Source organism: Micromonospora sp. C81 (assembly GCF_018070425.1).
In the GTDB taxonomy this organism is placed as follows: domain Bacteria; phylum Actinomycetota; class Actinomycetes; order Mycobacteriales; family Micromonosporaceae; genus Micromonospora; species Micromonospora zamorensis.
In genome coordinates, this window is sequence record NZ_JAGPXS010000008.1 from 1 (window position 1) to 114,816 (window position 114,816).

Genomic DNA, 114,816 nt, shown 5'->3' on the forward strand with positions numbered 1-114,816 from the left:
TCCGGGGTATAAATCATAATTGGCACTGGCTTTACAAGCACCCTGTTGAGTTCTCAAAGAACAACCACACACCGACCAGAAGCCCCACCTCAGTGGAACCCCAACCGGGGCTTTTCGTTCGTGTCCCTTAGCGCTTTCCAGCGCCAGGCACTTTTACTACGTTACCCGCTGGTTTCCGCCGTGTCAAACCGGTGTTTCGCGGTTCGTCGTGCTTCACCCGGTAATGCGGGCACCATGTCTCGACCGGCTTGCGCCGCTCTCGTCACGGATTTGGCAGGCCGGCCGCTGCGGTTTCCCGCAAGCTTGCCCGGTGCCCTGCCGGTTCGTAACCATACCCGGTCGGTTTCGCCGCACCAAATCCGCCTCGCGGCGTTTCTGGCGGCACCTCCCGGTCCAGGATCCGGTGGGCATGCCCGCCCGACCCCGAGGCCGTTGGCCTGCGCTCCGGCCGTCTCAGGCTTTCGCCTGTTTCGTCCGTTCCGCGCTGGCAGAGAGAAAGTTACGCGTCCGGCGGGATGATCGTCAAATCCGCCGGACGCGTCCCCCGTCACATCGTCGACAGTCGACTATTCTCCCAGCTCAACGCCCGCGAACGAGCGCTTTCCACGGCGCAGCACCAGGTATCGCCCGTGCAGCAGGTCTGTCGCCGACACCCCGGCGTCCACCTCGGTCACCCGGTTGTTGTTGACGTAGGCGCCGCCCTCGGCGATCACCCGACGGGCCTCCTTGAGGCCACTGACGAGCCCGGAGTCCCGCAACAACCCCGCCACATCCGGCAGTTCGCCGGAGAGACGCACCAGGCCGGCCTCGGTCAACGCCGCGCGCAGCGTCTCCGGGGCCAGGTCGTCCAGCGACCCGCGGCCGAAGAGGGCCTGACTGGCGGCGATCGCCTGTCGGGTCTCGTCGGCGCCGTGCACCAGGGTGGTCAGCTCCTCGGCGAGCGCTCGCTGTGCCAGCCGGGCCGCCGGCCGCTCGGCCGTCGCCTTCGCCAGCTCCTCCAGCTCCTCGCGCGTCCGGAAGCTGAAGTAGCGCAGGTAGCGGTCGACCTCGCGGTCGTCGACGTTGAGCCAGAACTGGTAGAACGCGTACGGGCTGGTCAACGTCGGGTCGAGCCAGACGGCGCCGCCCTCGGTCTTGCCGAACTTCGTGCCGTCGGCCTTGGTGACCAGCGGTGTGGTGAACGCCTGCACCGGCCCCGCGCCACGTCGACGGACGTAGTCGACGCCGGCGGTGATGTTGCCCCACTGGTCGGACCCGCCGAACTGAAGCTGGCAGCCGTGCCGCCGGTGCAGCTCGTAGAAGTCGTTGGCCTGCAGCAGCTGGTAGCTGAACTCGGTGAAGCTGATGCCGGTCTCCAGCCGCGCCCGCACCACCTCCCGGGCGAGCATCTTGTTGACCGGGAAGTGCTTGCCCACGTCGCGCAGGAACTCGACCACCGACATCTCGCCGGTCCAGTCCAGGTTGTTGACCAGTTGCGCGGCGTTGTCCCCCGTGTACGACACGAATGGCGCGAGCTGCTCACGGATCCTCTCGACCCAGCCGGCGATCACCTCGGGCGGGTTGAGCGTCCGTTCGGCGCTCTCCTTGGGGTCACCGATCTGCCCGGTCGCCCCGCCCACCAGCAGCAACGGGCGGTGCCCCGCGAGTTGCAGCCTGCGGGCCGTGGTGACCTGCATGAGCGAGCCGACGTGCAGGCTCTGCGCGGTGGGGTCGAAACCCACGTAATAGGTGGTGGCCGTCCCACCGTCGAGCAGCTCTCGCAGCTCGTCGAGGCCGGTCGAGTCCTGGATGAGGCCACGCCAGAGCAGGTCGTCGGTCAGGGAGTCCCGCCCGGACGGCGGGGGGCTGCTGTCGGTCACGGTCACCGATTCTCCCCCATCGCCGGCACCGACCCGTACCGGGTTTCCCGTAACCCGCCCCGGTTAGGCTTGCGCCCCGTTGATCGAGGAGGGGTTCTGCCGTGGAGATGCCGGATCTGACGGGTGGTTTTGTCGCCCTGCTCGGCCTGAAGTTCGAAGAGGCGTCCGCCGACCGGGTGGTCATCAGCTGGCAGGTCCGACCGGAGCTGCACCAGCCGTTCGGCATTCAGCACGGTGGGGTGTACTGCTCGGTCGTGGAGACCGCGGCCAGCGTGGGTGGTTCCCTCTGGCTGGGCGACCGGGGCACTGTGGTCGGCGTGTCGAACCAGACCGACTTCCTGCGGGCCGTTCGGGACGGGGAGCTGACCGCGGTCGGCACGCCGGTGCACCGGGGCCGCAGCCAGCAGCTGTGGCAGGTGGAGATCACCGATGCCGACGAGAGGCTGGTCGCCCGCGGTCAGGTCCGCCTCCAGAACCTCTCGCGCGACTGAGCGGCGGCACCCGGACGGTTCAGCTGCGGGCCTCGTCCAGCACCGGCTCCGAGGTCAGGTCGGCGTCGGAGTCGGTGTCGTCGGGCACCCGGCTGATCCGTACCTCGGTGATCGCCCGGTGGTCGATGCCGGCCACCATCAGCACCCAGCCGTCCAGGGTGACGTCCTCGCCGGCGACGGTGGGGATGTGCCCGAGTCGGGCCAGCACCAGCCCGGCGACGGTGGTGTAGTCGCCTTCCGGGCGCGACGGCAGCTCGACGCCGATGTCCGGCAGGTCGTGCACCGGGAAGGTGCCGGGCAGCAGGAGCGCGCCGTCGGGGTCGCGGCGGACCGAGCGCACATCCCGGTCGGTCTCGTCGTAGATCTCACCGACGATCTCCTCCAGGATGTCCTCCAGCGTGACGATGCCGTCGACCGCGCCGCGCTCGTCCACGACGAGTGCGATGTGCTGGCGCTCGGCCTTGAACTGGCGCAGCGCCTCCACGACGGGCAACGAGTCGGGCAGCAGCATCGGAGGGCGGGCGATCTCGTCGACCGGGCGGTCGTCGGGCACCCCCACCAGGTCGCGCAGGTGGATCACGCCGGCCGTGTCGTCCAGGCCGCCGTGTCGCACGACCGGCGCGCGGGAGTGCCCGGTGGCGGCCAGCACGAGCCGCGCGGCCTCCGCGGTGGTCCCGCTGTCGAGCGTGAAGACCTGCAACCGGGGTACGAGGACAGCCCGCAACCGTCGGTCGGCGATCTCCACCGCGCCGGCGATGATGGTGCGTTGTTCCTTGGTGAAGCCGTGGTTGCCGGCGACGATGTCCCGCAGCTCGTCCGGGCCGATCTCCTCCGGCTGGTGCTTGGGGTTGAGCCCGACCAGGCGGACCACCACGTCGCTGGTGGCGCCGAGCGCCCAGACGGCCGGGCGGGTGAACGTGGCGAGCAGGTCGAGTGGGCGGGCCACCAGCAGCGCCCACCGCTCGGCGGCCTGCATGGCGATCCGTTTGGGTGCCAGCTCGCCGAAGACCAGGGTGACGAACGTCAGCGCGAGGGTGACCACCACGATCGCCATCGTCTCGGCGGCGCCGCCGAACATTCCGAGCAGCGGCACGAGAGGCTTGGCCAGCGAGACCGCCGCGGCGGCGGAGGCGAGGAAGCCGGCGAGGGTGATGCCGATCTGGATGGTGGCCAGGAAGCGGTTCGGGTCCTTGGCGAGGCGGGCCAGCACCCGGCCCCCGCGACTGGTCCGTTCCAACCGCTGGATCTGGCTGTCCCGCAGTGACACCAACGCCATCTCGCTGCCGGCGAAGAGCGCGTTGATCACGACCAGGATTCCGACCAGGGCCAGTTGGCTCCCGTAGCTCTGCACGCCCGGTTCGCTCCCTCGTGGTGGTGGCACCGGCCTGTACGCGCGGCGCCCGCCGGTCGGCGAGCCCGCCCGGCGTAGGCGTGTGATTGCCCCGTCCGGTGCCCGCTGAATCCTGCGCCGGCGAGGCTACGCCGATCGGTCGCCGGTGACGCTACGCGGGATCGGCCGCCGGGGTGGTCGGCAGATCGAGGACGTACGAGTCGCCCTCCGGGCGGAAGCCGAGCCGGTGGTAGTACGGCGCGACCATCCGGGGCGGGCTGACCACCTGGCGGAAGCCTCGTTCGGTGAACAGGTGGCTGCGCCGGTAGACGAACTCGCCCGGGGTGAAGTCGCGGAACTTGGGGGTCACGTAGTCCAGGTCGATCTGGGCGACACCGCGGGCCTCGGCGTGGGACAGCACGACGCCGACCACCTCGTCGGCGGTGACCACCAGGAAGGCGGATCGTCCCGAGGTGTCCGGGTCCCACCGGAAGTCGGGGTTGAAGCGGGCGATGTCGGCGGCGTGCACCCGCAGCGTGTGGGCGAGGAACTGGTCGCCGACGCCGACCTCGACCACCTGGTAGGTCTTCTCGTCGTGCCGGGTGGCGAGCATTCCCCGCAGGTACCAGAGGTTGATCACCGTAAGCACGATGTTGAGGCCGACCATGGGCCAGACCTCGATCGCGGCGTTGTAGCCGATCAGCACGAGGCAGCCGACGAGGTTGAGCGCGCGCAGCCGCAGGATGCGCGACTGCAGCAGCGACCAGACCAGCACCGCGGAGCCGGCCCAGCCGACGAGATCCAACCAGTTCACGCCGCGAGACTAGTGCCCGCCCAGGTCAGAAGCGTCAGCGGGCAGCTCCAGCAGCCACTCCTCGACGTCTTCGCCGCGGCCGTTGGCGTACCCCGAGTCCTCGCCGACCACCACGAACCCGCACTTGCGCAGCACCGCGAGGGACGCGGCGTTGTCCTTGGCGGCGCGGGCGTGCACCGGTCGGGGCAGCTCGCGCAGCAGGGCGGCCAGGGCCGCCGTGGCGTGGCCCCGGCCCCAGCGTTCCCTGTCGATCCAGTAGCTGACCTCGGTCTGGTCGTCGACCGGGAAGGCGCTCACGTAGCCGACCACCTCGCCGTCGACCTCGACGGTCCGGACCCGGTTCGCCGGGTTGGTGAGCACCCGCGCCCAGTGCCGGGCGAACTCCCGACGGTCGGACGGGTCCTTGGCGACGAAGGCGGCCATCCGGTTGGCCTCCGGGTCCTGCTGGAACAGGAAGAACTCGACGAGGTCGTCCTCCAGGACCGGGCGCAGCCGCAGATCAGAAGTCATCGGCCGAGGGTACGCAACGGCGGGCCCGCGCGGCTCGCTCAGTCGCTCACGGCGGCGACCGCCAGCACGGCGGCGAGCAGGGAGCTGGCCACCGACAGCAGGCGACGCCACGGCACCCGCGCGTCGACCACGGGCAGGGCGGACCACCGGGTCACGGCCAGTGTCGCTCCCGCCGCGGACAGACCGGCCCCGAGAGGCCAGAGCCAGACCGGCACCACCGACCAGTCGCCCATCCGGTGCGCCAACCCGAGATAGGCGAACGCCCACACCACCGCGGCCACCACTGTCACCCGGTCCAGTTCGCGGCGGCGGGCGGTGCCGAGCAGGGACAGGCCGCCGAGGAAGGTGAACGCCACAGCGAGACCGGCGCCGATCCAGACGGGAGCCACCGGTGCCGCCTCCCCCGCCTCCTTCTCCGGTACGCCGAGCAGTCGCAGCCCGATCGGCTCGACGGCCTTGTCGGTGTTGCCGAGCACCACCACCGCCCTGCCGGTGGCCCGTTCGAGGCCGATGTAGGACCGGAACCCGCCGGTCGCGCCGTTGTGCCAGACCACCTCGTGGTCGCCGTGCCGGGTGGTGAACCAGCCGTACCCGATGCGGGTGTTCTCGTCTTCGCGGAAGCGGGCGGTGGTGGCGTCGGCGCCGGGTGCGGTGCCGGCGAGGGTCGCGGCGGCCAGCCGGCCCAGGTCCTCGGCGGTGGACCAGGGGCCGACGCCGGCCGGGGCGTACCCCACTCCCGACCAGGTGTCGAGGGGCCGGCCGGAGGCCCGGCCGCCGTGGGCGCGACCGGCCGGCAGGTCGTCGGCGTGGGTGGCGATCACTGTGGCGTGCATGCCGAGCGGTTGGAGCAGCCGCGCCCGCAGCAGATCGGCGTACGCGACGCCGGCCTTCGCGGCGAGCGCGTGACCGAGCACGGACGGCCCGAGGTTGGAGTAGTGGACCTCCCCGCGATCGTCGTCGTCGGGGGTGACCCGGTCGGCGGCGCTGCGGACGGCGTCGGTGTCCTGCCCGGCGTACGGGTTGCCGCCGGACACGTTGGACCAGAGGATGCGTGCCCAGCCCAGGATGCCGTCGGGGGCGAGCCGGGGCAGACCGGCGCGGTGGCTGGCCAACTCGGCGAGCGTCACGTCGCGGGCGGGGCCGGTGACCGTGGGCCAGGTGGCGCCGAGAGGGTCGTCGGGGCGGACGACCCCGGCGGCGGCCTGGTCGGCGAGGAGCATGCCGGTGAGCGCCTTGGTGACCGAGCCGATCTCGAACGAGGTGCCGGGCTCGACGGGCTGGCCGGTCCGGTCCCGGTCACCCAGGCCGGCGGTGCGGATCCGGCCGTTCTCGACCAGTGCGACGGCGAGCCCGCGGTGTCCCGACGGGTCGCGTACGGCCGCGCGTGCGGCGCCGGCCAGGTCGGCGTCGCCGGTGGTCTGCGCGCCGAGGCGGGCCACCCGGGGCATGAGCGCGATTCCGGCGAGGCCGGCGATCAGCGCGACGACGATGGTGATCACTGTCGTCCGGCGCATGGTGCTTCTCCCTGCTGCTCGTCGTGCGGGCGGTCGGTGCTGCGGGCGTGGGTCATCGGCCGGCGGCGGTGAGGATGGTCAGCAGCGGCACCACGCGTTCGGCGGGGACGGCCCACCGACCCCGGCCGGTGCTGCTCAGCCAGCCGGCGGCGGTGATCTGGCGCAGGTGGTGGTGGAGTTGGCCGGTGGTGCCCAGTTCCTCGATCTCGGCGAGCTCGCTGGTGCTCTGCCGGCCGTCGAGGATCTCGCGCAGCAGCCGCAGCCGCACCGGGTGGGCCAACGCGGAGAGCGTGCTGGCCAGCTCCGTCCAGTCGGCTGCGAGCACGTCGTCGACGGTGCGGCCGTACTGCCAGTCGTAGTGCTGCCCGGCCACGCGGACGGTGCCGGTGTAGAGGACGGCGCCGGTGCCCTCGGGCGGCAGGCGCTGCTTGAGGCCGTCGAGTGCCCAGAAGGTGCCCTCGGATGCGGGCGGCGCTGGTGGCGCCGCCGCCAGGCGCTCGTTCAACGCGGCGACCTGGGTCTCCAGCGCGGCGAGCCGCGACTCCATGGTGGTCATGGGTTGATAGTACGTACAAACGTATTCCCGTACAAGCCGGGGGCCGGGAGGGCCGGCGCGGGTCTTTGGTCCCGAGCCCCTCGGGCGCAAGGCCTCTGCCCTGGGTGATCAGTCAGCGGGATGGTGAGACGGACGGCGTGCGGATGTCGCGCCGCGCGGGACGGGGAGGTCACTGGTGGCGAATACGGGCGGTCCGGGCCGGACGCTGGAGGGCACGATCGATGTGCCCGTCGCGGTCGGGCTCGACGCGGCAGAGGCCGCCGCCCGATTGCGGGTGAACGGACCCAACGCGGTGGCGCCACCGCCGCGCCGGCACGCGGCCGTACGGGTGCTGCACCAGCTCACCGACCCACTGGTCGCCCTGCTGCTCGCCGCCGCGGTGGTGACCACGGTGCTCGGCGACTACCCGGACACCGCGGTGATCGTCCTGGTCGTGCTGGTGAACACGATCATCGGGGTGGTGCAGGAGATCCGCGCGGACCGCGCCATCGCGGCGCTGGGCCAGCTCGCCGCACCCACCGCCCGGGTGGTCCGTGACGGCCGGGACCTGGCCGTCCCCGCCGCCGACCTGGTCCACGGCGACCTCGTCCGGGTCGAGGCCGGCGACATCGTGCCGGCAGACCTGCTGCTGGTCGAGGCGAACCGGCTGCAACTGGATGAATCCGCGTTGAGTGGTGAGTCGGTACCGGTGGGGCGGACCGTCGGTCAGGAGGCGCTGGCCGGGACGGTGGTCACCACCGGACGCGCGGACGGCACCGTGCTCCGGACGGGGCCTGCGAGCGCATTGGGCCGGATCAGCGCCCTGGTGGCGGGCACTCGGCCTGGCGCCACTCCCCTGCAGCGCCGCCTCTCCGCCCTGGGCCGCACGCTCGGGTTGGTCGCGGTCGTGCTGTCGGGGCTGGTATTCGCGATCGGGGTGATCAGCGGTCGGCCGCTGGTCGACATGGCCATCACGGCGGTGAGCCTGGTCGTCGCGGCGGTACCCGAGTCGCTGCCGGCGGTGGTGACCCTGGCGCTGGCGCTGGGCGCGCGCCGGATGGCCGCCGCGCACGCCATTCCGCGTCGGCTGCACGCGGTGGAGACACTCGGCTCGGTGACCGTGATCGCCTCCGACAAGACGGGCACCCTCACGGAGGGGCGCATGGCGGTGCAGCAGGTCGCCACCACCGACGGGGAGCGGTACGAGGTCACCGGCAGCGGGTACGCCCCGCACGGCGCCGTGCACCAGGATGGCGCGCCGGTGGCCGTACCTGAGGAACTCCGCCGGCTGGCGCGGGCCGGGCTGCTCTGCAACGACGCCGCCCTGTCACCCCCGGACGACGAACGACGCGACTGGGGCGCCGTGGGCGATCCTCTCGAAGCGGCGCTCGTGGCCTTCGCGGCCCGGTGCGGCCTCGACCCGCAGGACACCCGCGCGGCCTGGCCACGGGTCGCCGAGCACCCGTTCGACCAGGCCCAACGGCGGATGGTCACGGTGCACCGCTCCTGCGACCAGCGCTATCTCGTGGTCTGCAAGGGCGCCCCGGAGAGCGTCCTCACCGCGTCCCTGCTCGACGCCACCGACGACGAGATCGCCGCGCTGACCCGCACCGCCCACCGGCTCGCCGGGGAGGGCCTGCGGGTGCTCGCCGTCGCCGCCGCCCTGGCGGACACGTCGCCGGACCCCGCCGCGCCGACCGGCCTGCGCCCGCTCGGGCTGGTCGCCGTCGGTGACCCGCTGCGCGCCGGCGCGCCCGAGATCGCCGAGAGCCTCGACGCCGCCGGGGTACGGCTGCTGCTGATCACCGGCGATCACCCGGCCACCGCCGCCGCGATCGGCTCCCAGCTCGGCCTGTGGCACGACGGTGACCCTCTCGCCCGCGGCGACGACGACTCGACGGCGCACCCGGACACCCGGGTCTTCGCCCGGACCCAGCCGGAACAGAAGCTCGACATCATCGCGGACCTGCAGGCCCGCGGTCACGTGGTCGCGATGACCGGCGACGGAGTCAACGACGCGCCGGCGCTGCGCCGCGCCGACATCGGGGTGGCGATGGGTGGCGGCACCGAGGTCGCCCGGCAGGCCGCCGACCTGGTCCTCGTCGACGACGACCTGTCCACAGTGGCGGCCGCCATCGGTGAGGGCCGCCGCATCTACGACAACATTCGCCGGTTCCTGCGCTACGCCCTCTCCGGTGGCGTGGCGGAGATCATGGTGATGCTCATCGGCCCGCTGTTCGGATTGGCCGTACCGCTGTTGCCCGCCCAGATCCTCTGGATCAACCTGCTGACCCACGGAGTGCCCGGGGTGGCGCTCGGCGCCGAGCCGGCCGAACCCGGCACCCTGCGGCGCGCGCCGCGCTCGCCACAGGAGTCGGTGCTCGGCGCCGGGCTCGGCCGGGACGTCCTGATCACCGGCGCGCTGATCGCCGCCGTGGTGCTCGGTGCCGGTGTGGTCGCCGCCGACCGGGACCTGCCCTGGCAGTCGGTGGTCTTCGTGGTGCTCGGGCTGGCCCAGCTCGGCGTGGCACTGGCCGTCCGGGCACCCCGGCCAGCGGGCGCGCGGCGCGGCAACCCCGGCCTCCTCGTCGCGGTCGCGGTGTCGGCACTGTTGCAGGTCGGCGGGGTGCTGTTCGCCCCGCTGCGGGACCTGCTCGGCACCGACCCCCTGGCACCGACCGTGCTGCTGGCCTGCGCGGTGGTCAGCGCCCTGCCCGGGTTGGTGCTGCGGCTGACCCGTCGCCGTCCGACACCACCGAGCGACCGGGTCGACGGGACCAATGGCCCCCGGTCCCTTACCTTCCGCCCCTGACCGTCCGGCCCGCACCGCAGGAGGATGAAGACGGAACTAAGGAGGACGTGATGACCAACAGATCCGGTGCCCCCGTGGTGGTGGCTGTGGACGGCTCGACATCGGCGCTGGAGGCGGTGCGTGTCGCCGCCCGGGAGGCCGCGACGCGGGGCCGCCCGCTGCGGGTGGTGCACGCGTTCATCTGGTCGCTCTACGGCGTGTCGTTGGAGCCGGCGCCGGGCGCTCCCGTCAACGCCGGGTTCCGGCACCAGGCGGAGCAGTTGGTCGCCGAGGCGGTGACCGAGGCCAGCAAGGTCGCACCGGAGCTCGCCGTCACCGGCGCGATCGTCGAGGGCGCGCCCACGCCGATGCTGCTGGTCGAGGCCCGGGACGCGGCGCTGCTGGTGCTCGGCAGCCGGGGCCTGGGCGGCTTCGGCGGGCTGCTGGTCGGCTCGGTGGCGGTGCAGGTCTCCGCCCGCGCCGACTGCCCGGTGCTGGTCGTCAAGGGTGAGGCCCGCGCCGACGGGCCGGTCCTGGTCGGGGTCGACGGCTCGGACCTCTCCGCCCAGGCGTTGGGGTTCGCCTTCGAGGAAGCCTCGTTGCGCGGCACCGATCTGGTGGCGGTGCACGCCTGGATCATCCCGGCGGCGCCGAGCGACCTCCTGCCGATAGCGAACGACGTGGAAGCGCTCATCGCCGAGGAGGAGCGGGTGCTCGCCGAGGCGATCGCCGGTTGGTCCGAGCGCTACCCCGACGTGCCGGTGCGGCGCCGAGTGGCGTACGGCGCACCGGCGCGGATGCTGGTGGAGGAGTCGGCCACGGCGCAGCTCACCGTGGTCGGTGCACGCGGCCGTGGCGCGCTGGCCGGCATGCTGCTCGGCTCGGTGAGCCACACGGTGCTGCACCACTCGCACAGCCCGGTGGTCGTCGTTCGGCACCGCCGCGAGGATCGCAAGGACTGACCCCTCGTACCGTCCGCGCCGGCCACTCCCCCTCGGCCGGCGCGGACCCACGTCCGGTGTCACGTCACCCGGCCGGCCGGCGCGTTCGGTCGGCCGGTGCCGGCGCGTTCGGCGCCGTGACGGCTGCGCACCGCCGACAATGGGCTGACCGACCCAGGGAGTGCCGATGAACCGACCTGTCGTGGTGGGCGTGGACGGATCGCCGTCCAGCCTCGTCGCCGCGGAGCACGCCGCCCGCGCCGCCCTGCTCCGGTCCCGGACGCTGCGCCTGGTGCACGGCTACCTGCATCCGTTCGGCTACGGCGTGCCGCTCAACCCGTACGAACTCGGGGTGCCGGTGCCCTCCGAGGAGGCGCAGAAGATGTTGGAGCGCACGGCGGCCGAGCTGACCGACCGGTGGCCCGGCCTGGTCGTCGAGGTGCGCCAGGTCGCCGGTGGACCCGGCATCACCCTGATCGAGGAGTCCCGCCAGGCCGAGTTGGTAGTGGTGGGCAGCCGAGGGCTGGGCGGGTTCGCCGGGCTGCTGCTCGGCTCGGTCGGCACGCAGGTGGCCGCGCACGCGCACTGCCCGGTGCTGGTGGTCCGCCCGGACGAACAGCCGATCCCGGTGGACGCTCCGGTGCTCGTCGGCGTCGACGGGTCGGAGTCGTCCCGGCTCGCCGCGGGCTACGCCGCCGACGAGGCCGCCCTGCGGGACGTGCCGCTGGTGCTGGTACACGTCGGCCCGGCGGACGAGGAGCGGACGGTGCCGGAGGAGGTCGAGGAGTCGCAGGCCGCGCACCAGGCCGACACGGTACGGCTGCTCGCCGACGCCTCCGCCGCCGTTCGCGCCGAGCATCCCGACCTGGTGGTGCGGGAGCATCCGGTCCGCGCGGCCGGCGCGGCCCAGGGGCTCGTCGAGGCCAGCGGCACGGCGTCGCTGCTGGTCGTGGGCACCCGGGGCCGGGCCGGATTCGCCGGGCTGCTGCTCGGCTCGGTCAGTCAGGCGGCGATCCAGCACGCGCACTGCCCGGTGCTGGTCGCCCACCCCTACCCGGTCAGCTGACCGGTGTGTCGTCGGATCGACCGAGCATCTGTAGAAAGTCGGTGGTGAGGGCGAACGGGTCGGCGGGGCCGCTGGCCGGCGGTCGACGCTCGATCTGGTCGGCCAACTCGCCGGCGGCACGCCGGATCCGGCCGCGCAACGCGCCGTCGGCGGTGCCGTCGGACCAGTCCTCCGGTGCGGCGAAGACGGCGGTCGGGACCACCACCGAACGGAGGTAGGCGAACATCGGGCGGACGGCGTGTTCCAGTGCCAGCGAGTGCCGGGCGGTGCCGCCGGTCGCCCCGATCAGCACCGGCCGGTCGACCAGCGAACCCGAATCCAACACGTCGAAGAAGGACTTGAACAGCCCGTTGTAGGAGGCGCTGAAGATCGGGGTGACGGCGATGAGCCCGTCGGCCCCGGTGACCGCGTCGATGACCTCACGCAGCGCCGCCGGCGGGAACCCGGTGAGCATGTTGTTCACCACGTCGTGGGCGTACTCCCGCAGGTCGACGACGTGCAGCTCCACCTCGGAGCCGCGCCGGACCAACTCGTCGCGGGTGGCCGCGGCGAGTTGGTCGGCGAGCAGCCGGGTCGACGAGGGCTGACTCAGCCCCGCCGAGACGACGGCCAGGGTGCGGCGGGTCATCGGGTCGCCCCCTCCGGCGCCTTGCCCGTCACGTCGTCGACGGCGTGCACGGTGCTGTCCTTGGCGCCACCGGCGGCGGCGACCATCGCGGCGTGGGTGGGAGCCTCCGGCACGTGCGCCGGACGCAGCGCCGCGAACTCCTTACGCAGCACCGGCACCACCTCCTCGCCGAGCAGGTCGAGCTGCTCCAGCACGGTCTTCAGGGGCAGCCCGGCGTGGTCCATCAGGAAGAGCTGCCGCTGGTAGTCGCCGACGTACTCCCGGAAGCCGAGCGTGCGGTCGATGACCTGCTGCGGGCTGCCCACGGTCAGCGGGGTCTCCCGGGTGAACTCCTCCAGCGACGGCCCGTGCCCGTAGACCGGGGCGTTGTCGAAGTACGGACGGAACTCCCGGACCGCGTCCTGCGAGTTGCGCCGCATGAACACCTGCCCACCGAGACCGACGATCGCCTGGTCGGCGGAGCCGTGGCCGTAGTGCGCGTACCGCTGGCGGTAGAGCGCGATCATCCGCTGGGTGTGCTCCTTGGGCCAGAAGATGTGGTTGGCGAAGAAACCGTCGCCGTAGTACGCGGCCTGCTCGGCGATCTCCGGGCTGCGGATCGAGCCGTGCCAGACGAACGGGGGCACGCCGTCGAGCGGGCGCGGCGTCGAGGTGAACGACTGCAGGGGGGTGCGGTACTTGCCCTTCCAGTCGACCACGTCCTCGCGCCACAGCCGGTGCAGCAGGTCGTAGTTCTCGATCGCGAGCGGGATGCCGGCGCGGATGTCCTTGCCGAACCACGGGTAGACCGGGCCGGTGTTGCCGCGGCCCATCATCAGGTCCACCCGGCCGCCGGAGAGGTGCTGGAGCATCGCGTAGTCCTCGGCGATCTTCACCGGGTCGTTGGTGGTGATCAGCGTGGTCGCGGTGGACAGCAGCAGCCGCTCGGTGCGCGCCGCGATGTAGCCGAGCATGGTGGTCGGCGAGGAGGGCACGAACGGCGGGTTGTGGTGCTCGCCCGTGGCGAAGACGTCCAGGCCGACCTCTTCGGCCTTGAGCGCGATGGCGACCATCGCCTTGATCCGCTCATGCTCGGTCGGCTCCCGACCGGTGGTCGGGTCGACCGTGACGTCACCGACGGTGAAGACTCCGAACTGCATGACCAGCTCCCTGCGTGTAGAACCGGGTCATTCGTGGTGCCCGGACGCAGCTCTCAACTTATTTGACGACGCAACTATTCCGAAGGCGGCACGTCTCGGGGTGGCGCGGGTCACCTCCAACAGCGGACAGACGGGACCGAACTGGGCTTCGCCGCCGGGCTCAAGGCAGCCGTGACGTCGCTGGCGGCGGCCTGCTGGGTGGTCAGGTCTCGCGGGCGTCGAGCGGCCGCGACCTCAGCCGCCCGTGACCTCAGCCGCCCGCCACCGACGGCAACACCTGCACCTCGGCCTCGTCGCCGACCGGGGTGGCCAGACCGCCGGAGTGCCGGCAATCCTCGCCGTCGACGAAGACGTTGACGTAACGGCGCAGCTCGCCGCGCTCGTCACGGATGCGCCGGGACAGCCGCGGATGATGGGCGGCCACCTCGTCGAGGACCGCCCGTAGCGTCCCGGCGGCGGTGACGCTCAGCCGACTGGCACCACCGGCCTCGCCGCGCAGCGGGCCGGGCAGCAGCACGGTGACCATCTCAGACCGCCGCGGCGCGAACGCAGAGCACGTCGGGCAGGTGCGCGGCCACCATGGACCAGGAGTCACCCTCGTCGCGGCTGGCGTAGACCTCGCCGGAGCGGGTGCCGAAGTAGACCCCACCCGGGGTGGCCTCGTCGGCGCACATCGCGTCGCGCAGCACCGCCGGATAGAACGGCCCCTCGGGCAGCCCCACCGACAGCGGCTCCCACTTGCCGCCCGCGTCTGCGGAACGGAACACCCGGCAGCGGTGGTCGGTGGGGAACCGCTCGCTGTCGGCCACCAACGGGAAGGTCCACACCATGCCGCCCCGCCCCGGGTGGGCCACCATCGGGAAGCCGAAGTCGCTGGGCAGCCCGTCGGCGATCGAGGACCAGGTGCGGCCGTCGTCGTCGGAGCGGTAGACACCGTGGTGGTTCTGCGCGTAGAGCCGCTCGGGGTTGCCGGCGTCCCGGGCGACCTTGTGCACGCACTGGCCGAACTCCGGCCACTCGTCGGGCATGAAGTAGGCACGGATGCCGGTGTTGCCCGGGGCCCAGCTCGCCCCGGCGTCCTCCGAGCGGTAGACCCCGCCGGTGGACATCGCGACCAGCAGCCGGGCCGGGTCACGCGGATGGGGCAGCACGGTGTGCACGGCCTGGCCACCGAAGCCGGCCTCCCACTGGGGGCGGTGCGGGTGGTCCCAGAGGGAGCGGACCAGCTCGAAGCTGCGGCCACCATCGGTGGACCGGAACAGCGCGGACGGCTCGGTGCCGGCCCAGACCACGTCCGGCTGGTCGGAACCGGCCGGCATCAGCTGCCAGACCCGCCCGAGGGAGACGCCGGTGTCGGCCGGGAACGCGACCGGCGCCTCGTCGGGCTCGTCCCAGGAGGCGCCGAGGTCGTCGCTGGTGGCGACGCTGGGCCCGAAGTGCGAGCTGGTCACCCCGGCGAGCAGGCGCGGGGTGGAGCGACGGGTGTCGACCGCGACCGAATAGACACCGGTCATCGGGAAGTGTGGGCCGGTGATCTCCCAACTGCGCCGGTCGTCGGTGCTGGTGGCGAGAAACAGTCCCTTGGCCGTGCCGATCGCGAGCAGTGTTGCCATGACGTCCTCCGAACCGTCGGTGAGCAGGTGCGGTGATTATGGCCACACCCCCCGACACGTTCGTGGGACACACGCCCGGGGATCAGCGCCGGCTGCGGGGCACGTGTCGCCGGTACGCGCTGACCGTCGGGTCGCCGTCGAGCCAGAACCGCCACGGCAGGTCGTGCGCGCCGGTCACGCCGACCCGCGGACCGGCGACCACCGTCTCCGGCGGCACCGGCCGCGTCGGCGGGCGCAACCGGACCGGTCCATCGCCCAGCAGATACCCGCCGTACGCGGAGCGGTCGATGCCGAGCGTGGCGCAGAGCCGGGCCGGCCCACGGGCGAGGTCCACGTCCCGGCGTACGGCCGGCCGGCGCTCGCGAGCCGTGGCCAGGCCGTCGACCACCTCCCCGGCGCGCAGCAGCACGGCGGAAGCCTCCCCCTCGACACCGGTCACCACGTTCATGCACCAGTGCATCCCGTAGGTGAAGTAGACGTACGCGTGCCCGGCCGGGCCGAACATCACCGCGTTGCGTGGGGTGCGCCCCCGGTGGGCGTGCGAGGCCTGGTCCCCGGCCATGCCCGCGTACGCCTCGACCTCGGTGATCCGGACGGTGACGCCTCCCGCGTGCAGCTCGCAGCCCAACAGCCCGCGGGCGGCCGGCAGCAGCGGGCCGGCGAGCAGGTCGGCCAGTGCCGCCAGGTCGGCGTCGGTGGCGTGGTCACCGGGCATGTCGGTGGCGTGGTCACCGGGCAACAGGTCCATGGCTCGACGGTACCCAGCCGGGCGGCGATCGCCATGCACAACCGCTCACGGTTTCAACGTTCTGTTGACAATGTTGTGTTGAGGGTGTGTGCTCGGGACATGACGACGAACGACCCGTTCACCGCGCCGCACCCGGCCCACGCCCGCGCCCATCGCACCCACGAGGCACTCCAGCGGATCAGCGACCGGCACGCCGGCACCGACGCACAGCGGTCGCGCTGGGCACACCCGTACGTGCTGGACCCGTGGGAGGCGGTCGCCCTGGTCACCGCGCTGGCCGCCGGCGGGGCCGAGCGGGAGCCGACGGAGGAGCCGGTCGACGCCGCCGACCTGACCGCCGCGCTGACCCTGCTGCCGCACGTCCGCGCCGAGCTGGACGCGCTGGAGGCCGGGCTGATGACGCTGGCCCGCGACCGGGGGCTGACCTGGCAGGCCATCGCGTACGGGCTGGGGCTGGGCAGCGCACAGGCGGCCCGGCAGCGCTACGAGCGGGTCGCCGCCCGCTCAGCCGAGCAGACCCGCTGACCGCGCACCCCGCGACCGCGCCCCGCACAAGCAGCCCGCGACCCGGCGCGCACCGCAGCCGCGACCAGACGCGCAAACCGGCACGCCGCGTGCCTGCGGGCGGCGGGACGGGCAGACTGTGCGCACGACGAGGAGGCACCCATGGAGCGCGCGGACATGCTGGCGTACTGCCTGGCCAAGCCGGGGGCGTGGCTGGACCAGCCGTGGGAGGGCGACGAGGTGGTGAAGGTGGGCGGCCGGATCTTCGCGTTCCTCGGCAACGGTGGCGGCGAGCCGACGGTCGGCATCAAGTGCGGGCCGACCCGGGAGGTCGCCGACGAGTGGCTGCACCGGCACCCCGACGACGCGCGGGTGATGGCCTACATCGGTCGGTCCGGGTGGAACACGCTGCGGCTCAACGGCGGGATCGACGCCGACGAGCTGACCGAGGCGGTCGACGCGTCGTACGACATGGTGGTTGCCAAGCTCCCCAAGCGGGAGCGCCCGACGGCCTGAACCGGCCGCGGCGCCGGCGGAACCCGCCGACGCCGCGACGAGGTCAGCGCGGAACGACCCGTTCGGTGGCCCACTCCCGCCAGCCGGCCAGCCGGTCGGCCGCGTCGGCGAGCTGGTCGGCGACCGGGCCGGGACCGGTGGAACCGGGGGTGGTGCGGGCCGCGAGGGCCGAACGGACCGAGAGCACGTCGCGCACCGACGGGTCGAGGTGCTCGCTGATCGCGGCCAGGTCCTCGTCCGAGACGTCGTTCAGCTCGCACTCGCGGGCCGCGCAGAGCGCCACCAGCCGGCCGGTGATCTCGTGCGCGTCCCGGAACGGCACGTTGCGCCGGACCAGCCAGTCGGCGACCTCGGTCGCGAGGGAGAAGCCGACCGGGGCGGCGGCGACGAGGCGGTCCACCCGGACCGTCATCGTGGAGATCATTCCCGCCAGGGCCGGCAGCAGCAGCTCCAGGGTGTCGACGGCGTCGAAGGCCGGCTCCTTGTCCTCCTGCATGTCCCGGTCGTAGGTCATCGGCAGGCCCTTGAGCATGGTGAGCACTGTCACCAGGCCACCGACGAGGCGCCCGGACTTGCCGCGCGCCAGCTCCGCGATGTCCGCGTTCTTCTTCTGCGGCATGATCGACGAGCCGGTGGCGAACGAGTCGTCCAGCTCCACCCAACCGAACTCGTGCGACGTCCAGAGCACCACCTCCTCGCCGAGCCGGGACAGGTGCACCCCGATCATGGCTGTGGTGAAGAGAAACTCGGCGACGAAGTCCCGGTCGGCGACCGCGTCCATCGAGTTGGCGAACGACGTGCGGAAGCCCAGCTCCTTGGCCACGGCGACCGGGTCCAGCGGCAGGCCGGAGCCGGCCAGCGCGCCCGCGCCGAGCGGGCTGACCGCCGCCCGGTGGTCCCAGTCACGCAGACGCTCCAGGTCACGCAGCAGCGGCTGCACGTGGGCGAGCAACCAGTGCCCGAACGTGACCGGCTGGGCGTGCTGGAGGTGGGTCATGCCGGGCGCGGCGGTGTCGATGTGCCGCTCGGCCTGCTCGACCAGCGCCTCGGCCAGCTCGACGAGGCGGCTGGCCACACCCCGGGCGTGGTCCCGCAGGTAGAGCCGCAGGTCCGTGGCGACCTGGTCGTTGCGGGACCGGCCGGCGCGCAGCTTGCCGCCGAGGCTGCCGAGGCGCTCCAGCAGGCCGCGCTCCAGCGCGGTGTGCACGTCCTCGTCCTCGATGGTGGGGCGGAACGCCCCGGAGGCGCAGGCGGCCTCCAGGTCGTCCAACGCGGCCAGCATGCGGCCCAGCTCCTCCGGGTCGAGCAGGCCGGCGCCGGCCAGGACCCGGGCGTGCGCCCGGGAACCAGCGATGTCGTACGGGGCCAGGCGCCAGTCGAACTGCACGCTCACCGACAGTCGGGCGAGCGCCTCGGCGGGGCCGCCAGCGAACCGGCCACCCCACAGGCTCGTCCGGTTGGTGGCGGCACTGTTCTCGGTCAGGCTCTTGTCGTCCACGTCGCCCATCATTGCTCTGCCTGCCTTTCGCTCGCGACTGCGGGGCTCACTCGCCGCGCTCTCTCACTCCGCGCGCTCGCACGTGTCACTGTCCGCCACCGCCCAGCCGGGCGTCCCGAGCGGCGGCCATCCGACTCGGCAGGCCCCACAACTGCACGAAGCCCTTGGCCAGGGACTGGTCGAAGGTGTCGCCGGTGTCGTAGGTGGCCATCCCGAAGTCGTAGAGGCTCGCCTCGGAGCGCCGACCCGTCACGGTGGCCCGGCCGCCGTGCAGGGTCATCCGCACCTCACCGCTCACGTGCCGCTGTGCGTCGTCGATGAACGCGTCCAGCGAGTCCTTCAGCGGCGAGAACCACAGGCCGTCGTAGACCAGCTCGCCCCAGCGCTGGTCGACGCTCCGCTTGAAACGGGCCAGGTCGCGTTCCACGGTCACCGCCTCCAGCTCCTGGTGGGCGGTGATCAGCGCGATCGCGCCGGGTGCCTCGTACACCTCGCGGCTCTTGATTCCGACCAGGCGGTCCTCGACCATGTCGAGCCGGCCGACGCCCTGGGCGCCGGCACGCCGGTTCAGCTCCAGGATCGCCTGGTACGGGGTGACCGTCTCACCGTCGATCGCCACCGGCACCCCGCCGTCGAAGGTGATCACGACCTCGTCGGCGTCGCGGTCCGACGCCGGGTCGGCAGTGTACGAGTAGAGGTCCTCGACGGGGGCGTTCCAGATGTCCTCCAGGAACCCGGTCTCCACCGCCCGACCCCACAGGTTCTGGTCGATGGAGTAGGGGGACTTGGCCGACACGTCGATCGGCAGCCCCTTCTCCTCGGCGAAGGCGATCGCCTTGTCCCGGGTCCAGGCGAAGTCCCGGGCCGGCGCGATGATCTTCAGGTCGGGGGCGAGCGCGTTCAGGCCCACCTCGAACCGGACCTGGTCGTTGCCCTTGCCGGTGCAGCCGTGCGACACGATCGTGCCGCCGTGCTTGCGCGCCGCCGCCACCAGGTGCTTCACGATCAGCGGCCGGGACAGCGCCGACACCAGCGGGTAGCGGTCCATGTAGAGGGCGTTGGCCCGGATGGCCGGCAGGCAGTAGTCGGCGGCGAACTCGTCGCGCGCGTCGACCACCTCCGACTCGGCGGCGCCGCAGTCCAGGGCACGCTGTCGGATCGCGTCGAGGTCCTCGCCGCCCTGACCGACGTCGACCGCGACCGCGATCACCTCGGCACCGGTCTGCTCGGCCAGGTACGGAATGGCGACGGAGGTGTCCAACCCTCCGGAGTACGCGAGCACGACCCGCTCGGTCATGATGCGGTGTTCCCTTCGGCGTTGTCTTCCCGTCGGGCCCAGCCGGCGAGCTTCTCGCCGAGCGCGGCCCCACCGACGGCCTCGCGGGCCACGACGAGGATGGTGTCGTCGCCGGCGATGGTGCCGACGATCTCGGGCAGGCCCGCTCGGTCCAACGCGCTGGCCAGGTACTGGGCTGCGCCCGGCGGGGTACGCAGCACGGCGATGTTGCCGCTGGAGTCGACGCCGTTGAGCAGCTCGTGCAGCAGCCGCATCAGCCGGGCCGGCGCGGCCTCGGCGTCGCGCAACGGCCGTTTGCCGTCCTCGGGGATCAGGTAGACGGCCGGGCCGTCGCCGCCGCGCACCTTGACCGCGCCCAGCTCCTCCAGGTCGCGCGAGAGGGTGGCCTGGGTGACGCCGACGCCGTCGGAGGCGAGCAGGTCGGCCAGCTCGGTCTGCGACCGGATCGCCTTGTCGCGGATCAGCTCCACGATCCGGGCGTGCCGGGCCGCGCGGGTCAACGGTGCGGTCATCGGGACTCCCCCGTCGCGGTGTCCAGCAGGAAGGTGAGCAGCGCCTTCTGCACGTGCAGGCGGTTCTCCGCCTGGTCGAAGACCGCGCTCTGCGGGCCGTCGAGCACCTCGTCGGTGATCTCCTCACCGCGGTGCGCCGGCAGGCAGTGCAGCACGATCGCGTCCGGTGCGGCCTGGCCGAGCAGCTCCTTGTTGACCTGGTACGGCAGGAACGGCGTGATCCGGTCCAGCCCGTCGGACTCCTGCCCCATCGAGGTCCAGGTGTCGGTGGCGAGCACGTCGGCGTCGCGTACCGCCTGGGCCGGGTCGGTCAGCACCCGCACCGACCCGCCGGTCTCGGCGGCGATCCGGGCCGCCGCGTCCACCACGCCCGGGTCGGGCGCGAACCCGGCCGGCCCGGCGACCCGGACGTGCATGCCGGCCATCGCCCCGGCCAGCAGGTACGACTGCGCCATGTTGTTCGCGCTGTCCCCCACGTAGGTCAGGGTGCGGCCGGCCGTGCCGCCACACCGCTCCCGGATGGTGAGCAGGTCGGCCAGCAGTTGGCACGGGTGGAAGCCGTCGGTGAGCGCGTTGACAACCGGCACGCTGGCGCCCGCCGCGACCTCGGCGATCCGGTCGTCGCCGTGGGTGCGCAGCACGATCGCCGCGACGTAGCGGGACAGCACCCGCCCCGCGTCGGCGAGGGCCTCGCCCCGGCCGAAGTGGGTGACCTGCGTGTCCACGACCAGCGGGTGCCCACCCAGTTCGGCGATGCCGGCGTCGAACGAGATCCTGGTCCGCAGGCTCTGCTTGTCGAAGAGCACCGCCACCGAGCGGGGGCCGACCAGCGGTCGGTGGCCGAACCGGTCCGCCTTCATCCGCGCCGCCAGGTCGAGGACCGTGGACTGCTCGGCGGGCGAGAGGTCGTCGTCGCGCAGGAAGTGCCGGGTCATCGAGTCGTCCCCGTCGTGGTGGTCAGCGTGGAGGGTTCGCCCGCCGTGCCGGCGGCCGCCGGGGTCGTCGCGTCCAGTGCGGCGGGCAGCGCGGCGAGGAAGGTGTCCACCTGCGCGGCGGTGAGGATCAGTGGCGGGGCCAACCGGAGCACTGTCGGCTGCACCGGGTTGACCAGGAAGCCGGCCTCCCGCAGGGCCTCGGCCAGCACCGCCGCCACCGGCGCGGTGAGCGCCACACCGAGCAGCAGCCCCTCGCCGCGTACGCCGGCGATAAGCGGGTGGCCCAGCGACTCGATGCCGCGGCGCAGCCGCTCGCCGACCCGCTTGACGTTGTCGAGCAGGCCCTCGTTGGCGATGGTCGCCACCACGGCGAGCGCCGCCGCGCAGCTGACCGGGTTGCCGCCGAAGGTGGTGCCGTGCGAGCCGGGGGTGAGCAGGTCGGCGGCCGGGCCGAAGGCCAGCGTGGCACCGATGGGCAGACCGCCACCCAGACCCTTGGCCAGGGTGACCACGTCCGGCTCCACGCCCTCGGCCTGATGCCTGAACCAGTGCCCGGTGCGGCCCATGCCGGTCTGCACCTCGTCGAGGACCAGCAACGCGCCGTGCCGCGCGGTGATCCGCCGGGCCGCGGCCAGGTAACCGGCCGGCGGGACGACCACACCGTTCTCACCCTGGATCGGCTCCAGGATCAGCATCGCGGTGGCGTCGGAGACGGCCGCCTCCAGGGCGGCGACGTCGCCGTAGTCGACGTGGGTCACCTCGCCGGGCAGCGGCCGGAACGGATCGGCCTTGGCCGGCTGACCGGTCAGCGCGAGCGCGCCCATGGTGCGGCCGTGGAAGCCGCCCCCGGTGGCCACCACGTGCGTGCGGCCGGTACGCCGGGAGAGCTTGAACGCCGCCTCGTTGGCCTCCGCGCCCGAGTTGGAGAAGAAGACCCGACCGGGCCGGCCGGCGAGCGCCAACAGCAGCTCGGCCAGGGCCACCGGCGGCTCCGCGACGAAGAGGTTGGAAACGTGCCCGAGGGTCGCGACCTGCTTCGACACCGCCGCCACCACGGCCGGGTGGGCGTGACCGAGGGCGTTCACCGCGATGCCACCGACCAGGTCCAGGTATTCGCGGCCGGCGTCGTCGACCACCACGGCACCGGCACCGGAGACCAGCGCCAGCGGCGGCGTGCCGTAGTTGTCCATCATGGACTGCTTCCAGCGCTGCGCCAACGTGCTCACGACGCGACCATCCCGTCTCCCGGCACCACCATCGTTCCGAACCCTTCCGAGGTGAAAACCTCAAGCAACGTCGAGTGCGCCACCCGACCGTCGACGACGTGCGCGGCCGGCACTCCCCCACGCACCGCGCGCAGGCAGGCCTCCATCTTCGGCACCATCCCCGACTCCAGACTGGGCAGCAGCTTCGCCAGGTCGTCCGCGGCGATCTCGGAGACCAGGCTGGTCGTGTCCGGCCAGTCCGCGTACAGGCCGGCCACGTCGGTGAGCACGACCAGCTTGCGGGCCCGCAACGCGATCGCGAGCGCGGCGGCGGCGGTGTCCGCGTTGAGGTTGTGCAGCACCCCGTCCACGTCCGGCGCCACAGTGGAGATCACCGGGATCCGACCGGCCTCGATCAGATCGGTCACCGCGGACACGTCGACCGACTCGACGTCACCGACCTGGCCGACGTCGACCGGCAACCCGTCCACGTACGCCGGGCGGCGCACCGCGGTGAACAACCGGGCGTCCTCGCCGGACAGGCCCACGGCGTACGGGCCGTGCGAGTTGATCAGCCCGACCAGTTCGCGGCCGACCTGCCCGACCAGCACCATCCGGACGACGTCCATCGCCTCGGCCGTGGTCACCCGCAGGCCACCCCGAAACTCGCTGGCGATGCCGAGCCGGCCCAGCATGGCGGAGATCTGCGGACCGCCGCCGTGCACCACCACTGGCTTCAGGCCCGCGTAGCGCAGAAAGACCATGTCGGCCGCGAACGCCCGCTGCAACTCGGGATCGGTCATCGCGTTGCCGCCGTACTTGACCACGACCGTGGAGCCGGAGAAGCGTGCCAACCAGGGCAGCGCCTCGATCAGCGTCTCCGCCTTGACCTGGGCGCGAGTCAGGTCGCTGCTGAGACTCATGTCGAGTAGGCCGAGTTCTCGTGCACGTACGCGTGGGAGAGGTCGTTGGTCCAGATCGTCGCGGCCGACGTGCCGGCGTGCAGGTCGATCCGGATCGTCACGTCCCGCCCGGTGAGGTCGACCTTCGAGCGGTCCTCGGCGGCGGCGCCGCCCCGGCACACCCACACGCCGTTGACCGCCACGTCCACCTCGTCCGGCTCGAACGCGGCGGCGGTGGTGCCGACGGCGGCGAGGATCCGACCCCAGTTGGGGTCGTTGCCGAACAGCGCGGTCTTGACCAGGTTGTTGCGGGCCACCGAACGGCCCACCTCGACCGCGTCGTCCTCGTCGGCGGCGCCCACCACGTCGATGGCGATCTGCTTGGTCGCCCCCTCGGCGTCGGCTACCAACTGCTGGGCCAGGTCGTGACAGGCCGCGGTGACGGCGGCGGCCAGCTCGGCCGGAGTCGGCTCGATGCCGCTCGCACCGCTGGCCAGCAGCAACACGGTGTCGTTGGTGGACATGCAGCCGTCGGAGTCGACCCGGTCGAAGGTGACCCGGGTCGCCGCGCGCAGCGCGTCGTCCAGCGCCGCCGGCCCGGCCACCGCGTCAGTGGTCAGCACGCAGAGCATGGTGGCCATTCCCGGCGCGAGCATTCCGGCGCCCTTGGCCATGCCGCCGACCGTCCACCCGCTGCCCCGGGCCACTGTGGTCTTCGACCGGGTGTCCGTGGTCATGATCGCCTCGGCGGCGGCCACGCCGCCGTCGCGGGACAACCGCCGGATCGCCGAGCGGACACCGGGCAGCAGTTTCGGCATCGGCAGCCGCTCACCGATCAACCCGGTGGAGCAGACCGCCACCTCACCGGCGCCGAGGATCAATCGTGGGCTGACCGAGGTCAGCGCGGCGGCGGTGTGCTCGGCCGTGGCGTGGGTGTCCTGGAAGCCAGCCGGGCCGGTGCAGGCGTTGGCGCCACCGGAGTTGAGCACCACCGCGCGGACCACACCGCCCTGCACGACCTGCTGGCTCCAGAGCACCGGCGCGGCCTTGACCCGGTTGGTGGTGAAGACACCGGCGACACCGGCGTCCGGGCCGTCGTTGACCACGAGCGCGACGTCCGCACCACCACTGGTCTTGAGGCCCGCGGCCACTCCGGCCGCGCGGAACCCCCGAGGGGTGGTGACACTCATGGGCTGACTCCCCAGATCGACAGGCCCGTCGTCTCCGGCAGGCCAAGCATGAGGTTGGCGTTCTGCACTGCCTGACCGGCCGCGCCCTTGCCCAGGTTGTCCAGCGCGCTGAGCACGATCAAGCGGCCCGAGTCGACGTCGACGGTGGCCTGCAGGTGACACGAGTTGGAGCCCAGCGTGGCAGCCGTGTGCGGCCAGCGGCCCTCCGGCAGCACGTGCACGAACGGCGCGTCGGCGTACGCCTGCGCCAGCACCTGCTGCGGGTCGACACCGCGCGCCGGCACCGCGGTGACCGTGGCCAGGATGCCGCGCGGCATCGGCGCCAGGACGGGCGTGAACGACAGGCCGGTCGCGCCTGATGCCTGCTTGATCTCCGGCACGTGCTGGTGGGTGCCCACCCGATACGGCGACAGGTCGCCCAGCACCTCGCTGGCCAGCAGATGCGGCTTCGCCGCCCGACCCGCGCCGGAGGTGCCGGAGGCGGCCACGACCACCACGTCGGCGGGGCTGGCCGCACCATCGGCGATCAGCGGCGCGAGCGCCAGGGTGATCGCCGCGGCGTAGCAGCCGGTGTTCGCCACCCGGGTGGAGCCGGCGATCAGCTCCCGCTGACCGGGCAGCTCGGGCAGGCCATAGGTCCACTGCCCGGCGTGCGTGCCGCCGTAGTACTGCGCCCAGGCGTACGGGTCGGCGAGCCGGTGGTCCGCGCCCAGGTCGACGATGCGCACCTCGGTCGGCAACTGGGACGCGAGGGCCGCCGACTCGCCGTGCGGCAGGGCCAGGAAGACCAGGTCCGCGTCGGCGAGCGTCGCCGGGTCGGTCTGACCGAGCACCAGGTCGAGCCCGGTGAGCTGCGGGTGCACCACGTCGAGGCGGTGACCGGCCTGGCTGTGCGCGGTGGCGGCGACCAGGTCGAACTCCGGGTGCCCGGCGACCAGGCGCAGCAACTCACCCCCGGCGTAGCCGCTCGCACCGGCGACCGCGACTCGGATCCCCATACTCACCTCCGCATGACTATGCAGGAAAGATTAACAAGGACGACTCACGACTGCAAGTTCATGCAGCCCTCTGCATGGCAATGTACCGGCGCCGCTGCCGGGGAAACACCTGAGTCAACGTTCAGCTAAATCGTCTGAGGCGGCATTCAATCGACTAGCATAACTTTCTGACGGTGGTGGGCCGGCCTGCCCGGTCCGCGTGGGGGCACCTGACGGAGGACGCGGTGGGGCTGTCATTCGAGATCCTCGGTCCGGTCCGGGTGCGTCGCGACGGGCAGACCCTGCGGGTGCCGGCCGGCCGGCCCACAGCCTTTCTGGTCACCCTCCTGCTCCAGGCCGGCCTGGCGGTCCCGGTCGACCGGCTGCGCGAGGAGCTGTGGGGCAGACGACCCCCGGCCTCGGCCGTGGCCAACCTGCGCAGCCACGCCAGCCAGCTACGCCACCTGCTCGACTCCCCCGACGAACTGCCCCGACTGCCCGCCGAGCACGGTGGGTACCTGCTCCGCGTCGAACCGGGTGAACTGGACGCCACCGAGTTCGAACGACTCGCCACCGACGGCCACGCTGCCCGCATCAGCGGCGAACACGAACTGGCCACCACCCTGCTGAGCCGCGCGCTCGCGCTCTGGTCACCGACCGAACCACCCCCGGCGTACGGGCCGGCGACCGCGGCCGCCTTCGACCGGCTGCGGGAGCGGCGCGCCGGCGCCCGGGAGACGTACGCGGCCTGCCGCCTCGACCTGGGCGACCGGGGCACACCGGAGCTGCTGACCCTGCTGCGCCAGCACCTCGCGGAGCACCCGCTGCGCGAACCGGCGTGGGCGCTGCTGATGACCGCGCTGCATCGCGCCGGCGACCATGCCGGCGTGGTGCAGACCTACCAGGCGGCCTGCCGGGCACTCGACGGCGAACTGGGCGTGGCTCCCGGGCCCGAGCTGACCGAGCTGTACCGCTCGGTGCGCCGCCAGGAGCGCCGGACGGCGGTCCCGACCCGGCGGCCAGGCGGCACACCGCCCCGGCATCGCGCCGTCGCGTCGCGGGTGCCGCACGAGCTGCCCTGCCCCGCCGCGTCGTTCGTCGGCCGCCGGGCAGAGCTGGCCCGGCTGTGCCAGGCGCTGGCCGACGCCCGGCGGCAACCGGTCACCGTGGCCGTCTACGGCATGGCGGGCACCGGCAAGTCGGCACTGGCGCTGCGTGCCGCAGCGGCGGCGCTGGACGCCTTCCCGGACGGCCAGCTCCACCTCGATCTCGGCGGGTCGGTCGCGGACGCCCCACCCCTGCCGTTGCAGGTCGCCACCCGGGTGCTCCGGGCCCTGTACCCGGGCGCCGACGAACCTGAGCCGACCAGCGTCGCCGAGGCGCGCGCCCGGGTCCGGTCCCTGCTGTTCGACCGACGGGTGCTGCTGGTGCTCGACAACGCCGCCGACGCCGCCCAGGTCGACGGCCTGCTGCCGGTCCGCGGCGGGTGCGCGCTGCTGGTCACCAGCCGCAACCCGGTCACCACCGGCGACGCCCCCGGCCTGCGGCTCGACCCGCTTCCCGCCGCCGACGCGCTGGCGATGCTGCGGGCCACCGCCGGAGATCGGACGGTGGACGCGGAGCCGGAGGCGGCCTCGGCGGTGGTCAACCTCTGCGAGCGGCTGCCGCTCGCATTGCGCACCGCGGCCGGCCGGCTGACCGAGGGACCGCACTGGTCGCTGACGCGGTTGGCGCTGTTGCTGCGCGACGAGCGGTACCGGCTCGCCGAGACCGGTCTCGGGCCCCGGCTCAGCGCCAGCTACCACCGGCTCGGGTCGGCCGCGCCGGTCTTCCTCCGGCTCGGCCGAGCCCACCCCGGGCCGGTCACCGCCGAACTGGCCGCCATGCTGAGCGGGGCTCCGCCCGAGGACGCGGCGCGGGCACTGGACCGGCTGGTCGCCGCGCAGCTCGCCGAGCCGGCCGGACCGGGCCGGTTCCACATCGGCGAACTCGTCCGGCTCTACGCCGCCGAACTCGCCGCCACCGAGGCGAGCGGTGACCTGGCCGGTCAGACGGGTGCCGGGGCGTCCTCCCGGTAACCGCGGGCCTGCAGGCCGAACAACCGGGCGTACCGGCCTGCGGCGGCGAGCAGCTCCCGGTGGTCACCCCGCTCGACGACCCGACCGTCGGCGAGCACCACGATCGTGTCCGCGTCGCGCACCGCGTTGAGCCGGTGCGAGATGAGCAGACTGGTCCGACCCCGGCGCAGCTCACCCAACCGGCGGTGCAGGTCGTGCTCGGCCTCGGCGTCCAGGCCGGAGCTGGGCTCGTCCAGAATCAGCAGGTCCCGCTCGGCCCGCAGGAACCCCCGGGCAAGCGCCACCCGTTGCCACTGACCGCCGGAGAGCACCACCCCGGCCTGCGGGTCGTCCCGGTCCGGGCCGTCGAAGAAGATCCGGGTCAGCAGGGTGTCGTAGCCGCGGGGCAGCGCGGTCAACGTGTCGTCGATGCCCGCATGCCGGGCGGCGGTTCGCAGCCGCTCCGGGTCCTCGCGCGCGCCCAGGTCACCCAACGCGATGTTCTCCGCCGCGCTGAGGTCGTACGGCATGAAGTCCTGGAACACCGCCCCCAGCCGCTCGCGCAGCTCCGCCGGATCGAACTCGCGCAGGTCGACCCCGTCCCACCGGATGCTGCCGCGCTCGGGGTCGTAGAAGCGGCAGAGGAGCTTGACCAGGGTGCTCTTGCCGGCGCCGTTCAGCCCCACCAGAGCGGTCGTGGCCCCGGCGCGCAGGTTCAGGTCCACACCCCGCAGCACCCACGGATGCTGCGGCGAGTAGCGGAACCACACATCGCGCAGCTCGATGCCCTCGGTCAGCGGTGGCACCGGCCGGGGGGTGGCCGGCACCGGCAGGTCCGTCTCGACGTGCGCCACCTGGTCGTAGTGCTCGAAGAGCAGCAGCGCCTGGTGGATCGCGCCGAGCTGGACGACCAGGCTGCCCAGCGCGCCCTGCACCCCCGGGATCGCGGCCAGGAAGATCACCACATCGCCGGGGCTGAGCCCGCCCGCGCGGGCGATCGAGACGGTGTAGACCACCCCGATGCCCGCCACCGTCGCGCCGAGCAGGCCGAGCACCGCCTGGGCGCGCACCTCCCGGCGGTCCAGTTTCTGCTCCACCCGGTGCAGGTCGTGCAGCTCGTCGAGCATCCGGTCGCCGAAGAACCGGCCCAGACCGAACAGGCGCACCTCCTTGGCCGCCGGCACACCCACCAGCAGCTGGGCGAAGAACAGGTCTCGCCGTTGGAAGTGCTCCATCCGCAGCACCATCGCCGCGCGGGCCCGGTTGAGCCGTAGCTGCATCCAGAGGGTGGGCAGCGCGGCGAGCAGCACCAACGCCCCGATCAGCGGGTTGAGCATCAACAGGACGCCGAGGAACCCCGTCATCGCCAGTGCGCTCTGCACCGCGCCGAACGTGTTGCCGGTCAGCTGGGTGGGACCGAGGTGACCGGTCTGCTGGGCGGCCTGCAACCGGTCCTGGAACTCCGGATCCTCCAACCGCACCAGCCCGACGAGTCGCTGCACCGCGTCGTAGAGGCGGCGGCGCACCAGCCGCGACACCGCCCGCGACCGCTGCGCCGCCACGTAGGTGCGCAGGTGCGGCAGGACCGTGCCGAGCGCGGCGGCCATGGCGAGGCCGGCGGCGAGCGCGGTCAGCGGCACGCCGACCGAGCCGCCACCGGTGAGCCGGTCCAGCACGAGCTTGGTAAGCGTCGCCACGAGGACCGGGGTCAAACCGGCCAGCACGGCGAGCAGCAGGTCCGTCGTAGTGCCCCCCGGGGCGGCCCGCCAGGTCAGCCCCAGTGCCGACCGGGCGTGCCGGGCAGCCTGCCGCGGTGCCAGCCGGGGGCCGCTCACCGAGCCACCGGCAGGTCCAACCGGGCGATGCCGAACGCCGTCGACGCCACGATGCCGCGCTCGTCGAGCAGGCCGAACGCCGGGAACCCCTTGACCCCGAACGCCAGCGGAAGCGCGCCGGTGCCCGGCTCCACGAAGACGGTCGCCAGGCCGGCGAACCGCTCCGCGTACGGCTGGGTCTCCGGACCCTTCCCGACCACCACGATCCAGACGTGCTCCGCGCCGCCGGGCATCGTCCTTGCCCGGTCGACGAGCACCGGCAACTGCTCCTCGCAGTGCTCACAGCTCGGCGAGAGGAACGCCACCAGGGTCATCGGCGGCAGATCGGCGCGCGCGAGCACGCGACCGTCCATAGTGGTTGACACAAAGTCACCGGGGATCGAACCCACCTCCAGCATCACCGCCGGTGGTTGGCCCTGCTGGTCGCTGAGCAGGTCGGAGTGCTCGCGCAGCCGGCGGACCACACCGAGCAGCAGGACCAGGTTGAGAAGGCCGAGAGCGGCGACGAGGACAACGGCGACGGTCAACAGCGCCATGAGGGCTCCTTCGGGGTGCGGGGATACGAACCGGGGTCAGTGCCGACCGGCCGGACGGGACTGCCGCGGCGACGTGGGGGCGAACAGGGCGACCAGGTCGTCGAGCCGGACCACCACTGCGGCGAGGGGAACCGCCACACCGACGGCGACCAGGACGGCCGACGCGGACGGCGGCGGCCCGGTGGCGCTGGCCCAGCCGGACAGGCCGAGCAGCGCCACCGCGGCGAGGGCGAGGTTGCGCCCGACGTGCCGGGGCCCGACCGGCGCGTCGGCGGCGCCGAAGCAGCGGCAGGCCGGCCGGGCACCCCGACGCAACGCCCCGACGATCGCGGCGGTGAGCACACCGAGCAGCCCGACGGCGAGCACCAGCCCGACGGGCACGGTCCGGGGGACGGCGAGCAGCACCACGACGGCGGCCTCGGCGGCCACCGCGACGCGGGCAGCGGGCACGGTCCAGCGGTCGGGCACGCCGAACTGGCCGACCGACCCGACGAAGGCGGCGAAACCCGCCCGGGTCCGCAGCTTGCCGACGACCGCGGCGAGGAACACCAGGGCCAACAGCAGCCGTGCGGTCAGTTCCAGGGCTCGCATCCGTACCACCTCCCATTGCCGGGAGGCCCACGCTAGAAGTGGCGGATACATCGCGGATACATCGACTGTTGCCGACCTCCGGCTCGGCTGTACCGGCGGTGTACCGACCCGCCGTAGCGTCCCGGCAACGATCCGTATCGAGGGGAGGTGAACGGATGTTCCGTCGACTGGAGAACCTGGGCGAGCGGATGCTCGGCGTGTTCGTACCCAAGGTGACGGCAGCCGCCGGCTGTCCGCCGGACCCGTACTGCGCGCTCTGTGGGACGTGCTACTTCAAGCGGTGCAGCACGAACCTGGCCTGCAAGACGACCTGCGGAAGCTGCGGTTACTACTGCAGCGCGGGCGCGAGCACGATGAGCGCTCTCTGCTGAGGCGCTGACGGCGTGCCGTCCGGCCCGGGCCGGGTGGCACGCCGTTCCGCGTGCCACCCGCGCCGACGGTCAGTCCGCGCGCGGTCGCGGCCGGACCACCACGCCGAGCACGTCCGGCTCCGGAATGTAGCCGCATTCACGGGAGTCGTAGCTCTGCGACGGGTTGTCGCCGAGCACCACCAGCCGGCCGGCCGGCACCACCTGCTCGCCGCCGCGGCGCAGCAGCGGCACCCGGTCCACCGGCACCGGGTCACCGGGCACCGCGTACGCCCGCTTGATCAGCAGGCCGGGCGTGCCCGTCGCGTCGGGGCGGGTGGGTCGCCCGGCGGTCATCTCCGCCGGGGCGACCACCACGACGACGTCACCGGGCCGGATCCGGGCCAGCGGCACGCGCCGGGCCAGCACCCGGTCACCGGAGCGCAGCGTCGGCTCCATGCTGCGCCCCACGACCGCGACCAACAGCAGGTGCCGGCGGGCCCAGATCAGGGCGGCGGTGGCCACCGCGAACACGGCGGCCACCGCGAGCCATCCCAGCACCGGCACCGCTCAGGCGCCGCGCAGGGTGGCGCCGAGGCGCTCCGCCGCGACGGCGACCGCCGCGTCCCGTGCCGCGACCGCCTCCTCGACGGTGAGCGTCCGGTCCGGTGCTCGGAAGGTGAGCTTGTACGCCAACGAGCGGCGACCGTCACCGAGCTGCGCGCCGGAGTACACGTCGAACAGCCGCACGTCCTCCAGCAGCTCACCGGCGCCCGCCTCCAGCGCACGGCGCACCTGCTCCGCTGGCACCGAGTCGTCCACCACCAGGGCCACGTCGATCAGCGCCGGCGGGAAGCCGGACACCGTCGGCGCGGGCGTCACCGGGGTCGGCGGCAGCGTGTCGAGGTCCAGCTCCATCGCGCAGGTGCGCCGGGGCAGCTCCAACGCCGCGACGACCACCGGGTGCAGCTCACCGGCGTGCCCGACGACCGCGCCGTCGACCCGCAGCTCGGCGCAGCGGCCCGGGTGCCACGGTGCGTACTCGGCCGCCCGCACCTCGACCCGCTCGCCGGGGATCCCTGCGGCGTCGAGCACGTCACGGGCCGCCTCGATCGCGTCCGCCCAGCCGGCCGGTCGACCCGCACCCCACCAACCGGCGGGGTCGAGGTCGCCGGCGAGCACCACCGCGACGTGCACCGGCTGCGCCGGCACCACCGCGTCGGCGGCCGCGAACTCCGCGTCGGTGGGACGCCGGTCCACGCCCATCGCCGGCGGGCTGCCGGCGCCGACGCGCGGGTGGAAGACCGCGCCGATCTCGTAGAGGGCGAGGTCGCGGTGACCTCGACCGAGGTTGCGCTTGAGGATGCCGAGCAGCGGGCCGAGCAGCGTGGTGCGCAGCAGCGGCTCCTCCTCGGACAACGGGTTGGCCAGCCGCACCGCGGGGCGACGCGGGTCGTCGGCCGCCAGGCCGAGCTGGTCGGCCAGCTCCGGCGACACGAAGGGGTGCGCGAGCACCTCCACGTACCCCCGCTCAGCGAGGGACCCGGCGACCGCCCGGCGCCGACGTTGCCGCGGGGTCAGGCCGCGACCGGGAGGCGCGGTCGGCAGCACCGACGGCACCCGGTCGTACCCGTCGAGGCGGACCACCTCCTCGACCAGGTCGGCCGGGTCGGTCAGGTCGGGCCGCCAGGTCGGCGGGGTGACACTCAGCGCCGTCCCGGCGCCGCTGGCCACGCCGACCGCGCCTGGGTCCTCGGACAACCGGTCCACGCCCTGCGCGACGGTGCAGCCGACCCGCTCCAGTAGGGCGACCACCCGCGCCGGCGGGTACTCCACACCGACCCGCCGGGTGGGCAGGTCCGCCGGCAGGGTGATCGGGGTACGCGGACGGACGTGGTCGATGTCCAGGACCTCCGCGCCCGGGGTGCCACCGCCGTGCTCGGTGAGCAGCCGCACGGCACGTTCCAACGCGACCAGCGCCACGGCCGGGTCGACGCCCCGCTCCCAGCGCTTCGCGGCCTCGCTGAACAGCTTGTGCCGGCGGGCCGTACGCCCGACCATCGCCGGGTCCCAGTGCGCCGCCTCGAAGAGCACTGTGGTGGTGTCGGCGACGACCTCGCTGGTCTCGCCGCCCATCACGGCCGCGAGGGAGATCGGCCCCGTGTCGTCGCAGATGACCATGTCGTCGGCGGTGAGCACCCGGTTGACACCGTCCAGGGTGGTCAGCTTCTCCCCCGCCTCGGCGCGGCGGACCACCAGCGGCCCGACGACCCGGTCGGCGTCGAAGGCGTGCATCGGCTGGCCCAGCTCCAACATCACGTAGTTGGTGATGTCCACCGGCAACGAGATGCTGCGGATGCCGGCGGTGACCAGCCGCTGCTGCATCCACGACGGGGTGGGCGCGCTCGGGTCGACGCCCCGGACCAGCCGGGCGGTGAACCGGTCGCAGCCGACCGTGTCGCGGACCTCCACCGGGTACGCGGGTGTCTCGGTGCCGCTCGGCGCGGGCGCCAGGGCCGGGTCGTGCAGCGGCACGTCGAACGCGTGCGACAGCTCCCGGGCCAGACCCCGCAGGCTCAGCGCGTACCCCCGGTCGGGGGTGATCTCCAGATCGAGCACGACGTCGTCGAGGCCGACCACCGGGCGCGCGTCGTCGCCCGGCTTGGCCGTCACGTCCGGCCCCAGCACGATGATGCCGGAGTGGTCGTCGCCGAGACCCAGCTCCTTCGCCGAGCAGATCATGCCCGCAGAGTTGTGCCCGTACGTCTTGCGGGCGCCGATCGCGAACCCGCCGGGCAGCACACCGCCGGGCAGGATCACGACCACGCGGTCACCGACGGCGAAGTTGCGCGCCCCGCAGACGATCTCCTGCGGCTCCCCGGTGCCGTTGGCGTCACCCACGTCGACCCGGCAGAACCGGATCGGCTTCTTGAAGCCGGTGAGCTCCTCGATCTCGCGGACCTCACCGACGACGAGCTGACCGGTGACGGAGGCGGCCAGGTCCACCACGGACTCGACCTCGATGCCGAGGTCGACCAGTGCCTGCTCCAGGTCACCGGTGGGCAGGTCGGCGGGGAGGTCGACGTACTCCCGCAGCCAACTGACAGAAACTCGCATGACTTCAGACCACCGTTCCCGTGTCTCGTACCCGCATCGCCCTACGCCCCGGTCCCGAGCGCGCGGCTGAACCGCACGTCGCCCTCGAAGAGGTGGCGGATGTCGCTGACCCCGTGCCGGACCATCAGGGTCCGGTCGATGCCCATGCCGAAGGCGAATCCGGAGTAGACCTCCGGGTCGACGCCGCAGGCGCGCAGCACCCGCGGGTTGACCATGCCGCAGCCGCCCCACTCGACCCACTGCGGGCCGTCGCGGTGCTCCGGGAACCACACGTCGAACTCCGCCGACGGCTCCGTGAACGGGAAGTAGTGCGGCCGCCACCGCGTCTTCGCCTCCGGCCCGAACATCGCCCGGGCGAAGTGGTCGAGCGTGCCCCGCAGGTGCGCCATCGTGATGCCCTTGTCGACCACCAGACCCTCGGCCTGGTGGAACACCGGGCTGTGCGTGGCGTCGATCTCGTCGGTGCGGTAGACGCGGCCGGGCACGATCACGTAGATCGGCGGCTTGCGGCTGAGCATGGTGCGGGTCTGCACCGTCGAGGTGTGCGTACGCAGCACAAGGCCGGAGCCCTCCGGTGCGATGTGGAACGTGTCCATCAACCCGCGCGCCGGATGGTCGGCGGGGATGTTCAACGCGTCGAAGTTGACCCACTCCAGGTCGACCTCAGGCCCCTCGGCCACCTCGTAGCCCATCCCGACGAACAGGTCGCTGATCGACTCCATCAGGACGCTCAGCGGGTGTCGGGCGCCCCGGGGACGCCGGTTGAAGGGCAGGGTGACGTCCACCCGCTCCTCGACCAGCACCCGCTGGGCCTGCTCGCGCTCCAGCACCTCGGCGCGGTCGGCGTACGCGGTCTCGATCGCCCGGCGGGCCTCGTTGACCCGCTTGCCGGCGTCGGACTTCGCGGCCGGCGGCAACGCGCCGATCTCGCGGCGGGCCAGCGAGACCGGTGACCGGTCACCGAGATGCACCGAGCGCAGCGCGGTCAACGCGTCCGGGTCGGCGGCGGCCGTGAACGCCTTCGTGGCGTCCGCGACAGCCTCGTCCAGGGCGGCGGGGTCGAGCAGGGCGACCTGCTTCGGGTCGTACGGATCGTTGCGGTAGCTCATGGCGTACGGGCACTCCCTCACGGCGGCGCCAGCCCTCACCGGGGGCGGCTAAGCGAGTCTACGGACGCGCGGCTGTGCCGCAGCCCGCCGGTAGGAGTTGTGCAGGGAGCAGGTCAGGCCCGCCGCCCGCCGACACCGGCGGGCTGGCTAAACGAACGCCGTGTCGCGTTCATGGGCGGACGCTCTCCCCTGCTGTCAGTCGCGCCGGGCACGATCACCCTCAGCGCTGTGCTCTCGCTGAAGCGTACAGGCACACCGCCGCTGCGGCAGCCAGGTTGAGGCTCTCCGCGCGCCCGTACAACGGCACCCGCACCCGGGCGTCGGCGGCGGAAGCCAACTCCTCGGGCAGGCCGTGCGCCTCCGAGCCGAACAGCCAGGCGGTGGGCCCGACGAGCCGCCCGTAGTCGGTCATGTCGTCCAGGTCGCTGTCGCCGTACCCCGTGGTGGCGAAGATCGACAGCCCGGCGGCGCGCAGCGCGTCGACCACCTGGGCGGGGTCGGCGGCGCGCACCACGTCGAGGTGGAAGAGGCTGCCGGCGGAGGCGCGTACACACTTGCCGTTGTACGGGTCGACGGCCTCGCCAGCGAAGACGACCGCGCCCGCCCCGGCCGCGTCGGCGGTGCGCAGCACCGTGCCGGCGTTGCCCGGGTCACGGATCTCGGCGAGCACCGCCACGAGCCGGGGCGCACCCGCGAGGGCCTGCTCCAGCGACACGTCGAGGTGCCGGCAGACGGCGACCAGTCCCTGCGGGGCGACGGTCTCGGTCAGCGCGGCGAGGGCCTCGTCGGTGACCTCGGAGACGGGCACGTCGGCGCGGGCCGCCGTGGCGGCCAGATCCGGGTGCCGGTCGAGGGCGGCGGTCGTACCGAACAGCTCGGTGACCACCTCCGGCCGCGCGAGGGCCTCGCGGACCGCCTGTGGGCCCTCGGCCAGGAACTGGCCGGTGGCGTCGCGGTCCCGGCGGCGTTGCAACCGCCGGGCGGCGACAACCCTGGGGGTACGCGGGGTGAAAGCCATGGTGTGCGCTCCTCCGGCACGATTGAGGCGCCCCCCGGACGGCGGTGCCGACACGGGAGACGCCTCGTTCTGGTGCGTGGGGATCAGGCGGCCTGAGCCGCCGCGCCGCCGGTGCCCTCGGCCGTGACCGCGGCCCGGGCCAGCTCGACGATCGCCGCGAAAGAGGCGGCGTCGTTGACAGCCATGTCGGCCAGGATCTTGCGGTCGACCTCGATGCCGGCCAGACGCATGCCCTGGATCAGGCGGTTGTAGGTCATCCCGTTGGCCCGGGCGCCCGCGTTGATCCGCTGGATCCACAGCTGCCGGAAGTCGCCCTTGCGGTCGCGACGGTCCCGGTAGGCGTACTGCATCGAGTGCAGCACCTGCTCCTTGGCCTTGCGGTACAGCCGGGAGCGCTGACCGCGGTAACCACTCGCGGACTCCAGCAGGGTACGACGCTTCTTCTGGGCGTTTACAGCCCGCTTGACGCGTGCCATCTCAACTCCTTATTACGTAAAGGTGGCGCGCGTCAGCGGCCGAGCAGCTTCTTGATGCGCTTGACGTCGGCCTTGGCCAGCACGACCGTGCCGGTCAGCCGGCGGGTCTGGGTGGAGGGCTTCTTCTCCAGGTTGTGACGGAGGCCGGCCTGCTGGGCAACGATCTTGCCCTTGCCGGTCACCTTGACCCGCTTACCCATACCCGTGTGGCTCTTCATCTTCGGCATGTGGAACGTCTCTCCCCTGTTACTCGCCGCTGGTATCGGCGGCGAGGCCGGTGTCACCGGCTGCTGCGGTCTCGCCGACCGCTGCGGTCTCATCGGCTTCCGGAGCGGCGGACTCGTCCCCTGCCCGGTCCCGAGGTCCACCGCGGGACGCCGTAGCGGCGACCGCGGAGGCCTTGACGGCCCGATGCGGAGCGAGAACCATGATCATGTTTCGGCCGTCCTGCTTCGGAGCGGCCTCGACGTATCCCAGTTCCGTGATCTCGGATTCGAGTCGACGCAGGAGCCGGTAACCCAGCTCCGGACGACTCTGCTCGCGACCGCGGAACATGATCGTCACCTTGACCTTGTCGCCCGCCTTGAGGAACCGCACCACGTGACCCTTCTTGGTCTCGTAGTCGTGCGGGTCGATCTTCGGTCGAAGCTTCATTTCCTTGATGACGGTCTGCTGCTGGTTACGCCGCGCTTCGCGCGCCTTGAGTGCGCTCTCATACTTGAACTTGCCGAAGTCCATGAGCTTGCACACCGGCGGGCGCGCCATCGGCGCAACCTCGACCAGGTCCAGATCGACGTCCGCGGCCAGCTGAAGAGCGCGCTCCAGCGGGACGATGCCCACCTGCTCACCCTCTGGGCCGACCAGTCGGACCTCACGTGCCCGGATCTGCTCGTTCACGCGTGGTTCGACGCTGATGGGGCCTCCTCGAGTCGCTTCTGCTCAGTGCCGACCCCCGCGGCCCCCGGATGGGAACCAACCCGAAAAGCAGAAGGCCCCGGCGCATGCCAGGGCCCGCTCGACCGGTCAGCACGATCACAGGATCGCGCATCCGGCGCCGGGACATGCCCGGAACCGGTGACCGGACCCGGCCACCGTAGCGGCGACTCGGGTGGGAGCAGGCGCTCCGCTTTCAAGGCTGTCTGCTCGCACGCGGAGACAGCCTGGTCGACTCGACAACACTACACCGGCGCCCCGTCCGCCCCCAAACCGGGCACCACCTGAGGGTCAAGGCCCTGCCCGCGCTGGCCGTGCTGGCCGCCCCGCCCCGGTCGTGCCGGTCGTGCCGGTCGTGCCGGTCGTGCCGGTCGTGCCGGGCGGGTCGGGCGAGTCGGACGGGCGGCGGGCGGCGGGCGGCGGGCGGCGGGCGGCGGGCGGCGGGCGGCGGGCGGCGGCCAAGATCCGCGCAGTTTCCCTGAAAGTGCTGCCTCCGGCGACGCTGAGACAGCAGTTTCAGGGAAGTTGTCCAGATCTTGCCTATGGCGGGCGGGCACGTCTGGGCGGCGGTCCGACCGGACGGTGCGCGGCGGGCGCTGGCCAGGCGCCGAGGCGGGGCAGACGCTGCGGCGCAGCGCAAACGCCGACTCGGGGCCGGGCAGTCAGGTGCGGGTCAGTGACCAACGGCGCGTTCGAGGCGGGACAGCGCCCGACGCGGGAGCAGACGCCGACGCCGAGCAGAGCCCGACGCAGGGGCCGGGCAGACAGGTGCGGGTCAGCGGCCGGCGGCGCGTTCGGCGAGGTGGGCCTGGTGCGCCTCGTGCAGTCGCCGCAACGCACGGACCCCGTCGACGGCAAGCTCCTTGTCGGCCGCCTGGAGGGCGATCATCGGCAGGAGGTCGTCGTCATGCAGGTCCAGGCTGGCCCACGGCGCGCCCCGGTCGAACCGGACTCCCCGGACAACCTCCCAGGGCAGCTCGTAGGAGCTGATGATGTTGCGCACCCGGACGCCACGCGCGTCCGCCTCCACCCGCGGACGGGTGAACAGCAGGAAGCCCAGCGCCCCGAAGATGCCCAAGCCGACCATGGCGATCTGGTCGCCGCGCTGGAAGCTGCCGTAACCGTCGCCGGTCGGCCCGCTCAGCGAGGTGGCGACCAGACCGAACACCACCACCAGCGCAACCGCCGCCGACCAGCAGACCACGCGGATGCGGCGGGGCTTCAGGCGGACCAGTTCGGTTTCACTCACCCCACCAGTCTGCCATCCGCACCCGCCCGTGGGCCGCACCACCCGCCGAGCGACCACTCAGCCCAGCCATGCGGGCACGACCACATCGCGCCACCGGGCAACACCGCACCGCACCGCACCGCGAAGATCGTGCTCGATTCAAGATCCAGTGGCCTCCGTCGAGATCGACACCACTACTTCAATGATCAAGCGCGATCTTCCCGGTCGGGGCACGGCCGCCGGGAGGTTCCTCGCCGCACACCCGCGCCGCACACCCGCGCCGGCGCGACAGATCCACTCGGTTTTCGTGAAACGGGGGTGTCCCTGGCGCGCGGACACCCCCGTTTCAGCGAACACGAGTTGATCAAGCGCCGGGCCGCCCGCCGGACGAACGGTCAGAGGCGACAGGCGTGGATGTTGGTGACGAGGATGGCGCGAGCGCCCAACTCGTACAGCTCGTCCATGATCCGGTGGACGTCGTCGCGGAGCACCATCGCCTGTACCGCCACCCAGCCCTCGCGGTGCAGCGGCGAGACGGTGGGTGACTCGATGCCCGGGGTGAGCCCGCTGGCGCGGTCCAGCAGGCCGGCCGGCACGTCGTAGGCGAGCATCACGTAGCGGCGGGCCACCAGCACACCGTGCAGACGGCGCAGCAACTGCTCGGCCTGCGCGTTCGCGGGCGCGCCGGCACGCCGGACCAGCACCGCCGAGGAGCGCAGCAGCGGCTCCCCGAACACGACGAGGCCCGCCTGGCGCAGGGTGGCGCCGGTCTCCACGACGTCCGCGATCACGTCGGCGACACCGAGGCGTACGGCGTTCTCCACCGCACCGTCGAGGCGGATCACGTCGGCCTTGACTCCCACCTCGCCGAGGTGCCGCTCGACCAGCCCGGGGTACGCGGTGGCGATCCGGTGGCCGCCCAGATCCTGGACGGAGGCGATGTCGTCGGGGCGGGCGGCGAAGCGGAAGGTGGCCCGGCCGAAGGCGAGGTCGACGACCTCTTCCGCCGGCGCGGCCGAGTCGATCAGCAGGTCCCGGCCGGTGATCCCGAGGTCGAGGTCACCGGAGCCGACGTAGGTGGCGATGTCCTTGGGGCGCAGGTAGAAGAATTCGACGTCGTTGGCCTCGTCCCGGCAGACGAGGTCCTTGGGGTCGGTGCGCTGGCGGTAGCCCGCCTCGCGCAGCATCTGGGCGGCCGGCTCGGCCAGGGTGCCCTTGTTGGGGATGGCGACACGCAACATGACGGAGTGCTCCTTCGATCCGGATGGCGATCAACGGGTGGGGGCACTCACAGATGTCGGTAGACGTCCTTGAGGTCGAGACCACTGGCGAGCATGAGCACCTGGACCTGGTAGAGCAGTTGGGAGATCTCCTCGGCGGTGCGCTCCGGCCCCTCGTGCTCGGCGGCCATCCACGACTCGGCCGCCTCCTCGACGACCTTCTTGCCGATGAAGTGCACCCCCTTTTCCAGGGCGGCGACGGTGCCCGAGCCCGGGGTGCCGGCGGCGGCCTTGGCCTGCAGCTCGGCGAACAACTCCTCGAACGTCTTCACGGGAGAGGATTCTTCCAGCCGGTCGACTCGCACCGTACGTCCGGGTCCGCCAACACCCGGTCAGCGGGACTTCGAGGCGGCAATTCCCTATCGGCATGGTGGGACAACCTTCGATCGATGCTCATGGAGCTCTACGCTGTCGGCCATGGCCAGCAGCTCACGTCTCCTCGCGCTCACCCTCGCCGGTGCCGCCGTCGTAGCCACCGCCGGATGCGCGCCACAGAAGGAACTACCAACCCCCACTGTCACCACGGGTCCGTCCTGCGCCAAGGACAGCCTGCCCACCCGTACGCCGGGCAAGCTCACCATCGCCACCGACCAGCCCGCGTACGAGCCGTGGTTCTCTAAGGACAAGCCGGAGAGCGGCGAGGGCTTCGAGTCGGCCGTCGCGTACGCGGTGGCGGAGAAGCTCGGCTACGCCCGCGCGGACGTCACCTGGACGCGGGTGAAGTTCGACACCGCGATCGCGCCCGGGCCGAAGGACTTCGACTTCGACATCAACCAGTTCTCCATCACCGAGGAGCGCAAGCAGGCGGTGGACTTCTCCGCGCCGTACTACCTGGTGCGGCAGACCGTCGTCGCGTTGAAGTCGTCGAAGATCGCCGGCAAGACGTCGCTGGCAGATCTTCGCGACGCGCGGCTCGGCGCCCAGGTCGGCACCACCAGCTACCAGGCGATCACCGACGTGATCAAGCCGTCGGCCAAGCCGCAGGTCTACAACAGCAACGACGACGCCAAGAAGGCCCTGCAGAACGGGCAGCTGGACGGTCTCGTGGTGGACCTGCCGACCGCCTTCTACATCACCGGGGCGGAGATCACCGACGCGACGATCGTGGGGCAGGTGCCGCAGGTCGGTACGCCCGAGGCGTTCGGGTTGCTGCTGGACAAGAACTCCCCGCTGACCTCCTGCGTGACCGGCGCGGTCGGTCAGCTCACCGCGGCCGGCACGCTGAAGCAGTTGGAGCAGACGTGGCTCGCGCAGGCGGCGGGGGCGGCCGAGCTGCGGTGACGCTCCTGGATCACGTGCCCTCCGAGGCGCAGCGGCGGCGGTCGGCGTACCGGCATCGGCAGACCGTCTACAGCGTGGTGGTCGCGGCCTGTTCCACGGCGGCGCTCGGCACGCTGCTGGTCGTCGCGGTGACCGGTGCGCCCGGCTGGGATCGGGTGCGGCAGTCCTTCCTGGACCCGGAGATCGCCCGGGACGCGTTGCCGGCGGTGCTGAGCGGGCTCTGGCTCAACGTCCGGTTGCTGGTCTGCTGTGCGGTCGGCGCGCTGCTGCTCGGGCTGGTGATCGCGGTGCTGCGGACGTTGCGCGGCCCGGTCTTCTTCCCGGTCCGGGCGCTGGCCGCCGGCTACACCTACACCTTCCGCGGCCTGCCGCTGATCATCGTGCTGTACCTGCTCACCCTCGGCGTGCCCGGCCTGCGACTGCAGGGGATGCCGCCGGTGCTGGTGCTCGGTGGGGCCGCGTTGGTCCTCACCTACAGCGGTTATCTCGCCGAGGTGTTCCGGGCCGGCATCGAGTCGGTGCACCCCAGCCAGCTGGCCGCGGCGCGCTCGCTGGGCCTGACCTACCGGCAGACGATGCGCCACGTGGTGCTGCCGCAGGCCGTCCGTCGGGTGGCGCCGCCCCTGCTCAACGACGTGGTGGCGTTGCAGAAGGACGTCGGGCTGGTTTCGCTCGCCGGGCCCATCGACGCGGTCCGCGCGGCTCAGATCGCCACCGCCCAGTCGTTCAACTACACGCCGTACGTCGTGGCGGGAGTGCTCTTCGTCCTGCTCGCGATCCCACTGATCGCGGTCACCGACTGGGTGACGCTGCGGGCGGCGCGCCGACAGTCGGGAGGCTGAGGATGGCTTTGCTTCGCTGCCGGGGTCTGCGCAAGGAGTTCGCCGGCCAGGTGGTGCTCGACCAGCTCGACCTGACCGTCTCCGAGCATCAGGTGGTGGCGCTGATCGGCGCCTCCGGATCGGGCAAGTCGACGCTGCTGCGCCGCGTGAACCTGCTGGAGGACCTGGACGACGGCACCATCGAGCTGGACGGGGAGGACATCTCCGATCCCCGGGTTGACCCGGACCGGGTCCGTCGGCGCATCGGCATGGTGTTCCAGGCGTACAACCTCTTTCCGCACCTGAGCGTGTTGGAGAACGTCACCCTCGCCCCGCGCCGCGTACACCGGCGGGCCCGGGCGGAGGCGGAGGCCCAGGCCCGGGAGCTGCTCGACCGGGTGGGGCTCGGCGCCAGGGCGGACGCCTACCCGGACCGGCTCTCCGGCGGGCAGCAGCAGCGGGTGGCGATCGTCCGGGCGCTGGCGAACTCACCTCGGCTGATGCTGCTCGACGAGGTGACCTCCGCGCTGGACCCGGAACTCGTCGGTGAGGTGCTGGCGATGATCCGGGACCTGAAGGCCGACGGGATGACCATGGTGCTGGCCACCCACGAGATGAGCTTCGCCCGGGAGGTCGCCGACCAGGTGTGCTTCCTCGACGAGGGTCGGGTCGTCGAGAGCGGCCCGCCCGAGCAGGTGCTGGGCGAGCCGACCCAGCCGCGCACCCGGCAGTTCCTGCACCGGATCATCGAGGCCGGCCGGCTCTGAAGCCGGCCGCCCCTCAAGCCGGCCAGGGCGGGCAGCCGCCGGCGAGGATGCCTCAGCCGCCGAAGCCGACCCGCTGGGCGCTGCCGGCGGCGACGGTCCGGACGGCCAGCGCGGCGTCGAGCGCGGCGACGGTCGCGGCCCAGCCCTTGTCCTCCGCCGAGCCGGGCAGACCGGCGCGGTCCCGGGCCTGCTCGATGGTCTCCACGGTCAGCACCCCGTGCGCCACCGGCTTGCCCTCGTCCAGCGCCACCCGGGTCAGCCCGTCGGTGACCGAGCGGCAGACGTAGTCGAAGTGGGCGGTGGAACCGCGGACCACCACGCCGAGCGCGACCACCACGTCGCAGCGGCGCGCGAGGGCCTGGGCGACCACCGGCAGCTCGACCGAGCCGGCGACCCGGGCGACCACGGACCGGGCCCCGCACGCCTCGGCGGCCGCCAACGCCCGCTCCAGCATGTGGTCGGTGAGGTCGCCGTGCCAGCGGGCGGCAACGACCCCGACGGTCAGCCCCGCGGCATCCACCGCGTCGACTCCCGGCTCACCGAAACCCGCCATCGTCATGCTCCGATCTCGTCGTTGGCGACCGGGCGCCCCAGCGGCGCCTCGGACAGCTCGTCCAACTCGTCCAGCAGGTGACCCATCCGGTCCCGCTTGGTGCGCAGGTAGCGCAGGTTCTCCGGATGCGCGCCGGCCGGCAACCCCTCCCGGCCGGTGATGGTCAACCCGTAGCCCTCCAACCCGGCCCGCTTGGCCGGGTTGTTGGTCAGCAGTCGCATCGAGCGCACGCCCAGGTCGTAGAGGATCTGCGCGCCGGTGCCGTAGTCGCGGGCGTCGGCCGGCAGGCCCAGGTCGAGGTTGGCGTCGACGGTGTCGCGGCCGGAGTCCTGCAACTGGTACGCCTGCAGCTTGTGCAGCAGCCCGATGCCGCGCCCCTCGTGCCCGCGGACGTAGAGCACCACGCCCCGGCCCTCCCGCCCGACCCGGGCCAGCGCGGCGTCCAGCTGCGGCCCGCAGTCGCAGCGCAGTGAGCCGAACACGTCCCCGGTGAGGCACTCGGAGTGCACCCGCACCAGCACGTCCTGGCCGTCGCCGAGGTCGCCCAGCACCATCGCGATGTGTTCGGCCGGGTCGTGCTCCGCGCGGTAGCCGAGGGCCCGGAAGACCCCATGCCGGGTGGGCATCCGGGCGTCGGCGACAAGCTCGACCTGCTTCTCGGTGCGCCGCCGGTAGGCGATCAGGTCGGCGATCGTGATCAGCGTGAGGCCGTGCTCGGCGGAGAACTTCTCCAGGTCCGGCAACCGCATCATGGTGCCGTCGTCGTTGACCAGCTCGCAGAGCACGCCGGCCGGGCGCAACCCGGCCAGCCGGGTCAGGTCGATCCCCGCCTCGGTGTGCCCGGGGCGGCGCAGCACCCCGCCCTCGCGGGCGCGCAGCGGCACGACGTGCCCGGGCCGGGCCAGGTCGGTCGGGTCGGTCGCCGCTGCCGCGAGCAGCCGGCTGGTGTGCGCGCGGTCGGCCGCCGAGATGCCGGTGCTGACGCCCTCCCGGGCGTCCACTGTCACCGTGTACGCGGTGCCGCGCCGGTCCTGGTTGGTGTGGTGCATCGGCGGCAGGTCGAGGCGGTCGGCCTCGCTCTCGGTCAACGCCACGCAGACGTACCCGGAGGTGTAGCGCACCATGAACGCCATCAGCTCCGGCGTGGCCAGTTCGGCCGCGAAGATGAGGTCGCCCTCGTTCTCGCGGTCGGCGTCGTCGACGACGACCACCGGCCGACCGGCCGCGATCTCTGCGACCGCCTGCTCGATACTTCCGAAACTGGTCACGCCACGGCCTCCCGGTAGATGGGCGTACGGGCGAGGGCCGCGGCGCGCGAGGTGCGCCACCAGGCGGCGAAGCCCCAGGCGCAGAGGGCGCCGTAGATCAGGTACATGACCGCCGACGGGTAGAACCCGCCGCGCAGCAGCAGCGGCACGCCGACCGCGTCCACCGCGATCCAGAGCAGCCAGAACTCCACCCAGCCGCGCGCCATGCCGTAGGTGGCCAGCAGGCTGCCGGTGAGGATCCAGGCGTCGGGCAGCGGACCCCACGAGCCCAGCGCCTTGAGCACCGGGTACGCGGCGGCGGTGCCGACCACGGCAGCCAGCAGCAGCATCAGCCGCTCCCGCCCGGTGGCCCAGCGCGGGACGACCGCTGCCTGACCGGCGTCGGCGCGGCGGTTCGACTGCCAGCGCCACCAGCCGTAGACGCTGACCGCGAAGAAGAACACCTGTCGGCCGGCCTGCCCGTACAGGTCGTGCTCCTGGGGGGTGGCGAACACCCCGCCGAGGAAGACGGTGAGCAGCAGCGCGTTGCCGACCATGCCGACCGGCCACGCCCAGACCAGCCGGCGCAGCCCGAGCAGCGCGGAGACCAGCCCGAACGCGTTGCCGACGATCTCCCGGGCCAGCACCGACGAGCTGCCCACCTGCACCTGTGCGTCCAGCAGCCAGCTCAGCGGGCCCATCAGGCCACCCCGCCGGTGATCGGGGCCACCCCGGTGCCGTCGGTGCCGGTGAGCCGGTCGCCGAGCAGCCGCTCGACGTACTTGGCCAGCACGTCGACCTCCAGGTTGACCGGGTCGCCGACGCTCTTCGCGCCGAGCGTGGTCAGCTTGAGCGTGGTCGGGATCAACCCGACGGCGAACTCGTCCGCGCCCACCTCGGCCACGGTCAGCGAGACACCGTCGATGGTGATCGAGCCCTTCTCCACCACGTACCGGGACAGGGCGGCGGGCAGCCGGAACCGGACCGTCTCCCACTGCTCGGCCGGCTCCCGGGAGAGCACCGCGCCGACGCCGTCCACGTGGCCCTGCACCAGGTGCCCGCCGAGTCGACTGCCGAGTGCGGCGGCCCGCTCCAGGTTGACCGGGTCGCCGACGTTCAGCGCGCCCAGCGCGGAGCGGCGCAGCGTCTCCCCCATCACGTCGGCGGTGAAGACCCCGTCGGCCACGTCCACCACGGTCAGGCACACGCCGTTGACCGCGATGGAGTCGCCGTGCCGGGCGTCGGAGGTGACCAGCGGACCGCGTACGCCGATCAGCGCCGAATCGCCCGCCGTCGGCGTGACCCGGACGATCTCGCCCAACTCCTCGATAATGCCGGTGAACATCTCAGCCCTCCCTTTTGCGGGGCAAAGCGGTGATCCGGAGATCCGGACCGATCTGCGTAACGTCGACGAACTCCAGATCGATGGCCTCAGCGATGGTGCTCACTCCGGCGTCGACCAGGGCGGTCGGGCCGGCGCCGAGCAAGCGGGGTGCGACGTACCCGACGATCTTGTCGACCAGGCCGGCCCGCAGGAACGCGCCGGCCAGCCGGGGGCCGCCCTCCAGCAGCACCGCGCGGACCCCGCGCTGGTGCAGCGCCGCGAGCAGCGCCGTCAGGTCGACCCGGCCGTCCGGGTCGGCGCCCACCTCGGCGGCGGTCGCGATCCACGTCCGCGCGGCGCCGTCGCGGACCCGGGCGTCAGCCGGGGTACGCCCCGAGCTGTCCACCACCACCCGCAGCGGCTGCCGGATGGCCAGGCTGCCGTCGCGAAGGTTGCGAGCTGTCAACCGGGGGTCGTCGGCGAGAACGGTGCCCACCCCGGCAAGCACCGCGTCGACGGTGCCACGCAGGGCGTGCACGTCGATCCGGGCCGCCTCCGAGGTGATCCACATGCTGGTGCCGTCGAGCGCGGCGGAGCGCCCGTCGACGGTTGCGGCGTACTTCCAGATGACGTACGGCCAGCCCCGACGCATCGAGGTCAGCCAGGCGACGTTGCCGGCCTCGGCCTCCTCGCCGCGTACGCCCAGGTCGACACGGACCCCGGCGGCGCGCAGGGTGGCGGCGCCGCCGGACGCGACCGGGTTGGGGTCGGGCACGGCGATGACCACCCGGGCGACCCCGGCCTGGACGAGCGCGGAACTGCAGGGGCCGGTGCGGCCGGTGTGATCGCAGGGTTCCAGAGTGACGACGGCGGTGCCGCCCTTGGCCCGCTGCCCGGCCTGCGCGAGGGCGACGATCTCGGCGTGCGGCCCGCCGGCGTACGCGTGGAAGCCCTCACCCACGACCTGGCCTTCGTCGTCGAGCAGCACGCAACCGACCACCGGATTGGGGCTGGTCGTGCCGAGCCCGCGCGCCGCCAACTCGATCGCACGCCGCATCGCCTCATCGACGGAGACGCTGGCCATCGCGCTGCCCCTGCCCTCTCACTCGCCGGTCCGCGCGCTGGCGGTCAGGGAGGCTGCGGCCATGGGGCCGCGGGCAGGCGGAGGCGGAGTCCGGGAACGGCACAGCCGCCCCGGGGGGCTCGGCACGGCGCGCTGAAGCCAGCGGCCGGCTCGGACCCGTCCGTCCCGCGCGCTGTCTCCCATCCGGACTGTCTGGGCGCGGACGAACCGCCCCCAACCGTCGGCCCCGGATTTTCACCAGGTCCACCGGGCGGCCAGAGCCGTCCGGGTCGCGGGCTGACCACGGTTGGACCGTGGATCACCGCCGGTTCGGAATTTCACCGAGTCCCGCCAGCGCGTGGTGGGTTATACGGGCAGTCTTACACGCCGATGCGGGTGCGCCGCCACCTAGGCGAGGTACTTCACAGCGGGATCACGCGTCAGGTGACGCCGCGACGCCGGTCCACTGCCACGTACGAGCCCGGCTGGCTCTTGGCGACCGTCTTCATCTCCGAGGCCACCGCGATCGCTTCGAGGGGGTCGGTGAACCGCTTGCCGGCGTCGGAGAGGGACACCCCGATGGAGAGCGTGACCAGGGCGGCGCGCCGGATGTTGCCGCGCCGGTCCTTCAGCTCGACGAAGCCGCGCTCACGGTCGGTCGCGTCGTAGAGCGTGTCGGCCGACTTCTCGAAGTCGACCACCGCCCGGGACGTCAGCGGGCGGACCTGGTCCGGGGCGCAGACGATGACGAAGTCGTCGCCACCGACGTGACCGAGGAAGGCCGGTGGCAGCCCCACCGCCACCACCGCCCGGTGCAGGCTGCGGGCCAGCGCGGAGATGAAATCGTCGCCGCGGACGAAGCCGTACCGGTCGTTGACGCTCTTGAACCGGTCGATGTCGATGTAGCCGACCGCGTAGTCGACACCGTGGCGGACCCGGTCGCTGATCTCCCGACGGATCCGGCTGTTGCCGGGCAGCCCGGTCAGCGGGGAGACCTCCCGGAACTCCTTGTTGCGGCGCAACGTGGAGGAGACCCGGGCCACCAGCTCGGCGGTGTCGAACGGCTTGACCAGGTAGTCGTCGGCGCCGGCGCTGAGACCGTGCACCTTGTCCACCGTCATGCCCTTGGCGGTCAACATGATCACCGGAATGGCGGAGGTCATCGGGTCGGCGCGCAGCCGCCGGGTCAGCTCCAACCCGTCGATCCGGGGCATCATCAGGTCGATCACCGCCAGGTCCGGACGCTGGCGTTCGATGACCTCGAGCGCCTCCTGACCGTCGCTGGCGTGGATCACCTCGAAGCCGTGCAGCCGCAGGTTGAACTCGACGAAACGAGCGATGTCCTCGTCGTCGTCGACGACGAGGATGATGTCCTTACGGTCGTCGTCGGAGTCCACCTCAGGCGCCTGGAGCCGCGCGTGCCGCCAGTGCCCGCAGGTGCCGTACGGCCTCCGCCGGGTCGGCGGCGCCGTACACGGCGGTGCCGGCCACGAACGCGTCGGCGCCCGCGGCGGCGGCCTGCTCGATGGTGTCGGCGGCGATGCCGCCGTCCACCTCGATGCGCAGTTCCAGGTGCCCGGCGGAGATGTGGCGGCGGGCGGTACGAACCTTGTCCAGCAGTTGCGGGATGAACCGCTGCCCGCCGAAGCCGGCCTTGATCGTCATGATCAGCAGGGTGTCGAAGCTGGGCAGCAGGTCGAGGTACGGCTCGATCGGGGTGTCCCGGTCGATGGCCAGGCCAGCCTTCGCACCGGCCGAGCGCAGGTCCTTGGCCAGCGCCACCGGATCGTCGGACGCCTCGGCGTGGAAGGTGACGTTGTACGCCCCGGCGTCCGCGTAACCGGGGGCCCAGCGGCGCGGATCCTCGATCATCAGGTGCACGTCGAACGGCATCGCGGTGACAGCCCGCAGGCTCTGCACGACGGGCAGCCCGATGGTCAGGTTCGGCACGAAGTGGTTGTCCATCACATCGACGTGCAACCAGTCCGCGGCGTCCTCGACGGCACGGACTTCTTCGGCGAGGCGGGCGAAATCGGCGGCCAGAATGCTCGGCGCGACGATCGGCGGCGGTACGGTCACGTGGTCAGTGTACGAACGTTGCGGACCGCAACCCGCATCGCGGCACCAACAGGGACGCGCTGTGACCCAGCAGTGACCAGTGGTGCAGAATTGGTCGCTCCGGACCGCCGATTCCGGACGAACAGACGTCAGTGGCTGGCCGATCGACGGAAAGGCGACGACACTCCAACCGGGACTGTGCCGTAGGCTGCACGCCCGCCGGGGTCTCGCCGCGGGGCGCGGTGACCGGCCGCCAGCTCCCGGAAGGGCGGACGATGCGACGGTGGCTTCCAGCGCTGGCGCTGGCCGGCGTCACCACGATGCTGCTAGCCGGCTGCGCGCCGGCGCGAGGCGCGGACGGTGACCTCACCGACGACTGGCCGGCGCTGCGGGTCCCGAAGCCGTTCGCTCCCGCCGCCGACACCTGCCTGCCCCGGATCATCCCGGTCGTGCAGGCCAGCACCTACGAGACGGTGGACTGCGCGCGCAGTCACCTGGCCGAGACCATCCACGTCGGCACGTTCGTCGGGCCCGACGCGCTGACCGAGGCCCGGCCCGAGTCCGGGTCGCCGGCGCTGCGCACCGCCCGCGCCGAGTGCGACCAGCGGGCCCGGGAGGTGCTCGGCGGCGACTGGCACACCGCCCGGCTGGCGCTGTCGCTCGCGTTGCCGTCCGCACCCGCCTGGTCCGGCGGCGCGCGCTGGTTCCGCTGCGACCTCAGCGAGACCGGCAGCATCGACAACACCCGCCCGGTCAACCGCACCGGCAGCCTGCGCGGCGCGTTGATCGGCGACAACCCGCTGACGCACCGCTGCTTCGACCCGAAGCTGATCGGCGACAACCTCAACTACATGGCGCCGGTGCTCTGCACCGAACCGCACCGCGCCGAGTTCGTGGGCGTCTACGAGGAGCGGGACATGAGCTGGGCCGACTTCAAGAAGTCACCCGCGCAGTCGCACCAACGCTGCATGCAGTTGATCGCCGAGTTCGCGTCCGTGCCGAACAACAGCGACCTGCCGTACCGGGCCGGGTCCATCTACTACCCACCGTCGCAACGCGAGTGGGAGGAGGGTGACCGGGGCATTCGGTGTTTCCTGTGGAGCGACGACCGCAAACTCACCCGCTCGATGCGGGGTGCCGGCCCGGAGGGACTACCGGCGATCTGAACATCGGTGCCGTATGCTGCTGCGCCGTGGCGCTACCGACCGGCGAGGTCCGGCCGGAGGCCACCAGCGGCGGGAGGTCGGGGATGCGACGGTGGTTGGCGGCGTTCGCCGGGGGTGCGGCCCTGACCCTGGCACTGGCCGGGTGCGGCGCACCCGCCGGAGTCGACACTGACCTCATCGACGACTGGCCGGCGCCCGTCGCGGCGCAGCAGTTCGTTCCCGCCGCCGACGTCTGCCACCACTCCTCCCAGCAGGTCGGCTTCCTGAGCGGTTACAACCCGATGCCGTGCACCGAGGCCCACCGGGTGGAGACCATGCACGTCGGCACCCTCACCGGCCCGGGCGCCGAGCGCGACGCACCGCCGCAGGCCGGGTCGGTGGGCATGCGGGCCGCGCAGAGCGCCTGCGACACCGAGGTCAACAAGGCGCTGGGCGCCGACTGGCGGTCCGGGCGACTCGGCGTGACAGTCGTGCTGCCCTCGCCGCAGGCGTGGTCGGGCGGGGCCCGCTGGTACCGCTGCGACGTCACCGAGATCGCCAGCATCGACGACACCGCTGTCGACCTGCGCACCGGCAGCCTCCGGGGCGCACTGTCCGGCGCGGCGCCACTGGCGTACCGCTGCTTCAACCCGAAGCTGGTCAAGGACGACGTCGACGAGATGGTGCCGGTGTCCTGCACCGCCAAGCACCACGCCGAGTTCGTCGGGGTCTGGCAGGCGCCGGACGTCACCTACGCCGAGTTCTCCCGCACCATCAAGCGCACCCACCGTGCCTGCCAGTCGATGATCGCCAAGTACGCGAAGGTACCGGACAACTCCCAGCTCGACTTCCGCGCCGGGACGATCTACTACCAGCCGTACGAGGAGGAGTGGAAGAACGGCAACCGTGGCGTGCAGTGCTTCCTCTGGATCTCCGACCGCAACCTCACCCGCTCGATGAAGAACGCCGGCAACAAGGGCCTCCCGGTCACCTGAGCGCCCCTGAGCTGAAGGAAGGGCCCCGAGGGGCCCTTCCTTCGCGCGTCGGGTGTCGGTGCGACTCAGCCTCGGCGCAGGACGGCGAGGAACATCGCGTCGGTGCCGTGGCGGTGCGGCCAGAGCTGCACGGTCGGCCCGTCGCCCAGACCGGGCATGCCGGCCGGCAGCAGCGGCCGGGCGTCCACGAAGTCCACAGCGACCCCGCTACGGCGGGCCGCCTCGGTCACCGTCACGTGTGTCTCGACAGTGTGCGGCGAGCAGGTGACGTAGGCGACCAGCCCACCGGGGCGGACCGCCCGCAGCGCCGCGCCGAGCAACTCCCGTTGCAGCCGGGTCAGCGGCGGCAGGTCGGACGGCTGGCGACGCCAACGCGACTCCGGCCGGCGGCGCAGCGACCCCAGCCCGGTGCACGGGGCGTCGACCAGCACCCGGTCGAAGTGCTGCTCCGGCAGCTTCGGGTCGCCGCCGACCTCACGACCGTCCATGGTCAACACGGCCACCGGCAGGTCCCGGGTCGCCAGGGAGACCAGCCGGGCACGGTGCTCGGCCACCTCCACCGCTGTCACCCGGGCACCACGTTGCGCGGCCAGCGCGCCGAGCAGCCCGGCCTTGCCACCCGGGCCGGCGCACAGGTCCAGCCAACGCCCGTCCGGGCCGTCCAGCGGCGCGTCCGCGAGTGCGGCGGCCACCAGCTGGGAGCCCTCGTCCTGGACGTGGGCCCGGCCGTCGACCACCGCCGGGATGTCGCCCGGCGCGCCGCCGGGCAGATAGACGGCGTACGGCGAGAAGGCACCGGGCGCTCCGCCGACCTGGTCGGCCAACTCGACCGGGTCAATCAGCCCCGGCCGCGCGCACAGGTGCACCGGCGGGCGCTCATTGTCCTCGATCAGCAGGCGCTCGGTCTCACCCAGATCACCGTCGAGCGCCTCGGAGAACGCCCGCACGATCCACTGCGGGTGGCTGTACGCCAGTGCGAGGTGCCCGACCGGGTCGGTCTCCATCGGCGGGGCGAGCTTCGCCACCCAGGCGTCCGCGTCCCGGGTGGACACCTCGCGCAGCACCGCGTTGGCGAAGCCGGTGGCACCCGGAGCGACCGAGCGGACCAGGTCCACTGTCGACGAGACGGCGGCGTGCGCCGGCACCCGGGTGTGCAGCAGCTGGTACGCCCCGAGCCGCAGCGCGTCACGCACCGGCGGGTCGATCCGGGCCACGTCCCGGCCGGCCGCGTCGGTCAGGATCGCGTCCAACGTGCCGAGGTGGCGCAGGGTGCCGTAGGTCAGTTCGGTGGCGAAGGCCGCGTCCCGACCGAACAGCCCCTCCTCCCGAAGGATCATGGGCAGAACGAGGTTGGCGAACGCGTCGTCGCGGTGCACCGCGGCAACCGCCTCGTACGCCGCACGACGCGGTCGGTCCAGTGGTGGCCGGACCGGCCGGCGGTCCCCGCCACGACCCGCGGGCGGGCCGGAGCGGGTGGGGCGGGTGCCCTCGGGGGCTGTCACGCGAAGTCCTCTCCAGTGCCGACCCGGACGCCGCGCGCCCAGTCGGTCGCGCCCATTGCCCGCTTGCCCGCGGCGCGGACCTCGCCGAGGCGCACCGGCACTGTCGCCGTGCCGCTCAGCACCCGGGACTTCTCCACCAGCAACTCCCCCGGCTTCAACTCTGGGCCGTCCGGCACCGGCACGACCGGGCCGAGCTTCACCCGCTCGCCCCGGAAGGTGGTCCAGCTGCCCGGGGCCGGGGTGCAGGCCCGGATCCGACGGTCCACGGCGAAGGCCGGATCGCTCCAGCGCACCCGGGCGTCGTCCACAGTCAGCTTCGGCGCCAACGACACCCCGTCGGCGGGCTGCGGCTCGGCCCGGGCGGTGCCGTCGGCGATCGCGTCGAGCACCGCCACCAGCAGACCGGCACCGGAGTCGGCGAGCCGCTCCAGCAGGTCACCGGAGGTGTCGGCGGCCCGGATCTCGTCGGTCAGGGTGCCGTAGACCGGGCCGGTGTCCAGGCCCTCCTCCAACTGGAAGACGCTGGCACCGGTCAGCTCGTCGCCGTGCAGCACGGCGTGCTGCACCGGTGCGGCACCCCGCCACGCGGGCAGCAGCGAGAAGTGCAGGTTGATCCAGCCGTGCCGGGGGATCTCCAGGGCGGCCGGCGGCACCAACGCGCCGTAGGCCACCACCGGCACGCAGTCCGGCGCGAGCGCGCGAAGCCGGTCGAGGAACTCGGGGTCGCGGGGACGGGCCGGCGTGAACACCTCGACGCCGTGCTCGTCGGCCCACTCGCCGACCGGGGACCGGGACAGGCCACGCCCGCGTCCGGCGGGCGCGTCGGGCCGGGTGACCACGGCGACCAGCTCGTGCCGGGAGGCGGCGACGGCGGCCAGGGCGGGAACGGCGACGGCCGGCGTGCCGGCGAAGATCACGCGCATCCGGTCACCGACCCAGACCGAACGGGTCGCTGAGGTGCGGGCTGAGCTTCACCGTGGGCGGGGCCGCCGCGTCGTACCACTCGGCCTGGCGGATCGCCTTCATGGCCTCCTTGCGCCCGGCGGCGTCCAGCCGGTCGAGGAAGAGCACACCATCGAGGTGGTCGGTCTCGTGCTGCACACAGCGGGCCATCAGGCCGCTGCCGACGATCTGCATCGGGTCGCCGAACGAGCTGAAGCCCTTGGCGATGACGTTCTGGCGGCGCTTGGTGTCGAAGTAGAGCCCGGGGATGGACAGGCAGCCCTCCGGGCCGTCCTGCTCCTCCTCGTCGGGGAACTCGAGCACGGGGTTGACCAGGTGCCCGAGCACGTCGTCGACGTCGAAGGCGAACACCCGCAGGCTCACACCGAGCTGCGGGGCGGCCAGGCCGGCGCCGTTCTGCTCACGCATCGTGTCGGTGAGGTCGGCGACGAGCCGACGCAGCTCGGCGTCGAAGTCGACCACCGGATCGGCCGGCGTGCGCAGCACCGGATCCCCAAACAGACGGATGGGCTGGACGGTCACGCGGGGTGGCTCCTTCATGGGTCGGACGGGGATGCCGTACCAGTCTACGGAGTGCCCCGCCGCACGCTGGCCGGCGTACCTCGATCGGCGACGGCCGGTGTGCCCAGCGTCACCAGCAGGCTCTCGTAGCCACGCAGGGTGAGCCGGGTCCGGTGCCGGGGCTGCTCGGCCAGCGCCAGCTCGGGGAGGCGGCGCAGCAGCATCGGGAAGGCCAGTTGCGCCTCCAGCCGGGCCAGGCCGGCGCCGAGGCAGTAGTGCGGGCCGGCGCCGAAGGACAGCGGGTGCGCCTGGTCACGGGTCGGGTCGAAGCGCTGTGGGTCGGGAAACCGGCGCGGGTCCCGGTTGGCCGCGCCGAGCAGCAGCAGCGTCGTGCTGCCGGACGGCAGGTCGAGCCCGCCGCAGCGCACCGGCGCCGTGCTGGTGCGGGTCGTCAGCTGCACCGGCGAGTCGTAGCGCAGCAGCTCCTCGACGTACGCCGGGGCGAGCGCGGGATCGGCGCGCAGCCCGGCGGCGGCGGCCGGGTGGTCCAGCAGCACGACGAGACCGTTGCCGAGCAGGTTGGTGGTGGTCTCGAAGCCGGCCACCAGCAGCACCACCAGGTTGGCCAGCAGTTCGTCGCCGGTGAGCCGGTCGCCGTCGGCGTCGTGCACCTGGACCAGCGCGGTGGTCAGGTCGTCGGCCGGTGCCCGCCGCCGGGCGACGATCAGCTCGACGAAGTAGTCGCGCAGCTCGGAGGCGCCCGCGTCGGCGACCGTCAACTCCTCGGGGGTTATCTCCGGCTCCAGCACCCCGGTCAGGTCACCGGCCCAACGGCGGAACAGCGGCCGGTCGGCGGCGGGTACGCCGAGCAGCTCGCAGATCACCCCGACCGGCAGCGGGTACGCGAAGTCGGCCAGCACGTCGACCGGAGCGCCGTCCTCGGCCCGGGAGACGATCGCGTCGAGCAGTTCCTCGGCCTGCGCCCGCACCACGTCGCGCATCCCGGCGATCCGGCGAGGGCTGAACGCCCCGGCGGCCAGCCGACGCATCCGGCTGTGGTCAGGCGGGTTGGTCCGCAGCATGGACCGGGCGATCGACGACACGGCGGGGCTGTCCCGCCAGTTCGGCCAGACCTCGTCGCGCAGCGGGTCGTCGAGCACACCGAGCCGGGAGTCGCGCAGCAGCTCGTCGGCCTCCGGGTAGCCGGTCACCACGTACATGCCCGGCATCGCCTGCACCACCGGCCCATGGGCGCGCAGCCGCTCGTACGTCGGGTACGGGTCGACGCGTCCCTGCGGCGACATGAGCAGTGTGAGCGCTTCGGCAGCCTCCATGGCTGGCCTCCCCCGTCGATGCGTCGGAGGTTCCATCATCCCGGTGCGGCCGCCATCCGGCAGCCCTCGGCGCCGTGCAGTCGACGTCGAGCACAGGCGCCGGCGACTCAGGCGCCGGCGCCCAGAGCTCAGGCGCTGGCGGCCGGGTCCCCGGCGAGCACCGCGTCACCGCGGAGCAGCGCGGGCTCGGGCAGCGGCAGCTGGATCTTGTGAGCCGCTTCCCAGTCGTAGATCAGGCCGGGGCGGACCTGGGCGGCGAAGTAGTCGATCGCCGTCATCCCACCCACGACCGGCTCGTCGACCTCGGCGACCAGCTGGGCGGGGACCATGGAGAACCCGTTCTGGAGGGCGGCGCTGAGGCGGCGGTGACCGTCGACGACGAAGAAGTACTCGCCGGTGAACCCGATCTTCAGGGGTTCGAGGGCCTCGTCGCCGGCCTCGGCCACGTCGCCGACGAAGTCGGTGTCCCACAGACCGCGCAGCGTGGCGATGTCCTCGGTCGGGTAGACGCGGGCCGGGTCCAGCAGCAGCAGCGGCGGGCCGTCACGCAGCACCTCGGCGCCGAGCTTCCCCTCGTACGCGGCGACGATGTGCTCGATCACCTCGGTGGCGGACGCCCGGGTGGTGTCACAGATCAGGTCGTAGTTGCGCAGCCGGGCCTTGTCCACGCCGTATCGGATGATGAACCGGCTGCGCTCGCTCACGCTGCGCTCACGAAGCTTGGCCTTGGCCTCCTCCAGGGAGGCGTAGCTCTCCGCCGGGCCGGACGGTCGGGCGAGCACCCGACGGGCCGCCTCACCCGGCTCGGTGATCATGTGGACCTTGAGCGCGTCGGTGAAGAAGTGCCAGGCCAGCCGGGAGTCCATGACCAGGCGCTCACCGGAGGCGGCGATGTCCCGCTGGAGCTGGTCGACGTAGCCGTCGACAGCCTGGTCGAGCTCGGCGTGCAGGTTGAGCTGCAACGCGGTCATCTGCCGCTGCTGCGCCATCTCCCGGTAGAGGTCCCCCACACTGACCCGGCGCATGCCGAGCCGCTTGGCGATCTCGACCGACACGGTGCTCTTGCCGCTGCCGAGGTCGCCGTTGAAGACGATCGATTGTCCAACGGTCACGACTGGTCCACCCCTGATCACCGGATCATTGACATCATCGACATCGCGCCCGAGCAACGCGTTACCGCCATTGTCGCGCCATCCTGCGGCGGCCCCGACTCGGCGCGTCCGACGCTCCGTCGCGACCTGGAGCCGCCGTACGCCTCGGCATGACGGGCGATGCTACCACTCTGACGCCACCGCCCTGCCGGACGCGGTGTGCGGGCGACCACCCGACGGACGGGCTGCGGCACCGCCGGCACCGCCGGAAACTTCTCAGAAGAGGCTCAACGGATCGACCTGGAGACGGACCGGGTCGGCGGCTTTGCGGGCGGCACGGACACCGGCAGCCGAGTGCAGCGCCTCGGCGAGCGCGGCAGCTCGGGCCCGGGGCACCCGGACCAGCATCCGCTCCCGGCCCTCCTCGGCCGGCACCGGCCCGAGCACCTCGGCATCCGCGGGCAGCCGGGCAGCGGTGAGCAGGTCCGCCACCGCCTCGGCCGGGCCGGTGACGCTCGCCATCCGTACCGCCGGCGGGAAGCCCAGCTCCCGGCGCTCGGCCAACTCCCGGCCGGCGAACCAGGCCGCGTCCCAGCGCAGCAACGCCTGCACAGGGGCGAGCGCGCCGTCGGCGACCACCACCACCCGGCCGGCCGGCGCCGGGCGGGCCAGGGCCGCCGCGGCCAGCCAGCGCCGCAGCGCCTCCTCCCCGGCCCGCAGGTCGGCCCGGGTCAGCAGGGCCCACGAGTCGAGCAGCAGCACCGCGCCGTAGCCGCCCTCGGCGACCGGCTCCGCACCCGGCGTGGCCACCACCAGGGCCGCGCCGCCGGGCACGTCGGTCAGCACCTCCTCGCGCCCCGAGGTGCGCACCGGGACGTCCGGGAACGCCCGCCCCAGCTCCTCGGCGGTCCGCCGGGCACCGGTCACCGCGGCCCGCAGCCGCCGCCCACCGCACTCCGGGCAGGCGTACGCGGCGGCCACCCGGGCACACCACCGGCAGGCCGGGGTGCCGCCGGCCGAGGGCAGCGCGAGCGGGCCGGCGCAGTGCGCGCAGCGCGCCGGGGTGCGGCAGTCGGCGCAGGAGATCGACGGCAGGTAGCCGCGCCGGGGCACCTGCACCAGCACCGGATGGTCCTGCCGGAGGGCGTCGCGGGCGGCCGTCCAGGCCAGGCTGGGCAGCCGGGCGGTGGCGGCCCCGGGGTCGCGGGCCAGTTGGGGGTCGTCGCCGGTTGGCGCGATGGCCGGGATCCGGGCCCGCACGGTCGCCCGGTCGGCGACCACCTCCCGCGCCCAGCCGGTCTCCAGCAGCAGCTGCGCCTCGGAGGTCCGGGCGTACCCACCGACCAGCGCCCCAGCCTCGGCGAGCTGGACGCGGGTGAGCAGCACGTCACGGGCGTGCGGGTAGGGGGCCCGGGGTTCGGAGTGCAGGTCGTCGCCGTCGTCCCAGATGGCGACCAGGCCGAGCCGGTCCACCGGGGCGAACATCGCCGCCCGGGTGCCGATCACCACCGGCACCTGGCCGCGGCGGGCGGCGAGGAACGCCCGGTAGCGCCGGGCCGGCCCGAGCGCGGCGGAGAGGCTGACGTGCCGTCCCGGACCGAGCACGCTGGTGAGCGCGGCGTCCAGCCGGTCGAGGTCACGGGCATCGGGCACCACGACGACCGCCCCGCGCCCCCCGGCGACGGTGGCGGCCACCGCGTCGGCGTAGCGGGCCGCCCAGTCCTCGCCGGGCAGCGCCGACCAGACCGCACGCGGTGCGCGGCCGTCGGTGAGCGCGCGCAACAGCGCGGGGCCGGTCGGGTAGTCCCGCCAGCCACGAGGGTCGACCGCTGCGGCCTCGGCGACGGCCGTCGGGCCGGGTTCGTCGTCGCGGGCCTCCTTCTCCACCCGCGCGTGCCGGGGCGGCACGGCGAGCCGGAGCACGTCGGCGAGGTTGCCCGCGTACCGGTCGGCGACCGCCCGGGCCAGCCGGGCGACCTCGGGCGCCAGCACCGGTTCCGGCGAGACCACCTTCTCCAGGTACGCGAGGCGGCCGGTGTGCCCGGAGTCGTCGGCACGGGACAGCAACCACCCGTCGACGAGCTGCCCGGCGAAGCGCACCTTCACCCGGGTACCGGGCACCGCCACCTCGTCCAGCTCGGCAGGCACCAGGTAGTCGAACGGGCGGTCCAGGTGCGCCAGCGGGACATCCACGCAGACGCGCGCGACCGGCGACCCATCCGCGGGTCGCCGGTCGCTGTGCCTGGTGGCGGTCAGGCTCCCGCGGCCGACTTGAGGTCGGCGGCCCGGTCGGTGCTCTCCCAGGTCAGGTCCGGCAGCTCCCGGCCGAAGTGGCCGTACGCGGCGGTCTGCTGGTAGATCGGGCGGAGCAGGTTGAGGTCCCGGATGATCGCGGCCGGGCGCAGGTCGAACACCTCGGTGACGGCCTTCTCGATCGAGGAGACCGGCACGGTCTCGGTGCCGAACGTCTCGATGAACAGGCTCACCGGGTGCGCCTTGCCGATGGCGTAGGCGACCTGCGCCTCACACCGCTCGGCCAGGCCGGCGGCGACCACGTTCTTGGCGACCCAGCGCATCGCGTACGCGGCCGAGCGGTCCACCTTGGACGGGTCCTTGCCGGAGAACGCGCCACCGCCGTGCCGGGCGTACCCGCCGTAGGTGTCGACGATGATCTTGCGGCCGGTCAGGCCGGCGTCACCCATCGGGCCGCCGATCTCGAAGCGGCCGGTCGGGTTGACCAGCAGCCGGTAGCCCTCGGTGTCCAACCCGAGGCTCTCCAGCTCCGGCGCGATGACGTGGTCACGCACGTCCGGGGTGAGCAGCGAGTCCAGCGAGATGTCCGCGGCGTGCTGGCTGGACACGACAACGGTGTTCAGCCGGACCGGGCGCAGCCCCTCGTACTCGATGGTGACCTGGGTCTTGCCGTCCGGGCGCAGGTAGGGGATCGTGCCGTCCTTGCGGACCGCGGCGAGCCGGCGGGCCAGCCGGTGGGCGAGGGCGATCGGCAGCGGCATCAGCTCGGGCGTCTCCGAGCAGGCGAAGCCGAACATCATGCCCTGGTCGCCGGCGCCCTGCGCGTCCAGCGCGCTCTCCGACGCCCCGGTACGCAGCTCGAAGGCGTTGTCCACGCCCTGCGCGATGTCCTCGGATTGCGCGCCGATGGAGACGCTGACCCCGCAGGAGGCGCCGTCGAAGCCCTTCTTCGACGAGTCGTAGCCGATGTCGAGGATGGTCCGGCGGACGATCGTCGGGATGTCGGCGTACGCCTTGGTGGTCACCTCACCGGCGATGTGCACCTGGCCGGTGGTGATCATGGTCTCCACCGCGACCCGGCTGTGCGGGTCCTCGGCCAGCAGCGCGTCGAGGATGCCATCGCTGATCTGGTCAGCGATCTTGTCCGGGTGGCCTTCCGTGACCGATTCGGACGTGAAGAGACGGCGTGTCACGGCACTCCTAAGCGTGTGAGGTCGTTCCGCGGCAGTCTAATCACCACTGCGGCCGGTGTCGGGATCGGTCGCGCCGTTTACCACTCGTCAGGAACTGCCGGGCAGCCGCGCCACGACGAGATCCCAGACAGTGTCGGCCACGGCCTCCTTGGCCTGCTCGGGAAGCCGGCTGACCGAGCCGTCCGCCCCGATGACCGTCACCGTGTTGGTGTCGGCGCCGAAGACCTTGTCGGGGCCAACCTCGTTGATCACGATCAGGTCGGCCCGCTTCCGGGCGAGTTTTGCTCTGCCGTTGGCCTCGGCGTCGCCGGTCTCGGCGGCGAACACCACCAGCAGCTGCTCCGGTCGCTTGCGCTGGCCGAGCTCCGCTGCGATGTCGGGGTTCGTGACGAGCTCGATGGTGGGCGCGACACCATCGTCCGACTTCTTGATTTTGCCAGCCGCGTACGTCGCCGGGCGGAAATCGGCCGGAGCCGCCGCCATCACCACCGCGTCGGCGTCGACGGCGGCCTTCACCGTCGCCTCCCGCAGCTCGGCGGTGGTGCCCACCCGGATCAGGTCGACGCCGGCCGGGTCGGGCAGGGACACATTCGCCGCGATCAGGGTGACCCGGGCGCCCCGGGCCACGGCGGCGCGGGCGAACGCGTAACCCTGCTTGCCCGAGGAGCGGTTGCCCAGGAAACGGACCGGGTCCAGTGGCTCCCGGGTGCCACCCGCGGTGACGACCACCCGACGGCCGGCCAGGTCGGCGAGGGCGACGTCGCCCCGGGCCAGCACCTGACGGGCGATGGCGAAGATCTCCGCCGGGTCGGGCAGTCGCCCCTTGCCGGTGTCGACGCCGGTGAGCCGGCCGACGGCGGGCTCGATGACCCGGACGCCCCGGGAGCGCAGCGTGGCGACGTTGGCGACGGTGGCTGGGTGCTCCCACATCTCGGTGTGCATGGCGGGGGCCAGCAGCACCGGGCAGCGGGCGGTCAGCAGGGTGTTGGTCAGCAGATCGTCGGCGAGCCCGTGCGCGGCCTTGGCGAGCAGGTCGGTGGTGGTCGGCGCGACCACCACCAGGTCGGCCTGCTTACCGAGTCGGACGTGCGGCACCTCGTGGACGTCGGTCCAGACGTCGTCGGCGACCGGCTGGCCGGAGAGTGCCGCCCAGGTCGGCGCCCCGACGAACCGGAGCGCCGACGCGGTCGGCACGACACGGACCCGGTGACCTGATTCGGTGAAGAGTCGCAGCAGCTCACACGCCTTGTAGGCGGCGATGCCGCCGCCAACCCCGAGGACGATCGAGGCGGACATCGGCCGGCGAGTGCTTACGGCTGGTCGGTCGGCTCGGCGGTGAGCAGGCCCGAGTTGATCTCGCGCATGGCGATGGAGAGGGGCTTCTCCTGCGGGGTGGTCTCGACGAGCGGGCCGACGTACTCCAGCAGACCCTCACCGAGCTGGCTGTAGTAGGCGTTGACCTGGCGCGCGCGCTTGGCGGCGAAGATGACCAGCGCGTACTTCGACGTCGTCTTCTCGAGGAGCTCGTCGATCGGCGGGTTGGTGATGCCTTCGGGGTTGGCGATGGATCCCACGAATTAACCTCTGCGTCTTTCGAGCCGCGCGGACGCGGTGCTGAGTCTCAACAGCGGCCGACCGTCAGCCGCGCACTCGCGACCAGGTCGGATCCGGATAAGAAGAACCGAGTAAGCCTACCAGCTCGTCGGCCACCCGCTCGGTGAGGTCGTGGGTCAGCGTGTGCTCGAAGGCGGCCGCCACCACGGCGTCGGGGTGATACCCGGGTGGGCTCAGCAGCACCAGCCGCGAATCGGGCAGGCGCGCGCGCACCAGCGGGGCGCCAGGCAGGTCGAGCGAAAGAAGCACCGGCTGCCCGGCGTCGAGCCGGGCGCGCAGCGGTTGGTATGGGGTGCCCCGGCGGTACGAGCCGATCCGGGACCACTCCAGCAGCTCGCCGTCGACGAGTCGGCGATCGAACTCGGCGGGGGCGAGGAAGACGCGGTCAACGCCGTCGATTTCCGACTCCCGGCGCGGCCGTGTGGTCGCCGGCACCGGCAACCACACGGACGGAGAACGCGCCCGGACGAGCTCGACGACACTCTCCCTGCCGGAACCCGAAGGTCCAGCCAGGACAGTGAGCCGAGCCGCCGGGCGCGCCTCGTCATCCGTGCTCACTGCTTGTTTCTACACGCTGCCAGGTTCAGTTGGCGGCGAACTCTCCAAGCAGTGCCTTGCGCTGCTGCTCGCCGAGGCCACGCAGGCGACGGCTGTCGGCGATCTTGAGCTTCTCCATGATCTGGGTGGCCCGGATCTTGCCGATACCCGGCATGGCCTGCAGGACGGCCGAAACCTTGAGCTTGCCGACGACGTCGTCGCTCTCGGCGCGCTCGAGGACAGCACCGAGGGTGGTCTTGCCCTGCTTGAGCTGCTCCTTCAGCTGAGCACGGGCCTTGCGGATCTCCGCGGCCTTCTCGAGCGCGGCAGCGCGTTGTTCGGGGGTCAGTGACGGGAGCGGCACCAGTTCTCCTCAGGTCCCTATCGCGGCGGGCGGGGCGCACCGCCGCATCTGTGAAACGTGGTGTCGCTGTGAACCAAGGGGTCCGTGGTTCCCAGCGCGGGGAAAACTAGCGGTCAACGGAGCTTTCGGCAACGTGGGGGGCCCATGATCAACGCACAGTGACCGACCCGTCAGTCAGTCACCGGGCAGGCAATACGGCCCGACAGTCGGCCAGAACCCGGTCCGCGGCGGCCCGCAGGGCAGCGACGTCGGGGCCCGCCGAGAGCACCTCCCGGGAGTACGACGGGAGCACCGAGCCCAGGCTCGAACCGAAGACGGTACGCAGATCGGCTGCCCCGGCACCCTGCGCGCCGAGGCCCGGGGCGAGCAGTGGACCCCCCACGCCGGATAGGTCGTGACCGGTGTCGCCGATGGTCGCCCCGACCACCAGACCGAAGCTCCCGAGTGGTGTCGCACCCCTGTTGAGCTGGGAAATCTCGTCGATGACGGTCTGCGCCACGGTGCGGCCGTCGGCCGTACGGGCCCGCTGCACGGCCGCGCCCTCAGGGTTGGAGGTGAGGGCGAGCACGAACACCCCGCCGCCGTGCTGGGCGGCCAGCTCGAACATCGGCGCCAGCGAACCGACCCCGAGGTAGGGGCTCGCGGTGACCGCGTCGACATACAGCGGGCTGGATGGATCAAGGTACGCGGAGGCGTACGCGCTCACCGTCGAGCCGATGTCGCCGCGCTTGACGTCAAGGAGAACGAGCGAGCCAGCATCCCGTAACTGTCGGATAGTTGACTCAAGAATCGCCACGCCGTGGGACCCGAATCGCTCGAAAAAGGCCGACTGAGGCTTGACCACCGCAACCCGGTCACCGAGGGCTTCCACGACGGTTTGGGTGAAGCGGTCAAGACCCTGAAGGTCGTCGGCGAGACCCCAACGGGCCAGCAGACCGGGATGCGGGTCGATGCCCACACAGAGCGGCCCCCGCTCGTCGACCGCCCGGTGCAGCCGGCTTCCGAAGCTCTCCATCCGGTACTCCCTCTCTCCTCCTGCCGGGCGGCGGACCGCCTCCCGGGTACCCGTCGACCAATACCGGTTCAGCCGGCCGCCACCGCCGCCGCGACGCCAGCCGCGATCCGAGCCAGGTCGACGTCGTCGGTGACGTACGGCGGCATCGTGTAGACCAGGTCGCGGAACGGGCGCAACCACACCCCCTGCTCGACCGCGGCCCTGGTGGCCGCGCCGAGGTCGACCTCGTGATCGAGCTGCACCACCCCGATCGCGCCGAGCACCCGCACGTCGGCGACGCCCGGCGTGCCGCGCAGGGGCTCCAGACCGGCACGCAGACCGGCGCCGACCCTGGCGACCTGCCCCGCCCAGTCCCCGGCCCGCAGCAGCCCGATGGAGGCGTTGGCCACCGCGCAGGCCAACGGGTTGCCCATGAACGTGGGCCCGTGCGCCAGCACGCCGGCGGCGGAGATGCCACGGGCGACCTCAGGGGTGCAGAGCGTCGCCGCGAGCGTCAGGTAGCCCCCGGTGAGTGCCTTGCCCACGCACAGCACGTCCGGGGTCACCCCGGCGTGCTCGGCCGCGAACATCGCACCGGTACGGCCGAACCCGGTGGCGATCTCGTCGAAGATCAGCAGCACCCCGTGGGCGCGGGTCACCTCGCGCAGCACCCGCAGGTAACCCGGGTGGTGGAAACGCATCCCGCCGGCGCCCTGGACGACGGGTTCGACGATCACCGCGGCCAGCTCGTCGGCGTACCGCTCGACGGTCTCCACCAACGCCGCCACGTACGCGTCGTCGGGCGGGTCGTCGAAGCCGCCCGGCGGAACCGGCGCGAACACCTGCCGGGGCAGCACGTCGCCCCAGAGGTGGTGCATGCCGCCCTCCGGGTCGCAGACGCTCATCGGGTGGAACGTGTCGCCGTGGTAGCCGCCCCGCCAGGTCGCCAGCCGGCGTCGCTGCGGCTGCCCGACGGCCCGCTGGTACTGCAGGCACATCTTCACCGCCACCTCCACGCTGACGGAGCCGGAGTCGGCCAGGAACACGTGCTCCAGGCCCTCCGGGGTCAGCTCGACCAGGGTCCGGGCGAGCTGCACGGCGGGCTCGTGGGTGAGCCCGCCGAACATCACGTGACTCATCCGGCCGAGCTGGTCGGTCACCGCCGCGTCCAGCACCGGGTGCCGGTACCCGTGGATCGCCGCCCACCAGGACGACATCCCGTCCACCAGCTCCCGCCCGTCGGCCAGCCGCAGCCGTACCCCCTCGGCGCTCCGCACCACGTAGGGCGGGTTCGTCGGCGGCAGCGCGGCGTACGGGTGCCAGACGTGCGCCCGGTCGGCGGCCAGGATCTCCTCGGGTGTCACGCGTACTCCTTCGTGCCTCAGGCGGCCCGGACGGCGGACGTCCTGCGGCCGGGTCGAACCTCGCCGTCGCCGCCTCCCGCGCCGCCGCCGCTCCCATGTCCGCTGCCTTTGCTCTGCACCCACGGACGCGACACCCGGGGACGCGACACCCACGGACGCGACACCCGGGGACGCGACACCCGGTGACGCGACACCCGGTGACGCGACACCCGGTGGCCGGGTGTCGCGCTCCGGGTGGTGCATCCACGGGTGCAGAGCAAAGGGGCAACAGCGGGGGTGGGCTCCTCGGCGCGCAGCGGGCTCGACGCCCGGTTGCGCCGGGCCAGCACCGGACCGGGGGCGGTCACCGACCGGCGACCGGTTCCGGTGCCACGGTTACGGCCGTCGCGCGGGCGGCGGCGCGCACCAGGGCCGGGCCCCGGTAGATGAAGCCGGTGTAGAGCTGCACCAGGGACGCGCCTGCGTCGAACATCCGTGCCGCGTCGTCCGGGTCGAGCACCCCGCCGACGCCGACGATCGGTAGCCGGCCACCGGTTTCGGAGTGCACGAAGGCGACTACGTCGCGGGCCCGCGTGGTCAGGGGCCGACCGGACAGACCACCCGCCTGGGCGCCGCGCTCGGCGTCCACAGTGGCCAGACCGGTACGGGCCAGGGTGGTGTTGGTGGCGATCACCCCGGCGGCGCCCCGGGCCAGGCACACCTCCAACAGCTCGGCGATCGCCGCCTCGGTCAGGTCCGGCGCGATCTTGACCAGCACCGGCTTCTCCCCCACCAGGGCGCCGAGCAGCGCGTCCAGGTGGGCGCGGTCCTGCAACGAGCGCAGCCCCGGCGTGTTGGGTGAGGACACGTTCACGGCGAAGTAGTCGCCGTGCCCGCGCAGCGCCCGGTACGAGGCGAGGTAGTCCTCGACCGCCTCGTCGAGCGGGGTCACCTTGGACTTGCCCAGCGAGATGCCCAACGGCACCCCGAGCGGGCGCGGCAGCGCCGCCAGCCGGGTGGCCAGCGCGACGGCCCCGGCGTTGTTGAAGCCCATCCGGTTGACCACGGCCTCGCTGGCCGGCAGGCGGAACAGCCGCGGCCGTGGGTTGCCCGGCTGGGCGTGCGCGGTGACAGTGCCGACCTCGACGAAACCGAAGCCGAGCGCCGGCCAGGCCGGCAGCGCCACGCCGTCCTTGTCCATGCCGGCGGCCAGCCCGACCGGGTTGGGGAACCGCACGCCGAACACGGTGCGCGGCGCGTTGACCGCGTACCGGGCCCGCAGCGCGGCGAGGGCCACCGGACGCCGCGACAGCGCGCTCAAACGCCGCAGTGTCCACTCGTGCGCCACCTCGGCGTCCCCACCGCCGAGCCGGAACAACTGGGGGCGTACCACCCGCTCGAACAGGGTCACTGGGCCGCCCGCAGGGTGGCGTGAAGGTCCTGCAGGGGGCGTACCTGCATGTCGCCGCGGATCCGCGCCTCGATGCCCATCACGGCCGCGGCGGCGCCGGGAACCGTGGTGATGCAGGGGATGTCGGCGGTGACGGCCGCGCTGCGGATCTCGTAGCCGTCCGAGCGGGCACTGGCACCCGAGCCCTGCGGCGTGTTGATCACCAGCGCCACGTGGCCGCCACCGATCAGCGACACCGCGTCGTCGCCCTCACCGGCCTGGTAGTGCTTACGGATCTGCTCGCAGGCGATGCCGTGCCGGCGCAGCACCTCGGCCGTGCCGGCGGTCGCGACGATCTCGAAGCCCAGATCGGCCAGCCGCTTGATCGGGAAGATCATGCCGCGCTTGTCCCGGTTGGCCACCGACACGAAGATCTTCCCCGCGGTCGGCAGCGAGCCGTACGCGGCCGACTGGCTCTTGGCGAACGCGTGCCCGAAGTTGGTGTCGATGCCCATCACCTCGCCGGTCGACTTCATCTCCGGCCCGAGCAGCGAGTCGATCCCCTTGCCGGCGCGCGTCCGGAAGCGCTTGAACGGCAGCACCGCCTCCTTGACCGCGATCGGCGCGTCGGCGGGCATCGTGCCCCCGTCCCCGGTCGCCGGCAGCAGGCCCTCGGCGCGCAACTCGGCGATGCTCGCGCCGAGCGCGATCCGGGCCGCCGCCTTGGCCAGCGGCACCGCCGTCGCCTTGGAGACGAACGGAACGGTCCGCGACGCCCGCGGGTTGGCCTCCAGGACGTAGAGCACGTCGTCCTTGAGGGCGTACTGCACGTTGAGCAGGCCGCGGACGCCGACGCCACGCGCGATGGCCTCGGTGTAGCGGCGCACCTCGGCCAGGTGCGAGCCGGCGAGGGTGATCGGCGGCAACGCGCAGGACGAGTCGCCGGAGTGGATGCCGGCCTCCTCGATGTGCTCCATCACGCCGCCGATGTAGACCTCGCCGTCGGCGTCGCAGAGCGCGTCCACGTCGATCTCGACGGCGTCGTCGAGGAACCGGTCCACCAGCACCGGGTGATCCGGGGAGATGTCGGTGGCGCGTCCGATGTAGTCGCGCAGCGTCGGGTCGTCGTAGACGATCTCCATGCCCCGACCGCCCAGCACGTACGACGGCCGGACCAGCACCGGGTAACCGATCTCGTCGGCGATCGTCTTGGCCTCGTCGTAGGACGTGGCCATGCCGTGCGCCGGCGCGCGCAGCCCGGCCCGGGCCAGTACCGTGCCGAACGCGCCGCGCTCCTCGGCCAGGTGGATCGACTCCGGGGAGGTGCCGACGATCGGCACGCCGGCGTTCTTGAGCCGCTGCGCCAGGCCCAGCGGCGTCTGCCCGCCGAGCTGTACGACCACCCCGACCACGCCCGGCCCGCCGGCCGCCCGGCCGGACGAGTCCTCCGCGTGCCAGACCTCCAGGACGTCCTCGAAGGTCAGCGGCTCGAAGTAGAGCCGGTCGGCGGTGTCGTAGTCGGTCGAGACCGTCTCCGGGTTGCAGTTGACCATGACCGTCTCGTAGCCGGCCGCCCGCAGCGCCTGCACCGCGTGCACGCAGGAGTAGTCGAACTCGATGCCCTGCCCGATCCGGTTCGGGCCGGAGCCCAGGATCAGCACCTTCGGCCGGTCCGACGGCACGACCTCGGTCTCCAGGTCGTACGTCGAGTAGTGGTACGGCGTGGTGGCCTCGAACTCGGCCGCGCAGGTGTCCACCGTCTTGTAGACCGGACGCACGTCGAGGCGATGCCGCAGGGTCCGTACGCCGTCCTCGGCGGCCAGCTCCGGGCGCAGCGCGGCGAGCTGCCGGTCGGACAGCCCGGCCCGCTTCGCCACCCGCAACAGGTCGGCGTCGAGCACCGGCGCGTCCACGATCTCCGTACGCAGCTCGATCAGGGCGGCGATCTGGTCGAGGAACCACGGGTCGATCCCGCCGGAGGCCTCGGCGACCTCGGCGATCGACGCGCCGAGGCGCAGCGCCCGCTCGACGGTGTACAGCCGGCCGTCGTGCGGGATCCGCAACGCGGCGAGAGTGTCCGCGAGCGTGACGTCGGCCGGGTCCGGCACGGTCCAGAAACCGGCGGCCTTGGTCTCCATCGAGCGCATCGCCTTGTTCAGCGCCTCGGTGAAGTTGCGCCCGAGGCTCATCGCCTCACCCACCGACTTCATCGTGGTGGTCAGCTCCGGGTCCGCACCGGGGAACTTCTCGAACGCGAACCGGGGGATCTTCACCACCACGTAGTCCAGGGTCGGCTCGAACGCCGCCGGGGTCTTCAGGGTGATGTCGTTGGGGATCTCGTCGAGGGTGTAGCCGATGGCCAGCTTCGCGGCGATCTTCGCGATCGGGAAGCCGGTCGCCTTGGAGGCCAGCGCCGAGGAGCGCGACACCCGGGGGTTCATCTCGATCACGACGATCCGGCCGTCGACCGGGTTGACCGCGAACTGGATGTTGCAGCCGCCGGTGTCCACCCCGACCTCGCGCAGCACAGCGATGCCCAGGTCACGCAGGCGCTGGTACTCCCGGTCGGTGAGCGTCATGGCCGGGGCCACTGTGACGCTGTCGCCGGTGTGCACGCCCATCGGGTCGATGTTCTCGATCGAGCAGACCACCACGACGTTGTCCCGCCGGTCGCGCATCAGCTCAAGCTCGTACTCCTTCCAACCGAGCACGCTCTCCTCGATGAGCACCTCGTGCACCGGGCTGGCGGACAGGCCGTCGCCGGCGATGCGGGCCAGGTCCTCCGGGGTGTGCGCCATGCCGGAGCCCAGGCCACCCATGGTGAACGACGGCCGGATCACCACCGGCAGACCCAGGTCGGCGACGGTCGCCTCGACCTCGTCCATCGAGTGGCAGACCCGGGAGCGGGGCACCAGCCCGGTCGGGTCGTCGACGCCCAGGCGGACCCCGGCCTTCGCCACGATCTCCTTGAACAGCTGCCGGTCCTCGCCCCGGTTGATGGCGTCGATGTTCGCGCCGATCAACTCCACGCCGTACTTCTCCAGGACACCACCCTCGTGCAGGGCGACGGCCGTGTTCAGCGCGGTCTGCCCACCGAGGGTCGCCAGGATCGCGTCGGGGCGCTCCTTGGCGATGACCAGCTCCACGAACTCCGGGGTGATCGGCTCGACGTAGGTGGCGTCGGCGAACTCCGGGTCCGTCATGATCGTCGCCGGGTTGGAGTTGACCAGGCTGACCCGGATCCCCTCACTGCGCAGCACCCGGCACGCCTGGGTGCCGGAGTAGTCGAACTCGCAGGCCTGCCCGATGACGATCGGCCCGGAGCCGATCACGAGAATGTGCTTGAGATCGGTCCGCTTAGGCATTGCTGCGCCCCCTGCTGTGGTTCCGACCCTCGATCAAGTCGGCGAATCGGTCGAAGAGGTAGTCCGCGTCGTGCGGGCCGGCCGCCGCCTCCGGGTGGTACTGCACCGTGAACGCGGGCACGTCCACGGCCCGCAGCCCCTCGACCACGTTGTCATTGAGGCAGACGTGCGACACCTGGACGCCGCCGAAGTCGGTGTCGATCACCTGGTCGGGGACCACCGCGCCAGCACCCGCGCCCGGCACCTTGACCGCGAAGCCATGGTTGTGGCTGGTCACCTCGACCTTGCCGGTGACCCGGTCGAGCACCGGCTGGTTGATCCCCCGGTGGCCGTAGCCCAGCTTGTAGGTGCCGAAGCCGAGCGCCCGGCCGAGGATCTGGCTGCCGAAGCAGATGCCGAACAGCGGCACCTCCCGCCGCAGCGCCTCCCGGGCCAGCGCCACCGGGGCGTCGGCGGTGGCCGGGTCGCCCGGACCGGGCGACAGGAAGATCGCGTCGGCGCCGGTGGCGAGCAGGTCGTCGATGCTCGACGAGGCCGGCAGCACGTGGGTGGTCACCCCACGGGTGGCGAGTCGGCGCGGCACGTTGCGCTTGATGCCCAGGTCGAGGGCCGCCACGGTGAACCGGTGCTCGCCGATAGCCTCGACGACGTACGGCTGGGCGGTGGTCACCTCGGCGGACAGGTCCGCACCGACCATCTGCGGTGCCTGGCGGACGCGGGTCAGGAGGCTCTGCGGGTCGTTGTCGACGCTGGAGATGCCCACCCGCATGGCGCCACGCTCGCGCAGGTGCCGGGTCAGCGCCCGGGTGTCCACCCCGCTGATGCCCACCACACCCTCGGTGGCGAGCCGGTCCTCCAGGCCGCCGGTGGCGCGCCAGTTCGAGCCGATCCGGGCCGGGTCGCGTACGACGTAACCGGCCACCCAGATCCGGCCGGACTCGTCGTCCTCGCCGTTGACTCCGGTGTTGCCGATGTGCGGCGCGGTCTGCACCACCACCTGCCGGTGGTACGACGGGTCGGTGAGTGTCTCCTGGTAGCCGGTCATGCCGGTGTTGAAGACCGCCTCGCCGAAGGTCTCCCCGACGCTGCCGTACGCCTCACCGGGGAACGTGCGCCCGTCCTCCAGGACCAGGATTGCGGGTCTGCGCTTGACCATTACTTGACAGCCTTTCCGTCCAGGACCGTCGGCTCGCCACGCAGGAAGGTCGCCACGATGCGACCCGGCAGCGTCATGCGGGCATACGGGGTGTTGCGACTGCGACTGGCCAGCTCCGCCGGCTCGATGGTGCGGTGGGCGGCCGGGTCGATCAGGGTCAGGTTGGCCGGCACGCCGGGTGCCGGGTCGATGCCGTGCCCGGTCAGCCCCGCGATCCGGGCTGGGGTGCGCGACATCCGCTCGGCGATCAGGTCCCACTCGGGACCGAGCACGTCGAGCGCGATGGACAGGGCGGTCTCCAGGCCGAGCATCCCCGGCCGGGCGTACGCCCACTCGCACTCCTTGTCCTCCACGGCGTGCGGGGCGTGGTCGGTGGCGATCACGTCGATCACACCGTCGGCGAGCGCGGCGCGCAGCGCGGCGATGTCCGCGGCCGTCCGCAGCGGCGGGTTGACCTTGAAGACCGGGTCGTAGCTCTCCGCACGCTCGTCGGTGAGCAGCAGGTGGTGCGGGGTGACCTCGGCGGTGACGCGTACGCCGCGTGCCTTTGCCTGGCGCAGCACCTCGACGCTGCCGGCGGTGGAGACGTGGCAGACGTGCAGTCGGCTGCCGACGTGTTCGGTGAGCAGCACGTCGCGGGCGATGATCGCCTCCTCGGCGACCGCCGGCCAGCCGATCAGCCCGAGCCGGGTGGAGACCTCACCCTCGTGCATCTGGGCGCCCTCGGTGAGCCGGGGCTCCTCGGCGTGCTGGGCGATGATCCCGTCGAACGCCTTGACGTACTCCAGGGCCCGGCGCATCAGCAGCGGGTCGGCGACGCAGTGCCCGTCGTCGGAGAAGATCCGCACCCGGGCCGCGGAGTCGGCCATCGCGCCCAGCTCGGCCAGCCGCTCGCCGGCGAGCCCGACGGTGACCGCGCCGATCGGCTGCACGTCGACCAGCCCGGCCTCGCGGCCCAGCCGCCAGACCTGCTCGACCACGCCGGCGGTGTCAGCGACCGGGGAGGTGTTGGCCATCGCGCAGACCGCCGTGTAGCCCCCCATCGCCGCCGCGCGGGACCCGGACTCGACGGTCTCGGCGTCCTCCCGGCCGGGCTCGCGCAGGTGGGTGTGCAGGTCGACGAGGCCGGGCAGGGCGACCAGCCCGGTGCCGTCGACAACTCCTGCGTCCGGCGCGGACAGACCGGCGCCAACCTCGGCCACCACGCCGTCGCGGATCAGCAGATCGGTCGGCGGGCCGCCGACGACGCTCACGCTGGTGATCAGGTACGCGCTCACCGGTTGTTCCCTCCGAGCAGCAGGTAAAGGACAGCCATCCGCACGGAGACCCCGTTGGTGACCTGTTCGACGATGGTGGAGCGGGGTGAGTCGGCGACCTCGGGGGTGATCTCCATCCCCCGGTTCATCGGGCCGGGGTGCATGACGATCGCGTGCTCCGGCAGCCGACGCATCCGCGGGCCGTCCAGCCCGTAGCGGCGGGCGTACTCACGCGCGGAGGGGAAGTAGGAGTCGTTCATCCGTTCCCGCTGCACCCGCAGCATCATCACCACGTCGACATTCGGCAGCACCGAGTCCAGGTCGTAGGAGACGTCGGTGGCCGGCGCCAACGCTCCGGCGATGTCGACCGGGATGAGGGTGGGCGGGCCGACCAGGGTGACCTTGGCGCCGAGGGTGGAGAGCAGCAGCACGTTGGAGCGGGCGACCCGGGAGTGCAGGACGTCCCCGACGACCGCGACCGACAGGCCGGCCAACCGGCCCAGCCGGGACCGCATGGTGTACGCGTCCAGCAGTGCCTGGGTGGGGTGCTCGTGGGTGCCGTCGCCGGCGTTGACGACCGACCCGTCGACCCAGTTGGCCAGTCGGTGCGGCGCGCCGGAGGCCGGGTGCCGGACGACCACGGCGTCGGCGCCCATGGCCTGCAGGGTCAGCGCGGTGTCCTTCAGGCTCTCACCCTTGGTGACGCTGGACCCCTTCGCGGAAAAGTTGATCACGTCGGCGCTGAGCCGCTTCGCCGCCGCCTCGAAGGAGATCCGGGTGCGGGTGGAGTCCTCGTAGAAGAGGTTCACCACGGTCCGGCCGCGCAGCGCGGGCAGTTTCTTGATCTCCCGGCCGGCGACGGTGGCCATCTCGGCGGCGGTGTCCAGGATCTCGGTGGCGGTCGCGGCGTCCAGGTCGGCGCCGGAGAGCAGATGCTTGATCATGAGGTGGGTCCCCCGTAGAGCTTGACCTCGTCCGTCCCGTCGGTCTCGGCGAGCGTCACCTTCACGCTCTCGGCGAGCGAGGTCGGGATGTTCTTGCCGACGTAGTCGGCGCGGATCGGCAGCTCCCGGTGGCCGCGATCGACCAGGACGGCGAGCTGCACGGACGCTGGTCGGCCCACGTCGTTGAGCGCGTCGAGCGCGGCCCGGACGGTGCGGCCGGAGAACAACACGTCGTCGACGAGGATGACCCGCTTGCCGTCGATACCGCCGGGCGGCAGCTCGGTCGGGCCGATCGCGCGGGTGGCGTGCCGGCGCAGGTCGTCGCGGTAGAGGGTGATGTCGAGCACACCGACCGGAACGGCGACGTCCTCGAAGGTGCTGATCCGGTCGGCGAGCCGCCGAGCGAGGGGGGTTCCTCTGGTGGGAATCCCAAGAAGCACCGTGTTGGCGGCGCCCTGGGTCTTCTCCAGGATCTGGTGGGCGATGCGGTCGACCACGCGTTGCACGTCGGCGCTGGCGAGGATCACCTTCACCGAGGGTTGTCGCGGTGGTGACGAGCCGGCAGCCGGTGGGTATGCCACGGCGGACCTCCTTCCCCGCCTCACTGGACGGGTCGTTAAAGGATGTCGGGCACCTCCGGCCGGACCGCAGAGCACTCCTGAGCCGGGGCTTCACGCCACGTTACCAGTGGTCACCGGGCCGATGGACGGCGGCCACTGACCACCGGATCAGGAGCATGAAAAGGGGATAACTTCCCAGACGCTCCCCAACGGTAGGGTCACGACCACTTGACCACGTGTCCCATTCCCCGTACCGTCACGCTCCGTAGCGATCGACGGGAGAACCCCGAGCAGCACTGGGAGTGTCCGAATGCCCTCTGAATACGCCAAGTCTCTGGGCGCCCGCCTGCGCTCCATCCGCCAGCAGCAGGGTCTTTCCCTGCAGGGTGTGGAGGAGAAGTCGAACGGGCGGTGGAAGGCCGTGGTGGTCGGCTCGTACGAGCGTGGCGACCGGGCCGTGACGGTGTCCCGTCTGGCCGAGCTGGCCGAGTTCTACCGTGTCCCCGTCTCGGAGCTGCTGCCTGACGGCAGTGGCGTCCGTCACGAGCCCACCAGTAAGATCGTCCTGGACCTGGAGCGGCTCTACGACGAGGCCTCCGAGGACCTGGCCTACGTCGCGCGCTACGCCCGCGCCATCCAGCAGCAGCGCGGCGACTACAACGGCCGGGTGCTCTCCATCCGCGCCGACGACCTGCGGGCACTCGCGATCGTGTACGACGCCTCACCGTCGGGCCTGATCGAGCGGCTCACCGAGCACGGTGTGCTGGTGGCCGACCCCCGGGCGTTCTTCGCCTCCTGAGCTGTCGCTTCACCTGATCTGCGGCTCCACCGAAAGGGCCCGTGCCGGATGGCACGGGCCCTTTCGCGTCGCGTCGTTCGGTGGAGACGCTCAGCGGGTGGCGTACTCGGCGATCCGGCCGAGCACCCCGTTGAGAAAGCGCGGCGAATCGTCGGTGGACATCTGGCGGGCCAGCTCAACGGCCTCGCTGATCGCCACCGCGTCGTCGATCTCGTCGACGTAGAGCAGCTCGTAGACGGCGATCCGGGCCAGATTCCGGTCGACGACCGGCATCCGCTCCAGCGTCCATCCCTCGGCGTAACTGGCGATGAGCTCGTCGATCCGGTCAAGGTGCTCGGCGACACCTTCGACCAGGCCCACCGCGTAGCCCAGGTGCTCCGGTCGGGGCTGCTCGATCCGCTGCACGTAGCCGGCGAGCACCTCCACCGGAGGCTTGTCTCGTAGGTCGGACTCGTAGAGGACATCCAGCGCCCGCTTGCGCGCCTTGCGGCGCGCCGGCATCTGCTGCTTGGAACCCTCAGCCATCAGGCGCGGCCGAGGTAACGGCCGTCGCGGGTGTCGACCTTGATCTTCTCACCGGTGGTGATGAACAGCGGAACCGGCACGGTGGCACCGGTCTCCACGGTCGCCGGCTTGGTGCCACCGGTCGAACGGTCGCCCTGCAGGCCCGGCTCGGTGTAGGTGACCTCCAGCACGACACTGGTGGGCAGCTCGATGTAGAGCGGCACCCCCTCGTGCTGGGCGACGGTCGCCTCCGCCTCGGGCAGCAGGTAGTTGGCTGCCTCACCGACGGTGCCACCGAGCACGGTGATCTGGTCGAAGGTCTCCAGATCCATGAAGACGAAGTCTTCGCCGTCGGCGTAGAGGTATTGCATCGTGCGCTTGTCAACGGTCGCGGTTTCGACCTTGGTGCCCGCGTTGAAGGTCTTGTCGACCACCTTCCCGGACAGCACGTTCTTCAGCGTGGTGCGCACGAAGGCACCACCCTTACCGGGCTTGACGTGCTGGAACTCGACGACGGCCCAGAGCTCGCCGTCCAGGTTGAGAACCAGGCCGTTTTTGAGGTCGTTGGTGGAGGCCATTTCCTGCCTTGATCATCAATTGGCGGACAGACCTTACGAGTCTACTAGCTGCGCCGAGACTCGCTGACCGCCCTACTTCGGCGCGGGCCACCCCTTGGGCATCGACACCCACGGAGATAACGCAGAGCGACTTTCCAGAGAAGGCGCCCCTCCCCTGGTCGACCCCCTTTGCTTGCATACCTATATGCGACAGTCACGCACCGTACCGGCAGGCTGTCGCACCTACGGCAAGGCAGCTCACATATTCCCAGCTCACCGCCCTGTCGCATCCGCAGGTGCAGAGCAAAGGGAGCGAGCAGGCAGGTGCCCTAGCGCCGGGCGGGGGACGCGGAGTGACGCTCGCCGACGAGAGTTGGCGATCACAATCGGTGATTTGCCACAGACCGGCGAGAAAGACGGTGAAAGGTCGGGTGCGGCGGGCGGGAAGCCGCCGGTCAGGCGGCTCGGGTGGCCAGGTGGTGCAGTGCGAGGCGATAACCGTCGATGCCGAGACCGCAGATCACCCCGGTCGCCACCGCGGACACCACCGAATGGTGCCGGAACCCCTCACGGGCGTGGATGTTGGAGAGGTGCACCTCCACCAACGGCCCCCGCAGCATGGCGCACGCGTCGCGCACCGCGTACGAGTAGTGCGACCAGGCGGCCGGGTTGAGCACCACCGCGGCAGCCAGGTCGGCGGCGGCGTGCAGCCAGCCGAGCAGTTCGTGCTCGGCGTCGGTCTGCCGGACCGTCACGTCCAACCCCAGTTGCTCTCCGGTGCGCTCGCAGAGCGCCACCAGGTCGGCGTAGGTGGTCGCGCCGTACACCTCAGGCTCGCGGGTGCCCAACCGGCCCAGGTTCGGCCCGTTCAAAACGTAGACCTTCACTGCGTTGCCACCTCCCGGTAGGCGGCCTCCAGCAGCGCATCGTCCGGGCCCTCCAGCATCGCCGGGCGGGCCAGCCCGTCCAGCACCACGAAGCGCAGCCGACTGCCCCGGGCCTTCTTGTCGACCCGCATCGCGGCCAGCAGCTGCGGCCAGGCGTCGGCCGGGTAGCTCACCGGCAGACCGAGCGCGGTCAGGGTGACCCGGTGCCGGTCGGCGGTCGGGGCGTCGAGCCGGCCGGCGAGCCGGGCCAGCGCGGCGGCGTACACCAGACCGACGGCGACGGCGTGACCGTGCCGCCAGCGGTAGCCCTCGTTCTGCTCGATCGCGTGGGCGAGGGTGTGACCGTAGTTGAGCACCTCCCGCACGCCCGACTCGCGCAGGTCACCGGCGACAACGTCGGCCTTGACCCGGATCGCCCGCTCGATCAGCTCCCGCGTCACCGGGCCGCGTGCGTCGGTGGCCGCCTCCGGGTCGCGCTCGACGAGGTCCAGGATCGCCGGGTCGGCGATGAACCCGCACTTGACCACCTCGGCGAGCCCGGCGGCCAGGTCGACAGCGGGCAGACTGTCCAGGGTGGCCAGGTCGGCCAGCACACCGACCGGCGGGTGAAACGCGCCCACCAGGTTCTTGCCGGCGGCCGTGTTGATGCCCGTCTTGCCGCCGACGGCGGCGTCGACCATGCCCAGCAGCGAGGTCGCCACCGGAACCCAGCGCACCCCGCGCAACCAGCAGGCCGCGACGAACCCGGCCAGGTCGGTCACCGCGCCGCCACCCACCCCGACGACAGCGTCGGTACGGGTGAAGCCGGCGGCCCCGAGCCGGTCCCAGCAGCCGGCGGCCACGTCGATCTGCTTGCCCGACTCGGCGTCGGGCACCTCGATCGGCAGTGGCTCGATGCCGGCGGCGCGCAGCCGCTCGCCGAGCGCGTCCGCCAGGGCCTTGAGCGGGGGCGCGTGCAGCACCGCCGCGCGGCTCGCGCCGGGCAGCAGGCCGGGCAGCGCGCCCAGCAGGTCACGCCCCACCAACACGTCGTACGGCCGCTCGCCGCCGACCGGAATCCGGGTCACCTCGTCCATCGCCGGCAGCCTAGTCGAGCGGACGACGTGGTGCGGGCGGCTGCCCACCTGCTGGCCGGGCCGCCCAGTCGGCGAGCAGTCGGGCGTGCTCGGCCACCTCGGCGCGCAGCGCGTCCGGGTGTCGCACCGTGAACGGGCAGCCCAGGCCGGCGAGCAGCGCGGCCATACCCGGCAGGCTCTCCGCCCGGGCCCGCAGCAGCACCCCGTCGGTGGCGGCGGTCAGCTCGGCCACGCTGGGCGGGATGCGGCGACGGGCAGTGACGAGGTCGGTCTCCAGCAGCACCTCGACCTCGTGTGTGTACGGCACACCGGCCAGTGACTGGGTCACCCGCGCCACCGGGTCGAAGCCCTCCGGGACGGTGAACGTCGCCCCGCCCGGCGTCACGGTGCCGATGCGGTCCAACCGGAACGTGCGGACCTCGCCGCGCCGGTGGTCGTGGCCGGTGACGTACCACCGGCCGGAGTGGAAGACCAGACCGTACGGGTCGAGCTCCCGGTGCGACTGCTCACCGCGCCAGGAGCGGTAGTCCAGTGCCACCCGCTGCCGGTGCCGGGCGGCCGAGGCCAGGGCGAGCAGGGTGCCCGACGCCGGCCGCAGCTCCGGCTCGGGGCGTCGCAGGGTGAAGCCGAGGTGCTCCTGCACGGCCGCGAGCCGGTCGGCGAGCGCCGCTGGCAGCACCCGACGGATCTTCGCGAGTGCCGTGGCCGTGGCGGGCTGCTCGGTGGCCAGCCCGACCCGCTCGGCGACGACCAGGCCGAGCAGCACCGCCACCGCCTCGTCGTCGGTGAGCATCAGCGGTGGCAGCTTGTAGCCCGGGTGCAGCCGGTAGCCGCCGTGGCGGCCCCGGTCGGCGGTGACCGGGATGCCCAACTCGACCAGGGTGGCCGCGTACCGGCGCACGGTCCGCTCGTCGACGCCGAGCCGTGCGGCCAACTCGGTGGCGGTCGCGCGGTGCCGGGCCTGGAGCAACTCCAGCAGAGCCAGCACCCGACCGGCGGGATGTGACACGGGCCGCTCCTCCAAACCGGGCGGATCCTGTCCGGATTCGATCGTACGGTCTGTCGGTAACCGAGAGAAGGAGCGACAGATGGCGACGTTCGTACTGGTGCCGGGCTTCTGGTTGGGGGCCTGGGCGTGGCGGGACGTGACCGCGACCCTGCGCGCGCAGGGTCACGACGTGCACCCGATGACGCTGACCGGGTTGGCCGAGCGCGACCACCTGGCCGGGCCGGAGGTGAGTCTGGAGACGCACACCCGCGACATCGTCCGGCTGATCGAGGTCGAGGATCTGCGCGACGTGCTGCTGGTCGGGCACTCCGGCGGCGGCATGCCGGTCGCCCAGGCGGCGGACCGCATCCCGGACCGCATCGCCCGGGTGGTCTACGTGGAGAGTGGTCCGCTGCCCGACGGCACCGCGCAGTTCGACACAGTGCCCCCGGAGGAGCAGCAGCACCTGCGGGCCGCGATCGGCGACGGGCACCTGCTGCCGCCGCCGGCCTGGGATCCGGCCGCCGACCCGACCAACCTGGCCGGCCTGGACGAGCCGACGCTGGCCCTGCTCCGCGCCCGGGCCACCCCGCAGCCGCTACGGGCCGCCACCGACCCGGTGCGGCGCACCGGCGGGCGTCCGGTGCCGACCGCACTGGTCGCCTGCACGTTTCCGCTGGCGGTGGTGGAGCAGATGATCAGCGAGGGGCACCCGTATTTCACCGGGTTGGCCGGTGGCAAGCTGTTCGCGCTGCCCACCGGGCACTGGCCGATGCTCAGCGAGCCGAAGGCCCTGGCCGACGTGCTCGACGCCGCAGCCCGAGGCTGAGCGCGGCCCCGGGAGGGGCACCCGTCGCCCGGCCGGTAGCTCACCGGCCGGGCCGACGTCAGCGGGGCAGCAGGGCGGTGATCTCGTCGACGATCGCCGCCGGGGCCCGCCCGTCGGTGGTCACCGTCGCGGTGGCGACCTCGGCGTAGAGCGGCCGGCGCTGGTCCATCAGGTGCTTGAGCGTGGCCCGCGGATTGAGCGCCAACAGCGGTCGGCCGGTGCCGAGCCCGACCCGCTTCACCGCGTCGGGCAACTCGACCGAGAGGTGCACCACCCGGTGCCCCACCAGGGCGGCCCGGGTCTCCTCGGCCAGCACCGCGCCGCCGCCGAGGGCGAGCACGCCCGTGCCGGCAGCCAGCGCCGCGGCCACCGCGGCCCGCTCCAGGGTACGGAAGTGCGCCTCACCCTCGTCGATGAAGATCTCCGGGATCGGCTTACCGGCCATCTGCTCGATGTCGGTGTCGGTGTCGCGGAACTCCACCCCGAGGGCGTCGGCGAGCGCCCGCCCGACGGTGGTCTTGCCGCAGCCGGGCGCGCCGACCAGCACGACGAGCGGGGCCATCAGCGGATGACCAGTGCGTCGAGGTATCCGGCTAGGTTGCGGCGCATCTCGGCGATCGAGTCCCCACCGAACTTCTCGGTGGCCGCCTCGGCGAGCACCAGCGCCACCATCGCCTCGGCGACGACCGCCGCGGCGGGCACCGCGCACACGTCGGACCGCTGGTTGATCGCGGTGGCCGGCTCGCCGGTCGTGACGTCCACGGTGGCCAGCGCCCGGTTGAGCGACGAGATCGGCTTCATCGCGGCGCGGACCCGCAGCGGCTCACCGGTGGTGATGCCGCCCTCCAGCCCGCCGGCGCGGTCGGTGACCCGGCGGACGCCGGTGGCCGACGGAATGATCTCGTCGTGCGCCTGCGAGCCACGGGATCGGGCCTGCTGCCAGCCGTCACCGATCTCCACGCCCTTGATCGCCTGGATGGACATCAGCGCGGTGGCCAGTCGGGCGTCGAGCTTGCGGTCCCACTGCACGTGGCTGCCCAGCCCCGGTGGCACCCCGTACGCCAGGACCTCGACCACTCCGCCGAGGGTGTCGGCGGCCTTCTTCGCGGCATCGACCTCGGCGACCATCAGGGCGCTGGCCTCCGCGTCGAGGCAGCGCAGCGGGTCGGCGTCGATGCGGGCGGCGTCGGACGGGGTGGGGCGCAGACCGGGCTTCGCGGCCACCGGGCCCAGCTCGACGACGTGCGAGACGATCTCGATGCCGAGCGCCTGACGGATCAGGGCCTTGGCGACCGCGCCGACGGCGACCCGGGCGGCGGTCTCCCGGGCGCTGGCGCGTTCCAGGATCGGCCGGGCGTCGGTGTGGCCGTACTTCTGCATGCCGGCCAGGTCGGCGTGGCCCGGCCGGGGGCGGGTCAGCGGGGCGTTGCGGGCCTGCCGGGCCAGCTCGTCGGGGTCGACCGGGTCGGCGGCCATCACGGTCTGCCACTTCGGCCACTCGGAGTTGCCGACCCGGATGGCCACCGGGCTGCCCAGGGTGACGCCGTGCCGCAGGCCGCCGAGCAGCTCGACCTCGTCGCGTTCGAACGACATCCGGGCGCCACGGCCGTAGCCCAGCCGCCGGCGGGCCAGCTCGTCGGCGATCACGGTGGTGGTCACCTCGATGCCGGCCGGCACCCCCTCCATCATCGCGACGAGGGCGGGACCGTGCGATTCACCTGCAGTCAGCCAGCGCAACACGTCGGTCAGTCTGTCACGGCCGATGGCCGCCCCGCCGTGCTGCCCGGCGCGTCCCGCCCTGCGGACGCCGGCACCCGGCCGGTGACCGGGTGCCGGCGGCGGCTCAGATCCCTCGACCGCGCTTGTGCAGGGTGCGCAGCACCGCATCGGCCCGGACCACCCGACCGGCGACGGCGAGGGCCAGGTAGGCGCGCGGTTCGCGCGGATTGCTGCGCAGGGTGCGTCGCGCCCAGCGCAACGCGCCCCGGCGGTCACCGGAGGCGGCCTGCGCGAACGCGATCTGCCCGGCGACGCGGGCCGCACCGGCCGGTTGGGTGGCGAACTCCGGGTAGCGCTCCAGCAACCACTGCAACGCCTCGGAGATGGTGTCCCACCGCTGCGCGAAGTACGAGCGCTTGTGCCAGCGGACCAGCACCGACGGCGTACGCAGGTTGATCAGCGGCGCGCTGCGCGCGGCCCGGAGCAGGAACTCGTAGTCCTCCGCGTAGCTGCCCGGGATCTCCTCGTCGACCAGACCGAAGCCGTCGCGCAGCGCGCTGGCGCGGATCAGGAAGGTCGACGGGTGCAGCTCCGTCATCCGGTCGCGCAGCAGGTCGTCCAGGGTGATCCGGTCCTTGTCGAGCACCCGGTCGACGGTGTGCCCGTCGTAGCTGACGCGGATGCCGCAGCAGACGAACTCGGATTCCGGGTGGGCGGCCAGCGCGTCGACCTGGGCGGCCAGCTTGCCGGGCAGCCACTCGTCGTCGTCGTCGCAGAACGCGACCAGCTCACCGCCGGACGCGACGGTCCCGCTGTTGCGCGCACCGGCCAACCCGGGCGTACGGGAGTTGTGGATCACCCGCACCGCGCGGTCCGGCCCGGTAGCCAGCTCGGTCAGCGACTCGTCCGACGCGGACTGGTCGAACACCACCACGGCCTCGATCGAGCCCTGGTATTCCTGGGCCAGGATCGCGCGCACCGCTGCCCGCAGCAGCTCGGGACGGTCCCGGGTGGGCACCACGACGCTGACGCTGGGCTGCTGGGTCATCGGGTCTCCTTCGTGCCCGGACGTGGCCGGGACCGGACCCGCCACCGGGATGGGCGCGGGGTCGAACCGGCAACCAGGTCGTCGACGATCCGCCCGACCCGGGCCACCGCCGCCCGTCGCGCCTCGTGTGCGTCGGGGTCGGCGGCCACCGCGTACCGGGAAGGGTCGGCCAGCCCGGTCGTCAACGCGTCGTGCAGTGCCTCCCGGGTCTCGCAGAGCGCCACCAGGCCGGCCGCGCCGAGGCGGCGGGCGAAGAGGAGCTGGTGGTCGTCGACGTGCTCACCGCGCGTCGGGTCCCGGGGAACCACGATGGGCAGGTGGCCGTGCCGGCGGGCCTCCAGGATGGTCGCCGGGCCGCCGTGGCAGACCACCAGGTCGGCGTGGACCATCGCCTGCTGCAGCTCGTCGTGGCCGAGGAACGGCACCGCGCCGGGCAGCGACGGCGCGTTCGTGTGCCCGTGCTGCACGGTCAGCCCGACCGGGGCGGTGACCTGCGCGTGCCACTGCGCCAGCCAGTCGACGAGCCGGTCGAAGGGGTGCTTGTCGGTGCCGACCGCCACCAGCAGTTTGAGCTGGGCCGTCGACGCGCTGTCGCGCTGACGCGGCAGGCGGGACGACTCCACTGTCGGCTGCGGCTGCGGACGCCGGGCGGTGCCCGTCTCCCCGGTCACAGCAGCGTCCCGACGACGGTCGCCTCGGGGTACTGCCGGCGCTGCTCGTCCCACTGCACGAGCATCGCGGACAGGAACGGGCGGCAGAGCCGGGCGGTCAGCGTCGGGGTGTCGATCCGGTCGTACACCTCGATGTAGACGGTCGGGATGCGCCGCAGCCGGGCCAGCACCACGAACGGCACCGCCACGCCGGCACCGGTGGTGACCACCGCGGCGACCCGCCGGGCCCGCAGGACCCGCCAGGCCAGCAGCGCGTTGCGCAGCAGGTTCGGCACGTTGCGGGTGGTCGGGTGGTGCGCGGGCACCAGATCCTCACCGTTGAGCAGGGACAGCGCCTCCGGGGTGTCAAAGGTGACCCAGCAGCGCTGCCACTGTTCGTACCAGGGCCGCAGGGCGAGTAGTTGGGCCAGGTGTCCGCCGCTGGATCCGACCAGCAGCAGCACCGGCGCCGTACCGTCATCGTTCTTCGTGTCCACGCGACTCCCCACAAGTTCGCTTGGAATTTCAGTTCACGCCACGCAGAAGCAGATCACACGTTCCCCGGTCCTTGAATAGCGCGACCGGACGAGATGTCGATCTCCACATCGGGCTGTCCGGCGCACCGATCGCCCGAGGACCCATCGACCGTCATCACCACCTGCGATTTTGTCGTCACTCTGCGCCGCATCCTCGACGCCGCGATTCCCCGGATCAGCCGCTATGTCTTTTCTCTATGACGTCCAGCAGTGCGGGATGCAGCGCGGCGTTCCAGCCGGCGCCCGCGTCGGCCAGCCGCCAGGTGCGCAACCACATCTCCACCAGGTACGCGTCCGCGACCAGCCGACGCTGCGCCGCGTCGAGGCCGAGTCGGTCGCCGTGCCGGCCCAGGTGCCCGTCGACGGCCGAGGCCGCCGCGTCGGCCGACTCTCCCCGCAGCACCAGCGCCCGTTGGAACGCGTCGTGCGCCAGGTCGAACCCGACCGGCACGTCCGGACCGCTGTGCTCCCAGTCCCAGGCGACCAACTGGCCGGCATGCCAGCCCAGGTTCCATGGCACCCAGTCACCATGCCAGTGGCCGAACTCGACACGGGTGTCGCCATGCCGGCGGCCCAGCGCGGAAACCGCGGCTACCGCCCGCGCACCGGCCGGCTCGACCGCGGCGGCCCGGTCGGCCAGCCCGGCCAACCGGGTCAGGAAGGTGGAGCCGGCCAGTGGTCGGGGCGTACCCGCCGGGCCGCCGCGTCGGGCGACCGCGAGCAGCGCCGCGATCCGTGGCGGGTCGTCGACCGGCACACCGCGTACGCCTGGTGGCAGCGGCTCGATCACCGCGACCACCTGACCCGCCCACGCCGTCTCGGTGAGCAGCCCCGGCGGCGTCGGGTGATCCGGCACGCCGGTCACCGCGCGCAACGCCCGCAGCGCCGCCGCCTCCGCGGTGACCAGCGCGCGCGTCGCGTCGTTCCAACCGATCTTCGCGTACCCGCGCGGACGACCATCGGCGGTGAAGAGTTGCAGGGTCGGCTTGGCGTTCGGGTCGGGTGGCCGCACCCCGCAGGCGGCCAGCAGCGGCGCGCCGCCCAGATCCGCGGCGAGCCGCTCGGTCAGCAGCAGCTCGGCCGCCGACGCTCCGGCGGGCACCGAGACGGTCAGCGTCGGAAAGGGCGCGAGGCCCACCTGACCGAACCGGGCCAGGCCGCCCAGCACCGCCCGTAGTGCGCGCACCTTCGGTGGCCGGAGGGCGTTGTACGCCAGCAGCGACGCCGCTCCGGCCCGGGATGAGCCCAGCGGCACCAGGAACCTCGCCCGGGCGACCGACGGCACGACCGCGTACCGGGCCACCGCCTGGTGACCGGCCGGCAGGGCACCGCCCACGGTCAGGCCGACCCGGTCGTCCGGGAAGACCGCGCGGCTCACCCAGCCCAGACCGTCCACCCGCGAGCGCGGGTCCGTGGTCGGGCCCACCCTCGTCGTCACGCTGGACGGTCCGACCAGTCGAGGTCCAGCCCGAGCCGCTGACGCAACGCGTCGTTGTACGGCCGGTAGTAGTCGGTCAGCTCCGCGCGCACCGCCGGCTCCAACGGCGACGAGCGCCGGTCGTTGTAGACCTTGAAGTTGGGCAGGTCGTACGCCGGCAGCCCGAGGAAGTCGAGCGTGCGCCGATAGGTCGCGCGGGAGTCGCGGTAGAGGTCCTCGCTGGGCAGGAAGAGGATCTGCTGCCGGTCGAAGCGCTCCAACCACGGCTCCAGGTGTTCCAGGTAGCGCCCCCGGGCCCGGTACGTGTACCAGTCGTACGCCTCGCTGAACGACTCCGGCTCGGCGATCAGCCGCTCCCGCTCCCCCGCCGTGCGCTCCGGCTCGGCGGCCAGCGCGTCGGGGAAGTCCAACGGCTCGATGCCGTGGGTGCGGCGTTCCTTCCAGTGCGAGTACGCCCGCTCCACCGGGTCCCGCAGCAGGACGATCAGCTTCACCGTCGGCATCAGCGCGGCGACCCGCTGCGCGGCGAGGGGGTGGAACATGTACAGCGGGGCTGCCTCACCGACCCGGACCGGCCCGCCGTGCCGCTTGGCCAGCGCGTCCCGCTGCCGCTCGGTCGGGAAGTGCGAGCGGTACCAGGACTCGCCGCGAGCCCAGTGCTCCTCGAAGTAGTGCGCCGACTTGGTGTTCCACGCGGGAAAGAGGCGCGGCACCAGCGGGTGCTGGATGAGGTAGTTCCACAGGGAGGTGGTGCCACCCCGCTTGGTGCCGATGATCAGGAAGTCCGGCAGCGGCCGGCGATCACTGGTGCGTACCCCGTAGTCGACCAGCGACTCCTTCACCCGGGTGGTCACCTGGGTCGGGACCAACTGCTTGACCCGGTCACGGATGGACGCCACGACGGACCTCACCTGCCTCTCGTCGATGCCGGAGTGGGCTCGGCGGCCGTGGCCGCGTTGTCCCCTGCACGGATCTGCCTCATGGTCCCCCGGATGCCGGCGCGCACCCGGGGCAACGTCAACATGCCGACGCAGCCGGCCAGCAGCACCGCCAGCGCCACCAACAGGCCGGGCAGGCCGCGACCGCCCGCCAGCACGCCGGCGCCGGCCGCCAATCCCACACCGGCGACCGTGACCGCCGCGGCGCGCACCATCGCGGCGTCGAACAGCGGCTCCCGAACCACCGACCGGGCGAACCCGGCGGCGGTGAGGTTCTCGGTGGCGATGCCCGCGGCCCAGGCCACCGCCGCGCCAGTGGCGCCGTGGCTGGGGATCAGCCAGAGGCCCAGCGAGACGGTCACCGTCAACCCGGCGACCGTGGCCACCAGGTGCAGCCCGCTGCGCCCACCCATCAGCAGCAGGCTCTGCACGTTGCCCACCCCGGTGTTGACCAGCATCGCCAGCGCGAGCACCGTCATCGCCGGCACGCCAGCGGTGAACTCCGGCCCGAACAGCTGGAGGAAGGCCAGCGCGAACACCGCCAGCAGCAGGTACACCGGCCAGGACAGCACCAGCCCCCAGACGGTCAACTGCCGGTGCACGGCCGCCGCCGCCGCCCGCTCGCCACGCCCGAGCAGCCGGGACAACTGCGGCGACACCGCCACCCGCAGGCCCTGCATGGCCAGTTGGCCGGCCAGCACGTACCGGCCGACCGCGCCGAACACGCCCGCGTCCGCCGGGCCGGCCAGCACCGAGGTGAGCAGCACACCCACCCACATGCTGCCCGCGTCGATGGCCGCCGAGGCGGCCCGGGGCAGCGCGAAGCGCCAGAACGTCGACCAGTCGGAGCGAACCGGGCGCAGCGTCGCACCCCGGCCCAACCCGAGCGGGCCGGCGACCAGGGTGAGGCAGGCCAGCAGCGCCAACGCCGCCGGCACCAACCAGCCGGTCATGCCGGCGAGCAGGCCGCCACCGGCGAGCGCGGCGGCGCCGACCAGCACCGGGCGGGCCACCGGCAGCAGGAGGAACTGCACTCCCACGTACGCCCGGATGGGTCGCACGCAGCGCAGCGCCGCCAGCAACAGGGTCATGGCGACCACCACCGGCACCGCGGCGAACGTGACGGTGAGCAGCGCGTCGCCGCTCGCACCGGAACCGCCCAGCAGCCGGGGAGCGAGCGCGTCGGCGACCAGCACGCCGACCCCGGCGACCAGGAGCCCGGCCAGCAGCGGCGGGATCAGCGCCACCGGGAGCAGCCGCGCCGCGTGCCCGCGCACCCCGGCCGTACGGCGGGGCAGCGCCCACATCAGGCCAGTCTCCGCGCCGAGCGTGCACACTGCGGTGGCCACGGTGACCACCCCGATCGCGGCGAAGAACGCGCCCGCGCCGGCCGTGCCGTACCCCCGGGTGATCACCACGGCCAGCACGAAGCCGAACAGGCCGCTGGTGGCCGCGCCGAGCAGCCCGGCCACGCCGCTGCGGGCGCTGCGGCGGGTCTCGGCCGAACCCGCGTCCGCCGCCACGGCGGCGGCCGGAGCCACCGGCTCGTCCGGGCCGACCGGCGTCGGGCCGACCGGAGGTCGGGTGGCGGCGGTCATGCGAGCACCACCGGGTCCCGCGTGGCGGGCGGTCGCGGTACGGCCAACCCGGTCAGCCGTTCGCGTTCGCTGAGCGCCATCGCGAAGGCGACAGCGAAGAACGCGACCGCCAGGTTCTGATTGGCCATGCCGTAGAACGGGACCTGGACCAGGCAGACCACCGGCACCACCGCCAACCACTGCCCGGCCGCCGAGGTCGCCCGCGCGCAGATCACCGCGGCGGCGACGAACCAGGCCAGGAAACAGATGAGCGCGGGCACGCCGTGGCTGAACAGCACCATCCACAGCTGACCCTGGGTGCCGATCGGCGCGGCCGCGGAGACGGTGTCGACGTTCACCGGCGCGCCGTAGCCCAACCACGGCGACTCCTGCACCCGGCGGATCACCTCGGTGTAGAGCGAGAGCCGGTCGGTGTTGGTGTCGCTGGAGTCGACCCGTTGGCTGATCAGGTCGGTGATCGGAATGAACAGCGTGGCCAACGCGCCGATCACCACCACCCCGACGATGGAGGCGGCGACCCGGATGTTGCCGCGCAGGCTGGCCCGCACCCCGAGCACCGCCAGCCCGGCGCCGAGGCTCAGGAACATCGCCCGGTTGAGGGTGAGGAACGCCGGCGCGAGCGACAACGGCAGCGACGCCAGCAACGCCCAGCGCAGCACCCCCCGCCGACGCAGCATCGCGTACGCGACCATGCACGGCAGGGTCATGGCGTACGCGCTGCCGTAGTTGTTCGTGTACGCGAAGGGCGCGGCCGGTCGGTAGATCGGGTTCAGCGACCGGGCGCTGTATTCCGCAGTGGTCAGGTGCACCATGTCCTGGATGAACGGGGTGCCGGCCACCCCTGAAGGCAGCAGCACCTCCATCGGGGTGGTCATCGCCAACCGGGGCACCAGCACCCCGAGCCAGCCCAGCGCCACCAGCCCGAACCAGAACGCGCAGAGCGGGGTGAGCACCGCCATCAGGCTGGCGCGTTCCCGCGCGGCGGCGTAGACGTAGACCCCGACCACCAGCGCGGTCAGGTAGAAGGCCAGCCGAAGCGCGAACGTCAGCAGCGAGGCGGGCGACGTGAGCTGGGTGGCACTGACCACCACGATGGCCAGGAACAGCAGCCAGATGCCCACCGCCGGCGGCAGCGGCACCCGCCCCCGGGTGAGCAGCAACGCGAACAACAGTGCACCCAGCAGGGGCCAGCCGAGGTAGAACGCGCCGAGCAGCCACCAGAGCGGCACCAGGCCGAACATCAGCGACAGCGGCCAGAGCGGCAGTCGGGGCGGCGCGGGCCGTGGCACCGGGGCGACGGCGGCCGGAGCGCCTCCGGGCGGCGGTTCGGTCGCCGGGGCGCGGGTGACCGACACCGTCAGGCCCGGCCGTTGCGCGTGAGCACGAAGCCCAGCGGGGTGACGCCGGCCGCGCGCAGTCGCTCCACGAGGCGGCGCAGGTCGCTCTGCCGGGTGCGGTCCCGCTCGACGACCACCACCGCGCTGCCCTGCCGGGCCACCGCGACGCCGCGCTCGTCGGACTCCGCAGGCGGGGCGTTGAACAGCACCAGGCCGTGGTCCGCACCCTGCCGCCAGGTGCCGAACCGGACGCTGCCCACGCCCACGGCCACCTCCTCCGGGTCGACGACCCGGCCGTTGTCCGGGCGGCCGGACGACACCCGGGGCAGTGTCAGCGTGGCGTCCGGGTCGGTGGACGGGCGGGCGCCGGGCGGGTGCGGCGAGGGTCGGCGGGCAGCCGTGCCGTCCGTGGCGCCAGCGGCGACCGTGGTGCTGCCGGCCGGGCGGGGCTTGGGCACCAGCGGCCGGGACGGGTCGATGGGCAGCCGCCCCCGGTCGGCGAGCACTGTGGCGCGCAGCCGCTCGGTGCGCCCGCTGTCGTCGGCGACGAAGACCTTACGACCGTCGGCGGCGAGCGCCACCGCGAGCCCCGCGGTGAGCGCGGTGGCGTCCTCCCGGGCGGTGAGCAGCGCCACCCGGGCGGGCTGACGGACCCGCTCGGCGACGGCCATCGCCACGTACCGGATGTCGGCGTCGACCGCCCGGGCGCTGCCCCGCAACGCCGGGCGGCGCACAGTGCCGAGCAGCGGCAGGCCGGTGGCGTCCCGCCCGTCGGCCACCGAACGGACCCGCCGGTCGGTCGACTCCCAGGCGTACGCCAGCACGATGCCGATCAGCGCCCCACCGAGCAGCCCGGCGACCAGATAGAGCAGTCGGTGCCCGGCGGAGGTGACCAGCGCCTTCTCGGCGGTCTGGGTGACCCACCCGGGGTTGACGTCCACCGCGGCGATCTCGGTACGGGCGGCGTTGAGTTGCGTGAGCTGGTTGTTGATCCCGGCCAGCTCGGCCACCAGCGCATCCCCGGCGGCGGTGTCCTTGGCGGTGTTCGCCCGCTTCTGCAGCGCGGTCTGCTGGGCGACGACCTTGGTGATGCTCTCGTCGTAGGAACGCAGCATCTCGGCGCGCTGCTGCTCGTACATCGTGCGTCGCACGTCCAGGTAGGCCTGGGCGGCCATGTTGGCGCTCTGCACCGCCCGCTGCGCTTCGCCCGTCTGGTAGGTGAAGCGCAGGATCTGCCCACCGGTGGGCACCTCGACCTCGAGCGCGTTGCGGATGTCGCGCGGGTCGCCGCCGGCGGAGTCGGCGAGCCGCTGCACCACCTCGGTGCCGGTGGCGATGCCGCTCTCCACGTTCATGTTGACCGCGCGGTCGGCGCCCGCGCCGCTGGGGGTGAACGCGTCGGTCACCACCGGCCGGACCGCCACCACGGCGCTCGCGCTCATCGCCGCAGGCACCAGCAGCACGTAGCCGAGCGCGGCGAGCAGACCGACCATCGCCACCGCCGCCACCAACCGCAGCCGGTGCATCGGCACCCGCAGCAGGTCGGTCAGTGTCACCGCGCCGGAGGTCCCGGAGGACGGGGCGTCGGTGGACCAGGTGCCGGGAGCTGCATCAGTCATGGAACTTCTTCACCGTCTGTTGAGGATTGCCGACGACCACGACGCCGGGTGCGACGTCCGTCCGGACCACAGTGGCCGCGCCCACGACGCTGTCCCGGCCGATGCGCACGCCCTTCATGACCAGGGCGTGCGCGCCGACCCACACGTTGTCCTCGAGGACGATCGGGGCGCGGGTGGCGGGGCCGGGCGGCGCGTGCCGCTGCGCGGGCGGCAGGTTGTGGAAGTCGTTGTCGAGCAGCTCGCAGTCCGACAGGAGGCACCGGTCCCCCACTGTCACCGACGTCCAGGTGCCGATCCAGGTCGCGTTGAGCAGACAGTCGGCGCCGACGCGCACCTCGCCGGGGCCCGCGAAGCGGACGAGTTTGTTCAACCGGGTGCGGTCACCGATGGTCACCCGCACGCCGCGGCGCAGCCGGATCCGACCACGGATCTCCACGTCCCGGCCGAGTGTCAGTCGCCGATAGCGGAGCCGGTACCAGCCGCGTTTGACCGCGAAGAGCAGACGCACCGCGCGTCTCGTACGGATGCCAGCGGCGCCGAGCAACGACCCTCCCCCACATCGCGGGGCCGGCGGCGGATGAACCACCGCCACCGGCCCAACGTGAACAATCTACCGATGCTCCGTTACGAACGGTTGACCGTTACTGTACGGAGAAGAATGTCGATGGGGTAGACCAGGACAACTCGGGCGTCGCCGTGCTGATCACAGTCGCCGTGGCACCATCGACCGCCGCGCTCGGCCCGGCCGTCGGGTCGAACGGCACGCTGCGCAGAGCGCCGTCAGTGGCACCGTAGACGATCCGGCCACCCACCCAGGCCATGCCACGCACCGTCGACCAGGTCACGCCAGTGGTCGGCAGGGTGAACTCGGTGGCACCGAGGTAGTTGCCGTCGATCTCGAAGTAGCGGTAGTAGAGACCGTTGGCCCCGGTACGGGTGTAGTAGAGCCGACCGTCGAGGAAGAAGGCGCCGGTCAGCAACGCCGGGTTGTACCAGTCGTTGTAGCCGGACGCCTCCCACGGAGAGCCGATCGCCCCGCCGTTGAACAGCGACACGTCGATCCGGCTGCCGGTCGGCGTGCCGGCCACCGTGTGCGACCAGTAGATCCGGTCGTCCACCCGCCAGGTCGCGCCGGCCGCCGTGTACGCGGGCTGGCTGACCGTGGCCGGGGTGCCCAGGGCGACACCGTCGAACGGCACCTTCGCCACGGTGCCCGGAGCGGTGTTCAGGTAGAGGTTGCCGGTGGTGGCGGCGGGCGGGTTCTTCGGGGTGAAGGTACGACCTCCGGCGAGCGGGAACATGCCGAGGCGGCCGTGGTATTCCTCGCCCATGCCATCGGAGTTGTGCCCGAAGTACAGGCCGTCCGAGCCTCGCCAGAGCACCGGCACCGACGAACCCCACGTGCTGGTGCCCGAGGGCATCGAGGCGCCGCCGCTGCGGCGAGGGTTCCAGTTCACCGGCATACCGGTCGCCGGGGTGACGGCGGCGATGCCGAGCCGGTCGACAGCGCCCGCGCCCGCGTTGTCGCTGGCGTTCGGGTTGTTGAGCCAGCGGAAGTGCCCACCCAGGTAGATCACGTTGTCCGCGACCTCGACCGAGGTGATGGTGTCGTTGCCGGTGTAGTCGGCCCAGGTGGCGAGCTGACCGCTGCCCCGCGCGGCGGTCTCGAAGCGGACCAGGGCGTCGCAGTACGCGGCCGGCCAGCCGCTGCCGCCGTTGGTGCCGACCACGAACCAGCTGCCGTCGGCGCCGAACTTCACGTCCTGCACGTAGTGCACGAAGGTCGCCGGCGCCGCGCACGGCGCGATGAACTTGTCGGTGCTCCAGTCGATCAGCGTGGGCGTCGCGGAGACGTCCACCAGCGCCATCTGGTTGCGCGCCAGGCCGTTGACGAGCGTGAAGTTGCCGCCGACGGCCAGCGTGTTGCCGTCCGGGGTGACGTCGATGGTCCAGACGTACGACGTGGTGCTGTGCCGCCCGACGGTGGCGTCGATGACGAAGCTCGGGTCGATCGCGCCGGTGGTCGCGTTGAGCCGGCCGAGACCGGCGTGCGCGGTGCCGTTGAGCCAGTTGAACGCGCCGGCCACGTACAACCAGTTGCCGTGCAGCACCAGGTCACGGACCGTGCCGCCGTCGGAGCGCCCGACCCAGCTGTCGATGATCGCGCCGGTCGACGGGTTGAGCGCGACCAGGTTCTTGCGCGAGACGCCGTTGACGTTCTTGAAGGTGCCGCCGACGATCAGCGTGCCGCCCGGGCCGGCGACGAGCGTGTTGACCGCGCCGTCGAGCACCGGAAGGAACGTGGTGGACATGGTGCCGGTGGTCCGGTCGTACGCGAAGAGGTAGCGCTGGGTGACCCACGCGGAGCCGGCGGTCTGCCGGAGCTGGGTGAAGCTGCCGCCGACGAAGACGGTGTTGCCCACCTGCGCGAAGGCACGGGTCTCACCGTCTCGCGCGTGCGGAGTCACGTCGGCGGGGTTCGCCGACACCAGGGTTGCCGTCTCCGGGACCGGAACCACCGCAGCCGACGTGGGCGTGGGCACGCCCAGAACTGCGGCGACGATCGCCAACGCGACCACCCCCGCCCGAGCACGACGTCGTCCTGCAGAACGCCACAAGTGCGAGAGTTTGGGCACGCTTCGCCTCCAAGATGGATGAGAACCCGAGGTAGCGTGCCTCGTCCAGCCTGGTAAACAAAATCCGCCGATTGGGCGGTGCATGAATCTGCAAGCCGACAGAACGCCGGAGGTCGGATGCCCGACCCCGGCGAACGGCGTCCCGTCAGCGCGTCATGGTCGTCAGCGGCTCCCCCCGGTGGGCTGCCGCAGGTACGGGTCCTGACCGGCCTTCGCGAAGCCGGCCACTGCCGCGGCATTGTGGTTCATCGTCATGTCGCAGGTCGACGTCCGGCTGGTCATGCCGGCCGAGTTGAAGTAGATGGCGGCCTTGATCTTGGGGTGCGCCTTCAGCGCCGCCGGGAACTCCTGGAACCAGCGCTGCTTGGCGCCTGGGTCGGCGGCGTCGAAGTTGGTGCCGAACTCGGCGAGCATCCGGGGCTTGCCAGCGCCGATACCGTTGTCGTCCAACCAGCGGTAGAAACCGCTCACCGTCGTACTCGGGCTCTTCCACACGGTGCTGCCGTTGCAGACGTGGAAGTTGTACGGGTCGTAGGCCACCCAGTCGACGTACTGGTCACCGGGGTACAGGCCGGCGTACCGGGAGTAGTGGCCCGACCAGCCCATCATCGTCCAGACCCAGACCGCGTTGGTCGCGCCGGCCCGGGCGAACCGCTCGTGGACGTAGCGCCAGGCGCGGACGAAGTCGGCGTCGCTGCCCTTGTTCGGCTCGTCCTCGGGCTCGTGGTCGAAGCCCATGAAGACCGGCACCTTGGCGGCGCGGATACGGCCGGCGACCGCGTCGATGGTCTCGTCCTGCTTGCCGTTGTAGACGTCGGACCACTTCAGCGTGGTGCCAGCCGAGAAGTTGCGGGACTCCCAGGCGAAGAACATCAGCCGACCCTCGCGCATCTGCTGCTGCTCGTACGCGTCCGGGAAGGCGCCGTTGCTGCCTGCGTTGGAGAAGTCGTGGTAGCGGTGCACGATGTCGAACTTGCGGCCGACCTGCGCCTCCACGTCGGTGACGGCCTTGCCGTGGTCCCAGCCGCCGGCGGATCCGGCGGGCGAGTACATGCCCCACCACGCGCCGCAGGAGGGAACGAGCTTGGCCGACACGGACCCGCACTGGCCGGAGGGAAGGGTGCCGCTCGCGCTCGGGGTCGCCGTCCGGCTCGGGGCGACGGTCGGCGAGGGCTTCGGTGAGGCGGTGGTCGGCGAGGCGCTCGGTGCCGGCGGCGGCGCGGGCCGGGTGGTCGTCACCGGCGACGGCCGGGACCCGAGGTCATAGCTGATCAGCAGGCTCGGGCGCAGATCCGGACTGCGGTTCTCGACCGACGCCCAGTAGATCCGGCTCTCCAGGCCCGTCTGGGCCAGCGAGACCGTCCAGGTGCCGTTGCCGGTGACCAGCTTCGAGACGTCCCACTCGTTGAAGCCCTTGGACACACCGGTCACGCTGTCCAGCGCGTCGCCGGTCGCTGCCAGGCCCGGCCTGGCCTCGCGGGCGCTCAGCGGCGAGGCGTGCGCCGTCACCGTGGCGGCGAACTGCTGCCAGGCGTGCACCCGCAGCGTCGCCCGGACGTTGACCGCGGCGGCCGGCACTGTGGTCACCGCGAACTCGATGACCGCCTCCCGGCCACCACGCGGGTTGCCTTCGCAGCGCGTCGGGCAGGTGGCCAGCGTCGTCTTGGCGGCGTTGTCCCCGTCCTGCGTCACCGCCGTCGCGGTGGTGTCCGCCACCGCCCGGATCGACAGGTCGTCGCTGGCCAGCAGCGGCATCATGGTCGCCACGATGCCTGCCACCACCGATCCGCCGACCACGCCGATGGCGATGGCCTTGCGCCGGGGTCCGGAGCGGAACCGGGTGATGCGGTGCAGTCCGTGCCTGGTCAAGGAAACTCCCTGTGTCTGCGTCCGTAACGGTGAGCAGCGTATCGATGACCAGGACTTGTCGCCGGGACGACAGTTTCCCGTAAGCGCGTCTTAATCGTCAGCTAAGAAAGTCGGCTGACGTCGCCTCCCCCAGCGCTTTCCGCATCGCCCCGACGGGGGCGACCACGCCGGTGAACTGCTCGAACTGACCGACCGCCTGCGCCAACAGAAGGTCCAGACCGGACACCAGCCGAAGGCCGGCCGCGGCGGCGGCAGCGGCCAGCGGCGTCGGCCACGGGTCGTAGATCGCGTCGAAGAGCACCCTCCCCGGCCGCCACGCCACCTCGCCGGCCAGCGGGTCGGCGACCCCCTTCGGCACCGTGGAGACGACCAGGTCAGCGGAGGAGACGCACCGGGGCGCGTCAGCCCAGTTTGCGGGGGTCAGCGCGACGCCCAGGGCATCGGCCACCGGCCGCAGCTCGTCGATCGCCTCCGGTCGGCGGGCGACCACCGTCACCGACGGGCAGCCCAACTGGGCGGCGGCGGCCAGCGCGGCGCGGGCCGTGCCACCGGCGCCGAGCACCGTCACGGCGGCACCCGCGCTCACCCCAGCGGCGGTGAGCACCTGCACCATGCCGGCGACGTCGGTGTTGTCGGCATACCAGGAGCCGTCCGGACGGCGTACCAACGTGTTGGCCGCGCCGACGGCGGCGGCGACCGGCGAGGCCTGCGCGGCCACCGCGAGTGCCGCCTCCTTGCCCGGCATGGTCACCGACAACCCGGCCCATTCCGGGCCCAGGCCGGCGACCAGGTCCGGCAGCTCCGCCGCCGCGCACTCGATCCGGGTGTACGACCACCCGGTCAGCCCGGCGGCGGCGTAACCGGCGGTGTGGATCACCGGGGAGAGGGAGTGCGCGATCGGTTTGCCCAGCACCGCGGCCCTACGGGTCGTATCGCCCGGGACCCCTGCCGTGTTCCGCATCAATCTCCGCCCTCCGCGATGTTCGGATCGACCCTACCCAGCACGCAGGCCACGCCACCAGAGAACGGGACCGCTGACAAATGCTCGACGGCCCGACAATCGCTTGACGGCGATGCATTCTTACGGCGGTACGGCCGACCGAAAAAATGGGGGAAACCTTCAAACGCATTCTGCATGCCCTTGTCGCGACTACCGCGGTCTTCAGTCTTTCGCTGATGATCGCCGCGCCCCCGTGCGGACGCCGCAGAGGGCAGCCGGTCGGACAACCACCAGCTCTGACCTGGCGCGGGGCGTACGGCGTCGTCAACCGGAACACCGGTTACGGCGGCACATTCGCGCTGCGAAAGCAGAACAGCAACGGCGTGTGGACGTTCCTGAACGCGCACCGGTTCGTGGTCCGGAACGAGCCACTGACAATGACGCGATAAATGCGTCAGCGTCGACTCAAAAAAGCTCCCTTCCCGACGAGACCGCAATTTCGGTCACCGTCGGGAAGGGAGCCTTTCTGGTCGTGCCACGGCCGGTCAGATGATGCCGGCCTCCCGGGCCTTGGCCTCGTTGCGCTTCTGCTCCTCGTACGTCTCGGCGAACTCGGAGTGGCCCTCCTTGTCGATCGCCACGAAGTAGAGCCACTTGCCCGTCGGCGTGGCCATGGCCCCTTCCAGGGCCTGCTTACCCGGGTTGTTGATCGGGGTGGGGATCATCCCCCGCAACTTGCGGTTGTAGGGGTTCTTCGGGTCGTCCAGCTCGGTCGCCGTCATCTGCTTGGACGACTTGGTCGGCTTGCCGATCAACTCCAGGTAGTAGTTGACCGTGACGTCCATCTCCAGGCAGTTGCAGGGGAACTCGCCGTACACCCGGTTGTAGGCCACCCGGGCGACCTTGCCGAGGTCGTCCTTGTTACCCGCCTCGGCCTGGGCCAGGGACGAGACGATCAGCGCCTCGTACGGGCTGACCTTGCGTTCCTTCTGCACCCGGTCGGCGAACTTCATCTCCTGGGTCACGGTGAGGAAGTTGTCCACCATCAGCTTGAGGATGCTCTCCGCGGTGGCCTTCGGCGGGATCTCGTACGTGTCCGGGTAGAGGAAGCCCTCGACGGACTTGACGATCTTCTTGCCGTCGTCGCGCTTGAACCACCAGTCGGGAACGCCGAGCGCCTCCGGGTCCTTCGCGGCGGCCTCGAACTCCTTGACCGGGATCTTGGTCTTGTCGGAGAGCAACTTGTAGATGTTCTTGGCGGTGCGGCCCTCGGGGATGGTGAGCCCGTTGACGATCTTGTTCTTCAGGTCGAGCATCGCGGTGACGGCACTCTCGCCGCTCATCTGCTTGCGCAGCTTGTACGTGCCCGGCTGGATGTTCTTGCTGCGGGAGTTGGCCTCGGCCGCCTCGATGAACGCCTTCTGGCTCTTCACCACGTCGGCCGCAACGAGGGCGTCCGCCATGTCGGCGATCAGCGCCCCGTTCTTGATCTCGACGGTGATCTCACCGGACCCGGCGCCGTCGTAGTCGGGGGTGACGAAGTAGTTCTGGATGCGGTCGAAGCCGTAGAACGCGCCACCACCGATGCCGCCCAGCAGGACCAGGGCCATCAGCAGAGCCAGGAACGTCTTGCCCCGGCCGCCGCCACCGGACTTACCGTTGCGCTTGCGGAAGCCGCGCCGATGCCGGCCTTTCTCCCCCCGCTCCGGCTCGTCGAACCCAAGGTCCAGATCGTCGATCATTACGTCCGCCTCCGCTGCGCATCCAGCCAGCTCTGCAGGATCTCCACCGCGGCCGCCTGGTCGACAACCGCACGTTGACGTTTACCTCGGACGCCACGCTCGGCAAGCCTACGAGAAGCGACCACGGTCGACATCCTCTCGTCAGTGAGCGTTACCGGGACGGGCGCTATCACATCGACCAGTCGGTCAGCGTACGCCTTCACATGGACGGCCGCAGGGCCATGCTTGCCCGCGAGATTGACCGGAAGGCCGACGACAACAACAACGGCCTCGTGCTCGGCGACCAGCGCGGCCAACTCGGCGAGGTCGCTCGGCACCGCGTCCGGCGCCGCCGTCAGATCACGGGCCAGTGTGACCAGCGGCGTTGCCAGGATCCCGTCCGGATCCGAGCGGGAGACCCCCACCCGCACCTGACCGACATCCACACCGATCCGCACACCGCGCTTGAACTCAACCACCGACGGTCACCGCCCGGTGGGTACGAACCAGGGCGGACCAGATGGCCCGCCCTGGCTGAGAGTGATCGCCCATCACGCCTCGGTGATCGCCTTCTCGACGGTGAGCAGCAGGTTCGGAGCCTCGGTCGCCGGCAGTCCGCCACCCTGAGCCAGGTCGGGGCTGCCACCGCCGCGCCCGGAGAACGCCGCCTTCACCAGCTCCGACGCGGCCAGGCCACGGCTGCGCGCGGCCGCGTTGACCGCCACCACCAGGGACGCCTTGCCGTTCGACCGGGCCGCCACCGCGACCACCGCCGGCCGCGCCGGGTCGATCTTGCCGCGAATCTCCTGAGCCAGGGTCCGCACGTCGTTACCGGCCGCGCCCTCCGGCGCCTCGGTGCCCACGTACGCGACCCCGCGCACGTCCTTGGCCTGCGCGGCGAGCGCCGCCGCACCACCCAGCACCAGCTGGGCACGCAGCTTCTCCAGTTCCTTCTCCGCGTCCCGGAGCTGGGTGACGGTCTGCTCCACCCGGTCGGCGACCTGGTCGTTGGGCACCCTGTACAGCTCCGCCAACCGGGAGACCAGCAGGTGCTCACGGGCCAGGAAGCCGAAGGCGTCCATGCCGACCAGCGCCTCGACCCGGCGGACGCCGGAGCCGATGGACGACTCGGAGAGGATCTTCACGAGGCCGAGCTGGGCCGAGCGCGCCACGTGCGTGCCGCCGCACAGCTCCCGGGCGTAGTCACCCACCTCGACGACCCGCACCTCCTCGCCGTACTTCTCGCCGAAGAGCGCCATCGCCCCGATCCGCCGCGCCTCGTCCAGCGAGGTGATGAAGGCGTGCACCTCCAGGTCGGCCAGGAGCACCTCGTTGACCTGCTGCTCCACGTCCCGCAGGACGGTCGGCGACACTCCGGTCGGGGTGTTGAAGTCGAACCGGAGCCGACCGGGCGCGTTCAGCGACCCCGCCTGGGTCGCCGACTCACCGAGGAAGTTGCGCATGGTCTGGTGCACCAGGTGCGTGGCGGTGTGCGACCGGGAGATCGCCCGCCGCCGGGTCGTGTCGATCTCGGCGTAGCCGGCCTCACCGGCGCGCACCTCACCCCGGATCACCCGGGCTCGGTGCACGATCAGGCCGGGCACCGGCTGCTGCACGTCGAGCACCTCGACCTGCCCGCCGCCGACGGTGATCATGCCCTGGTCGGGCTGCTGACCACCACCCTCGGCGTAGAACGGCGTCGTGTCGAGAACCAGCTCGATGGTGTCGCCCTCGGTCGCCGCCTGGCGCGGGCCGTCGGCACCGAGCAGCGCCCGGACCGTCGACTCGCGGGCCACCTCGCTGTAGCCGGTGAACGTCACCGGACCACCCGAGTCGAGCACCGACCGGTACGCCGACAGGTCGGTGTGACCGGTCTTGCGGGCCTGCGCGTCCGCCTTCGCCCGGGTCCGCTGGTCGGCCATCAGCCGCCGGAACCCCTCGTCGTCCACCTGGAGGCCCTGCTCGGAGGCGATCTCCAGGGTCAGGTCGATCGGGAAGCCGTACGTGTCGTGCAGCTGGAACGCCTTCGCCCCGGACAGCGAGGTGCCTCCCGCGGTGCGGGTCTCGGCGATCGCGGTGTCCAGGATCGTCGTGCCGGCACGCAGAGTGGACAGGAACGCCTCCTCCTCCGCGTACGCGTAGTCCGCGATCCGGGCGAAGTCGGTCGCCAGCTCCGGGTACGAGGGCGCCATGCAGTCCCGGGCCACCGGCAGCAGCTCGGGCAGCGCCCGATCCTGCCAGCCGAGCAGCCGGATCGACCGGATCGCCCGTCGCATGATCCGGCGCAGCACGTACCCGCGGCCCTCATTGGTCGGGGTCACGCCGTCGCCGATCAGCATCAGTGCCGTCCGGACGTGGTCGGCGATCACCCGCAGCCGGACGTCGTCCGGGTGCGACTCGCTGGCCACGTGCCCGGAGTGCGCGCCGTACCGCTTACCGGTCAGCTCGGCCGCCCGCTCCAGGATCGGCCGGACCTCGTCGATCTCGTACAGGTTGTCGACGCCCTGCAGGATCGAGGCCATCCGCTCCAGGCCCATGCCGGTGTCGATGTTCTTGGCCGGCAGCTCACCCAGGATCGGGTAGTCCTCCTTGCCGGTGCCCGGGCCCCGCTCGAACTGCATGAAGACGAGATTCCAGTACTCCATGTACCGGTCCTCGTCGACCGCCGGGCCGCCCTCCCGGCCGTACTCCGGGCCCCGGTCGTAGAACAGCTCCGACGACGGGCCGCACGGCCCGGGAATGCCCATCGACCAGAAGTTGTCCGCCTTGCCCCGGCGGACGATGCGGTCGGCCGGCACACCCACCGACCGCCAGATCTCGTACGCCTCGTCGTCGTCGAGGTAGATCGTCGGCCAGATCCGCTCGGGGTCCAGGCCGTAGCCACCCTCGGCGATCGGCTTCGTGGACAGCTCCCAGGCCAGCGGGATCGCGCCGGCCTTGAAGTAGTCACCGAAGGAGAAGTTGCCGTTCATCTGGAAGAACGTGCCGTGCCTGCTGGTCTTGCCGACCTCGTCGATGTCCGGGGTGCGCAGGCACTTCTGCACACTGACCGCCCGCTGGTACGGGGGAGTCTGCTGCCCCAGGAAGTACGGCACGAACTGCACCATGCCGGCGTTGACGAACAACAGGTTCGGGTCGCTGATGGCGGGCAGCGGAGCGGACGGCACCACGGTGTGGCCATTCGCCTCGAAGTGCGCGAGGTACCGTCGCTTGATCTCCGCCGTCTTCATCGCTGGTGTTCCTCCGGAAAGATTTCCCGATCGCCGATCCGCGGGTCTTCCCGCAGCTCGGCGAACTGATCGTCGAACGCCTCGCCCTGGGCGAACGCCTGGTGGATCTCCTGCTCGCGCTCGGCCATGCCGACCCGCACGTCCTCCACGAAGCTACGCAGCGACTCGACCAGGCCGCCAGCGGATTCCGTCAACGTGCTGGCGATGCCGGCCGGTGTGTACGCCTGGGCGGTCCGGGTCGCCTTGCGGACCACGATCACACCGACGGCCACTCCGATACCGAGCCAGAACAGACGCCTCATGTCTCGTTACCTCCTGGTGCGCCGGCCGGTCAACGGTTGCCGCGCCGCGCGGCCCGCCGCTGCTGCTTGATGGTGTCGCGGACCTCACGCTCGGTCTCGGCGTGCCGACGGCCGGCGGCGGCCTTGCGCACGCTGTAGCCGAACGCGGCCACCTTGACCAGCGGGTTGGCAGCCGCCGCGGAGACGACGGTGGCCAGGTTGGCGACGTTGGCGGTGACGTTCTGCGCGTGGCTGGTCATCGTGTCGACCTTCGCCAGCTGCAGGTTGACGCCGTCGAGCGAGGTCTGCACCTGCTCCAGCGCCGTGTTGACGTTCTTCACGGTGGTGTTCACGTCACCGAGCAGCGGCGCTGTCCGGTCGTTGAGGTCGTTGATCATGCGGGTGGTGGCGTCAACCGTGTGCCGCAGCCGCAGGATGGGCAGCGTCAGAATGAGCACCAGCACCGCGAACGCGCACGCCGCGATCAGCGCCGCGATGGCTCCAAAGTCGCCCACGCCTGTCCTCCTCAAGCAGAGTTCCGCAGGACCCGACGTCCTCGGAACGCACAACGATGGCACCCGTACCGGTCGTCGAGTCGTCGACGCTCACCGGTAGCGGGCATGCCCGCCAGCCCCAGACCCTACCGTCCGTGATGGAGGCCGGCTCAGGACGGTGAGGGTGTCAGCTCCCCCAGCGGATCAGCGCTGACCGTAGGGAACGGATCCTCTCCGGTCAGTGACGGGTCGGTGGTCGGCTGCGGCCTGGTCCGCTCGTCGTCGATCGCGTTGCGTACCTTCACCGACACCAACGAGCCGGTGCACCCTGTCGCAGCGGCCGACGGATCGGCAGACGGATCGGTCGACGGCACGACGGCCGGCTCGCCGTCGACCGGTGGCGGCACACAGGTCGGCTCGCGGACCCACAGGTCGAGCGTCAACTCGTCGCGCCGCCAGCAGGTGTAGCTGCCCTTGGTCTCCTGCTCCGGGCAGCGGCTCACCTTCCACGGCTGCCAACCGTCCTGACGCAACGCGTTCTCGTAGGCCTTCGCCGTCTCGTCCGGCGCCTTCTCCGAGGTGACGGTGCGCTCACGCAGCCGGCAGTCGAGCAGACACCACCGGCTGCCGCTGACGTCGTCGACGGTCTTCGCGGCAGCCCAGCCGGGCACGTCGAGCTTGTCCAGGTTGTCGAAGACCGGGTCACGGCTCAACGTCCGGATGCCGAAGAAGAGCGGCACCGCACCGAGCAGCACGATGCTGACCAGCGCCAGCACCGCCGCACGCAGCCGGCGTCGTTCACGCGACTCGCGGTGCGCCTCGGCCCGGGCACCCGCTGCGGCGCCGTCGTCCGGCGAGTCCTGATCCGCCGGGCGCAGGGCCGGCCCGCCGGACGGATCCGGTGCCGGGCGGTCCACCGGGCCGGACGGGGATGGCACCACGGCGGCGGCGCGGGCCACACCGACGGGATCGCCGGGGCGGCCGGGTGGCGGCACCGGCGCGACACCGCTCGGCTCGGCTCGGCCGGGCTCCCGATTCGGAGGCAGGGCACGGCCGGCGGCACGGTCAGGTGGCACCGGTCGGCCGACCTGCGCACCACCACGGGCCGGCGCGGGAGAACCCGGTCCTCCGCCCGGCGCACCGCCCGGCCGTTCGTCGGCAGGGGGCGGTTGCATCCCACCGGGTGGGCGGACAGCGGCGCGGGCCGGACCGTCCGGACGCGGACGTGGCGGCCCGTCTCCACCCGGAGGCACGGCGGCACGAGCCGGGCCCTCCGAACGGACGGCGTCGCGGGGGCCGGCACCCGGTGCCTCACCCGCAACGGGCCGGGCCCGACCGGGCGGAGTGGAACGGGCGGCACCCCGAACCGGTGCGGCGGGGCCGGCACCGGGCGCGGGTCGTCCAGCGGCATAAGGGTCGTCGCCCCGGTCGCTCGCCGGCCCCTGTCGACCCGGGCCACCCTCGCCGGGCGGACGTCGCCGACCGGCCGGATCCGGAGCGGGCATCCCGTCCGGACCAGGACCAGCAGCCCCACGACCACGCCGCACTGTGGGATCCGGAGCAGACGCTGCGGCGCCCCGGCCCCGGCCGGGACGGTCGCCGGTCGCCGGCGGATAGGGGGTCGACTGTTCTCCGGTGGAACCCGACGCGTCGGGGCGTACGGCACGACGACCGGTGGGTCCCTCCGAGCCCGGGTCGGTCGGCGGCCCGGCGGGCCGGCGGCCAGCGGAGCGCTCCGCGGCCGGATCGGGTACGCCGAGCCGACCGGCCGCCGGGTCGACGATGTCACCGGCGCTGGCGGGCGGTACGGGACGCCGGCCCTCGGCCGGCGGGGGCCCGCCTCGGCGGTTGACCACCGGCAGGCCCGGGTCGGTGTGCGGCAGGCGACCGGCCTGGCGCAGCCAGTCGGCGGGCCGCTCCGGGCGGTCCGGTCGAGGTTCGCCGCCGGCCGGCGTACGCCGCTCCGGCTCGTCGGTGGTGGCCCGCCGGCGACCCGTGCCGTCGGTGGGGGCGATGGTAGGCGTCGCGCCGCTGTGACCGCCGGACGCTGCGGGCACCGGCGGCGCGTTGCCCGAGCGGGGCACCATCGGCTCGTCGGGTTCAGCGGCGCGGCGGTGGCCGCCGGCTGCCGGGCGGGAGCGCTCGGCGGCACGGGAGCCGGTGGGCTCCGGCGCGCCGGGGTCGACCGGGCCTGGCCGGCGCCGGGCGGTACGCGGGTCACGGTCGATGGCGGGGTCGGGTCGCAGGCCATCCGCGACCGGCGGGACGGCACCGGCCGGAGTGCCGTCGTACCGCGCTGCGGCGGGGGACGGCCCGGTGCCCCGCGCTGGATCGGGTGCTGGACCGGCGGACCGGCGACCGGCGGGCGTGCCGTCGGCAGACGGCACCGCACGGCCGGGCTCGACAGGCTCGGGGCCCGGTCGGCGGCCCGGCGCTCCGGCGTCCGGTCGGCGCAACGGTGGCATGGCGTCCGGGTTACCCCCGGGCGTGGCAGCGTCCGGACGGCGACCGGTCGGACCGGCGGCATCCGGACGGCGACCAGTCGGGGCGCCGGAGGTCGGAGGGCCCACGGGTGGGCCGGGCGGAACCGCCGCAGGGCGGGAGCGGACCGGGCCGCCGGGCGCGTCGGGGCGAGGCCCCGGTGGGCCGGCCGGGTCGCCGCCAACTGGTCGGGCGGTGGGTGGCGCTGGTGGTACGGCGGCACGCGCAGCGGGTGCCGGCTGCACTCCTCGGCGCGCCGGCTGGCCCGGGGCGGGTGCACCGGGGCTGGCCGCGGGTGGCCGCTCATCCGGGCGGCGGCCGGCGGGTGGCGCCTCCCCCGGCCAGGGGCCGTCAACCGGTCGACGCGGGCCGGCACCCGGGTCGGTCTGGCGCGGCGCGGGTGGAGCCGGGGCCTCCGGCGGCACCGGAGCACCGCCGCGTCCACCGGCCGGCGCTGCCGGCGCACCCGTACGCGGCCCCGCCGGTGCGGCCGGCGCACCCGCAGCGGGACGGCCCGGCTCCGCCGGGGCGCCGTCCGGGCCCAGCTCGGTGCGTTGCTGCTTGGCAGAGCGCAGGTCGTCGATCCAGCCGAACTCCTCGCCGGCGACCGGCTCCTCGGGCTCGGGCTCGGCGGCCCGCCCCCGACCCCAGCGACGCGACTTGGCGCGGGGATCGCGCCGCTCGTCCGGGCCCTCGTCCGGGCGGTCCCCACCACGCGATCTCACTGTTGACCCTCTCCTGCGGCGTCAGTGCCGCTGTCCTGCATCGTGCCGGGTGCGCCCGTGCCGGTCGCCGGGCGACCGGTCTCGCCAGGTAGCGCCGACGCGGCCTGTGCCGTTACAGGTGGCTCGGCTGTCGGAGCGTCCGGACGGACGGTCGGGGCCGGCAGACCCCGCACGATCCGGCGCAGCAGCGGCAGCCGGGTGGCCACCGACCTTTCGGCGCCGTGCGGGCTGGGCTGGTAGTAGTCGGTGCCCACCAGATCGTCCGGGACGTACTGCTGGGTCACCACACCGCGCTGGTCGTCGTGCGGGTAGCGGTAGCCGGTGCCGTGGCCCAACCCTCGGGCGCCGGCGTAGTGCGCGTCGCGCAGCCCTCGCGGCACCGAACCGCCGCGACCGGCCCGCACGTCGGCGATCGCGGCACCGATGGCGGTGGTGGCGGAGTTCGACTTGGGCGCCGTCGCCAGATGGATCACCGCCTGGGCCAGGTTGAGCTGCGCTTCGGGCAGCCCGACGTACTCGACGGCGTGCGCGGCGGCGGTGGCCACGCTCAGGGCACCGGGGTCGGCCATGCCCACGTCCTCGCTGGCGAAGATGACCAGGCGTCGGGCGATGAACCGGGCGTCCTCGCCGGCGACCAGCATGCGGGCCAGCCAGTGCACTGCGGCGTCCACGTCCGAACCGCGCATGCTCTTGATGAAGGCGCTGACCACGTCGTAGTGGGCGTCGCCGTCGCGGTCGTAGCGCACCGCCGCCACGTCGACGGCCTGCTCGGCGGTGGCGAGGTCGATCCGCCCGGCGCCGAGCGCCGTGGCGGAGGCCGCCGCCGCCTCCAGTGCGGTGAGTGCCTTGCGGACGTCACCGGCGGCCAGCCGGACCAGGTGGTCCTCGGCCTCCGGGGTCAGGGTCAGGGCGCCGTCCAGGCCGCGCTTGTCGGTGACCGCGCGACGCAGCAGGCCCCGCACCGCCGCGTCGTCCAACGGTTGCAGGGTGAGCAGCACGCACCGCGACAGCAGCGGCGAGATGACCGAGAAGTACGGGTTTTCGGTGGTCGCCGCCAGCAACGTGACAGTACGGTCCTCGACGGCGGCGAGCAGCGAATCCTGCTGGGTCTTGCTGAACCGGTGCACCTCGTCGATGAAGAGCACGGTCTGCGGGCCGCCCGAGCGGCGCTGGCGACGGGCCGCCTCGATCACCGCCCGCACGTCCTTGACGCCGGCGGAGAGCGCCGACATGGCGACGAATCGGCGGTCGGTCGCCCCGGCCACCAGGTGCGCGATGGTGGTCTTGCCGCTGCCCGGCGGGCCCCAGAGGATCACCGACAGCGGGGCGCCGCCGGAGACCAGCTGCCGTAGTGGGGCGCCGGGGGCGAGCAGGTGGTCCTGACCGATCAGCTCGTCGAGGGTCACCGGGCGCATCCGGACGGGCAGGGGCGAGTCGTCGGCCACCGCGGTGAAGCCGTCGACACCGGCGGGGCCGTCGGGCGCGCTGCGCGACCCGGCGGGTTCACCGAGGGAGAAGAGGGCGTCGGACTCCATCACGAAGACAGTACCGGGCCGGGCCCACGACGCCGGAATCGCGCCGTGGGCCCGCCACCGGTGATCGGTTCCGGTCAGCCGCGACCGGGGCGACGGCCCCGGTACCAGCGGCCGCCGCCACCGCCGCCGCCGCTGCGCGGGCCGCTGCCCACGCCGGCCAGGTAGAGCGAGAGCAGGAGCAGCCCGATGAGCACGAGGGTGTTCCAGTTGAACAGGTCAGGTGCGCCGAAGTCGGTGTTGAGCAGATCGAGCAGCAGGGCAAAGCCAAAGACGATGGCCGCGAGAATGGCGAGCATGTCGGTCCTCCGGTGGGGGTTCCCAGTAGGTCGGCGCGTGATGTACCCAATCGGTCCACTCGTCAATCTCCACGGTGGATCTGGTTGCGTCGCCGCTGCCCGGCGCGGGCGTCGCACCGCCGGCTCCTAGGCTGGCGAGCATGATCATCGACGACCAGGTGCTCCAGGATCGCCGTGCCATCCTGGCCGCCGTGGGCCACCACCCGTTCGCCCGGCACGCGCTCGGACCGGGCACACCGGCCCGCGGCTACCGGCGCAACGGCGCCGTGGTGTGGAAGGTGTCGCCCGAGCACGGGCCGGCCGGCTGCGGGATCGGCCCTGCCCGGGCGGCGATCGAAACCTGTGCCGCGCTGGCGGCCGACGGGCTGCTGCAACCGGGGCAGCGGCTGCACCTGCCCCGCCACGATCGCGGTCTGCTGGCCGACCGGCTGACGGTGACCGAGCACCGCGACTGGGACTTCCACTGGACCGACGCGGCACCGCCGGAACAGCCCGACGAGCACCGGGTGGTGCGACTCGCCGAGGCGGACCGTCCCGCGCTGGAGGCCCTGATCGACGAGGCGTTCCCGAGCAGCACCTCCCGCCCCGCCGACCCACGGGTGGTCGCCTGGTACGGCATCCGGGCCGGCGACCGACTGGTGGCCTGCGGCGCGGACCGCAGTCAGAGCGACGTGGGTTTCCTCGCCGGCCTGACCGTGGCCCCGGACCAGCGGGGTCAGGGCCTGGGTGCCGCCCTGACCGCCGGCATGACCCGGACGCTGCTGGCCCGCCACGACACCGTCGCGCTGGGCGTCTACACGGACAACGTCGGGGCCGCACGTCTCTACCGTCGCCTGGGCTTCACCAACACCCTCCCGCTCAGCTCGGTCCGCCTCGGGTGAGACGCGAGGTGCCCCTTGCCGTGACAGGGGGCACCTCGTCCTCACCGGTCGGCCGGTACGGGAACCGCCGTCGGCTCGGCGGCGGGGGCGCGGCGCCCGGCCAGCCAGGCGGGCAGGTAGAGCGGGGCGGCGACGGCGAGCACCACCGCGCCGACCACCATCGCGGTGCCGACGCTGGTCGCGGCGGCGAGCGCGGTGAGCACCACCCCACCGAGGGCGGCAGCCGGCTGCGCCATCATCGAGTTCAGCGAGAGCACGCTGGTCCGGTACGGGCCGTCGACCTGCCGGTGCAGCAGCCCACTGTGCAGCGGGTTGGACGCGCCGTGCACGGCGTAGCAGGCCAGGTACGCCACCAGCACGCCGACCGGCCCGGCGAACAAGCCCATCCCGACCACCGTCACACCCTGGAGGATGCGCAGCAGGGCCGCACCCGGCGCGGCGCCGAACCAGCGCAGCAGCAGTGGGGTCAGTGCCGCACCGGCCGCCGAGGCGAGCCAGGCGGCCGAGTTCGCCGGCCCGAGCAACGCCGCCGCGCGTTCCGGATCACCGATCACCTCGGCGAGCCGGACCGGCAGCAGCGACTCGAAGGTGACCATGCCGAAGCCCCAGAACAGCTCGACGGCCACCAACGCCAGCAGCACCCGGGAGCGACGCAAGAGCCCGACGGCCTGGCCGATCATCCGGGGCGCCTGGACCACTGAGGCCCGCAGCGCCGCGAACCCGGTGGCCGGCCGCTCTTCGACAAGCAGCACGACCAGCGCGACGAGCGCCGCCGCCTGCGCGACGATGGCGGCCAACACGGGCACCGTGAGCGCGCTGACCCACCCGATCGGGCCGAGCGCGATGAGTCCGCCGCTGAGCAGCGCGCCACCACCGATCGCACCGCCGATGACGGTGCCGGCGTACCCGAGGCCGCGCTCGTACTCGGCCTCCGGGTCGGCGGCCAGGGTGGCGTCGACGTACCAGGACTCCAGCGGGCCGCTGTCCAACGCCCGGTAGACCCCCTGCAGGGCCCAGACCACGAAGAACAGCACGAACGAGTCGGCCACCGCGAACAGTGCCAACGAGGCGAGGTTGATCGCTCCGGCGGCGAGCAGCACCGGCCGGCGGCCGAGGGCGTCGGCGAGCCCGCCGGTGGGCAACTCCAGCGCCAGCACCAGCAGGCCCTGCGCGGTGCCGACCAGGCCGATCTGCGGCAGCGACAGGCCACGCTCCTGCATCAGCAGGATCATGACCGGGATCATCAGACCCGTGGGCAGCCAGCGCAGGCCGTAGAGCGTGAGGTAACGACGCCGAACCTGGCGTACGGTCAGCGCGCTCACCAGCGCTCGTCCAGCCGTGGGATGCCCGCCAGGAACAGGTGGACCGGCTTTACGTCGGCGCTGTCCGCGACGGGCTCATCGCGGTAGCGCATCAGCACCGCCCACAACTCGTCGTTGAGTGCCCGCAGCCGGGTCGGGTCGAGCGGCAGCACCAGGTCACTCATGCCGGCGGCATCGCGCCAGTCCCGGGGGTGGTGGTGCTCGACGGCCAGCCACCGCTCGGCCAGGTCGGCCATCACCCGCACCTGATCAGCCTGGATCCACTGCACGGCGGCGCGGGCGTCCGGGTCGTCGTCGAAGTCGGTGGGCTCGAAGTCGCTGATGTCGTGTGCCGCCTGCCACCATCGCTGCCGGCTGGTGCCCCGGTCGGGGTCCTCGGTCACCAGCCCGACCTCGGCGAGCTGGCGCAGGTGGTAGCTCGTGGCACCGGTGTTGGTGTTCAGCTTCTCGGCCAGGGCGGTCGCGGTCGCCGGACCGTCGACCCGCAGCGAGCCGAGCAGCCGCATTCGCAGCGGGTGGGCCAGCGTGCGGACCTGTTGGTTGTCCAGATGGACTCGACGTGGCTCGACCGGCCCGCCGGGTGAAGGGCTCTCCATACGTGCACACTATCTCTGCACACTTCCTATGCACAAGAGTTATGCATAGGAAGTGTGCGTCCAGGCTCGACGCTGCTCGGTGGCCTCAGGGAGCCAGGAGTTCGCGTACCCCGCGTAGTCGCGTGCGCAGCAGGCCGACGGCGCGAGCGGAGTCGAGGCGTACGTCGAGGGGGCGGGACAGGCCGACGGCGGCCCCGGTGGTGGTCTTGAGCCCGGCCGGGTCGAGGCCGAACCGCTCGGCGACCAGCAGGCCCAGCTCGGCCCGGCTGACCGCGTCCGGGCCGGCCACGTTGAGCACACCGGCGTACGTCGAGGCGACCAGCTCCAGCACGGCGGCGGCCAGGTCGGTGACGTCGATCGGGCAGCGCAGCTCGTCGCTGAACAGCACGGCCCGGCCGGCGAGCGCGTCCCGGCAGAGCTGGATCTGCTTGCTGCCCTCCCCCAGGATCAGCGAGGTACGCACCAGGGCCGCGCCGGGGTCGATCGCCCGTACGGCGGTCTCGGCGGCGGCCTTCGCGGCGCCGTACGCGTGCACCGGCGTGGGCGGGTCGTCGTCGGCGTACGGCGTGGGTCGGCCGGCGTGCAGCGCGTCACTGGACACGTGCACCAGTCGGGCACCCACCTCGGCGGCGGCGACCGCCACGTTCGCGGCACCGTCGGCGGTGACCGCCCAGTCCCCGTACCGATAGGGGGTCCCGACCACGGCGTCCGGCCGCACATCGGCGACCAGCGCGCGCACGGCGGCCCGGTCGGTCACGTCCAGCCGGCGCTCCGCAACACCCGGCACGGCGATCTCGCCGGAGTGGAACGTCCCCACCACCGACCACCCGGCGCGAACCCCCCGCCGACAAACGGCACGCCCGAGTAACCCACTACCCCCGACAACAAGCACCCGCATCCCAGCCCACTCCCCCACCGACGATCAAGAGGTTTGCGTCATCTCGCGGGGCGATGATGACGCAAACCTCTTGATCAACCAAGCAGGAGCGGGGGTCAGACCGGGTCTGCTACCGGGGCTGCGGGGCCGGCCGTTCCCGTGTGGGCGGTTGCGGGCGGCTTGGGCTTGGCGTCGATGCCGGCCTCGGCGCGCTGCTGGGCGGTGATCGGGGTGGGAGCGCTGGTCAGCGGGTCGAAGCCACCCCGGGTCTTCGGGAAGGCGATGACCTCGCGGATCGAGTCGGCGCCGGCGAGCAGCATGCACACCCGGTCCCAGCCGAAGGCGATGCCGCCGTGCGGAGGGGCGCCGTACTTGAACGCCTCCAGCAGGAAGCCGAACTTGTCCTGCGCCTCCTCGGGGGTGATGCCGAGCAGGTCGAAGACCCGCTTCTGCACGTCACCACGGTGGATACGGATCGACCCGCCGCCGATCTCGTTGCCGTTGCAGACGATGTCGTACGCGTAGGCGAGGGCCCGGTCCGGAGCCTCCTCGAACCGGTCGACCCACTCCGAGTTCGGCGAGGTGAACGGGTGGTGCACGGCCGTCCAGCCGCCCTCGTCCGTGCGCTCGAACATCGGCGCGTCGACCACCCAGCAGAACGCCCAGGCGCTCTCGTCGATCAGCCCGGTCCGCTTGGCGATCTCGACGCGGGCCGCGCCCAGCAGCTCCTGCGCCTCCCGGGTGATGGCGCTGGCGGCGAAGAAGATCGCGTCGCCCGGCTTGGCGCCGACCGTGTCGGCGAGCCCGCCCAGGTGCTCGGCGGAGAGGTTCTTCGCCACCGGGCCACGCGCCTCGCCGGTCTCGGCGTCCAGCACCACGTACGCCAGGCCGCGCGCGCCGCGCGCCTTGGCCCAGTCCTGCCAGCCGTCCAGCTCCTTGCGGCTCTGCGCCGCGCCACCCGGCATCACGACCGCGCCGACGTAGCCGCCCGCGTCGATCGCCCCGGCGAAGACCCGGAACTCGGTGCCACGCAGGTAGTCGGTCAGCTCGGTCAGCTCGACGCCGTAGCGCAGGTCCGGCTTGTCGGAGCCGTACCGGGCCATCGCGTCGTGCCAGGTGATCCTTGGGATGGGCTGGCTGATCTCGTGCCCGGCCAGGTCCTTCCAGAGCGCCGACACGATCGCCTCGCCGAGGTCGATCACGTCGTCCTCGGTGACGAACGACATCTCGATGTCGAGCTGGGTGAACTCGGGCTGCCGGTCGGCGCGGAAGTCCTCGTCGCGGTAGCAGCGGGCGATCTGGTAGTACCGCTCCATGCCGCCGACCATCAGCAGCTGCTTGAACAGCTGCGGCGACTGGGGCAGCGCGTACCAGCTGCCGGGCTGAAGTCGCACCGGGACCAGGAAGTCACGGGCGCCCTCGGGCGTCGAGCGGGTCAGCGTCGGCGTCTCGATCTCCAGGAAGTCACGCTCGTGCAGCACGCCCCGGGCCAGGTGGCTGGCACGCGAGCGCAGCCGCAGCGCGTTCGCCGGGCCGCTGCGGCGCAGGTCCAGGTAGCGGTACCTGAGCCGAATGTCGTCGCCGGCCTCGATCTGGTCGTCCACCGGCAGCGGCAACGGCGCCGCCTCGGAGAGCACCTCCAGGTCGGTGACGGTCACCTCGACCTCACCGGTGGGCAGCTCCGGGTTCTCGTTGCCGGCCGGTCGGCGGGTCACCTCACCGACGACCTTCACGCAGAACTCGTTGCGCAGCGCGTGCGCATCTTCCTCACGGAACACCACCTGGACAACACCGGAACCGTCGCGCAGGTCGACGAAGATGACCCCGCCGTGGTCGCGCCGGCGGGCCACCCAGCCGGCGAGCGTCACCGTCGAGCCGGCGTCCGCGGCGCGCAGGCTTCCGGCATTGTGGGTACGGATCACGGCTGGCAACTCCTCATCGTGGAACAGTCCTCACCGGCATTCTGTCAGGGGTGGCCGCCCTGCCTCCGGGGCACCCGGCAGCCCGACGCGATTCGCAGGTGGGGCAGCCCGGCGAACCCGGCTCGGGCAGCGGCCATGCCGGTTAACGTGGCGAAATGCGCGCCGTACCGAACTGGGCCGTCGCCACGGCGGCTGCCGCACCCCTGCTGCTGGTGGCCGGCTGGACGGTCGCGGAGGCGCGGCAGCCCGCCGGTTACGACCCGATCCGGGACACCATCAGTGAGTTGGCCGGGCAGGAGGCCGTCGACGCCTGGATCATGATCACCGCGCTGGTGCTGCTCGGGTGCTGCTACCTGGCCGTCGCCGCCGTGCTGCACGCGGCCGGATTGCCCAGCCGTTTCCTGCTCGCCGTCGGCGGGGTGGCGACCATCGCGCTGGTCGCGTTCCCCCGCCCCACTGTCGGCGGTTCGCTCAGCCACGGCATCGCGGCGACAGTGGCGGTGCTCGCCCTGGCGCTCTGGCCGGCCGGCTCGGCGCTGTGGCTTCCGCGCGGGCACGACACCGAGCACCCGATCAGGCCGGACCCGCCCTGGGCGTTCCGTCGGGCGGTGGGGCTGAGCGCCACGGTGGTGCTGCTCGCGCTCTTCGGGTGGTGCGCGTACGAGGTGACCAGCGGGTCCCGCACCGGGTTGGCCGAGCGGGTGACGGCGGTGGCGATCTCACTCTGGCCACTGCTGGCCATCCTCTCCGCCCGGCGGGCGCACCTGGCCTGGGCCGTCGGCGGTGCGACAGCCATCGGCCCGACGTTGCCGACCGGCGGCGTCATACCCCCGGATCCGCTCGGGCCCACAATCGGGCCCGCTCCTCGAGGGCCCGATCGGCTGCCGTAGGTCACGGTGTGTCGGCCCGAATGCCAGGCCTCGGGCCCGGGAGTGGGGCCGTTCGCACCGCTACGCTCACCCGATGTCCGCCGTTCCCCGCTGGGCCCTGCTGTCGGCCGCTGGCGCACCGTTGTTTCTGATCGGGGGCTGGACGCTGGCGCAGGCCGCCCAGCCCGACGAGTTCGACCCGGTCCGGCAGACCATCAGCGCGCTCGCCGCCGCCGACGCCGACCAACGCTGGATCATGACGGTGGGGCTGGCTGGCCTGGGCATCTGTCACCTGGCAACCGCGCTCGGCCTGGTCGTCGCGGCACCGGCGGGTCGTGGGCTGCTCGCCCTGGGCGGCCTTGCCACACTGGTGCTGGTCGCGTTCCCGCAACACCCGGGAGGCGGCTCGACGACACACGTCGTCGCCGCTGGGGTGGCGTTCGTGGCGTTGGCTGTCTGGCCCGCCCTGGCGGTGCCCCACCGAGCGGCGCCGACGGTGCCCAGTCGAGCCGCGCCGACGGTGCCCAGTCGAGCGGCACCGCCCCTCGGCCGAGCCCGGCGCGATCCACCGGACGGGTCGGCTCTGCGCGTCCGCTGGACAGCGCTCGCGGTGACGGCGGTGCTCCTCGGACTGCTCGGCTGGTTCGTCGTCGAGTTCTTCACCGACGGCGCGTGGATCGGGTTGACGGAGCGGCTGGTGGCGGCCGCCGAGGCGGTCGTACCGCTGGCCGCTGTGCTCGCCGCACTGGCCTCCGGGCGGCGGCCGGGCTGACCGCTCGGCGCCGCTCTTTTCTGAGGTACGTCGAGCGCACCGCGGACGGCGGGTAGCCAGGACAGCGAACGGGCCGCCGGAGAAATCCGGCGGCCCGCTGGCGGTGACTGGATCAGAAGACGCTGACGCCGTAACGGCTGAGCGCCTCGGTGACCGGCTGGAAGTAGGTCGTGCCGCCGGTGCGGCAGTTGCCACTGCCGCCGGAGGTCATGCCCAGGGCGGTGCCACCGGCGAACAGCGAGCCGCCGCTGTCGCCCGGCTCGGCGCAGACGTTGGTGCGGATCAGGCCGGAGACCGAGCCCTCGGCGTAGTTCACCGTGGCGTTGGTCGCGTTCACCGAGCCGCTGCGCAGGCCGGTGGTGCTGCCGGAACGCTGCACCGACTGGCCGACCGACGCGTTGCCGGAGCCGGTGATGTCGCGGAAGCTGCCGTTGTAGAGCGACACGTTGCCGGCCGCGTTGGCCGAGTTGCTGTGCCGCACGATGCCGTAGTCGTTACCCGGGAAGCTGGTGCCGGTACGGGTGCCGATCAGCGAGCTCTGGGAGGAGTTCGAGTACCAGCTGGACGCGATGTTGGTGCAGTGCCCGGCCGTCACGAACGAGTAGGTGCTGCCACTGCGCACGTTGAAGCCGAGCGAGCAACGCCCGCCCCCGCCGGCGTAGATGGCCTGACCGCCGGAGATCCGGGTGCTCAGCACGCCCGCCTCGGCCTCGACCCGGACCGCGCCGTTGGCCCGCGCGGCGGCGGCCTTGACCCGCTCCAGCTTCGCACCGGTGACGGTGCTGTCCACGGAGACGACGACCTGGTTGGTGACCGGGTCACTCCACCAGGCGGTGCCCGGGATCTTGGCGGACCGCTCCAGGTCCGCGGTGGCCCGGTTGAGCTCGCCGGCACCACGGGTGACGTAGCGGACGACGGCGCCGGCCTTGCTCGCCTTGCTGGCGGCGGCGGCGTCGGTCACCGTGACGACGGACTTGCCGCTGGCGTCGATGTACGAGCCGGCGGAGCGGTCACCGAGTGCCGCGGAGAGCGCCGCGGCGGCATCCGGCGAGGCTGCGGGAGCGGCCTGGGCGGGTGCGCCGATGAGCGCGCCGACGACCAGGGATCCGGACACGGCGACGGTGGCCGCGACGCGGAACGAGGACCTCGTGGGTCGCATGTAACAAACCTCCTGGGCGGGGGGACGGGTC

The 114,816-nt window shown here is 72.5% G+C and carries 108 protein-coding genes; 18 read left to right on the forward strand and 90 right to left on the reverse strand.

Annotated features, from left to right (window positions below; all coding sequences use genetic code 11):
* Positions 1–566 precede the first annotated feature (566 nt).
* Positions 567–1,859 (reverse strand): tyrosine--tRNA ligase, encoded by a 1,293-nt coding sequence (gene tyrS, locus KBX46_RS15110; protein ID WP_210793143.1) that lies wholly within the window; start codon positions 1,857–1,859, stop codon positions 567–569.
* Between the two features lie 107 nt (positions 1,860–1,966).
* Between tyrS and KBX46_RS15115 the strand changes: the two genes are divergently transcribed.
* Positions 1,967–2,350, forward strand: a complete 384-nt coding sequence (locus tag KBX46_RS15115) for a PaaI family thioesterase (protein ID WP_172862181.1) — start codon at positions 1,967–1,969, stop codon at positions 2,348–2,350.
* 19 nt (positions 2,351–2,369) lie between these two features.
* On the opposite strand, the gene KBX46_RS15120 is transcribed toward KBX46_RS15115, so the two are convergent.
* The 5 genes from KBX46_RS15120 to KBX46_RS15140 form a co-directional block, all read right to left on the reverse strand.
* Positions 2,370–3,701 carry a hemolysin family protein gene (locus KBX46_RS15120; RefSeq protein WP_210792987.1) on the reverse strand — a complete coding sequence of 444 codons (1,332 nt, stop codon included), beginning with the start codon at positions 3,699–3,701 and terminating at the stop codon, positions 2,370–2,372.
* Between the two features lie 151 nt (positions 3,702–3,852).
* Positions 3,853–4,494, reverse strand: a complete 642-nt coding sequence (locus KBX46_RS15125; protein WP_099852310.1) for a hypothetical protein — start codon at positions 4,492–4,494, stop codon at positions 3,853–3,855.
* A gap of 9 nt (positions 4,495–4,503) precedes the next feature.
* Positions 4,504–5,004 carry a GNAT family N-acetyltransferase gene (locus KBX46_RS15130; RefSeq protein WP_088947512.1) on the reverse strand — a complete coding sequence of 167 codons (501 nt, stop codon included), beginning with the start codon at positions 5,002–5,004 and terminating at the stop codon, positions 4,504–4,506.
* 38 nt (positions 5,005–5,042) lie between these two features.
* On the reverse strand, positions 5,043–6,518 hold the full coding sequence (locus KBX46_RS15135) for a serine hydrolase (protein WP_210792988.1): 1,476 nt from the start codon (positions 6,516–6,518) through the stop codon (positions 5,043–5,045).
* 52 nt (positions 6,519–6,570) lie between these two features.
* Positions 6,571–7,074, reverse strand: coding sequence for a helix-turn-helix transcriptional regulator (locus KBX46_RS15140; RefSeq protein WP_247667586.1), 504 nt, complete (start codon positions 7,072–7,074; stop codon positions 6,571–6,573).
* A gap of 175 nt (positions 7,075–7,249) precedes the next feature.
* On the opposite strand from KBX46_RS15140, the gene KBX46_RS15145 reads away from it, so the two are divergent.
* The 3 genes from KBX46_RS15145 to KBX46_RS15155 all read left to right on the forward strand — a co-directional run bounded on the left by KBX46_RS15145 (position 7,250) and on the right by KBX46_RS15155 (position 11,851).
* On the forward strand, positions 7,250–9,865 hold the full coding sequence (locus KBX46_RS15145; protein WP_308159529.1) for a cation-transporting P-type ATPase: 2,616 nt from the start codon (positions 7,250–7,252) through the stop codon (positions 9,863–9,865).
* Positions 9,866–9,915: 50 nt separating this feature from the next.
* Complete coding sequence (locus KBX46_RS15150; protein WP_210792989.1) at positions 9,916–10,806, forward strand: universal stress protein; 891 nt, start codon at positions 9,916–9,918, stop codon at positions 10,804–10,806.
* Positions 10,807–10,966: 160 nt separating this feature from the next.
* Positions 10,967–11,851 carry a universal stress protein gene (locus KBX46_RS15155; protein WP_210792990.1) on the forward strand — a complete coding sequence of 295 codons (885 nt, stop codon included), beginning with the start codon at positions 10,967–10,969 and terminating at the stop codon, positions 11,849–11,851.
* Here KBX46_RS15155 and KBX46_RS15160 read toward each other — a convergent pair.
* The 5 genes from KBX46_RS15160 to KBX46_RS15180 form a co-directional block, all read right to left on the reverse strand.
* Positions 11,844–12,479, reverse strand: a complete 636-nt coding sequence (locus tag KBX46_RS15160) for an FMN reductase (protein ID WP_088947507.1) — start codon at positions 12,477–12,479, stop codon at positions 11,844–11,846. The genes KBX46_RS15155 and KBX46_RS15160 overlap by 8 nt on opposite strands.
* Positions 12,476–13,618, reverse strand: a complete 1,143-nt coding sequence (locus KBX46_RS15165) for an LLM class flavin-dependent oxidoreductase (protein ID WP_088947506.1) — start codon at positions 13,616–13,618, stop codon at positions 12,476–12,478. Before KBX46_RS15165 ends, KBX46_RS15160 begins: the two co-directional genes overlap by 4 nt.
* A gap of 250 nt (positions 13,619–13,868) precedes the next feature.
* Positions 13,869–14,144 carry a ubiquitin-like small modifier protein 1 gene (locus tag KBX46_RS15170; protein WP_088947505.1) on the reverse strand — a complete coding sequence of 92 codons (276 nt, stop codon included), beginning with the start codon at positions 14,142–14,144 and terminating at the stop codon, positions 13,869–13,871.
* Position 14,145: 1 nt separating this feature from the next.
* Positions 14,146–15,231 (reverse strand): exo-alpha-sialidase, encoded by a 1,086-nt coding sequence (locus KBX46_RS15175; RefSeq protein ID WP_210792991.1) that lies wholly within the window; start codon positions 15,229–15,231, stop codon positions 14,146–14,148.
* 82 nt (positions 15,232–15,313) lie between these two features.
* On the reverse strand, positions 15,314–15,946 hold the full coding sequence (locus tag KBX46_RS15180) for a DNA-3-methyladenine glycosylase (protein WP_210793145.1): 633 nt from the start codon (positions 15,944–15,946) through the stop codon (positions 15,314–15,316).
* Between the two features lie 132 nt (positions 15,947–16,078).
* Here KBX46_RS15180 and KBX46_RS15185 point away from each other — a divergent pair, with 132 nt between their 5' ends.
* The gene (locus KBX46_RS15185; RefSeq protein ID WP_141908870.1) at positions 16,079–16,504 is read left to right on the forward strand and encodes a DNA-binding protein; all 426 of its coding nucleotides are present in this window, start codon (positions 16,079–16,081) and stop codon (positions 16,502–16,504) included.
* Positions 16,505–16,645: 141 nt separating this feature from the next.
* Complete coding sequence (locus tag KBX46_RS15190) at positions 16,646–16,999, forward strand: MmcQ/YjbR family DNA-binding protein (RefSeq protein WP_099852299.1); 354 nt, start codon at positions 16,646–16,648, stop codon at positions 16,997–16,999.
* Positions 17,000–17,042: 43 nt separating this feature from the next.
* Here KBX46_RS15190 and argH read toward each other — a convergent pair whose 3' ends face one another.
* The 8 genes from argH to argC form a co-directional block, all read right to left on the reverse strand.
* Positions 17,043–18,506 (reverse strand): argininosuccinate lyase, encoded by a 1,464-nt coding sequence (argH, locus tag KBX46_RS15195; RefSeq protein WP_088951635.1) that lies wholly within the window; start codon positions 18,504–18,506, stop codon positions 17,043–17,045.
* 76 nt (positions 18,507–18,582) lie between these two features.
* Positions 18,583–19,794 (reverse strand): argininosuccinate synthase, encoded by a 1,212-nt coding sequence (locus KBX46_RS15200; RefSeq protein ID WP_088947501.1) that lies wholly within the window; start codon positions 19,792–19,794, stop codon positions 18,583–18,585.
* On the reverse strand, positions 19,791–20,306 hold the full coding sequence (locus KBX46_RS15205) for an arginine repressor (RefSeq protein ID WP_088947500.1): 516 nt from the start codon (positions 20,304–20,306) through the stop codon (positions 19,791–19,793). Before KBX46_RS15205 ends, KBX46_RS15200 begins: the two co-directional genes overlap by 4 nt.
* A complete protein-coding gene (argF, locus tag KBX46_RS15210) occupies positions 20,303–21,241 on the reverse strand; it encodes an ornithine carbamoyltransferase (protein ID WP_088947499.1) in 939 nt (312 codons plus the stop codon). Before argF ends, KBX46_RS15205 begins: the two co-directional genes overlap by 4 nt.
* Positions 21,238–22,467, reverse strand: coding sequence for an acetylornithine transaminase (locus KBX46_RS15215; protein ID WP_210792992.1), 1,230 nt, complete (start codon positions 22,465–22,467; stop codon positions 21,238–21,240). The genes argF and KBX46_RS15215 overlap by 4 nt, the downstream gene beginning before the upstream one ends.
* Entirely contained in the window at positions 22,464–23,369 is a 906-nt protein-coding gene (gene argB / locus KBX46_RS15220) for an acetylglutamate kinase (protein ID WP_210792993.1), read from the reverse strand. The genes KBX46_RS15215 and argB overlap by 4 nt, the downstream gene beginning before the upstream one ends.
* On the reverse strand, positions 23,366–24,538 hold the full coding sequence (argJ, locus tag KBX46_RS15225; protein ID WP_210792994.1) for a bifunctional glutamate N-acetyltransferase/amino-acid acetyltransferase ArgJ: 1,173 nt from the start codon (positions 24,536–24,538) through the stop codon (positions 23,366–23,368). The genes argB and argJ overlap by 4 nt, the downstream gene beginning before the upstream one ends.
* Entirely contained in the window at positions 24,535–25,536 is a 1,002-nt protein-coding gene (gene argC, locus KBX46_RS15230) for an N-acetyl-gamma-glutamyl-phosphate reductase (protein ID WP_210792995.1), read from the reverse strand. Before argC ends, argJ begins: the two co-directional genes overlap by 4 nt.
* A 224-nt stretch (positions 25,537–25,760) precedes the next feature.
* Between argC and KBX46_RS15235 the strand changes: the two genes are divergently transcribed.
* The gene (locus KBX46_RS15235) at positions 25,761–27,593 is read left to right on the forward strand and encodes a BTAD domain-containing putative transcriptional regulator (RefSeq protein WP_210792996.1); all 1,833 of its coding nucleotides are present in this window, start codon (positions 25,761–25,763) and stop codon (positions 27,591–27,593) included.
* Here the strand turns inward: KBX46_RS15235 and KBX46_RS15240 are convergent.
* From KBX46_RS15240 to KBX46_RS15250, 3 genes are read right to left on the reverse strand one after another with little or no spacing between them, the layout of a single operon-like run.
* Entirely contained in the window at positions 27,563–29,407 is a 1,845-nt protein-coding gene (locus KBX46_RS15240; RefSeq protein WP_210792997.1) for an ABC transporter ATP-binding protein, read from the reverse strand. The genes KBX46_RS15235 and KBX46_RS15240 overlap by 31 nt on opposite strands.
* Positions 29,404–29,943: a hypothetical protein gene (locus tag KBX46_RS15245; RefSeq protein WP_210792998.1), complete on the reverse strand. Its 540-nt coding sequence runs from the start codon at positions 29,941–29,943 to the stop codon at positions 29,404–29,406. The genes KBX46_RS15240 and KBX46_RS15245 overlap by 4 nt, the downstream gene beginning before the upstream one ends.
* 36 nt (positions 29,944–29,979) lie before the next feature.
* Positions 29,980–30,534 (reverse strand): MauE/DoxX family redox-associated membrane protein, encoded by a 555-nt coding sequence (locus KBX46_RS15250; protein WP_210792999.1) that lies wholly within the window; start codon positions 30,532–30,534, stop codon positions 29,980–29,982.
* Between the two features lie 155 nt (positions 30,535–30,689).
* Here KBX46_RS15250 and KBX46_RS15255 point away from each other — a divergent pair, with 155 nt between their 5' ends.
* Positions 30,690–30,905, forward strand: a complete 216-nt coding sequence (locus KBX46_RS15255) for a hypothetical protein (RefSeq protein ID WP_088947490.1) — start codon at positions 30,690–30,692, stop codon at positions 30,903–30,905.
* 69 nt (positions 30,906–30,974) lie between these two features.
* Here the strand turns inward: KBX46_RS15255 and KBX46_RS15260 are convergent, their stop codons facing one another.
* The 10 genes from KBX46_RS15260 to KBX46_RS15305 all read right to left on the reverse strand — a co-directional run bounded on the left by KBX46_RS15260 (position 30,975) and on the right by KBX46_RS15305 (position 40,314).
* A complete protein-coding gene (locus KBX46_RS15260; protein WP_231927320.1) occupies positions 30,975–31,442 on the reverse strand; it encodes a S26 family signal peptidase in 468 nt (155 codons plus the stop codon).
* Positions 31,443–31,451: 9 nt separating this feature from the next.
* Positions 31,452–33,998 (reverse strand): phenylalanine--tRNA ligase subunit beta, encoded by a 2,547-nt coding sequence (gene pheT / locus KBX46_RS15265; RefSeq protein ID WP_210793000.1) that lies wholly within the window; start codon positions 33,996–33,998, stop codon positions 31,452–31,454.
* A 41-nt stretch (positions 33,999–34,039) separates the two neighbouring features.
* On the reverse strand, positions 34,040–35,107 hold the full coding sequence (gene pheS, locus KBX46_RS15270; RefSeq protein ID WP_088947488.1) for a phenylalanine--tRNA ligase subunit alpha: 1,068 nt from the start codon (positions 35,105–35,107) through the stop codon (positions 34,040–34,042).
* 220 nt (positions 35,108–35,327) lie between these two features.
* On the reverse strand, positions 35,328–36,125 hold the full coding sequence (locus tag KBX46_RS15275; protein WP_088947487.1) for an RNA methyltransferase: 798 nt from the start codon (positions 36,123–36,125) through the stop codon (positions 35,328–35,330).
* Positions 36,126–36,208: 83 nt separating this feature from the next.
* Positions 36,209–36,601 (reverse strand): 50S ribosomal protein L20, encoded by a 393-nt coding sequence (gene rplT, locus KBX46_RS15280; RefSeq protein WP_088947486.1) that lies wholly within the window; start codon positions 36,599–36,601, stop codon positions 36,209–36,211.
* A 32-nt stretch (positions 36,602–36,633) separates the two neighbouring features.
* Positions 36,634–36,828, reverse strand: a complete 195-nt coding sequence (rpmI, locus tag KBX46_RS15285) for a 50S ribosomal protein L35 (RefSeq protein ID WP_007458415.1) — start codon at positions 36,826–36,828, stop codon at positions 36,634–36,636.
* A 19-nt stretch (positions 36,829–36,847) separates the two neighbouring features.
* Complete coding sequence (gene infC, locus KBX46_RS15290; RefSeq protein ID WP_088947485.1) at positions 36,848–37,498, reverse strand: translation initiation factor IF-3; 651 nt, start codon at positions 37,496–37,498, stop codon at positions 36,848–36,850.
* Between the two features lie 811 nt (positions 37,499–38,309).
* Positions 38,310–38,783: a PH domain-containing protein gene (locus KBX46_RS15295; protein ID WP_172862001.1), complete on the reverse strand. Its 474-nt coding sequence runs from the start codon at positions 38,781–38,783 to the stop codon at positions 38,310–38,312.
* Between the two features lie 374 nt (positions 38,784–39,157).
* The gene (gene hisG, locus KBX46_RS15300; RefSeq protein ID WP_088947483.1) at positions 39,158–40,003 is read right to left on the reverse strand and encodes an ATP phosphoribosyltransferase; all 846 of its coding nucleotides are present in this window, start codon (positions 40,001–40,003) and stop codon (positions 39,158–39,160) included.
* A 47-nt stretch (positions 40,004–40,050) separates the two neighbouring features.
* A complete protein-coding gene (locus KBX46_RS15305; RefSeq protein WP_088947482.1) occupies positions 40,051–40,314 on the reverse strand; it encodes a phosphoribosyl-ATP diphosphatase in 264 nt (87 codons plus the stop codon).
* A gap of 145 nt (positions 40,315–40,459) precedes the next feature.
* Here KBX46_RS15305 and KBX46_RS15310 point away from each other — a divergent pair, with 145 nt between their 5' ends.
* Genes KBX46_RS15310 through KBX46_RS15320 form a run of 3 tightly spaced genes read left to right on the forward strand, consistent with a single transcriptional unit; the run spans position 40,460 to position 42,911 of the window.
* Positions 40,460–41,323 (forward strand): ABC transporter substrate-binding protein, encoded by an 864-nt coding sequence (locus KBX46_RS15310; RefSeq protein WP_210793001.1) that lies wholly within the window; start codon positions 40,460–40,462, stop codon positions 41,321–41,323.
* Positions 41,320–42,165, forward strand: a complete 846-nt coding sequence (locus KBX46_RS15315) for an amino acid ABC transporter permease (RefSeq protein WP_099857298.1) — start codon at positions 41,320–41,322, stop codon at positions 42,163–42,165. The genes KBX46_RS15310 and KBX46_RS15315 overlap by 4 nt, the downstream gene beginning before the upstream one ends.
* A gap of 2 nt (positions 42,166–42,167) precedes the next feature.
* Positions 42,168–42,911, forward strand: a complete 744-nt coding sequence (locus KBX46_RS15320) for an amino acid ABC transporter ATP-binding protein (RefSeq protein WP_210793002.1) — start codon at positions 42,168–42,170, stop codon at positions 42,909–42,911.
* A 52-nt stretch (positions 42,912–42,963) separates the two neighbouring features.
* On the opposite strand, the gene ribH is transcribed toward KBX46_RS15320, so the two are convergent.
* From ribH to rpe, 7 genes are all read right to left on the reverse strand, one after another.
* On the reverse strand, positions 42,964–43,464 hold the full coding sequence (gene ribH, locus KBX46_RS15325; protein WP_088947478.1) for a 6,7-dimethyl-8-ribityllumazine synthase: 501 nt from the start codon (positions 43,462–43,464) through the stop codon (positions 42,964–42,966).
* A 2-nt stretch (positions 43,465–43,466) separates the two neighbouring features.
* Positions 43,467–44,732, reverse strand: a complete 1,266-nt coding sequence (locus KBX46_RS15330) for a bifunctional 3,4-dihydroxy-2-butanone-4-phosphate synthase/GTP cyclohydrolase II (protein WP_210793003.1) — start codon at positions 44,730–44,732, stop codon at positions 43,467–43,469.
* Complete coding sequence (gene pnuC / locus KBX46_RS15335; RefSeq protein WP_210793004.1) at positions 44,729–45,412, reverse strand: nicotinamide riboside transporter PnuC; 684 nt, start codon at positions 45,410–45,412, stop codon at positions 44,729–44,731. Before pnuC ends, KBX46_RS15330 begins: the two co-directional genes overlap by 4 nt.
* Positions 45,412–46,056, reverse strand: a complete 645-nt coding sequence (locus tag KBX46_RS15340) for a riboflavin synthase (protein WP_210793005.1) — start codon at positions 46,054–46,056, stop codon at positions 45,412–45,414. Before KBX46_RS15340 ends, pnuC begins: the two co-directional genes overlap by 1 nt.
* A 1-nt stretch (position 46,057) precedes the next feature.
* Positions 46,058–47,119, reverse strand: coding sequence for a bifunctional diaminohydroxyphosphoribosylaminopyrimidine deaminase/5-amino-6-(5-phosphoribosylamino)uracil reductase RibD (gene ribD / locus KBX46_RS15345; RefSeq protein WP_210793006.1), 1,062 nt, complete (start codon positions 47,117–47,119; stop codon positions 46,058–46,060).
* Positions 47,120–47,538: 419 nt separating this feature from the next.
* The gene (locus KBX46_RS15350) at positions 47,539–48,495 is read right to left on the reverse strand and encodes a response regulator (protein WP_088947473.1); all 957 of its coding nucleotides are present in this window, start codon (positions 48,493–48,495) and stop codon (positions 47,539–47,541) included.
* 1 nt (position 48,496) lies between these two features.
* Complete coding sequence (gene rpe, locus KBX46_RS15355) at positions 48,497–49,177, reverse strand: ribulose-phosphate 3-epimerase (protein WP_088947472.1); 681 nt, start codon at positions 49,175–49,177, stop codon at positions 48,497–48,499.
* Between the two features lie 254 nt (positions 49,178–49,431).
* Here rpe and KBX46_RS15360 point away from each other — a divergent pair, with 254 nt between their 5' ends.
* Entirely contained in the window at positions 49,432–50,322 is an 891-nt protein-coding gene (locus KBX46_RS15360; protein ID WP_210793007.1) for a septum formation family protein, read from the forward strand.
* An 83-nt stretch (positions 50,323–50,405) separates the two neighbouring features.
* The gene (locus KBX46_RS15365) at positions 50,406–51,296 is read left to right on the forward strand and encodes a septum formation family protein (protein ID WP_088947470.1); all 891 of its coding nucleotides are present in this window, start codon (positions 50,406–50,408) and stop codon (positions 51,294–51,296) included.
* A 65-nt stretch (positions 51,297–51,361) separates the two neighbouring features.
* Here KBX46_RS15365 and KBX46_RS15370 read toward each other — a convergent pair whose 3' ends face one another.
* From KBX46_RS15370 to pyrR, 19 genes are all read right to left on the reverse strand, one after another.
* Positions 51,362–52,840, reverse strand: coding sequence for a transcription antitermination factor NusB (locus KBX46_RS15370; RefSeq protein ID WP_247667604.1), 1,479 nt, complete (start codon positions 52,838–52,840; stop codon positions 51,362–51,364).
* Positions 52,795–53,721, reverse strand: coding sequence for a methionyl-tRNA formyltransferase (gene fmt / locus KBX46_RS15375; RefSeq protein ID WP_210793009.1), 927 nt, complete (start codon positions 53,719–53,721; stop codon positions 52,795–52,797). Before fmt ends, KBX46_RS15370 begins: the two co-directional genes overlap by 46 nt.
* A 4-nt stretch (positions 53,722–53,725) precedes the next feature.
* On the reverse strand, positions 53,726–54,283 hold the full coding sequence (gene def, locus KBX46_RS15380) for a peptide deformylase (RefSeq protein ID WP_088947467.1): 558 nt from the start codon (positions 54,281–54,283) through the stop codon (positions 53,726–53,728).
* Between the two features lie 44 nt (positions 54,284–54,327).
* Positions 54,328–55,596, reverse strand: coding sequence for a cytochrome P450 (locus KBX46_RS15385; protein WP_210793010.1), 1,269 nt, complete (start codon positions 55,594–55,596; stop codon positions 54,328–54,330).
* A 128-nt stretch (positions 55,597–55,724) separates the two neighbouring features.
* Positions 55,725–56,708, reverse strand: coding sequence for an AAA family ATPase (locus KBX46_RS15390; protein WP_088947465.1), 984 nt, complete (start codon positions 56,706–56,708; stop codon positions 55,725–55,727).
* Positions 56,709–56,963: 255 nt separating this feature from the next.
* Entirely contained in the window at positions 56,964–58,880 is a 1,917-nt protein-coding gene (locus tag KBX46_RS15395; protein ID WP_308159533.1) for a primosomal protein N', read from the reverse strand.
* Positions 58,881–58,939: 59 nt separating this feature from the next.
* On the reverse strand, positions 58,940–60,133 hold the full coding sequence (gene metK / locus KBX46_RS15400) for a methionine adenosyltransferase (RefSeq protein WP_088947464.1): 1,194 nt from the start codon (positions 60,131–60,133) through the stop codon (positions 58,940–58,942).
* A gap of 87 nt (positions 60,134–60,220) precedes the next feature.
* Complete coding sequence (gene coaBC, locus KBX46_RS15405) at positions 60,221–61,429, reverse strand: bifunctional phosphopantothenoylcysteine decarboxylase/phosphopantothenate--cysteine ligase CoaBC (protein WP_210793011.1); 1,209 nt, start codon at positions 61,427–61,429, stop codon at positions 60,221–60,223.
* A gap of 14 nt (positions 61,430–61,443) precedes the next feature.
* A complete protein-coding gene (gene rpoZ / locus KBX46_RS15410; RefSeq protein WP_030335666.1) occupies positions 61,444–61,707 on the reverse strand; it encodes a DNA-directed RNA polymerase subunit omega in 264 nt (87 codons plus the stop codon).
* 64 nt (positions 61,708–61,771) lie between these two features.
* Positions 61,772–62,305 (reverse strand): guanylate kinase, encoded by a 534-nt coding sequence (locus KBX46_RS15415; RefSeq protein WP_210793012.1) that lies wholly within the window; start codon positions 62,303–62,305, stop codon positions 61,772–61,774.
* Between the two features lie 25 nt (positions 62,306–62,330).
* Positions 62,331–62,648: an integration host factor, actinobacterial type gene (gene mihF, locus KBX46_RS15420; RefSeq protein ID WP_030335662.1), complete on the reverse strand. Its 318-nt coding sequence runs from the start codon at positions 62,646–62,648 to the stop codon at positions 62,331–62,333.
* 178 nt (positions 62,649–62,826) lie between these two features.
* Complete coding sequence (pyrF, locus tag KBX46_RS15425) at positions 62,827–63,663, reverse strand: orotidine-5'-phosphate decarboxylase (RefSeq protein ID WP_210793013.1); 837 nt, start codon at positions 63,661–63,663, stop codon at positions 62,827–62,829.
* Positions 63,664–63,731: 68 nt separating this feature from the next.
* Entirely contained in the window at positions 63,732–65,006 is a 1,275-nt protein-coding gene (locus KBX46_RS15430) for an adenosylmethionine--8-amino-7-oxononanoate transaminase (RefSeq protein ID WP_210793014.1), read from the reverse strand.
* Between the two features lie 343 nt (positions 65,007–65,349).
* Positions 65,350–66,396, reverse strand: a complete 1,047-nt coding sequence (locus tag KBX46_RS15435) for a quinone-dependent dihydroorotate dehydrogenase (RefSeq protein ID WP_210793015.1) — start codon at positions 66,394–66,396, stop codon at positions 65,350–65,352.
* A complete protein-coding gene (gene carB / locus KBX46_RS15440; protein WP_210793016.1) occupies positions 66,393–69,740 on the reverse strand; it encodes a carbamoyl-phosphate synthase large subunit in 3,348 nt (1,115 codons plus the stop codon). The genes KBX46_RS15435 and carB overlap by 4 nt, the downstream gene beginning before the upstream one ends.
* Positions 69,733–70,896, reverse strand: coding sequence for a glutamine-hydrolyzing carbamoyl-phosphate synthase small subunit (gene carA, locus KBX46_RS15445; protein ID WP_088947457.1), 1,164 nt, complete (start codon positions 70,894–70,896; stop codon positions 69,733–69,735). The genes carB and carA overlap by 8 nt, the downstream gene beginning before the upstream one ends.
* A complete protein-coding gene (locus KBX46_RS15450) occupies positions 70,896–72,173 on the reverse strand; it encodes a dihydroorotase (protein WP_088947456.1) in 1,278 nt (425 codons plus the stop codon). The genes carA and KBX46_RS15450 overlap by 1 nt, the downstream gene beginning before the upstream one ends.
* Positions 72,170–73,096 (reverse strand): aspartate carbamoyltransferase catalytic subunit, encoded by a 927-nt coding sequence (locus KBX46_RS15455; RefSeq protein ID WP_088947455.1) that lies wholly within the window; start codon positions 73,094–73,096, stop codon positions 72,170–72,172. The genes KBX46_RS15450 and KBX46_RS15455 overlap by 4 nt, the downstream gene beginning before the upstream one ends.
* On the reverse strand, positions 73,093–73,677 hold the full coding sequence (gene pyrR / locus KBX46_RS15460; RefSeq protein ID WP_210793017.1) for a bifunctional pyr operon transcriptional regulator/uracil phosphoribosyltransferase PyrR: 585 nt from the start codon (positions 73,675–73,677) through the stop codon (positions 73,093–73,095). The genes KBX46_RS15455 and pyrR overlap by 4 nt, the downstream gene beginning before the upstream one ends.
* A 289-nt stretch (positions 73,678–73,966) precedes the next feature.
* Here pyrR and KBX46_RS15465 point away from each other — a divergent pair, with 289 nt between their 5' ends.
* The gene (locus KBX46_RS15465) at positions 73,967–74,455 is read left to right on the forward strand and encodes a transcriptional regulator (RefSeq protein WP_007458348.1); all 489 of its coding nucleotides are present in this window, start codon (positions 73,967–73,969) and stop codon (positions 74,453–74,455) included.
* Positions 74,456–74,545: 90 nt separating this feature from the next.
* Here the strand turns inward: KBX46_RS15465 and nusB are convergent, their stop codons facing one another.
* The 5 genes from nusB to KBX46_RS15490 form a co-directional block, all read right to left on the reverse strand.
* On the reverse strand, positions 74,546–74,956 hold the full coding sequence (gene nusB / locus KBX46_RS15470) for a transcription antitermination factor NusB (protein WP_172862180.1): 411 nt from the start codon (positions 74,954–74,956) through the stop codon (positions 74,546–74,548).
* A 23-nt stretch (positions 74,957–74,979) separates the two neighbouring features.
* Entirely contained in the window at positions 74,980–75,537 is a 558-nt protein-coding gene (gene efp / locus KBX46_RS15475) for an elongation factor P (RefSeq protein WP_210793018.1), read from the reverse strand.
* A 434-nt stretch (positions 75,538–75,971) separates the two neighbouring features.
* On the reverse strand, positions 75,972–76,403 hold the full coding sequence (gene aroQ, locus KBX46_RS15480; protein WP_210793019.1) for a type II 3-dehydroquinate dehydratase: 432 nt from the start codon (positions 76,401–76,403) through the stop codon (positions 75,972–75,974).
* Positions 76,400–77,479 (reverse strand): 3-dehydroquinate synthase, encoded by a 1,080-nt coding sequence (gene aroB, locus KBX46_RS15485; RefSeq protein WP_210793020.1) that lies wholly within the window; start codon positions 77,477–77,479, stop codon positions 76,400–76,402. Before aroB ends, aroQ begins: the two co-directional genes overlap by 4 nt.
* 10 nt (positions 77,480–77,489) lie before the next feature.
* A complete protein-coding gene (locus tag KBX46_RS15490) occupies positions 77,490–78,488 on the reverse strand; it encodes a YafY family protein (RefSeq protein WP_210793021.1) in 999 nt (332 codons plus the stop codon).
* A 79-nt stretch (positions 78,489–78,567) separates the two neighbouring features.
* Here KBX46_RS15490 and KBX46_RS15495 point away from each other — a divergent pair, with 79 nt between their 5' ends.
* Positions 78,568–79,296 carry an alpha/beta fold hydrolase gene (locus KBX46_RS15495; protein ID WP_210793022.1) on the forward strand — a complete coding sequence of 243 codons (729 nt, stop codon included), beginning with the start codon at positions 78,568–78,570 and terminating at the stop codon, positions 79,294–79,296.
* 58 nt (positions 79,297–79,354) lie between these two features.
* Here the strand turns inward: KBX46_RS15495 and KBX46_RS15500 are convergent, their stop codons facing one another.
* The 22 genes from KBX46_RS15500 to KBX46_RS15605 form a co-directional block, all read right to left on the reverse strand.
* On the reverse strand, positions 79,355–79,858 hold the full coding sequence (locus tag KBX46_RS15500; protein WP_099852257.1) for a shikimate kinase: 504 nt from the start codon (positions 79,856–79,858) through the stop codon (positions 79,355–79,357).
* The gene (gene aroC / locus KBX46_RS15505; RefSeq protein WP_088947447.1) at positions 79,858–81,036 is read right to left on the reverse strand and encodes a chorismate synthase; all 1,179 of its coding nucleotides are present in this window, start codon (positions 81,034–81,036) and stop codon (positions 79,858–79,860) included. The genes KBX46_RS15500 and aroC overlap by 1 nt, the downstream gene beginning before the upstream one ends.
* Before the next feature lie 103 nt (positions 81,037–81,139).
* Complete coding sequence (locus KBX46_RS15510; RefSeq protein ID WP_210793023.1) at positions 81,140–82,063, reverse strand: glycosyltransferase family 2 protein; 924 nt, start codon at positions 82,061–82,063, stop codon at positions 81,140–81,142.
* Positions 82,060–82,734, reverse strand: coding sequence for a glycosyltransferase (locus KBX46_RS15515; protein ID WP_141908838.1), 675 nt, complete (start codon positions 82,732–82,734; stop codon positions 82,060–82,062). The genes KBX46_RS15510 and KBX46_RS15515 overlap by 4 nt, the downstream gene beginning before the upstream one ends.
* Entirely contained in the window at positions 82,731–83,210 is a 480-nt protein-coding gene (locus KBX46_RS15520; protein WP_088947445.1) for a UDP-N-acetylglucosamine--LPS N-acetylglucosamine transferase, read from the reverse strand. Before KBX46_RS15520 ends, KBX46_RS15515 begins: the two co-directional genes overlap by 4 nt.
* Before the next feature lie 214 nt (positions 83,211–83,424).
* Positions 83,425–84,687 (reverse strand): phosphotransferase, encoded by a 1,263-nt coding sequence (locus tag KBX46_RS15525; RefSeq protein ID WP_210793024.1) that lies wholly within the window; start codon positions 84,685–84,687, stop codon positions 83,425–83,427.
* The gene (locus tag KBX46_RS15530; protein ID WP_088951629.1) at positions 84,684–85,586 is read right to left on the reverse strand and encodes a sulfotransferase domain-containing protein; all 903 of its coding nucleotides are present in this window, start codon (positions 85,584–85,586) and stop codon (positions 84,684–84,686) included. The genes KBX46_RS15525 and KBX46_RS15530 overlap by 4 nt, the downstream gene beginning before the upstream one ends.
* An 8-nt stretch (positions 85,587–85,594) precedes the next feature.
* Complete coding sequence (locus KBX46_RS15535) at positions 85,595–87,223, reverse strand: lipopolysaccharide biosynthesis protein (RefSeq protein ID WP_247667589.1); 1,629 nt, start codon at positions 87,221–87,223, stop codon at positions 85,595–85,597.
* Positions 87,220–88,512: an O-antigen ligase family protein gene (locus KBX46_RS15540; protein ID WP_307871438.1), complete on the reverse strand. Its 1,293-nt coding sequence runs from the start codon at positions 88,510–88,512 to the stop codon at positions 87,220–87,222. Before KBX46_RS15540 ends, KBX46_RS15535 begins: the two co-directional genes overlap by 4 nt.
* A gap of 68 nt (positions 88,513–88,580) precedes the next feature.
* Positions 88,581–90,179: a lipopolysaccharide biosynthesis protein gene (locus KBX46_RS15545; protein WP_210793026.1), complete on the reverse strand. Its 1,599-nt coding sequence runs from the start codon at positions 90,177–90,179 to the stop codon at positions 88,581–88,583.
* Positions 90,172–90,687: a DapH/DapD/GlmU-related protein gene (locus KBX46_RS15550; protein WP_231927317.1), complete on the reverse strand. Its 516-nt coding sequence runs from the start codon at positions 90,685–90,687 to the stop codon at positions 90,172–90,174. The genes KBX46_RS15545 and KBX46_RS15550 overlap by 8 nt, the downstream gene beginning before the upstream one ends.
* Before the next feature lie 133 nt (positions 90,688–90,820).
* Positions 90,821–92,758 carry a hypothetical protein gene (locus KBX46_RS15555; RefSeq protein WP_307871440.1) on the reverse strand — a complete coding sequence of 646 codons (1,938 nt, stop codon included), beginning with the start codon at positions 92,756–92,758 and terminating at the stop codon, positions 90,821–90,823.
* A gap of 219 nt (positions 92,759–92,977) precedes the next feature.
* Positions 92,978–94,684 (reverse strand): glycoside hydrolase, encoded by a 1,707-nt coding sequence (locus KBX46_RS15560; RefSeq protein WP_210793028.1) that lies wholly within the window; start codon positions 94,682–94,684, stop codon positions 92,978–92,980.
* Between the two features lie 97 nt (positions 94,685–94,781).
* Positions 94,782–95,645, reverse strand: coding sequence for a shikimate dehydrogenase (locus tag KBX46_RS15565; protein ID WP_210793029.1), 864 nt, complete (start codon positions 95,643–95,645; stop codon positions 94,782–94,784).
* Between the two features lie 524 nt (positions 95,646–96,169).
* Complete coding sequence (gene mltG, locus KBX46_RS15570; RefSeq protein WP_210793030.1) at positions 96,170–97,366, reverse strand: endolytic transglycosylase MltG; 1,197 nt, start codon at positions 97,364–97,366, stop codon at positions 96,170–96,172.
* A complete protein-coding gene (ruvX, locus tag KBX46_RS15575) occupies positions 97,366–97,824 on the reverse strand; it encodes a Holliday junction resolvase RuvX (RefSeq protein ID WP_088947438.1) in 459 nt (152 codons plus the stop codon). The genes mltG and ruvX overlap by 1 nt, the downstream gene beginning before the upstream one ends.
* 72 nt (positions 97,825–97,896) lie before the next feature.
* Positions 97,897–100,575 carry an alanine--tRNA ligase gene (gene alaS, locus KBX46_RS15580; protein ID WP_210793031.1) on the reverse strand — a complete coding sequence of 893 codons (2,679 nt, stop codon included), beginning with the start codon at positions 100,573–100,575 and terminating at the stop codon, positions 97,897–97,899.
* The gene (locus KBX46_RS15585; protein WP_088947436.1) at positions 100,572–100,877 is read right to left on the reverse strand and encodes a hypothetical protein; all 306 of its coding nucleotides are present in this window, start codon (positions 100,875–100,877) and stop codon (positions 100,572–100,574) included. Before KBX46_RS15585 ends, alaS begins: the two co-directional genes overlap by 4 nt.
* A gap of 29 nt (positions 100,878–100,906) precedes the next feature.
* Positions 100,907–101,371, reverse strand: a complete 465-nt coding sequence (locus KBX46_RS15590) for a DUF948 domain-containing protein (protein WP_210793032.1) — start codon at positions 101,369–101,371, stop codon at positions 100,907–100,909.
* A 149-nt stretch (positions 101,372–101,520) separates the two neighbouring features.
* Entirely contained in the window at positions 101,521–102,228 is a 708-nt protein-coding gene (locus tag KBX46_RS15595; protein WP_210793148.1) for a hypothetical protein, read from the reverse strand.
* Positions 102,229–104,552: 2,324 nt separating this feature from the next.
* Positions 104,553–106,091 (reverse strand): replication-associated recombination protein A, encoded by a 1,539-nt coding sequence (locus KBX46_RS15600; RefSeq protein ID WP_210793033.1) that lies wholly within the window; start codon positions 106,089–106,091, stop codon positions 104,553–104,555.
* Between the two features lie 74 nt (positions 106,092–106,165).
* Complete coding sequence (locus KBX46_RS15605) at positions 106,166–106,387, reverse strand: hypothetical protein (RefSeq protein ID WP_088947432.1); 222 nt, start codon at positions 106,385–106,387, stop codon at positions 106,166–106,168.
* A 140-nt stretch (positions 106,388–106,527) separates the two neighbouring features.
* Between KBX46_RS15605 and KBX46_RS15610 the strand changes: the two genes are divergently transcribed.
* Positions 106,528–107,268, forward strand: a complete 741-nt coding sequence (locus tag KBX46_RS15610; protein WP_210793034.1) for a GNAT family N-acetyltransferase — start codon at positions 106,528–106,530, stop codon at positions 107,266–107,268.
* Between the two features lie 41 nt (positions 107,269–107,309).
* Here KBX46_RS15610 and KBX46_RS15615 read toward each other — a convergent pair whose 3' ends face one another.
* From KBX46_RS15615 to aspS, 4 genes are all read right to left on the reverse strand, one after another.
* The gene (locus KBX46_RS15615; protein WP_210793035.1) at positions 107,310–108,590 is read right to left on the reverse strand and encodes an MFS transporter; all 1,281 of its coding nucleotides are present in this window, start codon (positions 108,588–108,590) and stop codon (positions 107,310–107,312) included.
* Complete coding sequence (locus KBX46_RS15620; protein ID WP_210793036.1) at positions 108,587–109,186, reverse strand: helix-turn-helix domain-containing protein; 600 nt, start codon at positions 109,184–109,186, stop codon at positions 108,587–108,589. The genes KBX46_RS15615 and KBX46_RS15620 overlap by 4 nt, the downstream gene beginning before the upstream one ends.
* Before the next feature lie 85 nt (positions 109,187–109,271).
* The gene (locus KBX46_RS15625; RefSeq protein ID WP_210793037.1) at positions 109,272–110,084 is read right to left on the reverse strand and encodes a sugar nucleotide-binding protein; all 813 of its coding nucleotides are present in this window, start codon (positions 110,082–110,084) and stop codon (positions 109,272–109,274) included.
* A gap of 95 nt (positions 110,085–110,179) precedes the next feature.
* Complete coding sequence (gene aspS / locus KBX46_RS15630; protein WP_210793038.1) at positions 110,180–111,985, reverse strand: aspartate--tRNA ligase; 1,806 nt, start codon at positions 111,983–111,985, stop codon at positions 110,180–110,182.
* Positions 111,986–112,140: 155 nt separating this feature from the next.
* Between aspS and KBX46_RS15635 the strand changes: the two genes are divergently transcribed.
* Both KBX46_RS15635 and KBX46_RS15640 read left to right on the forward strand, forming a co-directional pair.
* Positions 112,141–112,875: a DUF998 domain-containing protein gene (locus KBX46_RS15635; RefSeq protein WP_210793039.1), complete on the forward strand. Its 735-nt coding sequence runs from the start codon at positions 112,141–112,143 to the stop codon at positions 112,873–112,875.
* Positions 112,876–112,948: 73 nt separating this feature from the next.
* Positions 112,949–113,626, forward strand: a complete 678-nt coding sequence (locus KBX46_RS15640) for a DUF998 domain-containing protein (protein WP_210793040.1) — start codon at positions 112,949–112,951, stop codon at positions 113,624–113,626.
* A 112-nt stretch (positions 113,627–113,738) separates the two neighbouring features.
* Here KBX46_RS15640 and KBX46_RS15645 read toward each other — a convergent pair whose 3' ends face one another.
* Positions 113,739–114,785: a S1 family peptidase gene (locus tag KBX46_RS15645; protein ID WP_088947424.1), complete on the reverse strand. Its 1,047-nt coding sequence runs from the start codon at positions 114,783–114,785 to the stop codon at positions 113,739–113,741.
* Positions 114,786–114,816 lie beyond the last annotated feature (31 nt).

Bases quoted from the DNA above. Each gene is read 5' to 3' on its own strand.
- KBX46_RS15115 (WP_172862181.1), top strand. From the start codon at position 1,967: ATGCCGGATCTGACGGGTGGTTTTGTCGCCCTGCTCGGCCTGAAGTTC.
- KBX46_RS15130 (WP_088947512.1), bottom strand. From the start codon at position 5,004: ATGACTTCTGATCTGCGGCTGCGCCCGGTCCTGGAGGACGACCTCGTC.
- KBX46_RS15135 (WP_210792988.1), bottom strand. From the start codon at position 6,518: ATGCGCCGGACGACAGTGATCACCATCGTCGTCGCGCTGATCGCCGGC.
- KBX46_RS15140 (WP_247667586.1), bottom strand. From the start codon at position 7,074: ATGACCACCATGGAGTCGCGGCTCGCCGCGCTGGAGACCCAGGTCGCC.
- KBX46_RS15150 (WP_210792989.1), top strand. From the start codon at position 9,916: ATGACCAACAGATCCGGTGCCCCCGTGGTGGTGGCTGTGGACGGCTCG.
- KBX46_RS15160 (WP_088947507.1), bottom strand. From the start codon at position 12,479: ATGACCCGCCGCACCCTGGCCGTCGTCTCGGCGGGGCTGAGTCAGCCC.
- KBX46_RS15165 (WP_088947506.1), bottom strand. From the start codon at position 13,618: ATGCAGTTCGGAGTCTTCACCGTCGGTGACGTCACGGTCGACCCGACC.
- KBX46_RS15170 (WP_088947505.1), bottom strand. From the start codon at position 14,144: ATGGTCACCGTGCTGCTGCCCGGCCCGCTGCGCGGCGAGGCCGGTGGT.
- KBX46_RS15175 (WP_210792991.1), bottom strand. From the start codon at position 15,231: ATGGCAACACTGCTCGCGATCGGCACGGCCAAGGGACTGTTTCTCGCC.
- KBX46_RS15180 (WP_210793145.1), bottom strand. From the start codon at position 15,946: ATGCCCGGTGACCACGCCACCGACGCCGACCTGGCGGCACTGGCCGAC.
- KBX46_RS15185 (WP_141908870.1), top strand. From the start codon at position 16,079: ATGACGACGAACGACCCGTTCACCGCGCCGCACCCGGCCCACGCCCGC.
- KBX46_RS15190 (WP_099852299.1), top strand. From the start codon at position 16,646: ATGGAGCGCGCGGACATGCTGGCGTACTGCCTGGCCAAGCCGGGGGCG.
- argH (WP_088951635.1), bottom strand. From the start codon at position 18,506: ATGGGCGACGTGGACGACAAGAGCCTGACCGAGAACAGTGCCGCCACC.
- KBX46_RS15200 (WP_088947501.1), bottom strand. From the start codon at position 19,794: ATGACCGAGCGGGTCGTGCTCGCGTACTCCGGAGGGTTGGACACCTCC.
- KBX46_RS15205 (WP_088947500.1), bottom strand. From the start codon at position 20,306: ATGACCGCACCGTTGACCCGCGCGGCCCGGCACGCCCGGATCGTGGAG.
- argF (WP_088947499.1), bottom strand. From the start codon at position 21,241: ATGACCCGGCACTTCCTGCGCGACGACGACCTCTCGCCCGCCGAGCAG.
- argB (WP_210792993.1), bottom strand. From the start codon at position 23,369: ATGAGTCTCAGCAGCGACCTGACTCGCGCCCAGGTCAAGGCGGAGACG.
- argJ (WP_210792994.1), bottom strand. From the start codon at position 24,538: ATGAGTGTCACCACCCCTCGGGGGTTCCGCGCGGCCGGAGTGGCCGCG.
- argC (WP_210792995.1), bottom strand. From the start codon at position 25,536: ATGGGGATCCGAGTCGCGGTCGCCGGTGCGAGCGGCTACGCCGGGGGT.
- KBX46_RS15245 (WP_210792998.1), bottom strand. From the start codon at position 29,943: ATGGCGCTGTTGACCGTCGCCGTTGTCCTCGTCGCCGCTCTCGGCCTT.
- KBX46_RS15250 (WP_210792999.1), bottom strand. From the start codon at position 30,534: ATGCGAGCCCTGGAACTGACCGCACGGCTGCTGTTGGCCCTGGTGTTC.
- KBX46_RS15255 (WP_088947490.1), top strand. From the start codon at position 30,690: ATGTTCCGTCGACTGGAGAACCTGGGCGAGCGGATGCTCGGCGTGTTC.
- pheT (WP_210793000.1), bottom strand. From the start codon at position 33,998: ATGCGAGTTTCTGTCAGTTGGCTGCGGGAGTACGTCGACCTCCCCGCC.
- pheS (WP_088947488.1), bottom strand. From the start codon at position 35,107: ATGAGCTACCGCAACGATCCGTACGACCCGAAGCAGGTCGCCCTGCTC.
- KBX46_RS15275 (WP_088947487.1), bottom strand. From the start codon at position 36,125: ATGGCTTTCACCCCGCGTACCCCCAGGGTTGTCGCCGCCCGGCGGTTG.
- rplT (WP_088947486.1), bottom strand. From the start codon at position 36,601: ATGGCACGCGTCAAGCGGGCTGTAAACGCCCAGAAGAAGCGTCGTACC.
- rpmI (WP_007458415.1), bottom strand. From the start codon at position 36,828: ATGCCGAAGATGAAGAGCCACACGGGTATGGGTAAGCGGGTCAAGGTG.
- hisG (WP_088947483.1), bottom strand. From the start codon at position 40,003: ATGTTGCGTGTCGCCATCCCCAACAAGGGCACCCTGGCCGAGCCGGCC.
- KBX46_RS15310 (WP_210793001.1), top strand. From the start codon at position 40,460: ATGGCCAGCAGCTCACGTCTCCTCGCGCTCACCCTCGCCGGTGCCGCC.
- KBX46_RS15320 (WP_210793002.1), top strand. From the start codon at position 42,168: ATGGCTTTGCTTCGCTGCCGGGGTCTGCGCAAGGAGTTCGCCGGCCAG.
- ribH (WP_088947478.1), bottom strand. From the start codon at position 43,464: ATGGCGGGTTTCGGTGAGCCGGGAGTCGACGCGGTGGATGCCGCGGGG.
- pnuC (WP_210793004.1), bottom strand. From the start codon at position 45,412: ATGGGCCCGCTGAGCTGGCTGCTGGACGCACAGGTGCAGGTGGGCAGC.
- KBX46_RS15340 (WP_210793005.1), bottom strand. From the start codon at position 46,056: ATGTTCACCGGCATTATCGAGGAGTTGGGCGAGATCGTCCGGGTCACG.
- ribD (WP_210793006.1), bottom strand. From the start codon at position 47,119: ATGGCCAGCGTCTCCGTCGATGAGGCGATGCGGCGTGCGATCGAGTTG.
- KBX46_RS15360 (WP_210793007.1), top strand. From the start codon at position 49,432: ATGCGACGGTGGCTTCCAGCGCTGGCGCTGGCCGGCGTCACCACGATG.
- KBX46_RS15365 (WP_088947470.1), top strand. From the start codon at position 50,406: ATGCGACGGTGGTTGGCGGCGTTCGCCGGGGGTGCGGCCCTGACCCTG.
- fmt (WP_210793009.1), bottom strand. From the start codon at position 53,721: ATGCGCGTGATCTTCGCCGGCACGCCGGCCGTCGCCGTTCCCGCCCTG.
- KBX46_RS15385 (WP_210793010.1), bottom strand. From the start codon at position 55,596: ATGGAGGCTGCCGAAGCGCTCACACTGCTCATGTCGCCGCAGGGACGC.
- coaBC (WP_210793011.1), bottom strand. From the start codon at position 61,429: ATGTCCGCCTCGATCGTCCTCGGGGTTGGCGGCGGCATCGCCGCCTAC.
- pyrF (WP_210793013.1), bottom strand. From the start codon at position 63,663: ATGGAGAGCTTCGGAAGCCGGCTGCACCGGGCGGTCGACGAGCGGGGG.
- carB (WP_210793016.1), bottom strand. From the start codon at position 69,740: ATGCCTAAGCGGACCGATCTCAAGCACATTCTCGTGATCGGCTCCGGG.
- carA (WP_088947457.1), bottom strand. From the start codon at position 70,896: ATGGTCAAGCGCAGACCCGCAATCCTGGTCCTGGAGGACGGGCGCACG.
- KBX46_RS15455 (WP_088947455.1), bottom strand. From the start codon at position 73,096: ATGATCAAGCATCTGCTCTCCGGCGCCGACCTGGACGCCGCGACCGCC.
- KBX46_RS15465 (WP_007458348.1), top strand. From the start codon at position 73,967: ATGCCCTCTGAATACGCCAAGTCTCTGGGCGCCCGCCTGCGCTCCATC.
- nusB (WP_172862180.1), bottom strand. From the start codon at position 74,956: ATGCCGGCGCGCCGCAAGGCGCGCAAGCGGGCGCTGGATGTCCTCTAC.
- efp (WP_210793018.1), bottom strand. From the start codon at position 75,537: ATGGCCTCCACCAACGACCTCAAAAACGGCCTGGTTCTCAACCTGGAC.
- aroB (WP_210793020.1), bottom strand. From the start codon at position 77,479: ATGGACGAGGTGACCCGGATTCCGGTCGGCGGCGAGCGGCCGTACGAC.
- KBX46_RS15495 (WP_210793022.1), top strand. From the start codon at position 78,568: ATGGCGACGTTCGTACTGGTGCCGGGCTTCTGGTTGGGGGCCTGGGCG.
- KBX46_RS15500 (WP_099852257.1), bottom strand. From the start codon at position 79,858: ATGGCCCCGCTCGTCGTGCTGGTCGGCGCGCCCGGCTGCGGCAAGACC.
- KBX46_RS15510 (WP_210793023.1), bottom strand. From the start codon at position 82,063: ATGACCCAGCAGCCCAGCGTCAGCGTCGTGGTGCCCACCCGGGACCGT.
- KBX46_RS15535 (WP_247667589.1), bottom strand. From the start codon at position 87,223: ATGACCGCCGCCACCCGACCTCCGGTCGGCCCGACGCCGGTCGGCCCG.
- KBX46_RS15545 (WP_210793026.1), bottom strand. From the start codon at position 90,179: ATGACTGATGCAGCTCCCGGCACCTGGTCCACCGACGCCCCGTCCTCC.
- KBX46_RS15565 (WP_210793029.1), bottom strand. From the start codon at position 95,645: ATGCGGAACACGGCAGGGGTCCCGGGCGATACGACCCGTAGGGCCGCG.
- mltG (WP_210793030.1), bottom strand. From the start codon at position 97,366: ATGATCGACGATCTGGACCTTGGGTTCGACGAGCCGGAGCGGGGGGAG.
- alaS (WP_210793031.1), bottom strand. From the start codon at position 100,575: ATGAAGACGGCGGAGATCAAGCGACGGTACCTCGCGCACTTCGAGGCG.
- KBX46_RS15585 (WP_088947436.1), bottom strand. From the start codon at position 100,877: ATGAGGCGTCTGTTCTGGCTCGGTATCGGAGTGGCCGTCGGTGTGATC.
- KBX46_RS15600 (WP_210793033.1), bottom strand. From the start codon at position 106,091: ATGGAGTCCGACGCCCTCTTCTCCCTCGGTGAACCCGCCGGGTCGCGC.
- KBX46_RS15605 (WP_088947432.1), bottom strand. From the start codon at position 106,387: ATGCTCGCCATTCTCGCGGCCATCGTCTTTGGCTTTGCCCTGCTGCTC.
- KBX46_RS15610 (WP_210793034.1), top strand. From the start codon at position 106,528: ATGATCATCGACGACCAGGTGCTCCAGGATCGCCGTGCCATCCTGGCC.
- KBX46_RS15620 (WP_210793036.1), bottom strand. From the start codon at position 109,186: ATGGAGAGCCCTTCACCCGGCGGGCCGGTCGAGCCACGTCGAGTCCAT.
- KBX46_RS15625 (WP_210793037.1), bottom strand. From the start codon at position 110,084: ATGCGGGTGCTTGTTGTCGGGGGTAGTGGGTTACTCGGGCGTGCCGTT.
- KBX46_RS15635 (WP_210793039.1), top strand. From the start codon at position 112,141: ATGCGCGCCGTACCGAACTGGGCCGTCGCCACGGCGGCTGCCGCACCC.
- KBX46_RS15640 (WP_210793040.1), top strand. From the start codon at position 112,949: ATGTCCGCCGTTCCCCGCTGGGCCCTGCTGTCGGCCGCTGGCGCACCG.
- KBX46_RS15645 (WP_088947424.1), bottom strand. From the start codon at position 114,785: ATGCGACCCACGAGGTCCTCGTTCCGCGTCGCGGCCACCGTCGCCGTG.